The 110,254-nt window shown below is 68.9% G+C and carries 110 protein-coding genes, 2 tRNA genes and 1 pseudogene (1 of these 113 cut by a window edge); 57 read left to right on the top strand and 56 right to left on the bottom strand.

The annotated features are described in order from the left end of the window. On the bottom strand, nucleotides 1–440 hold the 5' portion of the coding sequence (gene map, locus PARJ55_RS0112220; protein WP_028713312.1) for a type I methionyl aminopeptidase. Its footprint begins 364 nt before the window's first position; only the first 440 of its 804 coding nucleotides appear in the window; the start codon lies at nucleotides 438–440; its stop codon lies off the left edge, out of view. A 115-nt stretch (nucleotides 441–555) separates the two neighbouring features. Between map and PARJ55_RS0112215 the strand changes: the two genes are divergently transcribed. Together PARJ55_RS0112215 and PARJ55_RS0112210 are read left to right on the top strand one after the other, a co-directional pair. Beyond that, nucleotides 556–1,296: a molybdopterin-binding protein gene (locus PARJ55_RS0112215; protein ID WP_028713311.1), complete on the top strand. Its 741-nt coding sequence runs from the start codon at nucleotides 556–558 to the stop codon at nucleotides 1,294–1,296. Then, nucleotides 1,293–2,012, top strand: a complete 720-nt coding sequence (locus PARJ55_RS0112210) for a GNAT family N-acetyltransferase (RefSeq protein ID WP_028713310.1) — start codon at nucleotides 1,293–1,295, stop codon at nucleotides 2,010–2,012. The genes PARJ55_RS0112215 and PARJ55_RS0112210 overlap by 4 nt, the downstream gene beginning before the upstream one ends. A gap of 33 nt (nucleotides 2,013–2,045) precedes the next feature. Here PARJ55_RS0112210 and PARJ55_RS0112205 read toward each other — a convergent pair whose 3' ends face one another. The 5 genes from PARJ55_RS0112205 to cls form a co-directional block, all read right to left on the bottom strand. Further along, complete coding sequence (locus PARJ55_RS0112205) at nucleotides 2,046–2,432, bottom strand: hypothetical protein (protein ID WP_028713309.1); 387 nt, start codon at nucleotides 2,430–2,432, stop codon at nucleotides 2,046–2,048. Between the two features lie 14 nt (nucleotides 2,433–2,446). Next, nucleotides 2,447–3,232 (bottom strand): DUF6478 family protein, encoded by a 786-nt coding sequence (locus tag PARJ55_RS0112200; protein ID WP_028713308.1) that lies wholly within the window; start codon nucleotides 3,230–3,232, stop codon nucleotides 2,447–2,449. Nucleotides 3,233–3,243: 11 nt separating this feature from the next. Then, nucleotides 3,244–4,977, bottom strand: coding sequence for a dihydroxy-acid dehydratase (gene ilvD / locus PARJ55_RS0112195; RefSeq protein ID WP_028713307.1), 1,734 nt, complete (start codon nucleotides 4,975–4,977; stop codon nucleotides 3,244–3,246). A gap of 86 nt (nucleotides 4,978–5,063) precedes the next feature. Beyond that, on the bottom strand, nucleotides 5,064–5,387 hold the full coding sequence (locus tag PARJ55_RS0112190) for a 4a-hydroxytetrahydrobiopterin dehydratase (protein ID WP_028713306.1): 324 nt from the start codon (nucleotides 5,385–5,387) through the stop codon (nucleotides 5,064–5,066). Between the two features lie 11 nt (nucleotides 5,388–5,398). Continuing rightward, on the bottom strand, nucleotides 5,399–6,802 hold the full coding sequence (gene cls / locus PARJ55_RS0112185) for a cardiolipin synthase (protein WP_232215698.1): 1,404 nt from the start codon (nucleotides 6,800–6,802) through the stop codon (nucleotides 5,399–5,401). 112 nt (nucleotides 6,803–6,914) lie between these two features. On the opposite strand from cls, the gene accD reads away from it, so the two are divergent. Both accD and PARJ55_RS0112175 read left to right on the top strand, forming a co-directional pair. Next, nucleotides 6,915–7,847, top strand: coding sequence for an acetyl-CoA carboxylase, carboxyltransferase subunit beta (gene accD, locus PARJ55_RS0112180; RefSeq protein WP_028713304.1), 933 nt, complete (start codon nucleotides 6,915–6,917; stop codon nucleotides 7,845–7,847). Between the two features lie 16 nt (nucleotides 7,848–7,863). Continuing rightward, nucleotides 7,864–9,132 carry a folylpolyglutamate synthase/dihydrofolate synthase family protein gene (locus tag PARJ55_RS0112175; RefSeq protein WP_084637840.1) on the top strand — a complete coding sequence of 423 codons (1,269 nt, stop codon included), beginning with the start codon at nucleotides 7,864–7,866 and terminating at the stop codon, nucleotides 9,130–9,132. A gap of 241 nt (nucleotides 9,133–9,373) precedes the next feature. Here PARJ55_RS0112175 and zapE read toward each other — a convergent pair whose 3' ends face one another. The 10 genes from zapE to PARJ55_RS0112125 form a co-directional block, all read right to left on the bottom strand. After that, nucleotides 9,374–10,474, bottom strand: a complete 1,101-nt coding sequence (gene zapE, locus PARJ55_RS0112170) for a cell division protein ZapE (protein ID WP_028713302.1) — start codon at nucleotides 10,472–10,474, stop codon at nucleotides 9,374–9,376. A 71-nt stretch (nucleotides 10,475–10,545) separates the two neighbouring features. Continuing rightward, nucleotides 10,546–11,151 (bottom strand): DUF6778 family protein, encoded by a 606-nt coding sequence (locus PARJ55_RS0112165; RefSeq protein WP_028713301.1) that lies wholly within the window; start codon nucleotides 11,149–11,151, stop codon nucleotides 10,546–10,548. A 283-nt stretch (nucleotides 11,152–11,434) separates the two neighbouring features. Further along, entirely contained in the window at nucleotides 11,435–12,745 is a 1,311-nt protein-coding gene (locus tag PARJ55_RS0112160) for an MFS transporter (protein WP_028713300.1), read from the bottom strand. A gap of 167 nt (nucleotides 12,746–12,912) precedes the next feature. After that, the gene (locus PARJ55_RS0112155) at nucleotides 12,913–14,166 is read right to left on the bottom strand and encodes a hypothetical protein (protein ID WP_028713299.1); all 1,254 of its coding nucleotides are present in this window, start codon (nucleotides 14,164–14,166) and stop codon (nucleotides 12,913–12,915) included. Then, entirely contained in the window at nucleotides 14,163–15,662 is a 1,500-nt protein-coding gene (locus tag PARJ55_RS24570) for a hypothetical protein (RefSeq protein WP_232215697.1), read from the bottom strand. The genes PARJ55_RS0112155 and PARJ55_RS24570 overlap by 4 nt, the downstream gene beginning before the upstream one ends. 82 nt (nucleotides 15,663–15,744) lie before the next feature. Further along, nucleotides 15,745–16,074 (bottom strand): helix-turn-helix domain-containing protein, encoded by a 330-nt coding sequence (locus PARJ55_RS0112145; protein ID WP_028713298.1) that lies wholly within the window; start codon nucleotides 16,072–16,074, stop codon nucleotides 15,745–15,747. Between the two features lie 114 nt (nucleotides 16,075–16,188). Beyond that, a tRNA-Thr gene (locus PARJ55_RS0112140) sits at nucleotides 16,189–16,264 on the bottom strand. A gap of 47 nt (nucleotides 16,265–16,311) precedes the next feature. Further along, nucleotides 16,312–18,084, bottom strand: a complete 1,773-nt coding sequence (locus PARJ55_RS0112135; protein ID WP_036714076.1) for a heme biosynthesis protein HemY — start codon at nucleotides 18,082–18,084, stop codon at nucleotides 16,312–16,314. A 10-nt stretch (nucleotides 18,085–18,094) separates the two neighbouring features. After that, nucleotides 18,095–19,597, bottom strand: a complete 1,503-nt coding sequence (locus tag PARJ55_RS0112130) for a hypothetical protein (protein ID WP_028713296.1) — start codon at nucleotides 19,595–19,597, stop codon at nucleotides 18,095–18,097. A gap of 126 nt (nucleotides 19,598–19,723) precedes the next feature. Beyond that, entirely contained in the window at nucleotides 19,724–20,398 is a 675-nt protein-coding gene (locus tag PARJ55_RS0112125) for a uroporphyrinogen-III synthase (RefSeq protein ID WP_028713295.1), read from the bottom strand. A 64-nt stretch (nucleotides 20,399–20,462) separates the two neighbouring features. Here PARJ55_RS0112125 and tsaD point away from each other — a divergent pair, with 64 nt between their 5' ends. The 5 genes from tsaD (at nucleotide 20,463) to PARJ55_RS0112100 (ending at nucleotide 25,039) form a co-directional block, all read left to right on the top strand. Then, entirely contained in the window at nucleotides 20,463–21,533 is a 1,071-nt protein-coding gene (gene tsaD, locus PARJ55_RS0112120; RefSeq protein WP_028713294.1) for a tRNA (adenosine(37)-N6)-threonylcarbamoyltransferase complex transferase subunit TsaD, read from the top strand. Next, nucleotides 21,530–22,474: an NAD(P)H-dependent glycerol-3-phosphate dehydrogenase gene (locus tag PARJ55_RS0112115; protein ID WP_028713293.1), complete on the top strand. Its 945-nt coding sequence runs from the start codon at nucleotides 21,530–21,532 to the stop codon at nucleotides 22,472–22,474. Before tsaD ends, PARJ55_RS0112115 begins: the two co-directional genes overlap by 4 nt. Then, complete coding sequence (locus PARJ55_RS0112110; protein ID WP_036698393.1) at nucleotides 22,474–22,746, top strand: YciI family protein; 273 nt, start codon at nucleotides 22,474–22,476, stop codon at nucleotides 22,744–22,746. Before PARJ55_RS0112115 ends, PARJ55_RS0112110 begins: the two co-directional genes overlap by 1 nt. Next, entirely contained in the window at nucleotides 22,746–23,171 is a 426-nt protein-coding gene (locus PARJ55_RS0112105) for an EVE domain-containing protein (protein ID WP_028713291.1), read from the top strand. The genes PARJ55_RS0112110 and PARJ55_RS0112105 overlap by 1 nt, the downstream gene beginning before the upstream one ends. A 77-nt stretch (nucleotides 23,172–23,248) precedes the next feature. Then, a complete protein-coding gene (locus PARJ55_RS0112100) occupies nucleotides 23,249–25,039 on the top strand; it encodes an ABC transporter transmembrane domain-containing protein (protein WP_028713290.1) in 1,791 nt (596 codons plus the stop codon). A 613-nt stretch (nucleotides 25,040–25,652) separates the two neighbouring features. Here the strand turns inward: PARJ55_RS0112100 and PARJ55_RS0112095 are convergent. Beyond that, nucleotides 25,653–26,114 (bottom strand): CAP domain-containing protein, encoded by a 462-nt coding sequence (locus PARJ55_RS0112095; RefSeq protein WP_232215696.1) that lies wholly within the window; start codon nucleotides 26,112–26,114, stop codon nucleotides 25,653–25,655. Between the two features lie 209 nt (nucleotides 26,115–26,323). Between PARJ55_RS0112095 and lysM the strand changes: the two genes are divergently transcribed. The 3 genes from lysM (at nucleotide 26,324) to PARJ55_RS0112080 (ending at nucleotide 29,107) form a co-directional block, all read left to right on the top strand. After that, the gene (gene lysM / locus PARJ55_RS0112090; RefSeq protein ID WP_028713288.1) at nucleotides 26,324–26,812 is read left to right on the top strand and encodes a peptidoglycan-binding protein LysM; all 489 of its coding nucleotides are present in this window, start codon (nucleotides 26,324–26,326) and stop codon (nucleotides 26,810–26,812) included. A 131-nt stretch (nucleotides 26,813–26,943) separates the two neighbouring features. Further along, entirely contained in the window at nucleotides 26,944–28,830 is a 1,887-nt protein-coding gene (locus PARJ55_RS0112085) for an acyl-CoA synthetase (protein WP_028713287.1), read from the top strand. 4 nt (nucleotides 28,831–28,834) lie between these two features. Then, nucleotides 28,835–29,107 (top strand): HNH endonuclease, encoded by a 273-nt coding sequence (locus PARJ55_RS0112080; RefSeq protein ID WP_028713286.1) that lies wholly within the window; start codon nucleotides 28,835–28,837, stop codon nucleotides 29,105–29,107. A gap of 25 nt (nucleotides 29,108–29,132) precedes the next feature. Here the strand turns inward: PARJ55_RS0112080 and ettA are convergent, their stop codons facing one another. The 3 genes from ettA to rimO form a co-directional block, all read right to left on the bottom strand. After that, entirely contained in the window at nucleotides 29,133–30,788 is a 1,656-nt protein-coding gene (gene ettA, locus PARJ55_RS0112075; protein WP_028713285.1) for an energy-dependent translational throttle protein EttA, read from the bottom strand. 69 nt (nucleotides 30,789–30,857) lie between these two features. Next, the gene (locus PARJ55_RS0112070) at nucleotides 30,858–31,715 is read right to left on the bottom strand and encodes a sulfotransferase (protein ID WP_028713284.1); all 858 of its coding nucleotides are present in this window, start codon (nucleotides 31,713–31,715) and stop codon (nucleotides 30,858–30,860) included. Between the two features lie 78 nt (nucleotides 31,716–31,793). Next, nucleotides 31,794–33,176, bottom strand: a complete 1,383-nt coding sequence (gene rimO / locus PARJ55_RS0112065) for a 30S ribosomal protein S12 methylthiotransferase RimO (RefSeq protein WP_028713283.1) — start codon at nucleotides 33,174–33,176, stop codon at nucleotides 31,794–31,796. A gap of 127 nt (nucleotides 33,177–33,303) precedes the next feature. On the opposite strand from rimO, the gene PARJ55_RS0112060 reads away from it, so the two are divergent. Then, nucleotides 33,304–33,756, top strand: coding sequence for a hypothetical protein (locus PARJ55_RS0112060; protein ID WP_230377409.1), 453 nt, complete (start codon nucleotides 33,304–33,306; stop codon nucleotides 33,754–33,756). Nucleotides 33,757–33,820: 64 nt separating this feature from the next. Then, the gene (locus tag PARJ55_RS0112055; RefSeq protein ID WP_028713281.1) at nucleotides 33,821–34,177 is read left to right on the top strand and encodes a hypothetical protein; all 357 of its coding nucleotides are present in this window, start codon (nucleotides 33,821–33,823) and stop codon (nucleotides 34,175–34,177) included. Between the two features lie 59 nt (nucleotides 34,178–34,236). Here PARJ55_RS0112055 and PARJ55_RS0112050 read toward each other — a convergent pair whose 3' ends face one another. From PARJ55_RS0112050 to PARJ55_RS0112030, 5 genes are all read right to left on the bottom strand, one after another. Then, nucleotides 34,237–34,998 (bottom strand): ABC transporter permease, encoded by a 762-nt coding sequence (locus PARJ55_RS0112050; RefSeq protein ID WP_028713280.1) that lies wholly within the window; start codon nucleotides 34,996–34,998, stop codon nucleotides 34,237–34,239. Beyond that, nucleotides 34,995–35,924, bottom strand: coding sequence for an ABC transporter ATP-binding protein (locus PARJ55_RS0112045; protein WP_028713279.1), 930 nt, complete (start codon nucleotides 35,922–35,924; stop codon nucleotides 34,995–34,997). The genes PARJ55_RS0112050 and PARJ55_RS0112045 overlap by 4 nt, the downstream gene beginning before the upstream one ends. Nucleotides 35,925–36,030: 106 nt before the next feature. Then, nucleotides 36,031–36,795, bottom strand: a complete 765-nt coding sequence (locus tag PARJ55_RS0112040; RefSeq protein ID WP_028713278.1) for a 1-acyl-sn-glycerol-3-phosphate acyltransferase — start codon at nucleotides 36,793–36,795, stop codon at nucleotides 36,031–36,033. Then, nucleotides 36,795–37,724, bottom strand: a complete 930-nt coding sequence (locus tag PARJ55_RS0112035) for an ABC transporter permease (protein WP_036698369.1) — start codon at nucleotides 37,722–37,724, stop codon at nucleotides 36,795–36,797. The genes PARJ55_RS0112040 and PARJ55_RS0112035 overlap by 1 nt, the downstream gene beginning before the upstream one ends. After that, a complete protein-coding gene (locus PARJ55_RS0112030; RefSeq protein WP_028713276.1) occupies nucleotides 37,721–38,395 on the bottom strand; it encodes a cell division ATP-binding protein FtsE in 675 nt (224 codons plus the stop codon). Before PARJ55_RS0112030 ends, PARJ55_RS0112035 begins: the two co-directional genes overlap by 4 nt. Nucleotides 38,396–38,533: 138 nt before the next feature. Here PARJ55_RS0112030 and PARJ55_RS0112025 point away from each other — a divergent pair, with 138 nt between their 5' ends. Continuing rightward, complete coding sequence (locus PARJ55_RS0112025) at nucleotides 38,534–39,562, top strand: zinc-ribbon domain-containing protein (RefSeq protein ID WP_028713275.1); 1,029 nt, start codon at nucleotides 38,534–38,536, stop codon at nucleotides 39,560–39,562. 99 nt (nucleotides 39,563–39,661) lie between these two features. Here PARJ55_RS0112025 and PARJ55_RS0112020 read toward each other — a convergent pair whose 3' ends face one another. From PARJ55_RS0112020 to argH, 5 genes are all read right to left on the bottom strand, one after another. After that, complete coding sequence (locus PARJ55_RS0112020; RefSeq protein ID WP_084637837.1) at nucleotides 39,662–42,160, bottom strand: DUF4175 domain-containing protein; 2,499 nt, start codon at nucleotides 42,158–42,160, stop codon at nucleotides 39,662–39,664. An 81-nt stretch (nucleotides 42,161–42,241) separates the two neighbouring features. Beyond that, nucleotides 42,242–43,507 (bottom strand): diaminopimelate decarboxylase, encoded by a 1,266-nt coding sequence (gene lysA / locus PARJ55_RS0112015; protein ID WP_028713273.1) that lies wholly within the window; start codon nucleotides 43,505–43,507, stop codon nucleotides 42,242–42,244. Further along, entirely contained in the window at nucleotides 43,507–43,782 is a 276-nt protein-coding gene (locus PARJ55_RS0112010) for a DUF2834 domain-containing protein (RefSeq protein ID WP_028713272.1), read from the bottom strand. The genes lysA and PARJ55_RS0112010 overlap by 1 nt, the downstream gene beginning before the upstream one ends. Continuing rightward, nucleotides 43,763–43,918 carry a hypothetical protein gene (locus PARJ55_RS24310; RefSeq protein WP_028713271.1) on the bottom strand — a complete coding sequence of 52 codons (156 nt, stop codon included), beginning with the start codon at nucleotides 43,916–43,918 and terminating at the stop codon, nucleotides 43,763–43,765. Before PARJ55_RS24310 ends, PARJ55_RS0112010 begins: the two co-directional genes overlap by 20 nt. Beyond that, nucleotides 43,915–45,324: an argininosuccinate lyase gene (gene argH / locus PARJ55_RS0112000; protein WP_028713270.1), complete on the bottom strand. Its 1,410-nt coding sequence runs from the start codon at nucleotides 45,322–45,324 to the stop codon at nucleotides 43,915–43,917. Before argH ends, PARJ55_RS24310 begins: the two co-directional genes overlap by 4 nt. Nucleotides 45,325–45,346: 22 nt before the next feature. Between argH and PARJ55_RS0111995 the strand changes: the two genes are divergently transcribed. After that, on the top strand, nucleotides 45,347–45,889 hold the full coding sequence (locus PARJ55_RS0111995) for a TlpA disulfide reductase family protein (RefSeq protein WP_028713269.1): 543 nt from the start codon (nucleotides 45,347–45,349) through the stop codon (nucleotides 45,887–45,889). On the opposite strand, the gene PARJ55_RS0111990 is transcribed toward PARJ55_RS0111995, so the two are convergent. Next, the gene (locus PARJ55_RS0111990) at nucleotides 45,864–46,442 is read right to left on the bottom strand and encodes a DNA-3-methyladenine glycosylase I (protein ID WP_028713268.1); all 579 of its coding nucleotides are present in this window, start codon (nucleotides 46,440–46,442) and stop codon (nucleotides 45,864–45,866) included. The genes PARJ55_RS0111995 and PARJ55_RS0111990 overlap by 26 nt on opposite strands. Nucleotides 46,443–46,543: 101 nt before the next feature. Here PARJ55_RS0111990 and PARJ55_RS0111985 point away from each other — a divergent pair, with 101 nt between their 5' ends. The 3 genes from PARJ55_RS0111985 to PARJ55_RS0111975 all read left to right on the top strand — a co-directional run bounded on the left by PARJ55_RS0111985 (nucleotide 46,544) and on the right by PARJ55_RS0111975 (nucleotide 49,609). Continuing rightward, the gene (locus PARJ55_RS0111985) at nucleotides 46,544–47,371 is read left to right on the top strand and encodes an EAL domain-containing protein (protein ID WP_028713267.1); all 828 of its coding nucleotides are present in this window, start codon (nucleotides 46,544–46,546) and stop codon (nucleotides 47,369–47,371) included. A 250-nt stretch (nucleotides 47,372–47,621) separates the two neighbouring features. After that, on the top strand, nucleotides 47,622–48,797 hold the full coding sequence (locus PARJ55_RS0111980) for an acetyl-CoA C-acetyltransferase (RefSeq protein ID WP_028713266.1): 1,176 nt from the start codon (nucleotides 47,622–47,624) through the stop codon (nucleotides 48,795–48,797). A gap of 86 nt (nucleotides 48,798–48,883) precedes the next feature. Beyond that, nucleotides 48,884–49,609 (top strand): beta-ketoacyl-ACP reductase, encoded by a 726-nt coding sequence (locus PARJ55_RS0111975; RefSeq protein WP_028713265.1) that lies wholly within the window; start codon nucleotides 48,884–48,886, stop codon nucleotides 49,607–49,609. A 110-nt stretch (nucleotides 49,610–49,719) separates the two neighbouring features. Here the strand turns inward: PARJ55_RS0111975 and PARJ55_RS23335 are convergent, their stop codons facing one another. The 3 genes from PARJ55_RS23335 to PARJ55_RS0111960 are packed head-to-tail and all read right to left on the bottom strand — an operon-like array spanning nucleotide 49,720 to nucleotide 50,906. After that, nucleotides 49,720–49,884, bottom strand: coding sequence for a YdcH family protein (locus PARJ55_RS23335; RefSeq protein WP_084637836.1), 165 nt, complete (start codon nucleotides 49,882–49,884; stop codon nucleotides 49,720–49,722). Between the two features lie 58 nt (nucleotides 49,885–49,942). Beyond that, on the bottom strand, nucleotides 49,943–50,701 hold the full coding sequence (locus PARJ55_RS0111965; RefSeq protein WP_028713264.1) for a tRNA1(Val) (adenine(37)-N6)-methyltransferase: 759 nt from the start codon (nucleotides 50,699–50,701) through the stop codon (nucleotides 49,943–49,945). Further along, on the bottom strand, nucleotides 50,694–50,906 hold the full coding sequence (locus PARJ55_RS0111960; protein ID WP_010398258.1) for a DUF2007 domain-containing protein: 213 nt from the start codon (nucleotides 50,904–50,906) through the stop codon (nucleotides 50,694–50,696). Before PARJ55_RS0111960 ends, PARJ55_RS0111965 begins: the two co-directional genes overlap by 8 nt. Nucleotides 50,907–50,981: 75 nt before the next feature. Here PARJ55_RS0111960 and PARJ55_RS0111955 point away from each other — a divergent pair, with 75 nt between their 5' ends. After that, a complete protein-coding gene (locus tag PARJ55_RS0111955; protein ID WP_028713263.1) occupies nucleotides 50,982–51,983 on the top strand; it encodes a polyprenyl synthetase family protein in 1,002 nt (333 codons plus the stop codon). Nucleotides 51,984–52,050: 67 nt separating this feature from the next. On the opposite strand, the gene PARJ55_RS0111950 is transcribed toward PARJ55_RS0111955, so the two are convergent. Next, nucleotides 52,051–53,496 carry an ammonium transporter gene (locus PARJ55_RS0111950; protein ID WP_198019353.1) on the bottom strand — a complete coding sequence of 482 codons (1,446 nt, stop codon included), beginning with the start codon at nucleotides 53,494–53,496 and terminating at the stop codon, nucleotides 52,051–52,053. Nucleotides 53,497–53,755: 259 nt separating this feature from the next. Here PARJ55_RS0111950 and PARJ55_RS0111945 point away from each other — a divergent pair, with 259 nt between their 5' ends. After that, on the top strand, nucleotides 53,756–56,089 hold the full coding sequence (locus PARJ55_RS0111945; RefSeq protein ID WP_028713261.1) for a transglycosylase domain-containing protein: 2,334 nt from the start codon (nucleotides 53,756–53,758) through the stop codon (nucleotides 56,087–56,089). A gap of 55 nt (nucleotides 56,090–56,144) precedes the next feature. Here the strand turns inward: PARJ55_RS0111945 and PARJ55_RS0111940 are convergent, their stop codons facing one another. Together PARJ55_RS0111940 and PARJ55_RS0111935 are read right to left on the bottom strand one after the other, a co-directional pair. Further along, nucleotides 56,145–56,753: a phospholipid-binding protein MlaC gene (locus tag PARJ55_RS0111940; protein WP_028713260.1), complete on the bottom strand. Its 609-nt coding sequence runs from the start codon at nucleotides 56,751–56,753 to the stop codon at nucleotides 56,145–56,147. Then, nucleotides 56,743–57,453, bottom strand: a complete 711-nt coding sequence (locus tag PARJ55_RS0111935; protein WP_028713259.1) for a VacJ family lipoprotein — start codon at nucleotides 57,451–57,453, stop codon at nucleotides 56,743–56,745. Before PARJ55_RS0111935 ends, PARJ55_RS0111940 begins: the two co-directional genes overlap by 11 nt. 180 nt (nucleotides 57,454–57,633) lie before the next feature. Between PARJ55_RS0111935 and PARJ55_RS0111930 the strand changes: the two genes are divergently transcribed. Beyond that, nucleotides 57,634–59,376 carry a type I secretion system permease/ATPase gene (locus PARJ55_RS0111930; protein WP_028713258.1) on the top strand — a complete coding sequence of 581 codons (1,743 nt, stop codon included), beginning with the start codon at nucleotides 57,634–57,636 and terminating at the stop codon, nucleotides 59,374–59,376. Then, nucleotides 59,373–60,800 carry an HlyD family type I secretion periplasmic adaptor subunit gene (locus PARJ55_RS0111925; protein WP_084637834.1) on the top strand — a complete coding sequence of 476 codons (1,428 nt, stop codon included), beginning with the start codon at nucleotides 59,373–59,375 and terminating at the stop codon, nucleotides 60,798–60,800. Before PARJ55_RS0111930 ends, PARJ55_RS0111925 begins: the two co-directional genes overlap by 4 nt. A gap of 328 nt (nucleotides 60,801–61,128) precedes the next feature. Here PARJ55_RS0111925 and argF read toward each other — a convergent pair whose 3' ends face one another. From argF to PARJ55_RS0111905, 4 genes are all read right to left on the bottom strand, one after another. After that, nucleotides 61,129–62,055, bottom strand: a complete 927-nt coding sequence (argF, locus tag PARJ55_RS0111920) for an ornithine carbamoyltransferase (protein ID WP_028713256.1) — start codon at nucleotides 62,053–62,055, stop codon at nucleotides 61,129–61,131. A 97-nt stretch (nucleotides 62,056–62,152) separates the two neighbouring features. Next, nucleotides 62,153–62,629: a GNAT family N-acetyltransferase gene (locus PARJ55_RS0111915; protein WP_028713255.1), complete on the bottom strand. Its 477-nt coding sequence runs from the start codon at nucleotides 62,627–62,629 to the stop codon at nucleotides 62,153–62,155. Then, entirely contained in the window at nucleotides 62,622–63,794 is a 1,173-nt protein-coding gene (locus tag PARJ55_RS0111910; RefSeq protein ID WP_028713254.1) for an aspartate aminotransferase family protein, read from the bottom strand. Before PARJ55_RS0111910 ends, PARJ55_RS0111915 begins: the two co-directional genes overlap by 8 nt. 172 nt (nucleotides 63,795–63,966) lie before the next feature. After that, nucleotides 63,967–64,788, bottom strand: a complete 822-nt coding sequence (locus tag PARJ55_RS0111905; protein ID WP_028713253.1) for an ABC transporter permease — start codon at nucleotides 64,786–64,788, stop codon at nucleotides 63,967–63,969. Between the two features lie 131 nt (nucleotides 64,789–64,919). Between PARJ55_RS0111905 and PARJ55_RS0111900 the strand changes: the two genes are divergently transcribed. From PARJ55_RS0111900 to lpxK, 8 genes are all read left to right on the top strand, one after another. Then, nucleotides 64,920–65,525 (top strand): GcrA family cell cycle regulator, encoded by a 606-nt coding sequence (locus PARJ55_RS0111900; protein WP_028713252.1) that lies wholly within the window; start codon nucleotides 64,920–64,922, stop codon nucleotides 65,523–65,525. After that, nucleotides 65,526–65,969: an NUDIX hydrolase gene (locus PARJ55_RS23330; RefSeq protein ID WP_028717037.1), complete on the top strand. Its 444-nt coding sequence runs from the start codon at nucleotides 65,526–65,528 to the stop codon at nucleotides 65,967–65,969. Between the two features lie 829 nt (nucleotides 65,970–66,798). Continuing rightward, nucleotides 66,799–68,517, top strand: a complete 1,719-nt coding sequence (gene metG, locus PARJ55_RS0111890; RefSeq protein WP_028713251.1) for a methionine--tRNA ligase — start codon at nucleotides 66,799–66,801, stop codon at nucleotides 68,515–68,517. Nucleotides 68,518–68,611: 94 nt separating this feature from the next. Next, on the top strand, nucleotides 68,612–69,532 hold the full coding sequence (rocF, locus tag PARJ55_RS0111885) for an arginase (RefSeq protein ID WP_028713250.1): 921 nt from the start codon (nucleotides 68,612–68,614) through the stop codon (nucleotides 69,530–69,532). 360 nt (nucleotides 69,533–69,892) lie between these two features. Then, a tRNA-Leu gene (locus PARJ55_RS0111880) sits at nucleotides 69,893–69,978 on the top strand. 381 nt (nucleotides 69,979–70,359) lie between these two features. Then, the gene (locus PARJ55_RS0111875) at nucleotides 70,360–70,605 is read left to right on the top strand and encodes a DUF4170 domain-containing protein (RefSeq protein WP_028713249.1); all 246 of its coding nucleotides are present in this window, start codon (nucleotides 70,360–70,362) and stop codon (nucleotides 70,603–70,605) included. A 17-nt stretch (nucleotides 70,606–70,622) separates the two neighbouring features. Then, entirely contained in the window at nucleotides 70,623–71,855 is a 1,233-nt protein-coding gene (locus PARJ55_RS0111870; RefSeq protein ID WP_028713248.1) for a 3-deoxy-D-manno-octulosonic acid transferase, read from the top strand. Continuing rightward, nucleotides 71,852–72,841 (top strand): tetraacyldisaccharide 4'-kinase, encoded by a 990-nt coding sequence (gene lpxK / locus PARJ55_RS0111865; RefSeq protein ID WP_028713247.1) that lies wholly within the window; start codon nucleotides 71,852–71,854, stop codon nucleotides 72,839–72,841. Before PARJ55_RS0111870 ends, lpxK begins: the two co-directional genes overlap by 4 nt. 78 nt (nucleotides 72,842–72,919) lie before the next feature. Here the strand turns inward: lpxK and PARJ55_RS0111860 are convergent, their stop codons facing one another. Both PARJ55_RS0111860 and PARJ55_RS0111855 read right to left on the bottom strand, forming a co-directional pair. Continuing rightward, nucleotides 72,920–73,594, bottom strand: a complete 675-nt coding sequence (locus PARJ55_RS0111860) for a DsbA family protein (RefSeq protein ID WP_028713246.1) — start codon at nucleotides 73,592–73,594, stop codon at nucleotides 72,920–72,922. Then, nucleotides 73,591–74,151: a DUF721 domain-containing protein gene (locus PARJ55_RS0111855; RefSeq protein ID WP_028713245.1), complete on the bottom strand. Its 561-nt coding sequence runs from the start codon at nucleotides 74,149–74,151 to the stop codon at nucleotides 73,591–73,593. The genes PARJ55_RS0111860 and PARJ55_RS0111855 overlap by 4 nt, the downstream gene beginning before the upstream one ends. Before the next feature lie 86 nt (nucleotides 74,152–74,237). Here PARJ55_RS0111855 and PARJ55_RS0111850 point away from each other — a divergent pair, with 86 nt between their 5' ends. Both PARJ55_RS0111850 and PARJ55_RS0111845 read left to right on the top strand, forming a co-directional pair. Beyond that, nucleotides 74,238–75,299, top strand: a complete 1,062-nt coding sequence (locus tag PARJ55_RS0111850; protein ID WP_028713244.1) for an A/G-specific adenine glycosylase — start codon at nucleotides 74,238–74,240, stop codon at nucleotides 75,297–75,299. A 23-nt stretch (nucleotides 75,300–75,322) separates the two neighbouring features. Then, on the top strand, nucleotides 75,323–76,459 hold the full coding sequence (locus tag PARJ55_RS0111845; RefSeq protein ID WP_028713243.1) for an alkane 1-monooxygenase: 1,137 nt from the start codon (nucleotides 75,323–75,325) through the stop codon (nucleotides 76,457–76,459). A 118-nt stretch (nucleotides 76,460–76,577) separates the two neighbouring features. Here PARJ55_RS0111845 and PARJ55_RS0111840 read toward each other — a convergent pair whose 3' ends face one another. From PARJ55_RS0111840 to PARJ55_RS0111825, 4 genes are all read right to left on the bottom strand, one after another. After that, the gene (locus PARJ55_RS0111840) at nucleotides 76,578–77,708 is read right to left on the bottom strand and encodes a site-specific DNA-methyltransferase (RefSeq protein ID WP_051416248.1); all 1,131 of its coding nucleotides are present in this window, start codon (nucleotides 77,706–77,708) and stop codon (nucleotides 76,578–76,580) included. A gap of 89 nt (nucleotides 77,709–77,797) precedes the next feature. Next, nucleotides 77,798–78,430: a ribonuclease HII gene (locus PARJ55_RS0111835; RefSeq protein ID WP_028713241.1), complete on the bottom strand. Its 633-nt coding sequence runs from the start codon at nucleotides 78,428–78,430 to the stop codon at nucleotides 77,798–77,800. After that, entirely contained in the window at nucleotides 78,427–78,906 is a 480-nt protein-coding gene (locus tag PARJ55_RS0111830; RefSeq protein WP_028713240.1) for an ureidoglycolate lyase, read from the bottom strand. Before PARJ55_RS0111830 ends, PARJ55_RS0111835 begins: the two co-directional genes overlap by 4 nt. Before the next feature lie 57 nt (nucleotides 78,907–78,963). Further along, on the bottom strand, nucleotides 78,964–80,154 hold the full coding sequence (locus tag PARJ55_RS0111825) for an MFS transporter (RefSeq protein WP_028713239.1): 1,191 nt from the start codon (nucleotides 80,152–80,154) through the stop codon (nucleotides 78,964–78,966). A 268-nt stretch (nucleotides 80,155–80,422) separates the two neighbouring features. Between PARJ55_RS0111825 and PARJ55_RS0111820 the strand changes: the two genes are divergently transcribed. The 3 genes from PARJ55_RS0111820 to PARJ55_RS0111810 all read left to right on the top strand — a co-directional run bounded on the left by PARJ55_RS0111820 (nucleotide 80,423) and on the right by PARJ55_RS0111810 (nucleotide 83,584). Then, nucleotides 80,423–81,172, top strand: a complete 750-nt coding sequence (locus PARJ55_RS0111820) for a GntR family transcriptional regulator (RefSeq protein WP_028713238.1) — start codon at nucleotides 80,423–80,425, stop codon at nucleotides 81,170–81,172. A gap of 110 nt (nucleotides 81,173–81,282) precedes the next feature. After that, a complete protein-coding gene (locus tag PARJ55_RS0111815) occupies nucleotides 81,283–82,761 on the top strand; it encodes a L,D-transpeptidase (protein ID WP_028713237.1) in 1,479 nt (492 codons plus the stop codon). Nucleotide 82,762: 1 nt separating this feature from the next. Then, entirely contained in the window at nucleotides 82,763–83,584 is an 822-nt protein-coding gene (locus PARJ55_RS0111810) for an extensin family protein (RefSeq protein ID WP_028713236.1), read from the top strand. Between the two features lie 3 nt (nucleotides 83,585–83,587). Here the strand turns inward: PARJ55_RS0111810 and PARJ55_RS0111805 are convergent, their stop codons facing one another. Together PARJ55_RS0111805 and PARJ55_RS0111800 are read right to left on the bottom strand one after the other, a co-directional pair. Further along, entirely contained in the window at nucleotides 83,588–84,319 is a 732-nt protein-coding gene (locus PARJ55_RS0111805) for a Crp/Fnr family transcriptional regulator (protein WP_051416247.1), read from the bottom strand. A 124-nt stretch (nucleotides 84,320–84,443) separates the two neighbouring features. Further along, entirely contained in the window at nucleotides 84,444–85,757 is a 1,314-nt protein-coding gene (locus PARJ55_RS0111800; protein WP_028713234.1) for a FliI/YscN family ATPase, read from the bottom strand. 108 nt (nucleotides 85,758–85,865) lie between these two features. Between PARJ55_RS0111800 and PARJ55_RS0111795 the strand changes: the two genes are divergently transcribed. From PARJ55_RS0111795 to PARJ55_RS23325, 11 genes and pseudogenes are all read left to right on the top strand, one after another. Further along, nucleotides 85,866–86,255, top strand: coding sequence for a FlgB family protein (locus PARJ55_RS0111795; RefSeq protein ID WP_028713233.1), 390 nt, complete (start codon nucleotides 85,866–85,868; stop codon nucleotides 86,253–86,255). 11 nt (nucleotides 86,256–86,266) lie between these two features. Then, nucleotides 86,267–86,659 (top strand): flagellar basal body rod protein FlgC, encoded by a 393-nt coding sequence (gene flgC, locus PARJ55_RS0111790; RefSeq protein ID WP_028713232.1) that lies wholly within the window; start codon nucleotides 86,267–86,269, stop codon nucleotides 86,657–86,659. Nucleotides 86,660–86,669: 10 nt separating this feature from the next. Next, entirely contained in the window at nucleotides 86,670–86,948 is a 279-nt protein-coding gene (fliE, locus tag PARJ55_RS0111785; RefSeq protein WP_028713231.1) for a flagellar hook-basal body complex protein FliE, read from the top strand. A 9-nt stretch (nucleotides 86,949–86,957) separates the two neighbouring features. After that, on the top strand, nucleotides 86,958–87,224 hold the full coding sequence (locus PARJ55_RS0111780; RefSeq protein ID WP_028713230.1) for a flagellar biosynthetic protein FliQ: 267 nt from the start codon (nucleotides 86,958–86,960) through the stop codon (nucleotides 87,222–87,224). Nucleotides 87,225–87,227: 3 nt separating this feature from the next. Continuing rightward, nucleotides 87,228–87,944 (top strand): flagellar hook-basal body complex protein, encoded by a 717-nt coding sequence (locus PARJ55_RS0111775; protein ID WP_028713229.1) that lies wholly within the window; start codon nucleotides 87,228–87,230, stop codon nucleotides 87,942–87,944. Nucleotides 87,945–87,955: 11 nt separating this feature from the next. After that, on the top strand, nucleotides 87,956–88,741 hold the full coding sequence (flgG, locus tag PARJ55_RS0111770) for a flagellar basal-body rod protein FlgG (RefSeq protein WP_028713228.1): 786 nt from the start codon (nucleotides 87,956–87,958) through the stop codon (nucleotides 88,739–88,741). Then, entirely contained in the window at nucleotides 88,741–89,157 is a 417-nt protein-coding gene (gene flgA, locus PARJ55_RS0111765; RefSeq protein ID WP_028713227.1) for a flagellar basal body P-ring formation chaperone FlgA, read from the top strand. The genes flgG and flgA overlap by 1 nt, the downstream gene beginning before the upstream one ends. A 10-nt stretch (nucleotides 89,158–89,167) precedes the next feature. After that, nucleotides 89,168–89,920, top strand: a complete 753-nt coding sequence (gene flgH, locus PARJ55_RS0111760; protein WP_156929475.1) for a flagellar basal body L-ring protein FlgH — start codon at nucleotides 89,168–89,170, stop codon at nucleotides 89,918–89,920. 11 nt (nucleotides 89,921–89,931) lie between these two features. Further along, nucleotides 89,932–90,468, top strand: a complete 537-nt coding sequence (locus PARJ55_RS0111755; protein ID WP_028713225.1) for a hypothetical protein — start codon at nucleotides 89,932–89,934, stop codon at nucleotides 90,466–90,468. A gap of 72 nt (nucleotides 90,469–90,540) precedes the next feature. Further along, on the top strand, nucleotides 90,541–91,479 hold the full coding sequence (locus PARJ55_RS0111750) for a glycosyltransferase (RefSeq protein ID WP_028713224.1): 939 nt from the start codon (nucleotides 90,541–90,543) through the stop codon (nucleotides 91,477–91,479). Nucleotides 91,480–91,683: 204 nt separating this feature from the next. Further along, nucleotides 91,684–92,387 (top strand): annotated as a pseudogene (locus PARJ55_RS23325) (IS5 family transposase). 950 nt (nucleotides 92,388–93,337) lie between these two features. Here the strand turns inward: PARJ55_RS23325 and rfbA are convergent. From rfbA to rfbC, 4 genes are read right to left on the bottom strand one after another with little or no spacing between them, the layout of a single operon-like run. Beyond that, nucleotides 93,338–94,231, bottom strand: coding sequence for a glucose-1-phosphate thymidylyltransferase RfbA (rfbA, locus tag PARJ55_RS0111740; protein WP_028713223.1), 894 nt, complete (start codon nucleotides 94,229–94,231; stop codon nucleotides 93,338–93,340). Then, complete coding sequence (gene rfbD, locus PARJ55_RS0111735) at nucleotides 94,228–95,079, bottom strand: dTDP-4-dehydrorhamnose reductase (protein ID WP_028713222.1); 852 nt, start codon at nucleotides 95,077–95,079, stop codon at nucleotides 94,228–94,230. Before rfbD ends, rfbA begins: the two co-directional genes overlap by 4 nt. Beyond that, nucleotides 95,076–96,113, bottom strand: a complete 1,038-nt coding sequence (gene rfbB / locus PARJ55_RS0111730) for a dTDP-glucose 4,6-dehydratase (protein ID WP_028713221.1) — start codon at nucleotides 96,111–96,113, stop codon at nucleotides 95,076–95,078. Before rfbB ends, rfbD begins: the two co-directional genes overlap by 4 nt. Beyond that, the gene (rfbC, locus tag PARJ55_RS0111725) at nucleotides 96,110–96,691 is read right to left on the bottom strand and encodes a dTDP-4-dehydrorhamnose 3,5-epimerase (protein ID WP_028713220.1); all 582 of its coding nucleotides are present in this window, start codon (nucleotides 96,689–96,691) and stop codon (nucleotides 96,110–96,112) included. Before rfbC ends, rfbB begins: the two co-directional genes overlap by 4 nt. A gap of 190 nt (nucleotides 96,692–96,881) precedes the next feature. Between rfbC and PARJ55_RS24825 the strand changes: the two genes are divergently transcribed. Further along, nucleotides 96,882–99,971 (top strand): calcium-binding protein, encoded by a 3,090-nt coding sequence (locus PARJ55_RS24825; protein ID WP_028713219.1) that lies wholly within the window; start codon nucleotides 96,882–96,884, stop codon nucleotides 99,969–99,971. On the opposite strand, the gene PARJ55_RS0111715 is transcribed toward PARJ55_RS24825, so the two are convergent. Beyond that, nucleotides 99,968–100,720 carry an ABC transporter permease gene (locus tag PARJ55_RS0111715; protein ID WP_028713218.1) on the bottom strand — a complete coding sequence of 251 codons (753 nt, stop codon included), beginning with the start codon at nucleotides 100,718–100,720 and terminating at the stop codon, nucleotides 99,968–99,970. The genes PARJ55_RS24825 and PARJ55_RS0111715 overlap by 4 nt on opposite strands. A 465-nt stretch (nucleotides 100,721–101,185) precedes the next feature. Here PARJ55_RS0111715 and PARJ55_RS0111710 point away from each other — a divergent pair, with 465 nt between their 5' ends. The 8 genes from PARJ55_RS0111710 to PARJ55_RS0111680 all read left to right on the top strand — a co-directional run bounded on the left by PARJ55_RS0111710 (nucleotide 101,186) and on the right by PARJ55_RS0111680 (nucleotide 106,573). After that, a complete protein-coding gene (locus tag PARJ55_RS0111710) occupies nucleotides 101,186–102,466 on the top strand; it encodes a capsule biosynthesis protein (protein WP_232215695.1) in 1,281 nt (426 codons plus the stop codon). 3 nt (nucleotides 102,467–102,469) lie between these two features. After that, nucleotides 102,470–103,147, top strand: a complete 678-nt coding sequence (locus PARJ55_RS0111705; protein WP_028713216.1) for an ABC transporter ATP-binding protein — start codon at nucleotides 102,470–102,472, stop codon at nucleotides 103,145–103,147. 134 nt (nucleotides 103,148–103,281) lie between these two features. Then, entirely contained in the window at nucleotides 103,282–103,683 is a 402-nt protein-coding gene (locus PARJ55_RS0111700) for a ketosteroid isomerase-related protein (RefSeq protein WP_028713215.1), read from the top strand. Next, nucleotides 103,680–104,261: a hypothetical protein gene (locus PARJ55_RS0111695; protein WP_028713214.1), complete on the top strand. Its 582-nt coding sequence runs from the start codon at nucleotides 103,680–103,682 to the stop codon at nucleotides 104,259–104,261. The genes PARJ55_RS0111700 and PARJ55_RS0111695 overlap by 4 nt, the downstream gene beginning before the upstream one ends. Next, the gene (locus PARJ55_RS0111690) at nucleotides 104,258–105,127 is read left to right on the top strand and encodes a carbon-nitrogen hydrolase family protein (protein ID WP_028713213.1); all 870 of its coding nucleotides are present in this window, start codon (nucleotides 104,258–104,260) and stop codon (nucleotides 105,125–105,127) included. The genes PARJ55_RS0111695 and PARJ55_RS0111690 overlap by 4 nt, the downstream gene beginning before the upstream one ends. 84 nt (nucleotides 105,128–105,211) lie before the next feature. Then, nucleotides 105,212–105,559, top strand: a complete 348-nt coding sequence (locus PARJ55_RS23320) for a minor capsid protein (RefSeq protein WP_084637833.1) — start codon at nucleotides 105,212–105,214, stop codon at nucleotides 105,557–105,559. A 10-nt stretch (nucleotides 105,560–105,569) separates the two neighbouring features. After that, the gene (locus PARJ55_RS23955) at nucleotides 105,570–105,989 is read left to right on the top strand and encodes a hypothetical protein (RefSeq protein WP_156929474.1); all 420 of its coding nucleotides are present in this window, start codon (nucleotides 105,570–105,572) and stop codon (nucleotides 105,987–105,989) included. A 5-nt stretch (nucleotides 105,990–105,994) separates the two neighbouring features. Next, the gene (locus tag PARJ55_RS0111680; protein ID WP_156929473.1) at nucleotides 105,995–106,573 is read left to right on the top strand and encodes a hypothetical protein; all 579 of its coding nucleotides are present in this window, start codon (nucleotides 105,995–105,997) and stop codon (nucleotides 106,571–106,573) included. Here PARJ55_RS0111680 and PARJ55_RS0111675 read toward each other — a convergent pair. After that, entirely contained in the window at nucleotides 106,570–108,024 is a 1,455-nt protein-coding gene (locus PARJ55_RS0111675; protein WP_028717050.1) for a 2-isopropylmalate synthase, read from the bottom strand. The two genes, PARJ55_RS0111680 and PARJ55_RS0111675, sit on opposite strands and share 4 nt — an antisense overlap. Before the next feature lie 131 nt (nucleotides 108,025–108,155). Here PARJ55_RS0111675 and PARJ55_RS0111670 point away from each other — a divergent pair, with 131 nt between their 5' ends. Next, a complete protein-coding gene (locus tag PARJ55_RS0111670) occupies nucleotides 108,156–109,826 on the top strand; it encodes an NAD+ synthase (protein ID WP_028713209.1) in 1,671 nt (556 codons plus the stop codon). 159 nt (nucleotides 109,827–109,985) lie between these two features. Here the strand turns inward: PARJ55_RS0111670 and PARJ55_RS0111665 are convergent. Next, a partial coding sequence (locus tag PARJ55_RS0111665; protein WP_028713208.1) for an IS5/IS1182 family transposase occupies nucleotides 109,986–110,254 on the bottom strand: 269 nt, incomplete at its 5' end.

Genomic DNA, 110,254 nt, shown 5'->3' with positions numbered 1-110,254 from the left:
CGGACGGCCTCGATGCCGCGCATCAGCGCGTCATGGGTGACCTGGATCAGCCGCCGCGCCTTGACGCTGGGCTTGCCCGCCACATACATGCGCGAGCTGTCGCCATACCAGCCGTCCACGATCACCGTCACGTCGATGTTCAGGATGTCGCCCTCGGCCAGGATCTTGTCGCCGGGAATGCCGTGGCAGACGACGTGGTTCACGCTGATGCAGCTGGCATGCTGGTAGCCGCGATAGCCGATCGTGGCGCTGGTGGCGCCCAGTTCCCCGACCCGGTCCCGGATGAAATCGTCAAGCGCGCCGGTGGTGGCGCCGGGCCGCACCAGCGGGCCGACCTCGTCCAGGATCTGCGCCGCGATCAGCCCGGCCGCACGCATGCCCTGGAAGTCCTGCGGTTCGTGGATGCGGATGCCCTCGCGGGTCTGGCGTGCGTCGTTCATGTCGTCCTCGTGATCTCCTGCCTCACAGATAGACCCAAGGCGCCACTTGTTCCAGCCCTGCGCGCCGACCTATACATTTCCCCGAGAGAGCCAGATCGCCAGGAGCAGCGCGCCGATGCAGTCCGACAATCCCACCGCCGCCATTCTTGTCATCGGGGACGAGATCCTGTCCGGCCGCACCCGCGAGGGCAATGCGCATTACCTGTCGCAGGTCCTGAACAGCATCGGCGTCGACCTGCGCGAGATGCGCATCGTCGGCGACGACCACAACCAGATCGTCGCCGCGATCCGGGCGCTGGACGGCTCGCTGGGCGGCGCCTGGGACCTGCTGTTCACCTCGGGCGGCATCGGGCCGACGCATGACGACATCACCGCCGATGCCGTGGCCGCGGCCTTCGGCACCGGCATCGAGATCAACGAGGAGGCCCGGCGCGTCATGGTCGAACGCTGGCAGGCGCGCGGCGTCGAGGTCACCGGCAACCGGCTGCGCATGGCCCGCATCCCGCTGGGGGCGCGGCTGATCCCGAATTCCTATTCCGCCGCGCCGGGTTTCCATATCGGCAACACCTATGTCATGGCCGGCGTGCCCGAGGTGTTCCGCGCCATGGTCGAGGCCGTGGTGCCGGAGCTGCCGACCGGACGGCCCTCGGTCAGCGAGGCGCTGGAGGTGCTGCGCCCGGAATCCGACGTGGCCGACGAGCTGCGGGCGGTGGCCGACGACTTCCCGGACCTGTCGCTGGGCTCCTATCCGTTCCAGCGCGGCCAGCGCTACGGCACCAGCCTGGTGATCCGCGGCCTGGACGGCCAGCGCGTCACCGACGCCATGACCGCCCTGCGCGAAAGGCTTGCGATGTGATTGCCGATCCCGATATCGCCCGCGCCTTCGAGAGCACCTGGCCCGCGGCCGAATATGCCGGGGCGGGCGGCTTTCTGGTCGGACGCGGCCGGGGCGGCGGCGGCCGCGTCAGCTCGGCCCGGGCCGCGCGGCCGGACTGGGACCCGGCCGACATCCCCCGCGCCGAGGCCATCCAGCGCGGCTGGGACGAGCGGCCGATGTTCCGCGTCGCCGACAGCGACGCGGCCCTGGCGCAAGCGCTGGCGGCGCGGGGCTATCGCCACGGCACGCCGACCGCGATCCTGGCCGCCGATTGCGCGGCGCTGACCGCCCGGCCGGTGCCGCCGCTGTCCAGTTTCGAGATCTGGCCGCCGCTCGCCATGCAGCGCGACATCTGGAGCGACGGCAACGTCACCGCCGCCCGGCAGGCGGTGATGGAGCGCGTCGCCCTGCCCAAGACCGCGCTGCTGGGACGGGTGCAGGACCGCGCCGCCGGGGCCGCCTTCGTGGCGCTGGACGGGCCGGTCGCCATGGTCCATGCCATCGAGGTGGTGCCGGCGCTGCGCCGGATGGGCGTGGCGGGCTGGCTGATCCGCATGGCGGCGTCCTGGGCCGAGGCGCAGGGCGCGACCCGCCTGGCGCTGGCGGTCAGCCGCGACAATGCCGGCGCGCTGGCGGTCTATGACCGGCTGGGCTTCGCCGAGCTGGGCGGCTATGGCTATTGGAGCAAGGACTGAGCCGGGCCGCGCGGGGTCTGGCCGCGGCCCCGTTCAGGCCGGTTCCGAGGCCAGCCGGCGCAGCTCTTTCTTGAGCAGTTCCAGCTCGCTGCGCATCAGGCCCAGCTCGGCCAGCAGGTCGGCATCCAGCAGCTCGCCCGCGACCAGCGTCAGGCTGCCCAGATGCAGGGCGCCGGGCTGGGGCGGCTCGCCCTCGCTTCCCTGATCCTCGAGCAGCAGGAAGCTCTGCACCCCGTCCGACAGCCGCTCGGCCGGGATGGCGGCGGCGACGCGCCAGCAGCCTTCGGCCTCGGCGGTGACGCGGGCCTCGGCCACGCGGCTGCCCATATGCACCAGCACCAGCCGGCCCGGCGGGGCGTCGCGATGGATCACGCCCTGCCAGATGCCGCTTTTCAACCCCAGGGATTCAAACTCGTTCATGGGACATTCCTTGGTCAGAACTCGGCCCGCAGATGGCGCGAGAAGAACAGCTCGCGGATCTCGACCGCGTTCATGCGGGGCGATTCGAAGATCAGGTCCAGCCAGATCTTTTCCAGCCGCTTCTCGTTCATCTGGGTATAGGCCAGGTCGAACTCGGCCACCTGCTGGCTGTAATGCCCCGGCTCGAAGCTGTGCAGCTGCAGCGTGACCTCGTCGATATTCGGCCCGTGGCCGATGTTCAGCCGCGCATAGACGTTGATCGCCCGCTCGGCCATGATGCCGGTCTCCAGCCGCAGGATATGGCTGCGGGTCAGGCCCTGCAGCGCGCTGGTCGGCAGATCGATCGACAGCGACAGGAAGCTGCCGGCAAAGCCGAAGACCTCGAGCCTGATGCCGAAGGGCGACAGGTCGGTGGCGCCGGTATTGGCCAGCTGCTCCAGGATCAGCGCGCGTTCGGGACAATCGTGCCAGACCGCCGCGCCGTCGCCCAGCCGGCCGCCATTCTCGGGCCCGGCGACGCCGCGGGGCGAGACCTGGCCGGCCAGGAAGCCCGGCCGCCAGCGCCAGTCGGTGCCGCCCGGCAGGTGCAGCGCGTCCAGCGCCGCGCGCGAGCGCGCCGCGCGGCGGTCGGCCCGGATCAGGAAGCGGTCGAGACTGCCGCGCAGGTCCAGCGCCTCCTCGCGCAGGTGGCGCAGGCGGGCGGGGCCCAGGGTCTCGACCCCCTCGGCCAGTCGGGTCCATTGCCGCAGCGCCCGTTCCCGGGTCTTGCGCTCAAGCCATTTGCGAGGGCGTATTGCCATGCGTCCGCCTGTCACTGATCCATGTAGACATGGGTTTCCGCCGCCGCGCCGGGATGGGTGACGGCGCCGTAGCGGGCCTTGCCGACGAGCTGGGCGTATTTCCACAGCGCGCCCGAAGCATAATCCGTCTTGCGCGGTCCCGGCCATTCCGCGCGGCGCCGCGCCAGTTCCTCGTCGGACAGCGCCACCGAGATCTCGCCCCGGATCGCGTCGATGGTGATGATGTCGCCGTCGCGCAACAGGGCGATGGGGCCGCCATGCGCCGCCTCGGGGCCGACATGGCCGACGCAGAAGCCGCGCGTGGCGCCGGAAAACCGCCCGTCGGTGATCAGCGCCACCTTCTTGCCCATGCCCTGCCCCGACAGCGCCGCCGTGGTCGCCAGCATCTCGCGCATGCCGGGACCGCCGGCCGGGCCCTCGTTGCGGATGACGATCACGCAGCCCTCGGCATAGTCGCGGCGCATCACCGCCTCGAAGGCGTCCTCCTCGCAGTCGAAGACCCGGGCCGGGCCGGTGAAGACCTGGTCCTCGGGCGCCATGCCCGCGACCTTCACGATGGCGCCGTCGGGGGCGAGGTTGCCGCGCAGCCCGACCACGCCGCCGGTGCGGGACAGCGGCGCCGTCACCGGGTGGATGACCTTGCCGTCCGCCTCGCGCGCGATCAGGTCCAGCTCCTCGCCCATGCTGCGGCCCGAGGCGGTCAGGCAATCCTCGTGGATCAGCCCGGCCTTGCGCAGCTCGCGCAGCACCACGGGGACGCCGCCCGCGTCGAACAGGTCCTTGGCGACGTAATCGCCGCCGGGGCGCAGGTTCACGAAATAGGGCGTGTCGCGGAAGATGTCGCAGACGTCGAACAGGTCGAATTCGATCCCGGCCTCATGCGCGATGGCCGGCAGGTGCAGCCCGGCATTGGTCGAGCCGCCGGTGCAGGCCACCACCCGCGCCGCGTTCTCAAGCGCCTTGCGGGTCACCACGTCGCGGGCGCGGATGTTCTTCTCGATCAGCGCCATCACCGCCTCGCCCGAGGCGAGCCCGTACTGGTCGCGCGATTCGTAGGGCGCCGGCGCGCCCGAGCTGTTCAGCAGCGCCAGCCCGATCGCCTCGCTGACGCAGGCCATGGTGTTGGCGGTATACTGCCCGCCGCAGGCCCCGGCCGAGGGGCAGGCGACGCGCTCCAGCAGCTCCAGCTCGGCATCGGGCAGGTTGCCGGCGGCGTGCTGGCCCACCGCCTCGAACACGTCCTGCACCACCACGTCGCGGTCGTGGAAGCGACCGGGCAGGATCGAGCCGCCATAGATGAAGACGCTGGGCACGTTCAGCCGCACCATGGCCATCATCATGCCCGGCAGCGACTTGTCGCAGCCGGCCAGCCCCACCAGCGCGTCATAGCAATGGCCGCGCATGGTCAGCTCGACCGTGTCGGCGATGGCGTCGCGGCTGGCGAGGCTGGCACGCATCCCCTCATGCCCCATGGCGATGCCGTCGGTGACGGTGATGGTGGTGAATTCGCGCGGGCAGCCGCCGCCCTTCTTGACGCCCTGCTTGACCGATTGCGCCTGCCGGTTCAGCGCGATGTTGCAGGGCGCCGCCTCGTTCCAGCAGGTGGCGACGCCGACCCAGGGGGAATGGATCTCCTCCTCGGTGATGCCCATGGCATAGAAGAAGCTGCGCTGCGGCGCGCGGGACGGCCCTTCGGTGACATGGCGGCTCGGCAGAGACGACTTGTCGAAGCGGGTGTTTTTCATGGCGGCATCCTCTGGCTGGATTCTGGATAGGCCCAGCCTGCCGCCGGGGCAAGAGGCTCTGGCCCGCGAGGCCGGCGGCGCGGCCGTCAGCCCGCCGCCGCGTCCAGCCGCGCGGCCATGATCAGGTCGTTCCGCGTCACGCCGCCCGCCGAATGGGTGGAATAGGTGACGCTGGCGAAGCCCCAGCCGAAGGCGATGTCGGGATGGTGATTGGCCGCCTCGGCCTGCCAGGCGGCCAGGTTGGCCAGCTGCGCGGCACGCTTGAAGCTCTTGAAGCGCCATTCGCGGCGGATCGCCTTGCCGTCCTCGGCCAGCCGCCATTCCGGCAGGCCGGCCAAGGCCGCGCGCAACTCGTCCCCGGCCAGCGCCGGCGCACCGTCCACGATCTTTTCCTTGTCCAGTCCGGTCATCGTCTCCTCCGTCACAGGATCGGCGCCGCCAGCGCCAGAAGATTGTTGCGCAGCCGCCGCCAGACCGACCAGCCGCGGATCTCATCCAGCCTCAGCGGGCGGGCGCGCTCGACATAGCTCTGCTGGCGCTCGTCCAGCCGTTCGGTGACGTCGCCGCCCAGGAACAGCATGTTCATCTCGTAATTCAGCTCGAAGCTGCGGCGGTCCATGTTGGCGCTGCCCAGCATCGCCATGCGCCCGTCGACGCTGATGATCTTGGAATGCAGAAGCCCGTCGCGGAACAGCATAAGCTTCACCCCGGCCGAGACCAGCCCGTAATAGAACCCCTCGGAGGTGGCCTGCACCACCAGCGAATCGTTGCGCTCGGGCAGGATCACCGTCACGTCCACGCCGCGCCGCGCCGCCGTGCGGATCGCCGAATCGAGCGAGGCGTCGGGCACGTAATAGGGCGTGGTGATCACCAGCCGCTCGCGCGCCGCATGGATCATCGTCGCCATGCAGTCCGACAGCGAGCCCTGGCGTTCGTCCGGGCCGGTGGCGACGACCTGCGCCACCTCGCCCGGCGCGGTGACCGGGCGGGTCATGCGCAGCATCTCGCCCAGGTCCTCGCCGGTATAGCTCATCCAGTCCTGCAGGAAGACCGCCTGCATCTGCCGCACCACCGGCCCCTCGATGGCCAGGAACACGTCGATCCAGGGCGCGTAGCGCGGCTTGATGGCGAAGGCCCGGTCCGAGCAGTTGCGGCTGCCGGTAAAGCCCAGCACATGGTCGATCACCACGATCTTGCGGTGGTTGCGCAGGTCCATGCGCTGGAAGAGGCCGCCGATCACCGGGATGCTCAGCGGCAGCGCCTCGACGCATTCCACCCCCGCCGCCTTCATCCGCGCCCAGGATTCCGAACGGCCGAAGGCGCGCGAGCCGAAGGCGTCGATGATCGCCCGCACCTTGACGCCGCGCCCGGCAGCGCGGATCGCCGCTTCGGCCACCGCGCGGCCCGAAGGGTCGTCCAGCCAGATATAGAACAGCATGTGCACATGCTCGGTCGCGCCGTCGATGGCCTCGACCAGCGCGGCGATGGCGCTGTCGTCCTCGGGCAGCAGCGCGGCGCGGTTGCCGGCGACGGCGGCAAAGCCGGTCGTGGCGTGATTCGCCTTGATCACGGGGGCGGCGAAATCGGGCAGGACCTTCAGCTCTTCGGGGCTGGGCTGCCACAGGCCCGACAGGTGCGAGCGCACATTGGCCATGGTCTCGACCTCGGCGCTGCGCATGCGGATCTCGCCGAACAGCACATAGGCCAGGATGCCGACCAGCGGCACCAGTTCGATCACCAGGATCCATGACAGCCGGACCGTCGGCTCCAGTCGCGGACGCAGCAGCACGCGCACCGAAACGGCCAGCGCGGCTGCGTAATGCATGAACACAAGGGCTTCGGTCCACATGCCGCCATGAAAGCCCGGACAGCGCGGAATTGCAATTCGGCACCGCTTTGCATATCTGAGCCCCTGAACAGAGCGCAGGGGCCCGCCGATGAACTGGATCACCAATTATGTCCGTCCGCGCATCAATTCGCTGTTCTCGCGCCGCGAGGTGCCCGAGAACCTGTGGACCAAATGCCCGGAATGCGGGACCATGCTGTTCCACCGCGAACTGTCGGACAACCTGAACGTCTGCACGAATTGCGACCATCACCTGGCGATCTCGCCCCGGCTGCGCTTTGCGGCGTTGTTCGACGGCGGCGTCTTCAACGAGGTGAAGGTGCCCGAGCCGGTCGCCGACCCGCTGGGCTTCCGCGACCAGAAGAAATACCCCGACCGCATGAAGGCGGCGCAGAAATCCACCGGCGAGAAAGAGGCGATGCTGGTCGCCGAGGGCGAGATGGGCCGCACCCCCATCGTCGCCGCCGCGCAGGACTTCTCGTTCATGGGCGGCTCGATGGGCATGTATGTCGGCAACGCCATCATCGCCGCGGCCGAGCGCGCGGTGAAGCTGAAGCGGCCGCTGGTGCTGTTCTCGGCCGCCGGCGGCGCGCGCATGCAAGAGGGCATCCTGTCGCTGATGCAGATGCCGCGCACCACCGTCGCCGTCGAGATGCTGAAAGAGGCGCGGCTGCCCTATATCGTCGTGCTGACCCATCCGACGACCGGCGGCGTCACCGCCAGCTACGCCATGCTGGGCGACATCCAGATATCGGAACCGAACGCGCTGATCTGCTTCGCCGGCCCGCGGGTGATCGAGCAGACCATCCGCGAAAAGCTGCCCGAGGGCTTCCAGCGCGCCGAATACCTGCTGGAACACGGCATGCTGGACCGGGTGACGCATCGCAAGAAGCTGCGCGAGGAGCTGATCTCGATCCTGCGCATGCTGGGCGGCTTGCCCGCGCCGGTGGTGGGCGATCTGCCCGCGCCTGGCAACATCGCCCCGCCGCGCGCCGAAGCCGCCGCCGACAGCGCCTCCGCCTGAGCCGGACGACATCGCGATGACCTCCTCCGACGCCATTCTCGCGCGGCTCATGCAGCTGCATCCCAAGGTCATCGACCTGTCGCTGGACCGGATGCACCGCATCCTGGCCGCGCTCGGCCACCCGGAACGCCGCATCCCGCCGGCGATCCACATCGCCGGCACCAATGGCAAGGGCTCGACCCAGGCGATGATCCGCGCCGGGCTGGAATCGGCGGGCCTGCGGGTCCATGCCTATACCTCGCCGCATCTGGCGCAGTTCCACGAACGCATCCGCCTGGCGGGCGAGCTGATCCCCGAGGCGGACCTGGCCGCCGCGCTGGAGGAATGCGAGGCCGCGAATGCCGGCGCGCCGATCACCTTCTTCGAGATCACCACGGCGGCGGCCTTCCTCGCCTTCTCGCGCACGCCCGCCGACTACACGCTGCTGGAGGTCGGCCTCGGCGGCCGGCTGGACGCAACCAATGTGATCGACGACCCGCTGCTGACCGTCATCACCCCGATCAGCATCGACCACACGCAATATCTGGGCGAAACGCTGGCCGAGATCGCCGGCGAAAAGGCCGGCATCCTCAAGCGCCGCGTGCCCTGCATCGTCGGCCCGCAGGAGGCCGTCGCCCGCGAGGCGATCGAGCAGAAGGCCGAGCGGCTCTTCGCGCCGCTGCGCATCGCCCGCCAGGACTGGGACAGCCGGCGCGAGGGCGACGCGCTGATCTATCAGGACGAGCACGGGCTGATGGACCTGCCGCTGCCCGCCCTGCCCGGCCCGCATCAGATCGTGAATGCCGGCACCGCCATCGCCGCGCTGCGCGAACTGGGCTTCGGCCGCATCGAGGCCCGCGCCGCCGTGACCGAGGCGGAATGGCCGGCCCGCATGCAGCGCCTGAGCCGCGGCCCGCTGGTCGAGGCGGCAGAAGGCTGTGAACTCTGGCTCGACGGCGGTCACAACCCGGCGGGCGGCGAGGCGGTGGCGGCGACCCTCGCGGCCATGGCGAAGAAGCCCACGCATCTGGTCTGCGGCATGCTGAACACCAAGGACGTCGCGGGCTACATGCGCCCGCTGGCCGAGGCGGCGCAAAGCCTGACCGCCGTGGCGATCCCGGGCGAGCCGAACACCCTGCCGGCCGAGGACACCGCCGCCGCCGCCGCCTCGGTCGGGCTCGCCGCCACGACCGCGCCCGATGCGCTGGCGGCAGTGCGGCGCCTGGCGGCGGACCAGCCCGGCGCGCGCATCCTGATCTGCGGCTCGCTCTACCTCGCCGGCCAGGTGCTGCGCGAGAACGGCTAGGCCGGCGCCACCTTCGGCGGAGGTCGGGGGCTCTGCCCCCGTCCCTGCGGGACTCCCCCGGGGTATTTGGAAAACGGAGAAAGCCGGGATTTGCCCGGGGCGCCGCCCAAGGCGAACAGGCCCGGTCAAAAACGCCCAGCCCGGAGGCCCGGACAACGGACGGCATCTTCTCTGTTTTCCAAATACCCCGGGGGAGGCCGAAGGCCGGGGGCGGAGCCCCCCTGGACCGCGCATCACGCCGCTAGGCCCGCCCCCAACCGGCATCGCGCATCTCGCGCAGGCGGCTCGCGGTGCGCTCGAACTCGAAGGCGCCCTCGCCCTCGGCGTAAAGCCGCTCGGGCTCGTCCGCGGCGCTGGCGATCAGCCGCACCTTCGCCTCGTAAAGCGCGTCGATCAGCGTCACGAAACGCTTGGCTTCGTTATAGTTCGACTGCGACAGCCGCGGAATCGAGTCGATGAACAGCAGGTCCAGCGCCTCGGCCATGGCCAGGTAATCGGCCGGTCCCAGCGGCTTGCCGCAAAGGTCCCAGAAGCTTGCCCGCCCGATGCGGCCGGCATGCTGCGGGATCTCGACCTCGCGGCCCTTGACCTCCAGCAGCAGCGGCGGGGCCGCCGCGCCGGCGGTTTCCTGCCGCCACAGCGCGTCCATCCGGTCATGCGCCGCGGTGTCGGCGGGGATGAACCAGACCTGCCCGCCCTCGTCGCGGTTCTGGCGGTGATCGGTGGCGCTGGCCAGCTCGACCACCTCCAGCCTCGCGCGGATCAGCGCGATGAAGGGCAGGAACAGCTGGCGGTTGAGGCCGTTCTTGTAAAGATCCTCTGGCACCCGGTTCGAGGTGGTGACGACGGTCACCCCCTCCTCGAACAGCACCTGGAACAGCCGGCCGACGATCATCGCATCGGCGATGTCGGTGATCTGCATCTCGTCGAAGCAGAGCAGCCGCGCCTGCTGCGCCACCGCCAGCGCCACCGGGCGCACGGCGTCCTGCTGGCCGGTCTTGCGCACCCCCTCCAGCGCCGCCTGGATCTCCTGCATGAATTCGTGGAAATGCACCCGACGCTTGGCCGCGACCGGCGCGGCCTCCATCACCAAGTCCATCAGCATGGACTTGCCGCGGCCCACGCCGCCCCAGAGATAGATGCCCCTGACCGCCGGCGCCGGCGGCGGAGCGGCGCCGCGCAGCCGCGACAGCAGGCCCTTTTTCTGCGGCGCCGCGGCGGGCGCGGCCGTCAGGTCCCGCACCAGCCGGTCCAGCACCGGCAGCACGCCGCGCTGCGCCGCATCGGGGGCCAGCCGGCCCGTCGCCACGCGGGCCTCGTAGAGTTCGGATACGCTTGCCATATCCGCCCCCTGCCAAAGAAAGGACCGGCCCGCAAGGGCCGGCCGGAGATTTCCGTCGATTTCGCTAAGGTTCAGCGCCCGCGGCGCTGGAAGCTGCCGCGCGGATCGGGACCGGTGCCCAGCCAGTTCTGCGTCACCAGCGCGATCTGGTTCACGATCTGCACCCGCTGGGTCAGGCCCCGGGCATCCGCCTCGTCCCCGGCGGCGCCGACCAGCGCCGGGAATTCCGCCTTGACCGGCTGCGGCTCGGTCAGTGCGGCGCCGGTGCGGGCATCGAAGACCTGCACGCTGTATTGGATGTTGTGCACGCCGGAATTCTGCAGGTTCTCGCGCACGACGGGGGTGATGGCATGGAACTGGCCCAGCGTGGCCACGATGCGCACGCGGGTCTTGCCGCGCAGGCCGGCGGCGCCCTTCTCGATGCCTTCGCGGAGGATGGCGGCGGCCTGGGCGCGGCGGTCTCCGGCCGGCTCGCCATGCCAGACGATGTCGAAATCGGGGGTGTAGCTGTTTTCCTCGCTGGTGGTCAGGGTCTCGGGCACCGCGACATCGACCGAGGCGACGCGCCAGCTGGCGGTCTGCGCCGGGTCGAGCTGTTCATAGGCGGTTTCCCAGGTGTTCGAGCAGGCGGCAAGGCCAAGCGTCAGGCCAAGCGCCAGAAGGGCGGGTTTCAACATGGAATGGCTCCTCGTTCGGGAAATGAATGACGGGCCGGCCGCGTGGCCGGCGGTTTGGAAATTGCGCCAAGGCCTCTGGCATGATCTTGTTTCTGAAAACGGCTGGATCAGAAAAGCGCCTCCCGCAAGGGACGGGTTGCGCCGCGCCCCGCGACCGGAGGGAATGTCTCCGGTCCGGCGCGAGAGTAATCGTGGATTTCCAATGCGCAAGAGATTCGCTTCGCATGAAGCGGTCTTGGCCGGAAGGGTGTCCGGCCGCATCGCGGGTGACGGCTGCGCGGTTTCAGACGATGGACTGGTTGCGGGTCTCGGCCCGGATGAACAGCGTGCCGATGGCGGCCAGCAGCAGCAGCGCCGCGAAGACGCCGATGGCGACCCCGAAGCCGCGCGCCACCACATAGCCCATGAGCGAGGGCGCCAGCAGCCCGCCCACCCGCGCCACCGCGCTGGCCGTGCCCATGCCGGTGCCGCGCAGGCCGGTCGGGTAAAGCTCGGGCGTATAGGCATAGAGCGCGCCCCAGGTGCCCAGCAGCGCAAAGCTCATCAGCAGCAGCGCGAGGGCGACCAGCCAGGGGCTGACGGCGAGGGTGAAGAGGAAGCAGCCCCCTGCGCTGAGCAGCAGGAAGATCTGCAGGGTGGGCTTCCTGCCCCAGCGTTCCACGCCATGCGCCGCCAGCGCATATCCCGGCAGCTGCGCCAGCGCCATCAGCACCAGGAAGCCATAGCCGCGCACGAAGCCGAAGCCGCCCTTGGCCAGTTCTGCCGGCAGCCAGACGAAGACGCCGTAATAGGACAGCGAGACCAGGAACCAGGCGGCGAAGATGCCCAGGCTGCGGTTGCGCAGCTCGGGGCCGAAAAGCCGCGCCTCGGCGGTGACGGGCGGCGCGGTCAGGCGGGTGCCCGGCGGCAGGGCGCGGGCGCCGTTCGCGGTCAGCACCCGGTCGACGACCGCCCGCGCCCCGGCCTCGTCGCCCTTGCGCAGCAGATACATCGGCGATTCCGGCACCCAGAGCCGCAGCCAGATGCCGATCAGCGCCGGCAGGGCGGCGACGGCGAAGATCCAGCGCCAGGGCTCGGCCGCGCCCGCCAGATGCGCGATCCAGGCGGTCAGGGCGATGGCGATGGTGCCGATGGCCCAGAACCCCTCCAGCCAGACCAGCCAGCGGCCGCGGTTCCGGGGCGGCAGGAATTCGGCCATCATGGCGTAATCCACGGGCAGCGTGCCGCCGACCGCCATGCCGGTCAGGAAGCGCAGCAGCATCAGCGACCAGATGTCCGGCGCGAAGACCGAGGCGAGCCCGAAGACCGCGTCGCAGCCCACCGTCAGGAACAGCACGTTGCGCCGTCCCACCCGGTCGGCGATGCGCCCGAACAGCGTCGCCCCCGCGAACATGCCCAGAAAGAACAGCGTCCCGGTCTGCAGGGCCTGCGGCACGGTCAGCCCGAAGCTCGCCGCGATCGAGGCGGCGGTGAAGCCGATGGCGATGACCTGCATCGCGTCCGCCGCCCAGACCAGGCCAAAGATGCCCAGCAGGCGCTGCTGGAAACGGCCCGCGCCGCCCTGGGTCAGGGCCTCGTCGATGGTCAGGTTCATGGCTTTCTCCGCTGATCGGGCTGCCGCGCAGTGTTGCGACGCTCGCCGCCATGTCCACAGGAAAACGCGCCCGGCCGGGCTGTTTCGCGCAAGGTGATGCAGCGCGGACCGCAGGCCGGAGGAAAAAGGGCCGCCCCGAGGGACGGCCCCTTCGCGCGAAGGCCCCGCTAAAGCGCGACCTCGAAGCTTGGCAGCCAGCGTTCCAGCGCGAATTCCATGCCGCCCCAGGACACGGTCCGGGTCAGCGTGCTGCGGATCAGCCCGCGATGCGCGCCATAGCCGCAGCCCGCGGCATCGGTCAGCCTCCGGTAATCGGTCGGGTCGCGCTGCATGGCATAGCGCACCGCCGTGACCGGGCCCGCGACGTCCAGCAGGATGGTCCCACCCGAGACGCCGGCGGCAATGATGGCGCCGCCGCCCGTGACCTCAAGCCCCAGATGCTCCGGATCGCCGCCGTAATCGGCATAAAACCCGGGCGCGATGGTCAGCGCCTCGTCCTCGCGGACCGAGACGGGGATGGCGATCCGGTCGCCCGTCCGCGTGGCGGGGCCGGGCAGCAGGTTCCAGGCCCGGCCCGCCGCGACCTCGGCTGCCGCCCAGGCCCCGACCTCATAGGCGCGGACATATTCGGACCAGAGCTTGTGGACGCCCTTGTCGTCGCTGTTGTCGATCTTGTAGGGGTAAAGCGGCCCGACCAGCACGCCGCCCTTGGCGCGGACGAAATCCAGCTGGTCCAGCTTGCAATGATGCAGGTTCGTCGCCGCGCCCATCATGTAGCCGCCGGTCTGCTGGACGAAAAGCACCGGCGCCTCGGCCTGGCCGGTCCGGCGCCGGACCTGTTCGACCATCTGCCCGCAGGTGACCTCGGCCGCAGCCGACCACCAGCCGCGCGGACGGGCGACATCGGCCTCGCCCTGGTTCAGGAAGATGCGCGGCACCCGGATCGCCTTGCCCTCGGCGGCAAAGACCCGCACGGCCTCGGCCAGCCACAGCTCGGCATTGGCATGGGGCGTGACCACGCCCTCGGCCCCCGAGCCCGGATCGTCGTCCAGGTTCTGGATCGACTGGCCGCCGGCATCGTGGAACTGGAAGGCGACCGCCCCTGCCAGCCCGTCGCGCAGCATGGCGCAGGCCAGGACCGCGCCTTCGGGAACCGAGCCCTGCACCAGCATCGGCCCATATCCCGCCGCAGGGACGGCGGGGTCATAGCCGGCCAGCAGCGGGTTGGCGACATGCGTCACCGCCACGCCATCCGCGCGGCGCAGCCCGGTCAGCATGAGCGCGCCGGGATTGGCGGCGCCGCCGAACACCTCGCGCCACCGCTGGCCGTTCGGCGCGAGATCGGGCCCGAAATTCGCGCCAAGCGCCAGCGACTGGCCGCGGGCCAGCATCAGATCGACGGTATTCCCCGGCGCCGTCACGCCGAGCGAAAATCCGCGATCACCTCTTCGAAACCGGCGGCAAAGGCGCCGCCGGCCGGCCGGGCGAACAGCGCCGCCCGCATCAGCGTGCCGCGGACATACTGGCCGGTGCGGACGGTGACGTAATTCAGCCCCGGCGTGCCGGCCGGGGTTTCCGAGAGCATCGCGCCCGACGGCGTATAGGCGCGGACGCGCTGCGCGGCATTGTCGATCTCGATCCCGACCACGAATTCCTGGCCATAGGGCACGGGGCCAAGCGCGATGGTGCGCGGCGTCCCGTCATGATAGCGCGCCTGCAGCGTGCCGTTGTTGTTGTGAATCGCGAAGGTGCCGCCGCTGGGATTGGCGGCGAAAAGCTGCGCCACGCCCGAGCCGTAGCTGTCGATCACCATGCGCAGCACGATGAAAGCCGCGTCGATGCCGCCGGTGGTCAGCCCGCCCGCCTGCAGCGACCGCCCGTCCTCGAACCGGATCCCGGCCGGGGTCATGGCGATGGCATTGCCCGAACCCGTCGCCGCCAGGTTCCAGCCGCCATTGCCGCCATTCGTCACCCCGGTCACCGCCGCGGCGGTGCCGGCATAGGCCGCGCCCGGGTGCAGGTAGCCCGCGGCCTGCGAGTAATCGATGCTGGTCGCCTGCGGCGCGGCCACCTGCAGCAGCGCCGTCTCGGCCTCCGCCGTTCCCGCCGCATTGCTCCAGCTGACGGCAAGCGCATATTCGCCCGGTTCGGACAGCACCATGCGCAGATCCGGGTCGAGCCGGTCGCGGACCGAGCTGCCGTTCAGGGTCAGGTCCCAGCTCGCCGCCGCCGGGGGCGTGGCCTCGGCCGCGCCCAGATCCAGTGCGATGCTGTCGCCGATCCCGGCGCCTTCGGGCAGGATCCCCGGCTGGCGGGTGACGGCCGGCGCCACGGCCGGCGGCGCGCCCTCGATCAGGGTCACGCCGCGGGCATCCAGCAGCGCGGCCGGCCGACCCCCATGCCAGATGCGCGTCACCCCGTCGAAAAGCGCGCGCTCCAGCGTGCCCTGGATCGCCGGCGGGGACTCGCGCCTGTCCACCACCACGAGGTCGTTGTGGCGCCTCTGGTTTTCCGGCATGGCCTGATAGCTGTCGTAATCGGCGGCGAGGATCAGCCGGGCGAGGCCGGCCTCGCGCGCCGCCTTCAGGTTCTGGGCGCTGGTCTTTTCCAGGTCGCCCAGGGTGATCTCCAGGCCGGAGGCCAGAAACAGCGCCTTCGCCTCGAAGACCTTGGCCACATACTGGTTGTAGCCCTCGATGGTCCAGCTCGTGCCCGCCGTCTCGCCCTCGCCGTTCACGATCAGCGCCAGCGCCCATTCGCCCCGCGCATTCGTGGTCGCCTCGACCTTCTGCGTCACCACCCGCACCCCGCCGTCGAAAATGTCCGAGCCCTGCAGCGTGGCGACGATCTTGCCCGCGGCGACCGGGGCGAGCGTCGCGTCCACCAGCACCCCCCTGACTGTGGCTTTGTTCGGCATCTGTCCCTCTCCTCATCCGAATGGCCGGGCCATTATCCGGCAGAGGCGCCAGCGTTGCCGCAAAGGGCCGTGCAACGGGCGGCTAGGGCGCCTCCCCGGCCGGCAGGCCGCGGCTCTGGCGCCAGAGGTCGGGCGTGCTGCCCTCGGTCTCGCGGAAGACGCGGATCAGGTGCGAGGCGTCGCAGAAGCCGGTCTCCTCGGCGATGCGGGTCACGGTGCGGTCGGTGCGCGCCAGCAGCATGCGCGCCTGCGCCAGCCGGATGCGGATCGAGGCATCGGCCGGCGGGATGCCCAGGTCGGCGTTGAAATGCCGCTCAAGCTTGCGCCGCCCCACACCGAGGTCGCGGGCAATGCGCGCGATCGGCAGCGGCGCGTGCAGGTTCTGCTGCATCGCCAGAAGCGCCCGCCGCACCAGAGGGTCCCGCGCATGCAGCTCAAGCGGAAGACCAGGCTGAGGACGGTCTCCGGCCCGAAAAGCAGAAACCCCGGACAAGCCAACGCAATACATTGACTTGTCCGGGGTTTCTGGTGCCGGTGAAGGGACTCGAACCCCCGACCCCATCATTACGAATGACGTGCTCTACCAGCTGAGCTACACCGGCATATGCCGCGCCGGATAGCAGGTTACGGCGCGGCCGAAAAGGGGGGATCAGTATTTTTTCCCCGCGATCTTCGCCTCCTCAGGCTCGGGCGGTTCGACATCGGGGCGCACCGGCAGGATGTCGCCCTGCGCGGCGACCAGCGGCTGGCGCTCGGACTCGGGCGGGGCGGCCTCGGCCGGGGCGGCTGCCGGTTCGGGCTCGGGGTCGGTGACGGTCATCGCGGGTTCCGCCCCGGCCGAGACCGGCGAAACCCGGCGATAATCCGATTCGCGCGGCACCATGCCGGGCGAGACATCCGCGATCTCGACCGGGGCCGGGGCGTCTGGGGAAGGCTGCGCCCCGGGCTGCGGACCGACCATGCCGGGCGACGGCGCGCCGGCGGGCTGCGAAGCCGTGGCAAGCGGCGTCGGAACCGGCACCGGCCCCCCCGCCCCATGCCTGTCCCCGACCAGCAGCGGCAGCATCTCGGCCCCGTTCGCGGCCGGCGCGCTCCAGACCGGGCTGTCCGGCTCGCGCCAGGTCAGCGTATCGAAGCCGCCGCAGCTGTCGCAGGTCGGGGACCAGTCCGCCATGACGTTGTGGCACTTGTCGCAGACCCATTGCGGGCCGCGGCTGGCGACCAGCGCACGCGCCAGAATGCCGCGCACCACCGCGTCGTCCGAGCCTTCGCCGCGCTCGACGGCGGCCAGGATCGACAGCGAGCGCACCGTCGGATGCTTCTCGGCCAGATCGCCGAGCGCGCGGCGGGCGCCGGGGAAATCCTCGGCGGCCAGCAGCAGTTCGGCGCGCAGCAGCCGGGTCTCCTCGTGATCCGGGTTCTGCCGCATCAGATCCTCGAAACGGCGCAGCCGCGCGGCCGGCTTCTCGTCCGGCACGATCTCGGCATAGGTCGCGGCGATCGCGGGATGCGGGCGCACGCTCCAGGTCTTTTGCAGCACCCGGCCGGCGTTGCGGGGATCGTTCTGGGCGATGTAGCTGCGCGCGGCCAGCACCGCGGCCGGGATCAGGTCCGGGCTGGCCCGGTTGGCCGAGATCGCGGCCTCGCGCGCGCTGATCGAATTGCCCTCGGCGAGCACCTCGGACGCCTCCTTCAGCGCCAGCACGGCATCGCGGCGGACATGCACGTCCTTGGGCAGCTGGCCCTGCTTGCGCTTGTCCTTGAGCACCGCGCGCGCGCCCTTCCAGTCGCCTTCGCGGGTCTGCAGCTCCAGCAGCATGTCCTGGACCTCGCCGTGCTTGGGCTTCAGCGCATAGGCCTTTTCCGCCAGCTTCAGCGCGGTGGCGGTGTCGCCCTCGGCCAGCTTGTGGTGCATCAGCCCGCGCACGCCGACGAAGCGGGTGCGCGGATCCGAAAGCAGCCGGCGATAGATCTCGGCCGCCTTGGCGCGGTCGCCGGCCACCTCGGCGGCCTGCGCCGCCAGAAGATCGGTGACATGCGGCTTGTCGAGGAATTTCGCCGCCTTCGCCGCCTTGTCCTGCGCCAGCCGGCCCTCGCCCGAGGCGACGGCCAGCATGCCCTCGGACAGGGCGTCGTAGCCCTTGCGCTCGCGCGAGCGGGCGAAATAGCGGTTGATCGCCGTCTCGTCGCCCAGCAGGAAGCGCAGGAAGGCCAGAAGCAGGGCCAGCAGCCGCACCACGGCCCAGCCCAGCACCACCACCACCAGCGCCGCGATCACCAGCTGCACCGGCCCCAGCGTGTATTCGGTGCCGCCATAGACCATGCTCAGGCCCTGGCCGGTTTCCGAAAGCTGCATGGCGCCCAGCGTCAGAACCAGCACGATGGCGAAGAAGATCAGGATTTTCAGTGCCGAAAGCAGCATGGCGCGCCCCTTACATGCTGCCCGCGGCCAGAGCGGCCAGCGCGGCATTGGCTTCGATCCAGGTCCGGGCGCGGGAGGTCCAGCCGGCCATCGCCGCCTGAACGGATTGCGGCAGGGTGGCGATCTCGTCCAGCGCGCCCTTGATGTCGCCGGCATTCACCGCCGCATCGGCGCGCGACAGGATGGCGTCGGGATCGCCGCCCTCGCGCGGCTCGACCGAGCGGGCGCCGGTCTGCACCCGCAGGAAATTCCCGATGACGCCCAGCGCGCCCTCGGCCTCGGGCGCGTCGCGCAGCGCGGCGGCCAGGCCCTCGCGCGCGGCGGCGGGAAAGCCCGCGCGCAGCTGGCCCAGCGTCGGGACGTCGCCGGCCAGCACGGCGGGCGGCTCGACCCCGGCGGCGCGCAGGTCGGCCAGCGCCTGATCGCGCGGGCCGCCGGTCTCGAGCGCGGCCTGCAGCGCCGCGGCGGCGGTGGCGGCCTGGGCGCGGCGATTGGCCGCCTCGGCGCTTTCCTGCAGGGTCGAGGCCTGCGCCTCGGCGGCGGCGATGCGCTTCTCGGCCTCCTCGGCCGCGGCGGCGATCTGCGCCTGCAGCGCCTCGGCCTGGGCGGCAAAGCCCTGGATCTGCTCGGCGGTGGCCGTATCGGTCGCCGGACGCGCCGCAAGCTCGTCGATGCGGCCCTGCTGCGCCGCCAGCCGCGCGGTCAGCTCGTTCAGCACTTGCTGCAACCCGTCGCTGTCCTCGCCCGAGACCACCGGCGCCACGACGGGACGCGCAGCCAGTTCGGCGACGGCCTTTTCCAGCGCGGCCAGCTTTTCCCCCTGCGCCTGCAGCGCCTCGGCCTGGCCGGCCTGGGACTGCCCCTCGGCATCGGCCAGCGCCTGGCGCGCCGCATCCGCCCCGGCCTCGGAGGCGCGGTTGGCAAAGGCGTCGGCCTGGGTCTGGATCTCTTCGCGCGCCGCCTCGATGGCGGCCTCGCGGGCGGCGGCGATCTGGGCCTCGGTCGGGGCGGGATCGGTCCCGACCGGCTGCCAGGCGGGCGGCAGATGCGGAATCGCCCACCAGGCCGCCGCGGCGCCCAGGCCGGCGGCGACGACGCCGCCCAGGAAGGTCGGCGCGAAACCGGCCTTGCGCACCTCGACCACGCGGGTTTCGACCTTGGCGGGCTGCGGCTGCGAAACGGCCGGCTTGGGCGCCTCGGCCGGCCCGGCATCCGACTTGCCGACCGGCGGCACGGTGCCCGGCTTCGCCTCGGCGGCGGACGGCGGCACGGCGGTTTTCGATTCGGCGGAGGGCTTGCCGGTCGCCGGCTTGGGCGCGGCGGCATCCGGGCCGGTGCCGCTGCCGACCAGCCTCGATTCGATCTGCGGCTTCGGCTCGGGCTTCAGGGCGGCGGCGCCCTCGCCGGCGCTGACCGGGCGGCTGTCGATCGCCGCGCCCGAAACCGCTTTTTTCTTTCCGTCTTTTCCGGGGCTTGCCTTGTTCTCGCTGGAATTGGTTTCTGGCTTCTTCACAATTCTTCCCCGTTCCCTTTCGTGTCGCAGCCCGGCTGCCGGGGCAGGCCCTGCCCCCTCCGCCCGCGATCATGCCTGGCTCCCGCCGGCAGTCTAGTCGCGGGGGCGTGGCGCCTCAACCCGCCCTCATGCGGATTGTTCCGTTGCCAGCAGGCGCCGGATCGCGCAAAGCATCCCCTCCGCGTCGGGCGTGGGCGCCAGCGCGACCTGCGCCGCCGGCCCCGTCCAGGCTTCGCGCGCCGCGGCGCTGATCGGCGCCAGCCACAGCGGCGCCCGCGCCCCCGCCGCCTGATCCGCCAGTATCCGCGCCGAGCGGGGCGAGAACAGCGGCAGGATCACCGGCGCCGCGCCCGCCAGCACCGTCCGCGCCGGCCCGTCCAGCGGCTGGGGCAGCTGGTCATAGACCACCATGCCCGGCACCGGCAGCACCTTGGCGACATGGGCGCCGTGCGGATGCAGCCAGCCCTCGCCCAGCCCCTCCAGCAGCGGCAGCATCCGCGCCGCGTCGCCCGGCCCCTCGGCGACGTCGAAACCCGCGGCCCGCGCCGCCTCGGCCGTGGCCGGGCCGACGCAGATCGCCGGCCGCCCGCGCCCCTGCCCCGCCGCCGGCACGGCATTGACCGAGGTGAAGACCAGCCCCCGCGCCGCCGCCAGCCGCGCGGCGTCATGCGCGACCGGCCGGATGCGCAGCACGGGCGAGATCAGCACCTTCAGCCCCGGCTGTCCCAGCCCTGCGGCAAATCGCCGCGAGGCCGGTTCGGGCCGGGTCAGCAGTACGATGGGCGCGGGGTTGGGCGGCATGGCAATCGGCCTGACAAGGTGTTACTTCCCCCTTGCCTAGGCCCTTGGCGGCGCGGGAACAAGGATGAGCATGGGACTGACCTTTCTGGGCATAGAAAGCAGCTGCGACGACACCGCCGCGGCGGTGGTGCGCGACGACCGCAGTATCCTTGCCTCGGTGGTGGCGGGCCAGACGGCGCTGCATGCCGATTTCGGCGGCGTGGTGCCCGAGATCGCCGCCCGCGCCCATGCCGAGAAGCTGGACCTCTGCGTCGAGGAGGCGCTGGCCCAGGCGCGGCTGCGCCTGTCGGATCTGGACGGCATCGCCGTCACCGCCGGGCCGGGGCTGATCGGCGGCGTGCTGTCGGGGGTCATGCTGGCCAAGGGGCTGGCGGCGGGCAGCGGCCTGCCGCTAATCGGCGTGAACCACCTTGCCGGCCATGCGCTGACGCCGCGGCTGACCGACGGTGTCGCCTATCCCTATCTGCTGCTGCTGGTTTCGGGCGGGCATTGCCAGTTCCTGCGCGTGGACGGCCCCGAGGATTTCGCCCGGCTCGGCGGCACCATCGACGATGCCCCGGGCGAGGCTTTCGACAAGGTGGCGAAACTTCTGGGCCTGCCGCAGCCGGGCGGCCCCTCGGTCGAGGACGCCGCGCGCGCCGGCGATGCCCGGCGCTTCGCCCTGCCCCGGCCGCTGCTGGACCGGCCGGGCTGCGACCTGAGCTTTTCCGGCCTCAAGACCGCCGTCCTGCGCCAGCGCGACGAGCTGGTCGCGGCACAGGGCGGCCTGCACCAGCAGGACCGCGCCGATCTTTGCGCCGGCTTTCAGGCGGCGGTGGCCGAGGTGCTGGCGGAAAAGACCCGCCGCGCGCTGGCGCTGGCGCCCGCTCCGGCGCTGGCCGTGGCCGGCGGCGTCGCGGCCAACGAAACGCTGCGCACGGCCTTGCAGGCGGTCGCGGCCGAGGCGGGCGCGTCCTTCCTCGCCCCGCCGCTGCGGCTTTGCACCGACAATGCCGCGATGATTGCCTGGGCCGGGATCGAGGCTTACCAGGCCGGCCGGCGCGACGGCATGGATCTGGCCGCGCGCCCGCGCTGGCCGCTGGACCGGACGGCCGCGCCGATGCTGGGCGCCGGCAAGCGGGGGGCCAAGGCATGAGCGTCGCGGTGATCGGGGCCGGCGCCTTCGGCACGGCGCTGGCAGTTTCGCTGGCAGGCAAGGGGCCGGTCACGCTCTGGGGTCGCGACACCGGCTGGACCGCGACGCGCGAGAACCCGCGCCTGCCCGGCGTCTCGCTGCCGCCCGCGCTGCGCGTCACCGACCGGCTGGAGCAGATCGCGGCCGAAACCGTGCTGCTCGCGCTGCCCGCGCAGGTGCTGGGCGGCTTTCTGGCCGAGCACGGCGGGCGCTTCGACCGCCGCAATCTGGTCAGCTGCGCCAAGGGCATCGACCTCGCCACGCTGACCGGGCCCTCGGCGCTGATCGCCGCCGCCTGCCCGCATGCCACGGTGGCGGTGCTGACCGGCCCCAGCTTCGCCGCCGACATCGCCCGCGGCCTGCCCACGGCGCTGACGCTGGCCTGCGCCGACGCCGGCGCGGCCGAGGCGCTGCAACGCCAGCTGTCCACCGCCACGCTGCGGCTTTACCGCACCACCGACGTCGCCGGGGCCGAGCTGGGCGGCGCGCTGAAGAACATCATCGCCATCGCCGCCGGCGCCGCCATCGGCGCGGGCTATGGCGACAGCGCGCGGGCCAGCATCGTCACCCGCGGCTTTGCCGAGATGCTGCGGCTGGCCACCGCGCTCGGCGCCCGGCCCGAGACGCTGACCGGCCTGTCGGGTCTGGGCGATCTGGTGCTGACCTGCACCTCGGAACAGTCGCGCAATTTCCGCTATGGCCTGGCGCTGGGATCGCGCCGCCCCTTCGCCGCCGGCACCACGGTCGAGGGCGCCGCCACCGCCCGCGCCGTCACCCAGCTGGCCGAAAGGCTGGGGATCGAGATGCCGATCTCGAATCTGGTCGCGGGCCTTGCCGAGGGCCGCATCGCCATGGAACATGCGCTGGATTTTCTGCTGAACCGCCCGCTCAAGGAGGAATGATGCCCCTTTTCGCCGTGATCTGCCGCGACCATCCTGGCAAGCTGCAAACCCGTCTCGACACCCGTGAAAAGCACCTGGCCTTTCTCAGGGCGCAGCCCGGCCTGCAGATGGCCGGTCCGCTGATCGAAGAGGGCGAGATGCGCGGCTCGCTGCTGGTGGTCGAGGCCGAGGGGTTGACCCAGGTCAAGGAATGGGCGGCGCAGGACCCCTACAAGGCGGCGGACCTGTTCGCCTCGGTCGAGGTGATCGAATGGAAGAAGGTGATCGGCTGATGGCGTATTGGCTGTTCAAATCCGAGCCTGACGTCTTCAGCTTCGACGACCTGATCGCCCGCGGCGACAAGGGCGAGCAATGGGACGGGGTGCGCAACTATCAGGCCCGCAACAACATGCGCGCCATGAAGAAGGGCGAGCGCGGCTTCTTCTACCACTCGAACATCGGCAAGGAGATCGTCGGCATCTGCGAGGTCGTGGCCGAGGCGCATCCCGACTCGACCGCCGCGGACCCGAAATGGGAATGCGTCGATGTCCGGGCCGTCGCCCGCGTCAACCGCCCCGTCTCGCTGGACGAGGCCAAGGCCGAGCCGCGGCTGGCCGAGATGGTGCTGGTCAACAATTCGCGCCTGTCCGTGCAGCCGGTCTCGGAGGCGGAATGGGATGTGATCCTGGAGCTCGCGGGCGGCACGCGGGATATCTGAAGCACCGGCATGCCGGAACCGGCCGGGCGCCGCGCGCACCCCCGGCCCGGCCGCCCGAACGGCAAAGGAAGACAAGCATGGCCCGCGGCACCCCGATCATCGCCGACCGCCCCACCACGCGCCGCATCGGCGCGCTCCGCGCGCTCTGGCCCTTCATCCGCCCCTATCGCGGGCTGCTGGCGGCGGCGCTGGTCGCGCTGGCGGTGACGGCGGCGATCAGCCTGGTCCTGCCGCTGGCCGTGCGGCGGGTGGTCGACGGTTTCGACGCCGGGGCGCATCTGTTGGACCAGTATTTCGGCGCGGCGCTGGCCATCGTCGGGTTGCTCGCCCTGGGGACGGGGATGCGCTACTATCTCGTCACCCGGCTGGGCGAGCGGGTGGTCGCCGATATCCGCAAGGCGGTCTTCGACCGGGTCATCGCCATGAGCCCGGCCTTCTACGAGCGGGTGCTGACCGGCGAGATCATCAGCCGCATCACCACCGACACCACGCTGATCCAGTCGGTGATCGGTTCCTCGGTCTCGATCGCGCTGCGCAATTTCCTGATCCTGGCCGGCGGCATGGTGATGCTGGTCTGGACCTCGGCCAAGCTGTCCGGCCTGGTGCTGCTGCTGGTGCCGCTGATCGTGGTGCCCATCGTCGTGCTGGGCCGGCGGCTGCGCAAGCTCTCGCGCGAGAACCAGGACTGGATCGCGCTGTCCTCGGGCGCGGCCTCGGAAAGCCTGCTCTCGGCGCAGACCGTGCAGGCCTTCACCCATGAGGGACCGACCCGCGCGCGTTTCGCCGAGGTCACCGACCGCTCCTTCGACGCGGCGCTCAGCCGGGTCAGGACGCGCACGGTGATGACGGTGATCGTGATCTTCCTGATCTTCTCGGGCGTACTGGGCGTGCTCTGGGTCGGGGCGCGCGACGTGCGCATGGAGGCGATAACGGTGGGCGAACTGGTGCAGTTCGTCATCTATGCGGTGCTGGTCGCCGGCGCCGTCGGCGCGCTGTCGGAAATCTGGGGCGAGCTGCAGCGCGCCGCCGGCGCCACCGAACGGCTGACCGAGCTGCTGACCACGCAGGACACGCTGACCGACCCGGCCGATCCCGTCACCCTGCCCCGCCCGGTCAAGGGCGCCATCGGCTTCGAGGAGGTGACCTTCCACTATCCCTCGCGCCCCGACCGTTCGGCGCTGGAGGGCGTGACGCTGGACATCCGCCCCGGCGAGACGGTGGCGCTGGTCGGTCCCTCGGGCGCCGGCAAGACCACGGTGATCCAGCTGCTGCTGCGCTTCTGGGACCCGGATGCCGGCACGGTGCGCATCGACGGCATCGACCTGCGCGCCATGGCGCGGGCCGATTTCCGCCAGGCCATCGCGCTGGTGCCGCAGGATCCGGTGATCTTTGCCGCCACCGCGCGCGAGAATATCCGCTTCGGCCGCCCCGGCGCCTCGGATGCCGAGGTCGAGGCCGCCGCCCGCGCCGCCCATGCCGACGAGTTCCTGTGCCTGCTGCCCCAGGGCTATGACAGTTTCGTCGGCGAGCGCGGCGTGATGCTGTCCGGCGGGCAGAAGCAGCGCATCGCCATCGCCCGCGCCATCCTGCGCGACGCGCCGATCCTGCTCCTGGACGAGGCGACCTCGGCGCTGGATGCCGAATCCGAGCGGCTGGTGCAGCATGCCGTGGACGAACTGGCCCGCTCGCGCACCACGATCATCATCGCGCACCGGCTGGCAACGGTGAAGAAGGCTGACCGCATCGTGGTCTTCGACCACGGCAGGATCGTGGCGCAGGGCCGGCACGAGGAACTGGTGGCGCAGGGCGGGCTTTATGCCCGGCTGGCGCGGCTGCAATTCACCGAAGGCGCGGCGGAAACCGCGTAAGCGGCGGCCAGGCGACAGGCGCGATGCGGGGAGGCGACGGCCGCCCCGAGATTCCCGCCGCCCGGCCATGGTGAAGGCAGGCCCGTTTCATGGTCGGGCCATGATCCCCCCGCATATCCCCGGCGTCGTGGCGAGGAGCCGGCCCGGCGATCCACGCTCCGGCAATTCCACAACGGCGCAGCAGCCGTGAAGACCCTCTCCAGCCTGCGGTCCATGTCGTTCGGCGCACCCCGGGGGGCGTCGTGAGGGCCGCGGCAAGCCCGCACCCGCAGCAAGGGAAACGGCGGCGAAACGGCCTCGCGTAAATAGACCGGGCTGCGGGGTTTCCGGGCTCCCGTCAGGCGACCGGGCTTCCGGGCGCTGCTGGACCGACTCCGCCCTTCCATGGCAACGGCAACGGGAGATCGCCCCTGCCGCCCGGGCCTGCAACCGCAAGCGCCGTGATGATGGCCGCGCGAGGGCCTCGGTCAAGCGGCCGGTCTCGCGGCGCGGTGGGGCGGATCCACCCCTCTCCGCCCACCTTGGCCTTCTCGGCACGGCAGCGGGGAACCGGCAATACCGGGCAGGGTCGCATCCGGAAAGCGCCGCGGCTGGGAGGCCGGGGCGGGTCCGTTCAGCGCGGGGCGCTGTAGACCGCCGCCCAAAACACGGTCTTGCCATCCGCCCCGACCGCCTTGCCGATGCCGTAATGCCGGGCCTGCGGGATCAGGATATTGGCAAGATGGCCCCTGGAACGCGCCCATTCCTGCAGCACGCGCTCTTGCCCCCAGGGACCGGCGGCGATGTTTTCGGCCGCGACGCGGGGCTTGTAGCCCTGACTCTTCAGCCGCTGCATCGGCCCCGAGGACTTGCTGCCGCGATGCGACATCACCCCCCGCTTGGCTATGTCGCAGGCATGGCGCGCCGCCGCCGCGGCAAGATCCCGGTTGGACCGCAGGGGCGGCAGCCCCCGCGCCTGGCGGGTGGCGTTGGTGGCGCGCACCGCTGCCTCGTTTTCAGGCATCGAGGTCTGGTAGCAGGTGACCGTCCCCGGGCCCGCCCCGCCGGGCCCGACCGATTTCGTCGAGATTCGCACCCCTTCCGCCCAGGCGGCAGGCACCCCCAAGCCAAGAAATGCGAAAAAAAGCAGGAATTTAGCAGATGTGTTCAACATTCGATTTCCTCTAGACGGGCAGAAGCTAGGAGCGACGGTCCATTTTCTCAACTTCTGATTGCTTAAATTTGTCTGGAACCGGCGGATCGGCGGAGCGTTGCCGCCCGAGACGCAGCCTGAAAGGAGAGGTCATGGCTATCTGGGATTTCGTGAAGGACGCCGGCAAATCGCTTTTCGGTTCGGAAGCCGAGGCGCAGGAGGCGCCCGCCCAGCCCGCGCAAAGCGACACCGACCGCAAGGTGGCGGCGCTCAAGGCCGAACTGTCCGCCCTGGGCCTGACCGGCAAGGACGTGCACCTGAAACTGCGCGGCGACACGGTGGTGATCTCGGGCAAGGCGCGCGATCAGGAGACGCTGGAAAAGCTGATCCTGGCGGTGGGCAACATCAAGGGCATCGCCCGGGTCGAGCTGGCCGAGGGCGCCGGCACGGAAGCCCCCGCCCCGACCGCAGCGGCCCCGGTGTTCCATACCGTGCAGAAGGGCGAGACGCTTTCGGCCATCGCGCAGAAATACCTGGGCAAGGCCAGCCGCTATCCCGAGATCTTCGAGGCCAACAAGCCCATGCTCAGCCATCCCGACAAGATCTATCCCGGCCAGACCCTGCGCATTCCCCAGACCTGACACCTGCCGGCCGCGACGCTGCGTTCGCCGCCCGGCTGGCGTGGCGGAACGCTTGCCAGCACGCTGATAGTTGGACCATTCTGCCTCTCGGCGGGGCGCGACCCCGGGAGGAAGAACTGGGAGGTAGGATAATGGTCAGGTTCGCGAACGTCGCAGACCGCGATGCGGTCGAGACGGAGATGCCCTATGCGCAACGCCAGGTGCCGCAGACGGTCTATCAGGCCCTGACCGAGACCCGCGACCGCCATCCCCAGCGCCCGGCGATCAGCTTCCAGCTGTTCTCGGACCCGAAGGCTCCGGCCCGCACGCTGACCTGGACCGAGTTGCATGAGCGGGTGACCGAGACGGCGAACCTGTTCCGCAGCCTGGGCGTCGGGCCGGGGGATGTGGTGGCCTATCTGCTGCCCAATTGCATCAAGGCGCCGATCGTGCTGCTGGCCGGGGCGACGGCAGGGATCGTCAACCCGATCAACCCGCTGCTGGAACCCGACCACATCGCCGCCATCCTGCGCGAGAGCGGCGCCAGGGTGCTGGTGACGCTGAAGAGCTTCCCGAAATCCGAAGTCGCCCAGAAGGCGGCCGAGGCGGTGGCGCAGGCCCCGAACGTGCAGACCGTGCTCGAGGTGGACCTGCGCGGCTATCTGACCGGCGTCAAGCGCCTGCTGGTGCCGCTGATGCGGCCCAAGGTCCCGACCCGGCACCATGCCAAGGTGATGGATTTCGAGGCCGCCGCCAGCGCCCAGAAGCACAACCGCCTGACCTTCGACGAACCGGCCGAGGACCGCGTCGCCGCCTTCTTCCACACCGGCGGCACCACCGGCATGCCCAAGGTCGCCCAGCACAAGCAATCGGGCATGGTCTACAACGGCTGGCTGGGCGGCACGCTGCTGTTCAGTGAAACCGACGTGCTGATGTGCCCCTTGCCGATGTTCCACGTCTTCGCGGCCTATCCGGTTCTGATGTCCTGCCTGATGTCGGGCGCGCAGCTGGTCATGCCGACGCCGGCCGGCTATCGCGGCGAGGGAGTATTCGACAACTTCTGGAAGCTGATCGAACGCTGGCAGGCGACCTTCCTGATCACCGTGCCCACGGCCATCGCCGCGCTGATGCAGCGCCCGGTCGATGCCGATGTCTCGTCGCTGAAGACCGCGATCTCGGGCTCGGCGCCCTTGCCGATCGAGCTTTACAACCGCTTCAAGGCCGCGACCGGGGTCGAGATCGCCGAGGGCTACGGGCTGACCGAGGCGACCTGCCTCGTGTCCTGCAACCCCATCGACGGGCTGAAGAAGGTCGGCTCCGTCGGCTTGCCCCTGCCCTATACCCATGTCCGGATCCTGCAGCGCCAGAACGGCGGCTTCCGCGAATGCGCCACCGATGAGATCGGCGAGATCTGCATCGCCAATCCCGGCGTCTTCGAAGGCTCGACCTATACCGAGGCCGACAAGAACAAGGACCTCTTTGCCGAGGGGCGCTTCCTGCGCACCGGGGATCTGGGCCGGATGGATGCCGACGGCTATCTGTGGATTACCGGCCGGGCCAAGGACCTGATCATCCGCGGCGGCCACAACATCGACCCCGCCGAGATCGAGGACGCGCTGCTGTCGCATCCCAAGGTCGCCTCGGTCGGCGCCATCGGCCAGCCCGACAGCTTCGCGGGCGAGCTGCCCTGCGCCTATGTCGAACTGGTCGCCGGGGCCGAGGTCGGCCTGGACGAGCTGATGGAGCATGCCCGCGCCCATATCCACGAACGCGCCGCCGTTCCGAAGCATATCGAGATCCTGCCGGAACTGCCCAAGACCGCGGTGGGCAAGATCTTCAAGCCGGACCTGCGCAAGCTGGCGATCAAGCGCGTCTACGACGAGGCGCTGGCCGGGGCCGGGCTGGCGGTCGAGGTGGCCGAGGTGGTGGACGACCGCAAGCGCGGGCTGGTCGCCCGGCTGGCGCGGCGGGGCACGGTGGATGACAAGGCGGTGGCCGATTGCCTGGGCCAGTTTACCCTGCCTTGGGAATGGGCCTGAAGCCATGAACCCGGTCTGCCCGCTTTGCGGGCGACCGATCCCGCCGGGCGTGCCGCAAAGCCGGCACCATCTGGTCCCCAAGCTGCGCGGCGGCAAGGGCGGCGAGATGGTGCTGCTGCATCAGGTCTGCCACTCGACCATCCATCGCAAGCTGAGCGAGACCGAGCTCGCACGGCAATACAACACGGTCGAGGCGCTGCGCGGCCATTCCGAACTGGCGCGCTTCTTCGCCTGGGTGGCGAAGCGGCCGCCGGGCTGGAAGGGCAAGGTGCGCTAGGGCGCACCCTGCACAGGGCGCCGGCCTAGCGCGTGAACTTCTTGTATTTCACCCGCTTCGGTTCGATGGAATCCGGGCCGAGGCGGCGGACCTTGTCGGCCTCGTAATCCTCGAAATTGCCCTCGAACCATTCGACATGGGCGTCGCCCTCGAAGGCCAGGATGTGCGTGCAGAGCCGGTCGAGGAAGAAGCGGTCGTGCGAGATGATGACCGCGCAGCCGGCGAAATCCTCCAGCGCCGCCTCCAGCGCCTGCAGCGTCTCGACGTCCAGGTCGTTGGTCGGTTCGTCCAGCAGCAGCACGTTGCCGCCGGATTTCAGCAGCTTCGCCATGTGGACGCGGTTGCGTTCGCCGCCCGAAAGCAGGCCGACCTTCTTCTGCTGGTCGCCGCCCTTGAAGTTGAAGGCCGAGCAATAGGCGCGGCTGTTCATCGTCGCGTCGCCCAGCTCGATCTGCTCGGCCCCGCCCGAGATTTCCTCCCACACCGTCTTGTTGGGGTCCAGCGCGTCGCGCGACTGGTCCACATAGGAAAGCTTCACCGTGTCGCCGTAGCTGATCTCGCCGGCATCGGGCTTTTCCTGCCCGGTCAGCATCTTGAACAGCGTCGACTTGCCGGCGCCGTTCGGGCCGATCACGCCGACGATGCCGCCCGGCGGCAGGCTGAAGGTCAGGTCCTCGATCAGCAGCTTGTCCCCCATGGCCTTTTTCAGGCCGTTGACCTCGATCACCTTGTTGCCCAGCCGCTCGCCATTGGGGATGATGATCTGGGCGCGGGTCAGCTTCTCGCGTTCGGACTGGCTGGCCAGCTCGTTATAGGCGTTGATCCGGGCCTTCTGCTTGGCCTGACGCGCCTTGGCGCCGGCGCGGATCCATTCCAGTTCCCGCTCCAGCGTCTTCTGCTTGGCCTTGTCCTCGCGGGCTTCCTGTTCCAGCCGCTTGGCCTTCTGCTCCAGCCAGGCCGAGTAATTGCCCTCGTAGGGGATGCCGCGGCCGCGGTCGAGTTCCAGGATCCAGCCGGTGATGTCGTCGAGGAAATAGCGGTCGTGGGTGACGATCAGGATGGTGCCGGGATATTCGATCAGGTGCTTTTGCAGCCAGGCGATGGTCTCGGCGTCCAGGTGGTTGGTCGGTTCGTCCAGAAGCAGCATGTCGGGCTGTTCCAGCAGCAGCTTGCACAGCGCCACCCGGCGGCGTTCGCCGCCCGACAGGCTTTCCACGTCGGCGTCGTCCGGCGGGCAGCGCAGCGCCTCCATGGCGACGTCGATCTGGCTGTCGAGATCCCAGAGGTTCTCGGCGTCGATCTCGTCCTGCAGCTTCGCCATCTCGTCGGCGGTCTCGTCCGAGTAGTTCATGGCCAGCTCGTTGTAGCGGTCGAGCTTGGCCTGCTTGGCCTTGACGCCCTCCATGACGTTGCCGCGCACATTCAGCGCCGGATCAAGCTGCGGTTCCTGCGGCAGATAGCCGACGGTCGCGCCCTTGGCGGCCCAGGCCTCGCCGGTGAAGTCCTTGTCAATGCCGGCCATGATGCGCAGCAGCGTCGACTTGCCGGCGCCGTTCACGCCGACGACGCCGATCTTGACGCCGGGCAGGAAGTTCAGGCGGATGTTCTCGAAGGTCTTCTTCCCGCCCGGATAGGTCTTGGACACCCCGTCCATGTGGTAAACGAACTGGTAGGAGGCCATGATCTTTCCTCGTTGCTGAACCCGTGAAGTTGCGCGCTATGTAGTCGAGCAGGGGCGAAAGGGGAAGGCTCAGCGGAACTGCCGGGTGAATTCCGGCCCGAAGGTCCGGTCGAGAAACTCGAACTGCGGTTCCAGCTTCTCGCGCAGCCGGGCGCGGGCCTTGTCGGGCACCACCAGCGCGTTGTCCGAGGCGAAGACCTTCTTGCCGACATCGCGATAATCATGCGGGGCCAGGCCCAGGAAATCCTCGACCCGGCGCAGGAAGCCCAGGGGATCGCGGGCAATCATGCCGAAGGGCATGTAAAGCAGCCGGTCGGGGCCGAAATGCGCGTTCCAGCGCGGCACATAGCGCATGTAGTCGCCGCGATCCATCAGCACCGGATCCTCGACCTCGCGCAGCCAGTCCTCGACGCCCTTCGGGCGGCGGCGCGCGCGGGTCAGGTTCATCTTGAGCTGCGAGATGGCGCGATCCACCGGATGGCGGATGATATAGACGAACTTCGCCTGCGGCAGGAATTTCGCCACGAAATCCACGCCTTCCGGCGGAAGGGTCGAATATTCGGGGGTGACGTCGATCGCCTTTGCCCCCTCGGGCGCCGGGGCGAAGACCAGCTTGTACCAATGGTTGGTGAACATCGGCTCGCGGGTGATGCGGTCAAGATAGCGCACCATGTGGCGCGGCATCTCCTCGCCGCGGGCGGCCCAGCGTTTCTCGATGTTCTGGCGGCCGCGGCGGAAATGCCAGGGCAACCATTTGCGATGCTCCTCGATGAAGCGATGGTTGAAGAACTGCACCTCCTTGAACGGAGGCGTCCAGACCTCGGGATGCTGGCCCAGCATCTGCGACAGCCAGGTGGTGCCGGCCTTCTGGGCGCCGATGCCCAGGAAATCGGGTTTGCGGGGCTTGCCTTCAGGGTCCCAGTTCATCCGTGCCGCCTTGTTGCGTCGCTGCCGCCCCTGATAAGCCAGCCGGGCCCGCGCCACAACCGGGGCGGTCATCGCCGGTCAGAGCCGGCCCCAGAGGTCGTATTCGCCGGCCTCGTCCACCGTCACCGTCACGATGTCGCCGGGGGTCAGATCCTCGAAGCCCTGGTCGATGAACAGGTTGCCGTCGATTTCCGGCGCATCGGCCTTGGTCCGGCAGGTGGCGCCTTCGGCATCGACGCTGTCCACGATCACCTCGATGCGGCTGCCGAGCTTCGCGGCCAGCTTCGCCTCGGAGATCGCCTGCGCCTTCTGCATGAAGCGGTCCCAGCGGTCCTGCTTGACCTCTTCGGGCACGTGGTCGGGCAAGTCGTTCGCCCGCGCGCCCTTGACGTTCTCGTATTGGAAGCAGCCGACGCGGTCCAGCTGCGCCTCGTCCAGCCAGTCCAGCAGGGTCTGGAACTCGGCCTCGGTCTCGCCCGGATAGCCGACGATGAAGGTCGAGCGCAGGGTGATCTCGGGGCAGACGGCGCGCCAGGCGGCGATCTCGTCCAGCGTCTTGGCCGCCGCCGCGGGCCGGGCCATGCGGCGCAGCGTGTCCGGATGGGCGTGCTGGAAGGGGATGTCCAGATAGGGCAGCACCAGCCCCTCGGCCATCAAGGGGATCAGGTCGCGCACATGCGGATAGGGATAGACGTAATGCAGCCGCACCCAGGCCCCGAGTTGGCCAAGGTCGCGGGCCAGGTCGGTGATATGCGCGCGATGCCCGCGCTCTTCGGCGAACTTGCGGTCGAGCCCGTAGGCCGAGGTGTCCTGCGAGATCACCAGCAGCTCGCGCACGCCGGCCTCGACCAGCTTCTCGGCCTCGCGGATCACCGCATGCGCCGGGCGCGACACCAGCTTGCCGCGCATGTCGGGGATGATGCAGAACTTGCAGGCGTGGTTGCAGCCCTCGGAGATCTTCAGATAGCTGTAATGCCGCGGCGTCAGCTTGACGCCCGAGGCCGGCAGCAGGTCCACGAACGGATCGGGCGAGGGCGGCACGGCGGAATGCACCGCGTCCAGCACCTGCTCGTATTGCTGTGGGCCAGTCACCGCCAGCACGGAAGGGTGCGCGCCGGTGATGTATTCCGGCTCGGCCCCCAGGCAGCCGGTGACGATCACCTTGCCGTTTTCCGACAGCGCCTCGCCGATGGCCTGCAGGGACTCGGCCTTGGCCGAATCGAGGAAGCCGCAGGTATTCACGATCACCGCGCCGGCGCCCTTGTAGTCGGGGCTGATGGCGTAACCCTCGGCGCGCAGGCGGGTCAGGATGCGCTCGCTGTCCACCAGCGCCTTGGGACAGCCGAGGCTGACCATGCCGATGGTCGGTTGCCCGTCCCTTCGCCCCCCCTCCCCTTGTGCAGAGTCGAAGATCGGGCTGGGGGCTAGATCGGGGCGCAACAGGGGCGGGTTCTGGCTCATGATGCGCGGCATATAGTGGCAAGCGGGCCGCTTGTTAAGCAGGAAGCGCGGCTCGCCGGAACGTCATTTGGCCTTGCGCGCCGGAACGGGCATATCGGCGGGGATGACGAATAGGATGCGCGCCCTCATGCCCCGGATTTCCGCCTGCCTTGCCCTGCTGCTGACCCTGGTCCTGCTGGCCGCGCCCGAGGCGCAGGCCCAGCAGCGCGGCCGGGGCGAGCCCATCGTGATCATGAACAACCGCGGCGGCAACGTGGTCGAGGCGATCCGGTATCGCAACCGGCTGGCGGCCAGCGGCCGCCCGGTCGAGGTGCGGGGCTATTGCCGCTCGGCCTGCACCATCTACATCACCCTGCCGAACGCCTGCCTGGGACCGAATGCGACGGTGGGATTCCATGCCCCGCGGCTGCCGGGCACCCGGATCATCCCGCCGATCGTGGACGAGCTGATGGCGCAATATTACCGCAACGGCATCCTGCAGATGTGGAATGCGCGCTGGAAGCACTCGCTGCAGATGCAGAAGATCTCGGCGCGGGAATATGTCCGGCTGGACCCGCAGACCCGGCTGTGCCGGCGCTGAGGCGCACCCAGCGGGGTGACCGGGGCGCGGTTTCATGGCAGGCTGGACCCGAAGGAGGACAGCCATGTCGGGACAAGGATGGGCCGCGGTCGCCGCGGCCATGATCTGGGCTGGCGCAGCGGCCGCGCAGACGCCGTGGTTCGACGCCGGCAACCAGGCGATGATCATGCATCAGGGCGACCTGCTGGAACAGCAGACCGCGCCGAACGGCGGCGCGCCAGCCGGCAAGGCGGGCAAGAAGCCGGTGCGGACGGCCGACTGCTCGATCTCGGCCAGCCGCGAGCGGCTGCGGCCGGAATACCACCGGCGGCTGCAGGCGCAGGGACGCCAGGCGGCGGATGCCTGGCTGCAGCAGCAGGCGGCGGCGCTTGGCCGGCACGCAGCACAGATGGCCAAGGCCGGAACGCCCTGCCGGCCGTAGAGGGGCGGCGCATCGGCCGCAGGCGCGCGCTCAGGCGCGGCCCGGCGGCGCGACGGGAATCACTCCCGCAGCCGCCAGCCGGTCAGGAAGATCCAGCGGATCGCACCCATGCAGACCAGGATCATCAGCGCCACCGCGGCCAGCGACAGGCCCACCGGCACGTCGGCAAAGCCGAAGAAGCTCCAGCGGAAGCCCGAGATCAGGTAGAGTACCGGGTTGAGCTTGGCGACCCCCTCCCAGAAGGGCGGCAGCATCGAGGCCGAGTAGAAGGCGCCGCCCAGGAACACCAGCGGCGTGATGACCATCATCGGCACGATCTGCAACTGCTCGAAATTCTTGGCCCAAAGGCCGATGATGAAGCCCAAGAGCGAGAAGGCGACGGCGGTCAGGACCAGGAAGGCCAGCATCCAGAACGGATGCGCGATATGCACGCCGGTGAACCAGAAGCTGGTCAGAAGGATCACCAGCGCGATCATCACGGCCTTGGTGGCGGCGGCGCCGACAAAGCCCAGCGTGACCTCGATCCAGCCGGTGGGCGCGACGAGGATCTCGTAGATCGTGCCGGCGAATTTCGGGAAATAGATGCCGAAACTGGCGTTGGCCACCGATTGCTGCAGCACCGTCAGCATCATCAGCCCCGGCACGATGAAGGCGCCATAGGCCACGCCCTCGACCGCCTGGATGCGCCCGCCGATGGCGGCGCCGAAGACGACGAAATACAGCACCGTCGACAGCACCGGCGACGCCAGCGACTGCCAGATCGTGCGGAAGAACCGCGCCATCTCGTGGTTGAAGACGGCACGGGCGGAACGCCAGTTCATGCGGTTTCCTCCTCGACCAGCGACATGAAGATCTCTTCGAGGCTGCTCTGCTTGGTCGAGACGTCGCGCACGGCGATGCCGCGCTCGGCCAGTTCGGCCAGCAGATGCGCGATGCCGGTGCGCTCGGCCCTCGTGTCGTAGTCATAGCCCAACTCGCGCCCGTTGGCCGAAAGCACCAGCCCGCGCCCCGCCAGTTCGGCGGGCAGAGTCGCCAGCGGTTCGTAAAGCGAGACGGTCAGGTGCTTCTTGCCGAATTCGCCCATCAGCTCGTCCTTGGACTTGACCAGCAAGAGCTCGCCCCGGTTGATGACGCCGATGCGGTCGGCCATGTCCTCGGCCTCTTCCAGGTAATGCGTGGTCAGGATGATGGTCACGCCCTCGGCGCGCAATTCGCGCACCACCTGCCACATCTCGCGGCGCAGCGTCACGTCCACGCCCGCCGTCGGCTCGTCCAGGAACAGCACCTTGGGCCGGTGCGACAGCGCCTTGGCGATCAGCACCCGGCGCTTCATGCCGCCCGACAGCTCGCGCGTCTTGGCCTCGCGCTTGTCCCACAGCGCCAGGCTGCGCAGCAATTGCTCGATATAGACCTCGTCCGGCGGCTCGCCGTAAAGCCCGCGGGTGAAGCGCACGCAGTCGAGGACGCTTTCGAAGGGCTCCAGCGCGATCTCCTGCGGGACCAGGCCGATCAGCTTGCGCGCCGCGCGCCAGTCCGTGCGGATGTCGTGGCCGCCGACGCGCACCGTGCCGCCGGTCGGCACCACCAGGCCGCAGATGATCGAGATCAGCGTGGTCTTGCCGGCGCCGTTCGGGCCGAGCAGCGCCAGGATCTCGCCTTCCTCGATCTGCAGCGAGACGTCGTTCAGCGCCACCGTGCCGCTGCCGTAGCGCTTGGAAACATGGTCGATGTCGATGATCGGACGCATCCCGTCCCCCTGTTCTGGCCCGAAGGCCCGCGAATCCGCCGGGCAGGTTGGACCGCAACCGGCCGCGGGTGCAATGGCGAAAACGCCCCTGACCTTGCGTCAGCCGTCAGGCCGGCGGCAGGCCGCCCGCTTCGGCCAGCAGCCGGTCGCTGGCGGTCTCGATCCGTGCCTCCAGAAGCTCCATCACCGCGGTCGAACGCGGGCCGGCCGGGATCGGCGGCAGGAACTCGATCACCGCGGTGCCGCCGCGGATCGGGATGCCGCGCTTGGGCCAGAACAGGCCGCAATTCACCGCGACGGGATGGATGGAGAGGCCGGTCGCGCGCTGGATCGTGCCGGCGCCGTGCTTGTAGGGCAGTTTCTGCCCCGGCCGGGTGCGGGTGCCCTCGGGATAGATGATGAGCTGGCCCAGACCCTCGGGGCGGGCGCGGGCGGCCTCGATGCCGGCGATGATCTGCTTCATCGCTTCCTTGCCGCGCGCGCGGTCGATGGGGATGCAGCCGACCTTGCGGGCGAACCAGCCCATGATCGGCACGCGCAGCACCTCGCGCTTCATCACGAAGGCGCGGCGCGGACAGGCGCGGGCCAGCGCGAGGATGTCGAGAAAGCTCTGATGCTTCGAGGCGACGATGCATTCTCCCGCGGGCGGCGTGCCGCGATATTCGATGCGCACCCCCAGGATGACCCGCGCCGCGCCCAGCATCTGGTCCAGCCACAGGCGGGCGACGCGATGCGCGCGCTCGGGATGGACCAGCACCTGCGGCAGGCCCCACAGCCCCAGCGCAAAGGTCACCAGCGCCGCGTAAAGGTAATAGACCACCGCGCGCAGCCAGTCCAAGGGCGAAGGCGGGCGCGGATGGTAGGGATTCATCAGCGCACCTCGCGCAGCATCTTCAGCGCCGCCCAGCGGGTGGCGGCAAAGCCGATCGCGGCGGCGACGGGCGGCACCAGCAGCGGCCAGAGCCAGCCCCAGCCCTGAAAGCCCAGCCCGGTCAGGAAGCTTCCCGCCTGATCCATCGAAGGCAGCGCCCAGATGGCCGCCATCCCCAGCGCCGTGCCCCCGGCCGCGCCCATGGCGGCGCGGCGGGTAAAGCGGCGCACGAAGGCGGTGGCGATGGTGATGTCGCGCGCACCGATCAGCCGCAGCACCCGGATCACCTGCCCGTTCGCGGCCAGCGCCGCCTTCGCGGCCAGCGTGATCATCGCCCCCGAGGCGGCAGCGATCAGCAGCAGCGAGACGAGCCCCAGCACCCGCAGCCGGTTCGCCGCCGAGACCAGCGGCTGGCGCCAGCGGGTATGGTCGTCCAGCACCGCGCCCGGCGCCTCGCCCTGCAGCCGCAGGCGCAGCGCGGCGGCATCGAAACCCTCGGCGGCCTCGGTGATCTCGATCAGCCGCGGCACCGGCAGGGCCTCGACCGGGACATCGGGGCCGAACCAGGGTTCCAGCAGCTTTTCCACCTCCTCATCGGGCAGCAGCTTGGCCTCGGCGATGCCCGGGGTGGTCTTCAGCGCCTCCATCACCGTCACGGTCTGCTCGTCGATCTGGTCCTCGGGGGCCGAGATGCGCACGGTGACGGTCTGCGCCAGCTCGGTCGACCAGCGTTCGGCCAGCCGGCCGGTGGCCAGCGCCAGCGCCAGCGCAAAGACCGCCAGAAAGGCCATGGCGCCGGCCGAGAACACCGTCAGCTGCGCGGTGAAGCCGGTCGGCGGCACCACGCGGTCCGTTCCCGCCGGGTCCGGCCGGGTCAGCCCCCGCCACAACGTCGCCAGGTCGAGCGATTTCAGTTCGGCTTTCTTCACAGGTCCGCCCCCGCCAGTTGCAGCCTCTTGCCCGCGATGCGCAGCACCCGCGCCTGCACCTGCTGCTTGGCGGCGCGGATCAGGTTCAGGTCATGCGTCGCGATCAGCACCGCCTTGCCCGAGCGGTTCAGCTCGATCAGCAGCTGCAGCAGCCGCATCGACATGTCCCAGTCCAGGTTGCCGGTCGGCTCGTCCGCCAGGATCAGGTCGGGCGACATGATGACGGCGCGGGCCAGCGCGGCGCGCTGCCGCTCTCCCCCCGACAGTTCCGGCGGCATGGCGCGGGCATGGCCGGACAGCTGCACCCAGGCCAGCAGGTCGCCCAGGGCCGGCATGTCCACCTGCTCGCCCGAGACCAGCAGCGGCAGGGCGATGTTCTCGGCCACCGGCAGGTGGTCGAGAAATTGCGTGTCCTGATGCACCACCCCCACCCGGCGGCGCAGCGCGGCGATGCCGTCGCGCGACAGCCCGCGCACGTCCTGGCCGAATGCCGTCATGCGCCCGGCGCTCGGCAGCAGCTCGGCATAGCAGAGCCGCAGGAAGGTGGTCTTGCCCGCACCCGAAGGGCCGGTCAGGAAATGGAAGGAACCCGGCTGTAGCGTCAGCGACATATCGGCAAGCAACGGATCGTTGCCGCTGTAGCCGAAGGACAGGTTCTGCATCTCGATCACTGGTCGTCCCTTTCTGAGCGGGCCTTTCCGAGCGGGCTGCTTGGCGCGCGGTTCGTGGCTTGATAGAACAGTCGCGCGGCGAATGCGAGACGCCCGCATGACCGAAACCGCCCCTGTCCGGAGACGAAAGACCCGCCCATGCGCCTGACCTGCCCCCGCTGCGCGGCCCAGTACGAGATCGCGGAATCCGCCATTCCCGCCTCGGGGCGCGAGGTCGAATGCTCGGCCTGCAGCCATGTCTGGCGCCAGCCGGGGCCGGGAAAATCCGCGCCGTCGCCGGCTGCTCCGGAACGCGGCCCCTACGACCCCGAGGCGCGCCCGGCGCTGAACCGGCCGCTGGACGAATCGGTGCTGGCCATCCTGCGCGAGGAAGCCGCGCGCGAACTGGGCGCCCGCCGCTCCGAGGCGCAGCCCGCCGAACCCGATCACATTCCCGCGACGCAGGCGGCCGAGGCCCCGCCCGAAGTCCCGCCTGATGTCCCGGCCGATGCAGCGCAGCCCGCCGAACCCGCGCTTTCCGGCGACGGAGAGCCGGCCGCCGGCCCGGCGATCGACTGGCCCGCCACCACCGTGACCGAAGCCCCGCTGGCCGAGCCCGCCCCCGCCCACCCGGAGGCGGAACCGCCCACCGAGACCGGTGCCGCCTCGCAGCCGGCCGCGGATCCGGTCCCGCAGCCCGAGGCCGGAGATCCGCAAGCTCTGCACCCGTCCCCTCGGCCCGAGCCGGTGTCCGCCCCGGTCGAGGACTCGTCGGCCTTTGACCAGCCCGAGCCGATCATTCCCATCCTGCCCGATGCCCAGGAACTGGCCGCGACCCTGACTCGCTCGGCGCCGTCCCTGCCCGGCGGCGCGGCCGGGGCGGCCGCCGAGGAACCGCCCGTCCTGCCGCTGCTGCGCCCCGCCGCTGCCGAAGAGACGGCACCGGCCGACACGGCCGCCGAGCCCGCCCCGCGCGAGGCGCCGGTGCCTGTGATCGTGCCGAGGCCGCGCCGCACGGGCTATGCCTCGGGCTTCGGCCTTGCCGCGATGCTGGCGCTGGGGCTGGTGGCCAGCTATGCGCTGGCCCCGCAGATCCCGGCCGACGAGGGCGGCGGGCCGCTGGCGGAATGGCGCCAACAGATCGACCGCGGCCGGCTGTGGCTGCATGACCGCATCCGGGGGGAATAGGCTGCCGAGGCCCTGCGCCCCTGACCGGGACCGGCAGGCAGGCCGCGTCGGGAAGTCCCCGCCGCGCCGGCGCGGCGCCGGCCACCCGCCGCCGCAGGCTCAGAAACTCTCCAGCAACCGGCCCAGATAGTCGCGTTCGTCGCGGGGCCGCTCGCGCTCGCCGCTGCGGCGGCGGATCTCGTCCTGCAGCTCGCGGGCCTTGCGCGAGGGATCGCCGCCCTCGGCCAGCGGGTCGCCCGAGGTGATCGAGCCGCCATCGCCCGACAGCGCCCGGCCCAGCGGATCGGTCTGCTGCCGGCGGTCATAGGGCTGCGCCAGCCCGCGCTGGCCGCGCGGATCGCCCGAGGGCCCTTCGGGACCGTTCTCCTGCCCGCCCTGCTGCGGCTCGCCATCCTGGCCCTGCTGCTGGTCCTGCGCCATCATGTCGCCAAGCGCCCGCATCCCCTCGCGCATGGACTGGATGGCCTGGGCCTGCCGCTCCATCGCCCCGCCGGCATCCCCCTCGCGCAGCGCCTGCTCGGCCTCCTCCATGGCGCGGCCGGCCTCGTCCAGCTGGCGCCGCGCCTCCTCGCCCTGCGGCGTGCCGCGGCCGGGCAGCAAGCCGCGCTGGCGGCCCAAGTCCTCGCGCAGCTCGCGCTGGCGGTCGGCAAGCTGCTGGTTGTCCTGGCTGCCCTGGCCTTCCTCGCCCTGCTGCCACTGGCCGTATTGGTCCTGCATCTGGCGCATCGCCTCGTCGGCCAGCTTCTGCTGGTCGCGCAGCGTCTCGGCCAGCCGGTCCGAGGGGCGCTGGCGCCCGCCCTCGCCGCCCTCGGATTGCGTCACCCGCAGGTTCTGCATCATGCGGTTGAACTGCTCCAGCAATTCCTGCGCCTCGGCCATGCGGCCCTCGTTCATCAGGCGCTGGATCTCGTCCATCATCTGCTGGATCTGGTCACCGGTGATCTGCTGGCGGTTCTGGGGCGAGCGGTCGAAACGCTCGGAAGGGTCCTGCCCCTGCTGCTGCGCCAACATGTCCAGATAATCGTCGGTGGCCTGCTTCAGCTCGTCCATCAGGCGCTGGATCTCGTCGGGGCTGGCACCGTTGCGGATCGCCTCGGAAAGCCGCTCCTGCGCCTGGCTCATCCGCTCCAGCGCATCGGCCAGTCCGCCATCCTCCAGCGCCACGGCCGCGTCCCAGAGCAGCTGCGCCAGCTTGTTGCGCGCCTCTTCGGTCAGATTGCCGGATTCCAGCGCGCCGACGGCGCCCTGCAATCCCTGGTAAAGCTCGGCATCCATGAAGCCCTCGGGCTGCCAGCTGGCGGCGCGCAGCACCTGGGCGCTGCGGCCGGCATTGCCGCGCGACCAAAGCAGGTCGCGCCGCACCTCGATCAGCGCCGCCGCCAAGGGGTCGAAGAAGCGCCGCCCCGGCAGCACCATGCGCATCGGGGCCGAGGCGCCCTGCTGCCCGATGCCGTCCTCCACCTTCAGCGAGACGGTCACCGGCAGGTTGGCCCAGGGGTGGCGCGACAGATCGCCCACCAGCCGGCCGCGGATCTCCTTGCGGCTGCCGGTCGCGGGCAGCGGCAGATCCAGCGCCACAGCCTCGCGCGGCTCGGGGTCGGGGGCAAGGCCGAAGCGCCGGTCGACCGCATCCAGGTCCAGCGCGATCACCGCCTGCCCGGCCGCGATGCCGTTGTCGTCGCTGGCGGTGAATTCCTGCACCAGCCGGCCGTCGGCGCGCCGCTCGGGCGCCTTGCCGGGCGCGACGGCCGGCGCCGCATCGGGCAGCACGGTCACGTCGAATCGCCGCCCCGCGACCTCGATCACTCCGTCGCGCTCGGCCATGAATTCCGGCGCCGAGGGCTCGCCGCCCGGCAGCGCGGCGCCGATATCCTGCGCGATTTCGGCGCCCTCGCCGTAAAGCCGGAAGCTCAGCTTCGAGCCCTTGGGCAATTCCAGCCGCTGCCCCTCGGGCAAGGCGTTGAGGTAAAGCGTCGGGCGGCGGGTATAGGCGGGGGGCTCGGCCCAGCCCTCCCAGGACGGACCGGCCTCGGCCCCCGGACGCGCCTCGGGGGCGGGGCGGAAGGTCGCACCCAGCGCGGCGATACCCTGCCCCAGCTGCCCGGGCGGCGCGAAGATCAGCGCCATGACCAGCGCCACCAGGCCGACCAGCCGCAGCGCGACCGGATCGCGCCAGCGCAGCCGCGCATCCGGCGCAACCGGGCGCGCGGCCAAGGCGGCGGCCTGCATCCGCGCCAGATGCGCGCGCCACAGCGCGTCCGCACCCTCGTCCCCGGCCCCCACCGCGACCCGGTCGCGCAGCGCCGAAAGCGGCCGCCCCGGCAGGGCCAGGTCCACCCGTTCCCGCGCCGCCTCGGCCGAAGGCCGGCGGAAGCGCCGCAGCCCCCAGCCCGCAGCCAGCAGGGCCGCCAGCGCCGCCAGACCCATCAGCCAGATCAGCGCCCGCGAGGAGAAAAGATCGGTCGCGCCGAAGGCCAGCGCCGCCAGCACCAGCGCCAGCAACACGCCCAAAGGCCAGAAGGCCGCGGCCAGCGCCTCCCACCACATGCCGGCGCGGGTCAGCCCGACCGCCCAGCCGATACGGCGCGGTTCAGCCATGGCCGCTTCTTTCTTGGACAAATATCCCACGGGGGCCCGGGGGTGTGAAACCCCCGGCCGCAGCGGCGCGGGAATGAGCGATCAGAGCCATTCCGGGATGGTATCGCGTCCCAGCATTTCCTCAAGCGTCGGCCGCGCCCGAATGACGGCGAATTGATCGCCGCTGACCAGAACCTCGGGCACCAGCGGCCGGGAATTGTATTCCGAGGCCATCACCGCCCCATAGGCCCCGGCCGAGCGCAGCGCCACCAGGTCGCCCGGACCCAGCGCCGGCAGCTCGACCGCCTTCTGGAAGGTGTCGCCGGTCTCGCAGACCGGGCCGACCACGTCATGCGGCGCGACCGCGGCCCCCGGCGCCGCCTCGCGCACCGGGACGATGTCGTGATGCGCCGAATACATCGCCGGCCGGATCAGGTCGTTCATGGCCGCGTCGAGGATCAGGAAATCCCGCCCCTCGCCCTGTTTCAGATAGATCACCGAGGACAGCAGGATGCCCGCATTGCCGGCGATGTTGCGGCCGGGCTCGATCTCGATCTCGCAGCCCAGATCGCCCACGGCATCGCGGATCACCTGGCCGTATTCGATCGGCAGGGGCGGCGCGTTGTTGTCGCGCCGGTATGGGATGCCCAGGCCGCCGCCCATGTCGAGCCGGGTGATCGCATGCCCGTCGGCGCGCAGCGCGCGGGTCAGCTCGGCCATCTTGGCATAGGCCTGGCGATAGGGCTCCAGGTCGGTCAGCTGGCTGCCGATATGCATGTCGATGCCGACAACCTTGATCCCGGGCAGGCGCGCGGCATGCGCATAGACCTCGCGCGCGCGGGCGATGGGAATGCCGAACTTGTTCTCGGACTTGCCGGTGGCGATCTTCTCATGCGTCCTGGCATCGACATCCGGGTTCACCCGCACGGCGACCGGCGCCTCGACCCCCATCGAGGCCGCGACGCGCGACAAAAGCTCCAGTTCCGGCTCGGATTCGACGTTGAACTGGCGGATGCCGCCCGCCAGCGCCATGCGCATCTCGGATTCAAGCTTGCCGACGCCGGAAAACACGATCCGCTCGCCCGGCACGCCCGCCGCCCTGGCGCGCGCATATTCCCCGGCCGAGACGATATCCATGCCCGCGCCCAGATCGCCCAGAAGCTTCAGCACGGCGATGTTCGAATTCGCCTTGACCGCGAAGCAGACCAGATGGTCGCACCACGCCAGCGCCTGCTGGAACAGCCTGAAATGCCGGGTCAGCGTGGCGGCGGAATAGACATAGACCGGCGTGCCGACCTCGGCCGCGATGCGGGTCAGGGGCACGTCCTCGGCATGCAGCCAGCCGTCGACATAGTTGAAATGGTCCATCAGGTGATCCTGCGAGAGCGGATGAACAGATAAAGCGGCAGCGCAAAGCCGATCCCCAGCGCCAGCCCCGGAAGCGTCAGAAGCGCCGCCCAGTTGCGGCGCAGCATGGTCTCGATCAGGCACCACAGCGCCAGCGCCGCCTGCGCCACCAGTTCGGTCGCCCGGGCGCCTTGCCAGAGCGCCTCGCCCCGCCACAGCGCCACGGCGGCGCCAAGCAGCGCCAGCCCCGCCCAGACCAGCCGCAGCGGCGTCAGCTCAGAGCTTCGAGACGACACCGATCTGCGCCTCTCCGCTGATCTGCAAGCCGGATTCGGCGACAGGGCCGGGCCGGGTCGGCGGGCCATCGACGCCGCAGGCGGCCAGCGTCGCCAGCATCAGCGCGAACAGCGCCAGAAGCAGGTGCTGCGTCATGCGGTTTCCCCCAGCTTCTCTTTCCAGCGCGCGATCTGGGCGCGGACCTGCGCCGGCGCGGTGCCGCCGTAGCTGGTGCGCGAGGCGACAGAATTATGCACGCCCAGCACGTTGTAGACGTCTTCGGTGATCGCCGGGTTGACCGATTGCATCTGCTCCAGCGTCAGCTCGGGCAGGTCCACGCCCTGCTTCTCGGCCATGGCGACCAGCGCGCCGGTGACGTGATGGGCGTCGCGGAACGGCAGCCCGGCCTCGCGCACCAGCCAGTCGGCCAGGTCCGTCGCGGTGGAAAAGCCCGAGCCCGCCGCCGCCTCCAGCCGCTCGCGGTTCGCCGTCAGGTCCGACAGCATCCCGGTCATCGCGGCCAGCGCCAGCATCAGGTTGTCGCTCGCGTCGAAGACCTGCTCCTTGTCCTCCTGCATGTCCTTGGAATAGGCGAGCGGCAGCCCCTTCATCACCACGAAGAGCGCCACGGCAGCGCCAAGGATGCGGCCGATCTTGGCCCGGATCAGCTCGGCCGCGTCGGGGTTCTTCTTCTGCGGCATGATCGACGAGCCGGTCGAGAAGCGGTCCGACATGGTGACGAAGCGGAACTGGGCCGAGGACCAGATCACCAGCTCCTCGGCCAGCCGCGACAGGTGGACGGCGCAGATCGCCGCCGAGGACAGGTATTCCAGCGCGAAATCCCGGTCGCTGACCGCATCGAGGCTGTTCGCCATCGGCCGGTCGAAGCCCAGCGCCTGCGCGGTCGCCTCGCGGTCGATGGGAAAGCCCGTCCCGGCCAGTGCGGCGGCGCCCAGCGGCGATTCGTTCATCCGCCGGCGCGCGTCCTGAAAGCGCGACAGGTCGCGGCCGAACATCTCGACATAGGCCATCATGTGATGGCCCCAGGTCACCGGCTGCGCGGTCTGCAGATGGGTGAAGCCCGGCATGACCCAATCCGCGCCCTTTTCCGCCTGCGACAAAGTGGCGCGGATCAGCGCGTCCAGCCCCTGGATCGCCGCGTCGCATTGGTCGCGCACCCACAGCCGGAAATCGGTCGCCACCTGATCGTTCCTCGACCGCGCCGTGTGCAGCCGCCCCGCCGGCTCGCCGATCAGCTCCTTCAGCCGCGATTCCACGTTCATGTGGATGTCTTCCAGCGCGGTCGAGAACGGGAAGCCGCCCGCCTCGATCTCTGACAAGACCGTGAGCAGCCCTTCCCCGATCGCCTCGGCATCGCTAGTGCTGATGATGCCCTGCGCGGCCAGCATCGCCGCATGGGCGCGGCTGCCCCGGATGTCCTGGGCATAGAGCCGCTGGTCGAAGCCGATCGAGGCGTTGATCGCCTCCATGATCGCGTCCGGGCCTGCGGCGAAACGTCCGCCCCACATCTGGTTGGCGGTGCTGGCGGGCTGCTCGGTCATGACTTGTCCTTCGGGGGGTGGAATGCGTTGGCTGGTTCTTTATACGGCGATGATCCTTGGTGCAAATGCCGGTTACGCGGGGGAAATCGACTGGCAGGCCGCGCATGACGGCGGGCTGGCGAAGCTGCAGCAGACCGACCCGACCCCGGTGCCGGCAACCGAATTCACCGATCCCGAGGGCGGCACGCACAGCCTGACCGACTGGAGGGGCAAGGTGGTGCTGTTGAACTTCTGGGCGACCTGGTGCGCGCCCTGCCGCGAGGAGATGCCCTCGCTGGACGCCTTGCAGGCCGAGATGGGCGGCGAGGATTTCGAGGTGGTCGCCATCGCCGCCGGCCACAACCCGCCCCCGGCGGTGAGGAAGTTCCTGGACGAGGAGAACATCGCCAACCTGCCCGTGCGGCTGGACCCGCGCCAGCAACTCGCGCGCGAGATGGGCGTGATGGGCATGCCGGTGACGGTGCTGATCGACCGCGACGGCAACGAGATCGCCCGGCTGATCGGCGGCGCCGACTGGTCCTCGGACACGGCCAAGGCGCTTATCCGGCAGGCGACAGCGCCCTGACGCGGTCATGGGCGGGACAGTGGACCATATGGTCGTTGACCAGCCCGCAGGCCTGCATGAAAGCATAGGTGATCACCGGCCCGCAGAAGGTGAAACCGCGCTTTTTCAGGGCCTTGGCCATGGCTTCCGATTCCGGGGTCTTGGCCGGGACCTCGGCCATGCTGGCGAAACGGTTCTGCACCGGACGCCCGCCCACGAAGGACCAGATGAAGGGCGAGAACCCCTCGGAACTCTCGATGTCCAGAAAAAGCCGGGCGCCCTTGACGGTGGCCTCGATCTTGCCGCGATGGCGGATGATGCCGGGGTTCTTCAGCGCCGATTCGACCTCGGCCTCGCCCCAGCGGGCGACGCGCTCGGGATCGAAGCCCTCGAAGGTCTCGCGGAAGGCGTCGCGCTTGCGCAGGATGGTGATCCAGCTCAGCCCCGCCTGGAAGCCGTCCAGCACCAGCTTTTCCCAAAGCGCGCGCGCATCGTATTCCGGCACCCCCCATTCATGGTCATGATAGGCGACGTAAAGCGGGTCGGAGCCGCACCAGGCACAGCGTTCGGTCATGTCGGGCAAGGATCCGTTAACCTTGAGTCGAGAAATCGGGACCAGTTTACGCGATCTTAGGAGATGATCGCCAGACTTCCGTCGATGACAGGAGTCTTGGCATGACCGACAATATTGATTCGCAAAAGGAAATGGGTTCTCCGCTGGATTTCGCCGTCGATCAGCAGTCGCGGGTGACGATGGCGACGGTGCGGCGGGCGGTCTCGCGCGGCGATGCCGTCCTGGCCTATCAGCCGGTGGTGCAAGCGGAACGCCCCGACCATGCGACCTTCCACGAGGGGCTGATCCGAATCATCGATGAAACCGGGCGAATCGTGCCGCTGCGGGACTTCCTGCCGCTGGCCGAAACCACCGAGCTGGGCCGCCAGATCGACTGCCTGTCGCTGTCCCTGGGCCTGAAATCGCTGGCCGAGGAACCCTCGCTGCGGCTGTCGATCAACATGTCGGCGCGCTCGATCGGCTATCCGGCCTGGCTGCGCACGCTGCGCGAGGGCATCGCCGGCGACGACAGCATCGGCGAGCGGCTGATCCTGGAAATCACCGAAAGCTCGGCCATGGGCATGCCGGAGCTGGTCGGGCGATTCATGCATGAGTTGCAGGCCCAGGGCGTCAGTTTCGCCCTGGACGATTTCGGCGCCGGCTACACCTCGTTCCGCTATCTGCGCGATTTCTGCTTCGACATGATCAAGATCGACGGCCAGTTCATCCGCGACATCGCCGAGCAGCGCGACAACCAGGTCCTGGCCCGGGCGCTGCAATCCATCGCGCACCATTTCGACATGTTCACCGTCGCGGAATCGGTCGAGACGGCGGATGACGCCGCCTTCCTGATCGACATGGGCATCGACTGCCTGCAAGGCTATTACTTCGGCGCGCCGACCATCGTGCCGCCGTGGAGGTCCCCCAGCTCTGCCGCCCAGCGCAGCTGAGCGCGATTCGCCTTATGGTAGAAATGCTCCGGCCATATCCGCGGCCGCCCGACCCGCTTTCATCGTCGCATCCATGCCGCCGGGACCGGGGGAAGGCCCTGCCCCGGCCAGCCTGCGCAGGGCGGCCGCGCAAGCCGGCCGGATGCGGCGTTTCCGCGCCGGACCTGCCGCCAAGTCCGCTTGACCTCGGGTAACGAAACGGCAAACGTCGGCATGCACCGATCGTCTCGGCATCAGGAGGGAACCTGTCATGACCAAAGCCGTAATCGTTTCTGCCGCGCGCACCCCCGTCGGCAGTTTTCTGGGATCCTATGCGAACCTGCCCGCGCATGACCTTGGCGCCATCGTCCTGAAGGCCATCGTCGAGCGCGCCGGCATCGATCCTTCCGAAGTGTCCGAAACCATCCTCGGCCAGGTCCTGACCGCCGGCCAGGGCCAGAACCCGGGCCGTCAGGCCCATATCAAGGCCGGCTATCCGCAGGGTTCCGCCGCCTGGGTGCTGAACCAGGTCTGCGGCTCGGGCCTGCGCTCGGTCGCGCTGGCGGCGCAGCAGGTGCTCTTGGGCGACGCCACCGTGGTCGCGGCGGGCGGCCAGGAATCGATGTCGCTGGCGCCCCATGCCGCCTATATCCGCTCGGGGCAGAAGATGGGCGACATGAAGATGCTCGACACCATGATCAAGGACGGGCTCTGGGACGCCTTCCACGACTACCACATGGGCACCACGGCCGAGAACGTCGCCTCGAAATGGGGCATCACCCGCGCCGAGCAGGACGAGTTTGCCGTCGCCTCGCAGAACAAGGCCGAAGCGGCGCAGAAGGCCGGGAAGTTCGCCGATGAGATCGTGCCGGTGACGATCAAGACCCGCAAGGGCGAGACGGTGGTCGATGCCGACGAATACATCCGCCACGGTGCCACGCTGGAGGCGATGGAGAAGCTGCGCCCCGCCTTCAGCAAGGAGGGCACGGTGACCGCCGGCAACGCCTCGGGCCTGAATGACGGCGCCGCCGCCGTGCTGGTGATGACCGAGGACGAGGCCGCCCGCCGCGGCCTGACGCCGCTGGCGCGCATCGCCTCCTATGCGACGGCCGGCGTCGATCCGCAGATCATGGGCACCGGCCCGATCCCGGCCAGCCGCAGGGCGCTGGAGCGGGCCGGCTGGTCGGTCGGCGACCTGGACCTGGTCGAGGCGAACGAGGCCTTTGCCGCCCAGGCCATCGCCGTCAACCGCGACATGGGCTGGGATCCGGCCATCGTCAACGTCAACGGCGGCGCCATCGCCATCGGCCACCCGATCGGCGCCTCGGGCGCGCGCATCCTGAACACGCTGCTGTTCGAGATGCAGCGCCGCGACGCCAAGAAGGGTCTGGCGACGCTGTGCATCGGCGGCGGCATGGGCGTCGCCCTTTGCCTGGAACGTCCCTGATCGAAAAAGGCGCGCGCAACTATCTTGCGCGCGCCGGCCGGGTTCGGTAACACAATTTCAAGACCATTTTCAAAGGGGGACGAGAAATGGCAAAAGTGGCCCTTGTGACCGGCGGGTCGCGCGGCATCGGCGCGGCGATCTCGAAGGCGCTGAAGGAGGCGGGCTATACGGTCGCCGCGAATTACGCCGGCAATGACGATGCCGCCCGCGCCTTTACCGAGGAGACCGGCATCAAGACTTATAAATGGTCGGTGGCGGATTATGACGCCTGTGCGGCGGGCATCAAGCAGGTCGAGGAGGAGCTGGGCCCCATCGCCGTGCTGGTCAACAATGCCGGCATCACCCGCGACGCGATGTTCCACAAGATGACCCCCCAGCAGTGGAAGGAGGTCATCGACACCAACCTGACCGGTCTCTTCAACATGACCCATCCGGTCTGGTCGGGCATGCGCGACCGCAAGTTCGGCCGCATCATCAACATCAGCTCGATCAACGGCCAGAAGGGGCAGGCCGGCCAGGCGAATTATTCGGCGGCCAAGGCGGGCGACCTGGGCTTCACCAAGGCCCTGGCCCAGGAGGGCGCGCGCGCCGGCATCACCGTGAACGCGATCTGCCCGGGCTATATCGGCACCGAGATGGTCCGCGCCATCGACGAGAAGGTGCTGAACGAGCGCATCATCCCCCAGATCCCGGTCGGACGCTTGGGCGAACCCGAAGAGATCGCGCGCTGCGTCACCTTCCTGGCCTCGGACGAGGCCGGCTTCATCACCGGCTCGACCATCAGCGCGAACGGCGGCCAGTTCTTCGTCTGACCCCTTGGCCGGACAGGCTGCGAAATGGCAACGGCCCGCGAGATCTCGCGGGCCGTTTCTCATTCCATGGTCAGGGCCGCGGGCGGGACCGGGCCCGCCCGTGTCACAGGTCAATGCGACAGGCGTGTGATCTCTTCCTTGAGGCGAAGTTTTTCCTTCTTCATCTGGGCGATGGTGAGGTCATCCATGCCGGGGCTGCGATGCGCGGCCTCGATGGCGTTCGAAAGTGACTGATGTTTGCGGCGAAGCTCCTGAACATGGGATTCAACCGACATGTCGTCCTCCTCTTGGATTGATCGAACCAAGGGATTGCAGCACAGAATCGTCACATTGTCACCGAAAATTCGGCCCCTCGAGCGAAAGTGCCGCACCCCCGCGCAAAACCGCCTGCGCGGCCTCGGTCAGGTCCTCCTGATCGCCCGCATGTGACGGTTTCGCATGCATGACGAAGGGCGTGAGCAGGCGCAGCGGCGCCCGCGCGCCCTTGCGGGCAGAGACGATGATCCGCCCCGCCTCGCGCCCCGCGCGCGCCGCCACCGGCAGGATCGCGATCGCCCCGGCCGGGCCGGAAAGCGCCGCCAGAATCGCCGCCAGCCGATCGGCGCGCTGGATCAGCGTCAGCCGGCCGCCCGGCCGCAGCCGGCGCAGCCCGGCCTCGACCCATTGCGGCAGCGGAGTCGCCTCGTGCCGGGCGCGGCCGCGACCGGCATCCGGCGCCGGCGGGCCGCCGGTGAAATAGGGCGGATTGGCGATGACATGGTCGAAGCTCCGGCCGCGCAGCTCGGCGGGCATCCGGGCCAGGTCGCCCTGATACAGTTCCGCCGGGATGGCATTGGCCGCGGCATTGCGTCGCGCCAGTTCGGCATAGGCGGGCTGCAGCTCCAGCCCCGCCAGGTGCAGTCCCGGCACCCGCGCGCCAAGGCAAAGCAGCGCCACCCCGGCCCCGCAGCCCAGTTCCAGCACGCTGTCGCCGGCCCGCGCCGGGCAGGCGGCGGCCAGCATCACCGCATCGGCCCCGGCGCGATAGCCGCGCGCGGGCTGAAGGATGCGCAGCCGGCCGCCGAGGAAGCCGTCCTCGCGCAGCTCAGTCATGGTGGATGCGATTGTCCCGCAGGATGGCGCGCGCCATGAACAGGTCGCGATCCGCGACCATCAGCCGCCGCGGCAGGATGCCCAGCGAACCCTCGAGCACGCTCATGTGCTGGTCCAGCGGAAAGGACTGGATGCCCTCGGCCGCCAGCAGGTCGGCGGCGCGGGTGATGAGAAGCGGGTCGGTGGTGCGCAGAAGCTCTTTCATGACACGGGAAAGTTACGCGGCTGTTGCGCATGTGTCCATGGCATGGCAATGGCTTGCGGCGAAAGGGGATCGCTGATGGGCATGAACGAAAACGTCTCCAAGCCGCTCGACCGGCTTTCGGCCGAACTTGCCGGGGATATGGACCGGGTCAACGCACTGATCCGCGAACGCATGGCCAGCCGCCACGCCCCCCGCATTCCCGAGGTCACCGCGCATCTGGTCGAGGCCGGCGGCAAGCGGCTGCGGCCGATGCTGGTGCTGGCCGCCGCGCGGCTTTGCGGCTATGCGGGCGAAAGCCATGTCCTGCTGGCCGCCGCGGTCGAGTTCATCCATACCGCGACGCTCTTGCATGACGACGTGGTCGACGAAAGCCAGCAGCGCCGCGGCCGGCCGACGGCGAACCTGCTGTGGGACAACAAGTCCAGCGTGCTGGTCGGCGATTATCTGTTCGCGCGCAGCTTCCAGCTGATGGCGGACACGGAAAGCATGCAGGTCATGCGCATCCTGGCCAATGCCAGCGCCACCATCGCCGAGGGCGAGGTTCTGCAGCTGACCGCCGCGCAGGACATCGCCACGACCGAGGATACCTATATCCAGATCGTGCGCGGCAAGACGGCGGCGCTGTTCTCGGCCGCGACCGAGGCGGGCGCGGTGGTCGCCGGCGCCGAGCCGGCGGTGCAGCGGGCGCTGTTCGATTACGGCGACGCGCTGGGAATCGCCTTCCAGATCGTGGACGACCTTCTGGATTACGGCGGCTCGACCACCGTGATCGGCAAGAATGTCGGCGACGATTTCCGCGAGCGCAAGCTGACCCTGCCGGTGATCAAGGCCATTGCCCGCGCCGATGCCGAGGAACGCGCCTTCTGGGAGCGCACCATCGGCCAGGGCCGGCAGGAGGAATCCGACCTGGCTGCCGCCCTGGAGATCCTGCGCCGCCGCGAGGCGCTGGAGGCCGCACGCGCCGACGCCATCGCCTGGGCGGGCCGCGCCAAGGCGGCCCTGCAGACCGCCCCCGACCAGCCCCTGCGCAGGATCCTGGCGGATCTGGCGGATTTCGTGGTCTCGCGCCTGGCCTGACCGCCGGACGCCGCGCAACGAAAAAGCCCGGCTCGCGCCGGGCTTTTCCTTGGCCTGAAGCCCTGCCTCAGCTGTTATAGGCGCTTTCGCCATGGGTGGTGACGTCGAGGCCCTGCCGCTCGTCATTGTCCGAGACGCGCAGGCCGACCACCGCCTTGACGATCATCAGCGCGATGAACGAGACCACCGCCGACCAGACCACCGCCACGATCACGCCCAGCGTCTGCGTCATCAGCTGGCCGGCGATGTCGTAGCCGGCCACGACCGATTCGGTGGCATAGTCGTAGATGCCCGAGCCGCCCAGCGACGGCGCCGCGAAGACCCCGGTCAGGATGGCGCCGACGATGCCGCCGATGCCGTGGATGCCGAACACGTCCAGGCTTTCGTCCACGCCCAGCTTCGCCTTCAGGCTGACCACGAACCACATGCACAGGAAGCCGGCGGCCAGGCCGATGACGATGGCACCCATCGGGCCCACGAAACCGGCGGCGGGAGTGATGCCGACAAGCCCGGCAATGGCGCCCGAGATGCCGCCCAGAAGCGAGGGATGGCCGCGGAACAGCCATTCGCCGAAGGCCCAGGCCAGCGCCGCGGCCGAGGTGGCGACGGTGGTGTTCAGGATCGCCATGGCGGCGGTGCCGGTGGCCTCCATGTTCGAGCCGGCGTTGAAGCCGAACCAGCCGATCCACAGCAGGCAGCCGCCGAGGAAGGTGAAGGGCAGGTTGTGCGGCGCCATCAGCTCCTTGCCGTAGCCGAGGCGCGGGCCGACGACCAGCGCGGCGACCAGGCCGGCGACGCCGGCGTTGATATGGATGACCGTGCCGCCGGCAAAGTCCAGATCGCCATGGCCGAACAGGAAGCCCCCGGGCGCGTCAAAGGCCGAGGGCCCGCCCCACCACCAGACCATATGCGCCATCGGCAGGTAGGAGAAGAAGAACCAGATCACAACGAAGGCCAGCATGGCCTGGAACTTCATCCGCTCGACCGTGGCGCCGACGATCAGCGCCGGCGCGATGCAGGCGAAGGCCATCTGGAAGATGATGAAGACATATTCCGGCACATAGACATTGGTGGTGAAGGTCTCGGCCAGCGACGAGCTGTCCACCCCCGCCAGGAACGCCTTGGAGAAGCCGCCGATGAAGGGCGTGAGCCAGTTCGCCTCCTCGGCCGAGCCGGCGCCGGTGAAGGCCAGCGAATAGCCGAAGCAGACCCAGAGGATCGACATGATGCAGAAGACGGTGAAGACCTGCATCAGCACGGACAGCATGTTCCTGGCGCGCACCAGCCCGCCATAGAACAGCGCCAGCCCCGGGATGGACATGGCCATGACCAGGATGGCCGAAATCATCATCCAGGTCGTGTCGCCCTTGTCCACGATGGGCGCGACCGCCTCGACGACGGCTTCGACGGCGGCGGCGGGGCTTTCGGCATCCTGCGCCAGGGCCGGCACCGCCAGCCCGATCAGCGGGAGGGCGAGCGCCGGGATCATGGGTTTGATCGCGGTAGGTCTCATCATGTTTCCTGCACCTTCTTTCTGCGTTGCAGCAGTTCCATGTCCCGGCCAGAAAACCCGTCGCCCGCGGCCGGGCACAAGGTTTGTGCAGCTTTCGGCCGAGCCCGCGCCTCGTCTGCCCGGAAAAAGGGCAGCCTTGCCGGGCTTTGCGCCATGACGGGGCAGTTCACTGATAGGTCAACTCGGTTCTCAAGCCCCGGGCTTTGCTGTATGTTGCGCGCCAACGGGCCGGAGCACTCGGCCGGGCAGGAAAGCAGGCATGAAGAAACCGACCGGCACAGGCCGCATTGTCGCGGACAAGCGCAATTTCGACCAAGCCCCTCAGAAAAGGCAGAAACAATCCGGCGGATCCTCGGGCAAGCCGCCGCGGAAGCCGCGGCGCGGCAATGTCGTCACGCGGGGAATCGCCGGAATCGTCTTGCTGGTCTGGCGGGTGATCTGGGGCTCGGTCTGGCGGCTGGGGCTGACCGTGGCGCTGATTCTCTTTGCCGCCAGCTTCTATTACTACACGACGCTGCCCGAACCTTCGGCGCTTTTCGACGGCCGTGCCCGCGGTTCGGTCACCATGCTGGACACCGAGGGGCGGGTCTTCGCCTGGCGTGGCGAAACTTTCGGCATGGTCAGCGCCGACAAGATCGCCCCGGTGCTGAAGAATGCGGTGGTCGCGACCGAGGACAAGCGATTCTATCGCCACCTCGGCGTGGATCCGCAGGGCATCGCCAGCGCCATCCGGATCAACCTGTCCCAGGGCCGCGGCCCGCTGGAGGGCAATGGCGGCTCGACCATCACCCAGCAGGTCGCGAAACTGCTGTGCCTGGGCGAAAGCTTCGACCCGATCCGCTGGAAATCCGAGGCCGAGTTCGAGGCGGAATGCCGCAAGTCCTCGATCTGGCGCAAGGTCAAGGAAGTGCCCTATGCGCTGGCGATGGAGTTCAAATACTCCAAGCAGGACATCCTCAACATCTACATGAACCGCTCCTATCTGGGCGCGGGGGCGCGCGGCTTCGAGGCGGCGGCGCAACGCTATTTCGACAAGTCGGCCGCCGAGGTGAACGCCGCCGAGGCGGCGATGCTGGCCGGGCTGCTCAAGGCGCCCAGCTATTTCGCGCCGACCTCGAACCTGCAGCGGGCGCAGGACCGGGCCTCGGTCATCCTGGGGCTGATGCACGACCAGGGCTATCTGGACGACAAGCAGTTCGCCGAGGCCAAGGCGCAGCCGGCGGCGCTGTCCAAGGCGGCGGCGGCGCGGGCCGGCGGCTATTTCGCCGATTGGGTGATGGAATCCGGCCCCGGCTTCCTGACCAGCGAGACGACCGAGGACGTCACCATCACCACCACCTTCGACCAGCGGGTGCAGCGGGCCGCCGAACGCGCGCTGAAGCGTATCTTCGACGAGAAGGTCGCGCCCGGCTCCAAGGCGCAGGCGGCCGTGGTGGTGATGTCGCCCGACGGCGCGGTCCGGGCGATGATCGGCGGGCGCGACAATACCGCGACCGGCACTTTCAACCGGGCGACGCAGGCCAAGCGGCAGACCGGCTCGAGCTTCAAGCCCTTCGTCTATGCCGCGGCGCTGGACCAGGGCTACAGCCCCAACGACACGGTTCTGGACGCGCCGCTGACCATCAACGTGCGCGGCTCGGGTCCCTGGTCGCCGCAGAACTATACCCGCCGCTATCTGGGCGAGGTGACGCTGACCCGGGCGCTGTCGCAATCGCTGAACACCGCCACGATCCGCCTGCAAGAGATCGCCGGCCGCGACGCCGTGCGCCGGGTCGCGCAGGATTTCGGCTTTGCCAACGACCTGGCCAGCGGCCCCTCGCTGGGGCTGGGCGTGTCGGAATCGACGCTGCTGGCGATGACCGGCGCCTATGCCGGCATCCGCAACGGCGGCACCGCGGTCAGCCCCTATGGCCTGGTCGAGCTGCGCATCAAGGGCGACGACCAGGCGCTGATCGGCCAGGCCGGCGGCATGGGCCAGCGGGTGATCTCGCAAAAGGCGGCCGGAGAGCTGATCGGCATGATGCAGCAGGTGATCGAGCGCGGCACCGGCACCCGCGCCAAGCTGCCGGGCCGTCCGGCGGCGGGCAAGACCGGCACCACCTCCAGCTATCGCGATGCCTGGTTCATCGGCTTCACCGGGCAATATGTCACCGGTGTCTGGATGGGCTATGACGACAACACGCCGCTCAAGGGCGTGACCGGCGGCGGGCTGCCGGCCGAGATCTGGCAGGCGGTGATGGCCGAGATCCATGACGGCCTGCCGGTCGAGCCGCTGGGCAATTTCGCCTTCGATCCCGACAGCGCCGTGCCGCAGGTGGTCAGCACCGGCGGCGACGGCGCGGCGGATCCGCTGGCCGCGGCGCTGTCCGAGGCGCTCGGCCAGCCCTCGCCTCAGGGACAGGCGCAGGCGCCCGCCGAGGGGCAAGCGCTGCCCGATCCCGGCGTGCAGACCCCCGGCGGCCCGCCGACCTTCCCGGCCGAGACCGTGACCAGCGGCCCCGAGGCCGAGATGCCGGTGCCCGGCGCCGATGGCGGCACCGAGGACGCGCTGACCCAGGCGTTGCGCGGCATCGAAGGGGTCTATCAGCAGTAATGGCAAAAGGCCGGTCCCGCGGGGCCGGCCTTCCCTTTTCCGCAGGACGGATGTTTCAGCCCGCCTGCCGCAGATCCGCCGCCAGCGCCGCCAGATCGCCCTTGCGCCGCGCCAGCATCGCCCCGATCTCGGCCCGTTCCGAGGCGAGCATGTTCACCCCCTCGATGATGATGTTGAAATAGCGGCTTTTCCCGGACTTGTCCGAGACATGCCACTCGACTTCCATCGGGCTGCGGCCCTTGAGATAGGCGACCGAGGTCACGGCATAGAAGGATTTCACCGGCCGGGCGCCCGTCACCTCGATCTTGGAGCCGATGAACTCGCGGAAGCGCTTGCCGTATTTGCGGCCGATATAACCTTGGAAAGCCTGCCTGTAATCGGCGAATTCGGCGGCGCCGGCCTGCCGTGCCGCCGGACCCAGCGCCGAGCGGGCGATGATCTCGACATCCGCATAGCGCGCGAAGATCGCTTCGAAGGCGCGATACATCTGTGCCGGCGGCTGGCCGGAATTGATCACGGCATAGACCTCGTCCAGCGAGGTCTGGATCAGCGCCCGGGCCTCGTTCGTGTCCAGCGCCCAGGCCGGAGTGGCCGCCAGCGCCAGCCCGGCGCCGACCAGGCCCAGGAAGCCCCGGCGATCCGGCTGGCGGATCTCATTCGGCATAAGGGTCAATGTGCTCTCCTTCCTCGCCAAGCTCGTGGCGGCGATGCTGCAACCAGATCAGCCGCGTCTGGGCATAACTATCGGCGCTTTCGTGCAGGATGGAATCGACGGAATCGCCAAAACGGCCCCGTTCACCGGCTTTTGAGGCGACCCGTGCCCCCATGCCGATCAGATACTGGTCGCGGTTCAGCCAGCCGCGCATCGGGTCAAGCACCAGATCGACCACCCGCCCGGCCGCGTCGCGCGTCGTCGAGGGCCCGATCAGCGGCAGCTCCAGATAGGCCCCCTCGCCCAACCCCCAGACGGCCAGCGTCTCGCCGAAATCCGTGTCTTCCTCGGGCAAGGCGAAATCCTTGCCCGCCGGGTCCAGGAAGCCGGCCAGCCCCAGCGTCGAATTCACCAGAAAGCGAAAGCTCGTCCGCACCGCCGGCGCCGGCCTGCCTTGCAGAAGGTGGTTCGCCGCCTTGCCGGGCAGCGCGAGGTTCGACCCGAAATTCCCAACGGCCTCAAGGGCATGGCTGCCCAATCCGTCGTCGCCTTCGCCCGCCATGCCCGCGCCCAGCGGCTTGACCACCCGCGCATCGAGCCCGCGGTTGAAGGCATGGATCTTGCGGTTCATCGGCTCATAGGGATCGTTGATGCCCTCGGCACCGCGATCCGCAGAACAGGCCGCCAGAATCGCGGTGACGAAAAGAAGCATTGAAAAATTCCGCGCGGGCAAGCTTTTGGTAACCTTCCGTGGCTATGACCTGTCAAGGCGGCGACGATTCGCCTCGGCGGGACCGGGGGTGGCGAGCGGACTGTTTCACGGCCGCGCTTTGGGATATGCGCTGGAACGATTCCGGGCAAGCCCGGACAGGTTGACGAGGAAGGAACCGGCATGGCATTGCCGCCGACGCGACATGACGGCCAGAAAGAGCTGAAATCCGCCCGGGGCAGGGCCTGGCAGCTTTACGTCTTTGTCGGCCTGTTCTCGTTCGCGGTGAACATGCTGATGCTGACCGGGCCGCTTTTCATGATGCAGGTCTATGACCGGGTCCTGGCCAGCCGCTCGGTCGAGACGCTGACGGCGCTGTTCCTGCTGGTGGTCTTCCTGTTCACCCTGATGGGGGTGATCGACCTGGCGCGCAACCGCGTCATGTCCCGCATCGCCGCCCGTTTCCAGGAACGGATGGAGGGCCGCGTCTTCACCGCCGCGCTTCAGGACGGCCAGGCCGTCGGCTCGGACCTGGTGGTGCGCGGCGGGATGCGCGATCTCGAGGCGGTGCAGCGGCTGATCGCCTCGCCGGTGCTGATGGCGCTGTTCGACCTGCCCTGGGCGCCGTTCTTCCTGGCGGCGGTCTTCCTTTTCCACCCCCTGCTGGGCGCGGTGGCGACGGCGGGCCTGGCGGTGCTGGTCGGCGCGACGCTGCTGAACCAATGGCTCGGCCGCGACGCGCTGCAGCAGGCGGCCATCGCCAGCCAGTCGGCCGAGCGCATGTCGGACCTCTATCGCGACGAGGGCGAGCTGATCGGCTCGCTCGGCATGCGGTCGGCGGCCTTCGAACGCTGGCAGGCCGCACGGGACGCCGCGACCGAAGCGGTGATGCGCGGCAACGATCGCGCCACCGGCTTCACCGTATTTTCCCGCACCTTCCGGCTGTTCCTGCAAAGCGCGATCCTGGCCGCCGGCGCCTGGCTGGTGCTGCAGCAGGAGGTGACGCCGGGCGCGATGATCGCCTCTTCCATCCTGATGGGCCGGGCGCTCGCGCCGGTCGAGCAGGTGGTGGGCGGCTGGTCCATCGTGCAGCGCGCCCAGGACGGCTGGAGGCGGCTGGGCGAGCTGCTGTCGCGCCGGCCGCCGGTGCCGCAGCGGACCCCCCTGCCCCGCCCCGAGGCGCTGCTCGAGGTGCGCAACCTGACCGTCGCCCCTCCCGGCCAGGCCGTGGCCACGCTGCGCGGGGTCAGCTTCGACCTGGGTCCCGGCCAGGCGCTCGGCGTGATCGGCCCCTCGGGCGCCGGCAAGACGACGCTGGCCCGCGCGCTGATCGCCGCCTGGCCGGTGGCCTCCGGCTCGATCCGCCTGGGGGGCGCGACACTCGACCAATACGACCCGGACGTGCTGGGCGGGCTGATCGGCTACCTGCCGCAGCAGGTCACGCTGTTCGACGGCACCATTGCCGAGAACATCGCCCGGCTTTCCCCCGAACCCGATCCGCAGCGCGTCGTCGCTGCAGCCATGGCGGCGGCCGCGCATCGGATGATCCTGGACCTGCCGCAGGGCTATGACACCAGGGTCAGCCAGACCGGCGGCCGGCTGTCGGGCGGCCAGATCCAGCGCATCGGCCTGGCCCGGGCGCTCTATGCCGATCCGGTGATCTTCGTGCTGGACGAGCCGAACTCGAATCTCGACAACGAGGGCTCCACGGCGCTGAATCTGGCGATCCGCAACATCAAGGCGCGCGGCGGCGCCGTCATCATCATGGCGCATCGCCCCGCCGCGATCAGCGAATGCGAAATGCTGCTGGTGATGGATCAGGGCCTGCGCCGCGCCTTCGGCCCGCGCGACGAGGTGCTGAAATCTCTGGTCCGGAACGCCGACCAGATCGTCCGCGCCCAGGGCCAAGGCGGAGGCGTGACATGACCGATCCCAGCGAGCTTGGCCGCGCCCCGGTCGAAAAGCTGTCCCCCCCGACGGCCGACCGCGAGGCCGCGCCGCGCTTCCGCGCCCGCCGTGCAGAAAGCCCGGCCCCGCCGCCAGGGCCGGTCCGCAAACGTCCGGAGTGGTCGGCGCGCGGACCGGTGCTGCTGGGGCTGCTGGCCCTGCTGGTGCTGATCGGCGGCTTCGGGCTCTGGGCCTGGACGGCGCGGATCGCCGGCGCCGTGGTCGCCCCCGGTCAGGTCGAGGTCGAACAGCGCCGCCAGATCGTCCAGCATCCGGATGGCGGGGTGGTCGCCGAAATCCTGATCCAGGACGGCGAAAGCGTGAGCGCCGGACAGCCGCTGATCCGGCTGGACGGCGCGCTGCTGAATACCGAACTGGCCATCGTCGAAGGGCAGTATTTCGAGATCCTCGCCCGCCGCGGCCGGCTCGAGGCCGAGCGCGCCGACCGCAAGCAGATCGCCTTTCCGCCCGACCTGATCGAGGCCGCCGCGAAGCGCCCCGAGCTGAAGGCGCTGATGGACGGGCAGTCAAGCCTGTTCCTGGCCCGGCTCGATACGCTCGAGCAGTCGCTCGGCCAGCTGGCGAAACAGGCCGAGCAGATCCAGTCGCAGATCGGCGGGGTGGATGCCCAGAGCCAGGCGCTGCAGCAGCAGAGGGGCTTCATCGCGCAAGAACTGCGCGACCAGCGCTCGCTGCTGGAAAAGGGCCTGGCGCAGGCGCCGCGCGTGCTGGCGCTCGAACGCGAGGCGGCGCGGCTCGACGGGCTGCTGGGCGAGGCGACCGCCACGCGCGCCCGCGCCGTGACCCAGCTGGCCGAGATCGACCTGTCGCGTCTGGAAAAGACCGCAACCCGCCGCGAGGCGGCCGAGACCGAACTGCGCGAGCTCGGCTATCGCGAACTGGAACTGGCCGAACGGCGCCGCTCGCTGCTCGAGCAGATCACCCGGCTGGAAATCCGCGCCCCGGTCTCGGGCGTGGTGCAGGAACTGCAGATCACCACGCCGCGCTCGGTGATCCGGCCGGCGGACCCGATCATGTTCCTGATCCCCCAGGACCGCCCGCTGGTGGTGGGGGCCCGCATCGCCCCGATCAATATCGACGAGGTCCATCCCGGACAGCAGGTGGTGCTGCGCTTCTCGTCCTTCTCGTCGCGCACCACGCCCGAGATCGACGGCACGCTCAGCCGGGTTTCCGCCGACACGCTGATCGACCAGGCCACCCATGTGCCCTATTATCGGGCCGAGGTGACGATCCCCGCCGCCGAGGCCGAAAAGCTCCAGGGGCTGGAACTGGTGCCCGGCATGCCGGTCGAGGTCTATATCCAGACCGGCGACCGCAGTCCGATGGCCTATCTGGTGAAGCCGCTGTCGGATTATTTCACCCGCGCCTTCCGCGAGAACTGACAGGATCGCCCGCGGCAGCCTCCGCGCTTCTTTCTTGTCCAAATATCCCGGGGGAGTCGCGCCGCGGCGCGACGGGGGCAGAGCCCCCTTTGCCACGCCTCCGGCACAGGGGCCACTGCCGCAAATGCGCCGATCCGGCCTGCGCGAGACCCGGGGCAGGTCCACCCCCCGCCGCGGCGAATGGCGGGCATGGGACGATGCCTGGACCCGGTCAGGCGGGGCCTTGACCCCGCAACGCCTCCCGGGGCCGGTCGGTCGCAGGCCCGGGGCCAGCAATCCGGGCCAGGACGATCCCGGCCGAAAGCGGATGCGTGCCGGCCGCGATGCTCTACAGGCCCAGGCACCAGCGCATGATGGCCTTTTGCGCATGCAGCCGGTTCTCGGCCTCGTCGAAGATGACCGAGTTCGGCCCGTCCATCACCGCGCTGGTCGCCTCGTCGTCGCGATGCGCCGGCAGGCAATGCATGAACAGCGCATCCGGCTTGGCCCGCGCCATCAGCGCCTCGTTCACCTGATAGGGGCGCAGCTGGTTGTGCCGCCGTTCGCGCGCCGATTGCGGATCATGCATCGACACCCAGGTATCGGTCACCACCAGATCGGCGCCCTCGACCGCCCGCATCGGATCGCGCTCGATCTGCACCTGCACCCCCTGGGCGCGGGCGAATTCCACCGCCTCGCGCTCTGGGTCCAGCGTGGGCGGGCCGGTGAAGGTGAAGTCATAGCCGAACTGGCCGGCGGCATGGATCATCGAGCAGCAGACATTGTTGCCGTCGCCCGACCAGACCACCTTGCGCCCGGCGATGGGCCCGCGATGCTCCTCGAAAGTCATCACATCGGCCATGATCTGACAGGGATGGGTGCGGTTGGTCAGGCCGTTGATCACCGGAACGCTGGCATGCTCGGCCATTTCCAGCAGCGTCGCCTCTTCGAAGGTGCGGATCATGATCAGGTCGACATAGCGCGACAGCACCCGGGCAGTGTCGGCGATGGTCTCGCCATGGCCCAGCTGCATCTCCTTGCCCGACAGCACCATGGTCTGGCCGCCCATCTGCCGCACGCCCAGGTCGAAGCTGACGCGGGTCCGGGTCGAGGGCTTTTCGAAGATCAGCGCCACCATGCGGTTCCTGAGCGGCAGATCGGCATCGGGCGTTCCCTTGGGCTGGCCGTTGCGCGCGTCCTTCATCCGGCGCGCGGTGTCGATCATGCCGCGCAGATCTGCCTTGTCGGTGGTATGGATGTCGAGGAAACTGTTCATCTTTGACTGTCTTTCGCATTGATCCGGCAAGCAAGCCGCTTTGCCGAACGGAGGTCAAGGCCCAAGGCCCGGTGTCGCGGCGGAATTCGACGCAACCTCATCGGTGCCGGGTCATGACGCGGGCCAGGGTTCCGTCCTCGGCGGGACGCAGCTCTTCGCCGCGAAAGCCTGCCTTCCCATAGGCCCGGATCGCACGTAGGTTGTCGGGCTCGGGGTCGATGACCAGCACCGGCGCCTCGGCCAGCAGCCGGTCGCCCAGGGCGCGCAGCCAGGCGCCGCCATGGCCGAAACCCGCGGGACCAGAAAAGCAGTCGATCGCCAGCGCATCGGCCGGCAGGCCGGCGAAATGCGGCGCGCCCCAGTGATGCGCCGGGTAGAATTGCGCATAGGCGATGGGCGCGCCGTCCAGCAGGGCCAGCCATTGCCGCATGGCCGGCTCCTCCAGATCCTCCTCGATCCCGGCCAGCTGCTCCTCGGCGCCGCGCCACCAGCGCGCCACCTCGGGCAGGCGCAGCCAATCCGCCAGCATGGGCAGATCGGCGCGCGTCACCGGCCGGAAGCCGAACCTATCCATCGATCCTGCTGGCCGCCCGGTCGAGCCGGGCGACCGCCTCGGCGATTTCCTCGTCCGAGATGGTCAGCGGCGGCAGCAGCCGCAGCGTGTCGTCAGCCGCGGCCACGGTCAGGATATGCTCGGCATAGCCGGCCTTGACCACCTCGCCCGGCGCGACCTTGCATTTCAGCCCCAGCATCAGCCCCTGGCCGCGCACGAAGTCGAAGACATCGGGATGCGCCGCCACCAGCCCCTCGAGCTTCTGGCGAAACAGCGCGGCCTTGCGGTTCACCTCGGCCAGAAATTCGGGCGCGGCGACGATCTGCATCACCTTGGCGCCCACCGCGCAGGCCAGGGGATTGCCGCCATAGGTCGAGCCATGCGTGCCCACCGCCATGCCGGCGGCGGCCTTTTCCGTGGCCAGCACCGCGCCCAGCGGGAAGCCGCCGCCGATGCCCTTGGCGACCATCATGATGTCGGGGGCGATGCCGGCATATTCATGCGCGAACAGCTTGCCGGTGCGGCCCATGCCCGCCTGCACCTCGTCCAGCACCAGCAGCGCGCCGGTCCGGTCGCACAGCGCGCGGATCGCCGCCAGGTCGGCATCGGGCAGCGGGCGGATGCCGCCCTCGCCCTGCACCGGCTCCAGCATGACGGCAGCGGTGCGGTCCGAGATCGCCGCCTTCAGCGCCTCCATGTCGCCCCAGGGCAATTGCCGGAAGCCGGGCATCAGCGGGCCGAAGCCCTTGACCATCTTTTCCGAACCCGCCGCCGCGATGGCGCCGGTCGAGCGGCCGTGAAAGGCACCCTCGAAGGTCAGGATCTCGTAGCGGTCGGGATCGCCCTGCTCGCTCCAATACTTGCGCACCATCTTGATCGCCAGCTCCGCGGCCTCGGTGCCGGAATTGGTGATGAAGGCGGTGTCGGCAAAGGTATGCTCGACCAGCAGGTCCGCCAGCTTCTCCTGCTCGGGGATCTGGTAGAGGTTCGAGACATGCCAGATGCGGTTCGCCTGCTCGGTCAGCGCGGCGACCAGGTCGGGATTGGCGTGACCCAGCGCGTTCACGGCGATGCCGGCGCCCAGGTCCAGATATCGCGTCCCGTCCGTCGCGATGGCCCAGGAGCCCTCGCCCCGCTCGAAGGCGATGGGGGCGCGGTTATAGGTCGGCAGGACGTGCGAAATCATGGAGTTACCCTCTCTGGGAACGGCCGCGCGGCGGCACCATGGCTGACGGAAAGACGGAAAGGCAGGCGGGATCGGACGTTGAAGGCGTCAACGTCGGGGACGGGCGATATGGGCGGTCCGGGCGATCATGCCCGTCGCATAGCGCGGATGCGCGCCCCGTGCAACGGAGATTTCAGGGCTTCATGCGGTAGCCGGTGGCCAGCCAGCGCCAGGCGGTGAACAGCACCAGCGCCACGGTCAGCGCGCAGACCGCCAGCCCGCGCAGCACCGGCGCGTCGGAAACCCCGGCGATGCCGTAGCGCGCGCCGTCGATCAGGTAGAAGATCGGGTTCCAATGCGCCAGCGCCCGGAACGGCTCGGGCAGCGCCTCGACGGAATAGAAGGTGCCCGACAGGAAGGACAGCGGCGTCACGATGAAATTGGTGATCACCGCCATCTGGTCGAATTTCTGCGCCACGATCCCGGCCAGAAGCCCCAGCCCGCCCATCAGCAGCGCGCCCAAGACCACGAAACCCAGCGCCCAGACCGGATGCGCCACCCCCTGCCCGATCACCAGCGCCATGCCGGCGGCGATGGCGGCGGCGACGATCAGCGCCCGCGTCACCGCGCCGATCAGATAGCCGGCCAGGATCTCGCCCGCCGAGAGCGGCGGCATCAGCGTGTCGACGATATTGCCCTGCATCTTGGCCGAGATGATCGACGAGGAAGTATTGGCGAAGGCGTTCTGGATCACCGTCATCATCAGGATGCCGGGTCCCAGGAAGGCCAGATAGGGCAGGCCCATCACCTCGCCGCGGTTGCGCCCCAGCGCCAGGGCAAAGACGATCACGAACAGCGCCGAGGTCATCAGCGGCGCGAAGATGGTCTGCTGCCAGACCGACATGAAGCGCATGATCTCGCGGCGGCTGAGCGTATAGAGGCCCAGCCAGTTCATCCGGCCGAAGCGGCGTACGCCCATCTGGCGGAATCCGGGGCTGGTCGGGTCGGGCTGCATCGGGGCTCCTTGAATTTGCGGGCTCGGATGGGTAAATCTGGCTATCCCCGGATTTAAGGCCGGGTCTTGCGGAATTGAAGCCACTAGCACGAAGAGCGCCGGGACGCATCCCGGTGCATGAAAGGCAAGCCATGTCCTGGACCGACGAGCGCGTCGAGACGTTGAAACGCATGTGGGCCGAGGGCCAGTCGGCCAGCCAGATCGCCAAGGAGCTGGGCGGCGTGACCCGGAACGCGGTGATCGGCAAGGTCCACCGCCTGGGCCTGTCGAATCGCACCGAGGACGGCGCGGATCCGGCGCCCGACCCCGTCGCCAAACCCGCACCCGCCGCAGCGGCGCCCGAGCCGAAGCCCGCGGCGGCGGCCCAGCCGGCGCCCGCACCCGAACCGAAGCCCGCGGCAGCCGCCGCACCCGAGCCGGTGCCCGAACCCGCGCCGCAGCCCGCCAGCTTCAACCGCCGGCCCATCGTGCCGGCCGGCCAGCCGCTGCCGCCGCAGCCCTCGGCCAACGAGATCAGCCCCGAGGCGCTGGCCTCGGTCCGCGAGGTCGAGAAGCGCGCGCGCAAGCTGACGCTGATGGAACTGACCGAGCGCACCTGCAAATGGCCGATCGGCGACCCGGCGACCGACAAGTTCTGGTTCTGCGGCCTGCCCTCGATGCCCGGCAAGCCCTATTGCGAGGCGCATGTCGGCGTGGCCTTCCAGCCGATGAGCGCCCGTCGCGACCGCAGGCGGTAGGTGGCCGGCTTTCCCCGGCTGGCCGCGCTGGCGGTGACGCTGGACGGCCGGGGCGATGCGGCCCGCGTCCTGCTGGTGCAGCGCCGAAACCCGCCCGATGCCGGGCTCTGGGGTTTTCCCGGCGGCCATGTCGAGCCCGGGGAAACCGCGCTGCAGGCCGCCGCCCGCGAGCTGGCCGAGGAAACCGGCGTCATCGCCCGGCCAAGGGCCTATATCGACAATATCGACGTGATCGAACACGGGGCCGATGGCGCCCTGCGCTTTCATTTCCTGCTGGCCGCGGTGCGCTGCGACTATGTCTCGGGCGTGCCGGTGGCGGCGGATGACGCGCTGGATGCGCGCTGGGTCTCGGTCGAGGAGATCCGCAGCGCCGCCCTGCCGCTCAGCGCGCGGGTGGCCGATACGGTGGCCAAGGCGCTGCGGCTGGAGCGGCTGGGCGGCTGACCGGCCCCCTGCCGGTCCGGCCGCGCGAAACAGGCCACCGCCTGCACCAGCAGGACCGCCAGGCCCAGTTCCAGCAATTCCTCGAACCGGTCGGCCAGCGCCCCCTGCCCGGGCTGCAGCATGATGCCGAAACCCGCCAGCTTGCGGTCCAGCCCGTCCAGCGATTTCGAGACCACCAGCAGCAGCGCCGCGCCGCCGACCAGCCAGCATGTCGTGTCGCCCGCGCGCAGGCCGCGCCACCAGCGCGGCAGGTTCAGGACCAGCAGCCGCCACCCGCAAAGCAGGATCAGAGCCACCGCCGCCGCACCGACGGCCTTTTCCCAGACCGGCGCCCCGCCGCTGTAAAGCCGCAGCTGCAGCAGCCCCTCGGTCGTGAATTGCTTGTCGAAATCCAGCTCGCGCATCGCCATCAGCAGCAGGATCGCCGGGATGTGCCAATGCCGGCGCCGCTCTCGCCCCCAGGCCAGCCAGAGCAGCGCCGGCACCACCAGCAGCAGCGCGGACAGGATCTCGATGCTGTGGTCTTCCTTGAAAATCGAGGCGACCTGCGCCTGGGTTATCAGGTCCAGGCTCAATGCCAGCAGGATCAGGCCCAGCTGGCAAGAAAGCAGGGTGGCGGGTTTCAAGGTCATCTGGCTCCTAACGCGGCTGGATGCTTGGCTGGGAAACCCGGCACGACGGCCGGCACGCGGGACGCGACCATCATGAAATCGTCACCACAACGACATAATCCGCCCGGCCCGGATGCACAACCGCGCCGGCCTTTGGGCGCTGGCCTTCACCCGATCCGGGGGCTAAACACGGGCGACGAACCTTACAGGATCCGCATATGGCCCGGCACCTCATCACCTCGGCGATCCCTTACATCAACGGGATCAAGCACCTCGGCAATCTCGTCGGCTCGCAGCTTCCGGCGGATCTCTATGCCCGCTACCTGCGGGGCCGCGAGCACGAGGTGATGTTCATCTGCGCCACGGACGAGCACGGCACCCCCGCCGAGCTTGCCGCCGCCAAGGCCGGCAAGCCGATAGCCGTCTATTGCGCCGAGATGCACGAGATCCAGGCGGAAATCGCCCGCAATTTCGGCCTGTCCTTCGACCATTTCGGCCGGTCGTCCAGCGAACGCAACCACGTGCTGACCCAGCATTTCGCCGGCAAGCTGGACGAGAACGGCTATATCGCCGAGGTCGAGGAGCGGCAGGTCTATTCCATCGACGACGGCCGGTTCCTGCCCGACCGCTATATCGAGGGCACCTGCCCCAACTGCGGCTATGACAAGGCGCGCGGCGACCAGTGCGAGAACTGCACCAAGCAGCTCGACCCGACCGACCTGATCGAGCCGCGCTCGGCCATTTCCGGCTCGACCAATCTGGAAGTGCGGGCGACCAAGCACCTCTACCTGCGCCAGCGGGCGCTGAAGGACCAGATCGCCGCCTGGATCGACAGCAAGACCGACTGGCCGATCCTGACCACCTCGATCGCCAAGAAATGGCTGAACGACGGCGACGGGCTGCAGGATCGCGGCATCACCCGCGACCTCGACTGGGGCATCCCGGTGAAAAAGGGCGACAAGCCCTGGCCGGGGATGGAGGGCAAGGTCTTCTACGTCTGGTTCGACGCGCCCATCGAATATATCGCCGCCACCGCCGAGGGCGCCGACAAGCGCGGCGAACCCGACAGCGCCTGGCGCCGCTGGTGGCGCCTGGACGAGGGCGCCGAGGACGTGACCTATACCCAGTTCATGGGCAAGGACAACGTGCCCTTCCACACGCTTTCCTTCCCGGCCACGATCATCGGCTCGGGCGAGCCCTGGAAACTGGTCGATTACATCAAGAGCTTCAACTACCTGACCTATGACGGCGGGCAGTTCTCGACCAGCCAGGGGCGTGGCGTGTTCATGGATCAGGCGCTGTCGATCCTGCCCGCCGATTACTGGCGCTGGTGGCTGTTGTCGCACGCTCCCGAATCCGGCGACAGCGAGTTCACCTGGGACAATTTCCAGCAATCGGTGAACAAGGACCTGGCCGACGTGCTGGGCAATTTCGTCAGCCGGATCACCAAGTTCTGCCGCAGCAAGTTCGGCGAGGCCATCCCCGAGGGCGGCAGCTACGGCCCCGAGGAAGAGGCGCTGGTCGAGGCGCTGACCACCCGCATCCGCGCCTATGAGGGCTTCATGGACCATGTCGAGGTCCGCAAGGCGGCGGCGGAACTGCGGGCGATCTGGGTTCTGGGCAACGAATACCTGCAATCGGCCGCGCCCTGGTCCACCTTCAAGACCGACCCGGACAAGGCGGCGATGCAGGTCCGGCTGGGGCTGAACCTGATCCGGCTTTATGCCGTTCTGTCCTCGCCCTTCATCCCCTTCGCGGCGGATGCGATGCTGGCGGCGATGCAAAGCCAGGACCGGGCCTGGCCCGACGATGTCCGCACCGCCCTGCAGGCGCTGCCCGCCGGCCACGCCTTCACCGTGCCGGAGGTGCTGTTCGCCAAGATCAGCGACGAGCAACGCGACGAATGGCAGGACCGCTTCAAGGGCATCCGCGGCTGATGCGGGGCTTGCGCCGCTGACGCGGGCGGTGGACTTCCGCCGCCGGGCAAGGGCATGATCGCGAACATCCCGACCGACAAGCGCAGAGGCCAACATGACCCATTGCATCCTGATCGGCGCCCCGGTGGACGAGGGCCAGCGGCGGCCCGGCTGCCTGATGGGCCCCGCCGCCTATCGCGTGGCCGGGCTGGCCTCGACCCTGACCGCGCTGGGGCACACGGTCGAGGATCGCGGCGATCTGTGCCCCGCCCCCGGCCGCGGCCAGAGCTGCCCCAACGCCGCCGTGCATCACCTGCCCGAGATCATCGCCTGGACCGAGGCCCTGCGCGCCGCCGGCTGTGCGGCGATGGAGGAAGGCCTGCCGATCTTTCTGGGCGGCGACCATGCGCTGGCGCTTGGCACGCTGGCCGGGGTGGCCGCACATGCCCATGCGGCGGGCCGGCCGCAATTCGTGCTGTGGCTGGACGCGCATAGCGATTTCCACACCGTCGAGACCACCCAATCGGGCAACCTGCACGGCACGCCCCTGGCCTATGCCTCGGGCCGGGCGGGCTTCGACGCCTTCCCCGCCTTTCCGGCGCCGATTCCGGGCCGGAACATCTGCATGTTCGGCATCCGCAGCGTGGACGCCGCCGAATCCGCCGCGCTGCGCGAGACCGAGATCGTCGTGAACGACATGCGCGTGCTGGACGAGCGCGGCATCGTCGCGCCGCTGCGCGAATTCCTCGACCGGGTGCGGGAGGAGAAAGGGCTGCTGCATGTGTCGCTGGACGTCGATTTCCTCGACCCTTCGATCGCGCCGGCCGTCGGCACCACCGTCCCCGGCGGCACCACCTTCCGCGAGGCGCATCTGGTCTGCGAACTGCTGCACGAAAGCGGGCTGATGACCTCGCTGGACCTGGTCGAGCTGAACCCGTTCCTGGACGAGCGCGGCCGCACCGCCAAGCTGATGGTCGATCTGGTCGGCTCGCTGATGGGACGCAAGGTCTTCGACCGGCCGACGCGCAGTTACTGAAAGAGCCGTCACCCGAACCCCGGCGCGCAAGGGACATCCGGCCGGCGGTCCGAGGATTTTCCGGAACGCGTCAGGCCGCCCTGCCGGCAGCCGGCGGCCCGTCATGGGCAGGACGCGGCAGCCGGCCAGCCGCCCTGCCGCACGCTTCGCGGCGCCCTCGCCGCGGTATGCGCCACCAACTTGCCCAGCGGCAAAGCGTCGCTGCGAATATCCCGAGCCGCAATCTCGCGCATTCCGCATCACCCGCAGCCGATTGAAAAGCCCATCCCACACGATCCCGTCGGCTGCAGCTTTGCCCCATCCGGAACCCTTCAGCCGAGGCTTGCCAATCCCCGCCGCGCCCGCTAGCCAATCCCCGGCGCGGGCGTGGCGGAATGGTAGACGCATGGGACTTAAACTCCCTGGGGCGCAAGCCTGTGCGGGTTCGAGTCCCGCCGCCCGCACCAGATCCATGCGCCCCCGGCAGCGATATAAGCACGACATGCATGCCACCCCTTCCGGCCAGGATCCCGGCTGCGGCACCGGCCTTCAGCCACGAAGCACCCGGCGCGGCATGCCGTGACCGCAGGCGGCCACCTTTCGATGCCCGCCCGCGATCCCAGAAAGAGGGCAAGAGAAGGCGCACCGGTTCACCTGCCCTCGCCGCCCGAAGAACCCTTACCACCACGCTTGGATCGTCCGGGGGCCTTCCCTCTATCGGCATCTTTCCTTACTTCGCCGGCCGATTCGCCGCAAATGTCAACCAGGACCGATTTTAAACAAATCACCTTGGTTCCCCTGCCCGGCTCGGCTAGGTTCGCGCCGGAATCCGAACCCAGGAGAACACGATGGCACAGCGCCTTCACCTCGTTTTCGGCGGCGAGCTTGTCGACCCCACCCGCACCGAATTCCGCGATACCAAGGACATCCATATCGTCGGAATCTTCCCGAACTACGCCGAGGCTCATGCCGCCTGGAAATCCGAAGCGCAGCGCACCGTCGACAGCGCCCATACCCGCTATTTCATCGCCCATCTGCACCGGCTGCGCGACGAAGAGCAGGAGGTGAGCGCGACCGAGGAACTGGGCGGCTAGATCCCCCGCGAATCGCGATGCTTCCCTCGCAGGCGACCGCATCCCTGGCGCTCTGGCTGCATCTGCGCCGCCGCGCCGCGCTGGCCGAAGGGCGGGGCGAGCCCATCGCCGTCCCGGCGGGCGAAGGCCCGCTGCTGATGGTGCATCTGTCCGAGAATGCCGAGGATCCGCCGCAGCTTGGCCCGTTGATCGGGGCGCTGCTGGCGCGGCGGCCGGGGCTGCGCTGCGCCTTTACCGGCGCGCCGCCGCCTCCCGGTTCGCTGCCCGCCGGCCTGCGGGCGGCCGCCCTGCCCCGGCCGCGCGATCCCGCCGCCGTGCGCGAGGTGATCGGGGCGCTGCAGCCGCGCGCGCTGCTGATCCTCGGCGACCAGCTTCCGGCCTCGCTCATCTCGGGCATGGCCGATGCGGGGCTGCCGGTGATCCTGTGCGAGGCGCGGCTGGTCGCCTATACCCGGCGCGGCTCGTGGCGCGGGGCGATCAATCGCGGGCTGATGCGCAGGATCACCCGCATCCTCGCCCCCGACCTGACCGCCGGCGCCGCCGCCCGCCAGCTTGGCGCCCCCCCGGACCGGATCGAGCTGACCGGCCCGATCACCGAGACCCGGCCGCCGCTTTGCGCCAACGAGGCCGAGCGGCGCGCCCTGGCGCAGATCCTCGCGGGCCGTCACGTCTGGCTCGCGGCCTGCCCCACCCTGCCCGAGGCCAAGGCCGCCCTGGCCGCGCATCAGGCGGCGCTGCATCACAACCACCGCGCGCTGCTGATCCTGGCCGGGCTGCCGGCCGACACCCTCGCCGCGGTCCTGACCGAGGTCGAGGAACTCGGCCTGGCCGCGGTGCTGCGTTCCGAGGACAGCGACCCTTCCTCCGACGATCACGTCCTGATCGCCGAGGACACGCATGAGATGGGGCTTTGGTATCGGCTGGCGCCGGTCTGCTTCATGGGCGGCACGCTGCTGCCCGGTCCGGGCCTCGCGCCGCGCCATCCGTTCGAACCGGCGGCGCTTGGCTCGGCAGTCATCCACGGCCCGGTGATCGAGGCGCATGGCCCGGAATGGGTGCAGCTGGACGGCGCCTCGGCGGCACGGCTGGTCACCGACGCCGCGGGGCTGACGCGGGCGGTGGCCGATCTGTCGGCGCCCGATCAGGCGGCGATGCTGGCCGGCAACGCCTGGTCGGTCAGCACCGGCGGCGCCGCGGTGCTGCGCCGCATCGCCGATACCGTCATCGAGGCGATGGAGAACCCGCAATGAGCCGCCGCGCCCCCGATTTCTGGTTCCGCCCGCCCGGGCTGCCCGCCCGCCTGCTGGCGCCGCTGGGCGGGCTCTACGCCGCCGCCACCGCCCGGCGCCTGGCGCGCGGCCCGCGGCTGCGGCCGGGCGTGCCGGTGATCTGCGTCGGCAACCTGAACGCCGGCGGCACCGGCAAGACCCCGACCGCGATCATGCTGGCCCAGCTGCTGCAGGCGCGCGGCGTGGCGGTGCATATCGTCTCGCGCGGCTATGGCGGCCGCGAGAAAGGCCCGCTGCGGGTCGAGGAATCGCGCCACAAGGCTGCCGAGGTCGGGGACGAACCGCTGCTGATGGCGGCCTTCGCCCCGGTCTGGGTCGCGGATGACCGCCAGGCGGGGGCACGGACGGCGGTCAAGGCCGGGGCGCAGGCGATCCTGCTCGACGACGGCTTCCAGGACCCGGCGCTGGCGCATGACCTGTCGCTGGTCGTGGTCGATGCGGCCAGGGGTTTCGGCAACGGCTTCTGCCTGCCCGCCGGGCCGCTGCGCGAGCCGGTGGATCGCGGCCTTGCCCGCGCCGACCTGCTGCTTTCGATCGGCGACGGCGCGGCCCAGGCGCGTTTCGCCGCCGCCTGGGGACCGCGGCTGAGGCTGCCGCACCTGACCGGCCATCTCGCACCGCTGCAGACCGGCATGGACTGGCAGGGCCTGCGCGTGCTGGCCTTTGCCGGCATCGGCCATCCCGAGAAATTCTTCGCCACCCTGCGCGGCCTCGGCGCCGAGGTGGTCCGCGCCGAGGCGCTGGAGGATCACCAGCCCTTCACCCCGCAACTGCTGACCCGCCTCCAGACCGAATCGCGGCTGCTGGGCGCGCAGATGGTGACGACGGAAAAGGATGCCGCGCGGCTGCCGCGCCGCTTCCGGCCCGGGGTGCTGACCCTGCCGGTGCGGCTGCAGCTGGACGACCCGGCGCCGCTGACCCGGCGGCTGGAGGCGCTGGGATTGTGAAAGGCCCCGGCAAGATCCGGGGCCTTCCGCTTTCACCGTTTCCCAAATACTCCGGCAGCCGCGCCGCCGGACCGGCGTTCAGCCTTCCTCGGCCAGCTTGGCGTCGATGATCTTCTTCAGATCGTCCCAGGGCTGGTTCTGGACCTTCTCGCCGGCGATGATGAAGGTCGGCGTGCCCTCGATCTGGTCGGCGGTGGCATGGGTCTGGAAGGTGGTGACCAGATCCGCGACCTTCTGCGTATCGTTCCAGCAGGCATCCATCTGCTCGCCGGTCATGCCGGCCTTGGCGCCGATCTTGCGCAGGTTGGCGGCGATCTCGTCGCCGGATTTGGCGTTCAGCCAGTTCTTCTGGTCGTCGAAGATCAGGTCGGACACGGCGTAGTATTTCTCGTCCCCGCCACAGCGCGCCAGGATGCCGGCCCACAGGCCGACGGCGTCGAAATAGACGTCGCGCTGGATGAACTTCACCTTGCCGGTATCGATATATTCGGCCTTCAGCTTGGGCAGGTTCTGGTCGTGGAAGGCCGCGCAATGGCTGCAGGTGAAGCTGGCATATTCGATGATGGTGACCGGAGCATCGGCCGCGCCCAGGGCGATGTCGGGCAGGACCTTGCCCTCGGGCATCTGCTCGGCGGCCTGGGCGTTTCCGGCGGCGTTGTCGGCGGGTTTCGCCTCTTGCGCCAGCGCCGGCAGCGCAGAGACGGTCAGCGCGGCCGTGGCGGCGGCGATCAGAGAGCGGCGAAGCAGCATCATGGATTGGCCTTTCGGTCGTTGGCGTCCCGGCGGGACAGGATGTTCAGCGCCAGCCGCCGCATGGCGTCGGAAAGCGCGGGATTGTCGAAGCCCGAGGCGATGTCCTCGGCCTGGGCGATCTTCTGCGGATCGGGCGCGGCGGCGCGGCGCGGCGCGGCGGCGAACTCGGCCTGGCCTTCCGCAAAGCCTCCCTCACCTTCCGCGAAACCCACGGGCGCGGTCTGGGTCAGCACGATGCGCGAGACGGCGTTGAAGCCGTAGCAGGCATTCACCCGCGCGCGGATCTGGTCCAGCTGCATGGCGACCAGCGGCGCATGCGCGCCCGGCACCAGCAGCGTCAGCGTGGCGCCGAACCCCTTGCCGTGGCTGATCCGGACCGGGCGGGTATGGGCGGCAAGCTCGGGGCCGACCACCTCCTGCCAATGCGTCAGCAGCCGGGCCACGGCGAAGCCCCGCCCCTCGCCCACGGCCTTCACCCGCTGCGCAACCAGCTGCGCCGCGGCCTCGAAGCCGCGCATGCGGCGGCGGGGCTGGGTCTCGGGTTTCTTCTGGGCCATCGGGCGACCATATGGTTTATCTGCGCCGCAGTCTGGACCGCGGCGCGCCCGGATGCCAGAGAGACGCGGCTGAATGAGGCTGAAAATTGCGTGACCCGAAGGTGATCCCCACCGAGCTGCTGGCCTGGTACGACCGCCATGCCCGCGCCCTGCCCTGGCGCGTGCCGCCCGGGCAGGGCCGCGCCGATCCCTATCGCGTCTGGCTGTCCGAGGTCATGCTGCAACAGACCACCGTCGCGGCGGTGAAGGCCTATTTCGAACGCTTCACCAGCCTCTGGCCCACGGTCCACGACCTCGCCGCGGCCGAGGACGCGCAGGTGATGGCCGAATGGGCGGGGCTGGGCTATTACGCCCGCGCCCGCAACCTGGTGGCCTGTGCCCGCGAGGTCGCCGCCATGGGCGCATTCCCCGACACGCGCGAGGGGTTGGCGGCGCTGCCCGGCATCGGCGCCTATACCTCGGCCGCCATCGCCGCCATCGCCTTCGACCGGCCCGAGACGGTGGTGGACGGCAATGTCGAGCGCGTCGTGGCCCGGCTTTTCGCAATCGGAACGCCGCTGCCCGCCGCCAAGCCGGAACTGGTGGCGCTGGCCACCCGGCTGACGCCCGCCGAGCGGCCGGGCGATTTCGCCCAGGCGATGATGGACCTGGGTGCGACGATCTGCACGCCGCGCAGCCCGGCCTGCGGCATCTGCCCGATCATCGACCATTGCGCTGCCCGCGCCCAGGGCATCGCCGCCGAACTGCCGCGCAAGACGCCGAAGAAACCCAAGCCGCTGCGCCGGGGCACGGTCTGGATCGGCTTTGCCGAGGGCGCGGTGCTGGTCGAGACCCGGCCGGACAAGGGCCTGCTGGGCGGCACGCTGGCCTTTCCCTCGACCGGCTGGGACGGCTCGCACCACCCGCCGCCCGCCCCCGCCGACTGGCAGGAGATCGGCCTCGTCCGCCATGTCTTCACCCATTTCGCGCTGGACCTGACGGTGATGAGCGCCCGCTTGACCGCGGCGCCGGAACGCGGCAGCCTGACCCCGCTTGGCGCCTTCCGCCCCAGCGCCCTGCCGGGGCTGATGCGCAAGGCCTGGTCCCTCGCCAAGGACCATCCCGAAACAGCCCGCCCCGCGACATCGCGTCGCCATGGCAAGCCATAGCAAAACCCGTCATAGTTGCGCCCATGCAAACCGCGTTCCGCGCCCGCCTGATCGACGCCCTGCCCTTCTGGCTTTCCCTGGGCATGGTGCCGCTGGCCCTGCTTGCCGCGACGCTGGGCGGCTGGTGGTTCGCGCTGATGCCGCTTTATGCCTGGTATCTGATGACCATGCTGGATGCGGTGCTGGGCCTGAACGAGGAAAACCCCGACACCGAGACGCCGGAATCGCAGCTGATCTGGTATCGCGCCATCACCGTGATCTGGTTCCCGATCCAAGCGGCGATGATCTTCGGCGGCATCTGGTTCGCCACGCGCAGCGGGCTTTCCGGCTGGGAAAAGCTCGGCCTGTTCTTCGGCATCGGCGTCGCCTCGGGCACCATCGGCATCGTCTATGCGCACGAATTGCTGCACCAGAAGAACAAGCTGGAACGCTGGCTGGGCGACCTGCTGCTGGCCTCGACGCTCTATTCGCATTTCCGCACCGAGCACCTGCTGGTGCATCATTCATGGGTGGCGACGCCGCGCGACGCGGTCTCGGCCCGCTACAACGAGGGCTTCTTCCGCTTCTTCCTGCGCGTGCTGATCGAATGCCCGAAAAGCGCCTGGGCGGCCGAGACGCGGCGGCTGGAGCGGGCGGGCCGCTCGAAATTCGACCGCCGCAACCCGTTCTGGCGCTACGCCGCGCTGCAGCTGGCCATGCTGGCCCTGGCGCTCATCCTCGGCGGCTGGCAGGGGCTGCTGCTCTTCCTCTGGCAGGCCTTCGTCGCCGTCTGGCAGCTCGAACTGACCAATTACGTCGAGCATTACGGCCTGACCCGCAAGCATCTGGGCGAGGGGCGCTATGAACATGTCCTGCCGCGGCACAGCTGGAATTCCTCGCATACCGCGACCAACTGGCTGCTGATCAACCTGCAGCGCCATTCCGACCATCACTACAAGCCCGACCGGCGCTTTCCGCTGCTGCAGACCTATTCCGACGAAGAGGCGCCGCAGCTGCCGATGGGCTATCCGGCGATGACCTTCCTCGCCATGGTGCCGCCCCTGTGGCGGCGGCGGATGAACCCGCGCGTCCGCGCCTGGCGGCGGCAGTTCTATCCCGAGATCACCGATTGGCAGCCCTATAACCGCGGCACGCTGCCGATGCCGCGCGGGGCGCTGTAATTTCCGCAACCCGACCGAAAAAGCCAAAAGGCCCCGCCCGGCGCAGGGCCGAACGGGGCAAGGCGGTCCCGGCCGCGCCAGAGCTCGCGGAGCTTCGGGACTTGGCGAAACCGGGAAATCAGTGGGCGCGGCCCTCTTCGGCCTCCATCTCGGCGCGGATCTGCTGGCGCAGGATGTCGATGGGCACCATCCGCCCCTCGCGCCGGAAATGCCAATAGGTCCAGCCGTTGCAGCTGGGCGCCCCCTCCAGCGCCGCGCCGACCTGGTGGATCGAGCCCTTCACGTCATTGCCGATCAGGCTGCCATCGGCGCGCACCTTGGCCTTGTGGCGGTTGTTCATCGAATAAAGCTCCTCGCCCGGGCGCAGCATGCCGCGCTCGACCACCTGGCCGAAGGGCACGCGCGGCTCGGCGCGCTTGGGCTTGATGGTGGCAATGGCCTCGCTGTCGAACTTGCGGATGCGGGCCAGCCGCTTCTCGGCCACCTCGCGATAGGCGGCTTCGCGCTCGATGCCGATGAAATCGCGGCCCAGCATCTTGGCCACGGCGCCGGTGGTGCCGGTGCCGAAGAACGGGTCCAGCACCACGTCGCCGGGATTCGTGGACCCGACCAGGATGCGATGCAGCAGCGCCTCGGGTTTCTGAGTCGGATGCGCCTTGGCGCCGCCGGCATCCTTCAGCCGCTCGCCTCCGGTGCAGATCGGCAGCACCCAGTCGCTGCGCATCTGCACGCCCTCGTTCAGCGATTTCAGCGCCTCGTAGTTGAAGGTGTATTTCGCGCCCTCGGACTTGCTGGCCCAGATCATCGTCTCATGCGCGTTGGTCAGCCGCTTGCCGCGGAAATTCGGCATCGGATTGGCCTTGCGCCAGACCACGTCGTTCAGGATCCAGAAACCCTGGTTCTGCAGCTCCGCGCCGACGCGGAAAATGTTGTGATAGGACCCGATCACCCAGATCGCCCCATCGGGCTTGAGGATGCGGCGCGCGGCGGCCAGCCAGTCGCGGGTAAAGCGGTCATAGGCGGCAAAGCCGGAAAACTGGTCCCAATGGTCGTCCACCGCATCGACGCGGCTGTTGTCGGGCCGGTGCAGCTCGCCCTTGAGTTGCAGGTTATAGGGCGGGTCGGCAAAGATCAGATCGACGCTGGCCTCGGGCAGCGCGTTCATGACCTCGATGCAGTCACCGGCCAGAATCTGGTTAAGCGGAAGGGTTCGCGCCACGGCGCGGGATTTGGTGTCAGGTTTCGTCATCACTGCCTCGGGGGTTCGGCTATTGGGTTGCCGATTTGCTGGGGCCGATAATGAGTCAGAGCCGATTCGCCGTCAAATTCTTTTTCGAATCAAAAGCTTGTGGTTTCTTCTTTACACAAGATATTGTGGACGGGCGCGAAGCTGCGCCTATGATATGGGGTTACGCCCAGATCTAGCAGCGCCTGGCGATGCGCCGCGGTCGCATAACCGGCATTCGCCTCCCAGCCATATCCGGGGTGCTGTTGCGCCAAATCCACCATGATGCGATCGCGCAACAGTTTCGCCACGATCGAGGCCGCGGCGATGGACAGGCAGCGCCCGTCGCCGCCCACCACCGCCTGCCCCGGCAGGTCCAGATCGCGCGGCAGCATGTTGCCGTCGATCAACACCAGGCAGGGCCGCCGGCGCAGCCCGGCAATGGCCCGGCACATCGCCAGATGCGAGGCGCGCAGGATGTTCAGCCGGTCGATCTCCTCGACGCTGGCATGGCCGACGGCCCAGTCGCAGCGCGCCATGATCAGTTCGGCCAGCGCCTCGCGGCGCCTGGCGGTCAGCTTCTTCGAATCGTTCAGCCCCTCGGGAATGCAGGCGACATCCAGAATCACCGCCGCCGCCGTCACCGGCCCGGCCAGCGGCCCGCGCCCGACCTCGTCCACGCCGGCGACGAAGCGCGCGCCGCCGCGCAGCGCCGCCTCCTCGAAGGAATAGTCGGGCAGGCTCATGCCTCGACGGTGACGGGGGCGATCTCGACCTCTTCCAGGTTCACGCCCTCGCCCTCGCGGTCCACGACCAGGAAATCGGCCGGCCGGTCCAGCGGCGTCAGCACGCCATGCCAGACCCCGGCGCGCAGGTTCACCCCCATGCCGGCCGGCACCAGGAAGGCGACCGGCGCGCCCGGCCGCCCGCCCTCGTCCGGGGCCACGATCGACAGCCAGGGATCGGGTCCCAGCGGCACGAAGGCCTGCGAGCCCAGGGGATGGCGCTCCAGCAGCGTGCAGTCATAGGGCAGGCTGACCGGCTCGGAACGGAAGATCGAGATGATCGCCTCGCCGCCGCCGCGCTCGACCGTGGCCAGCGCGTGATGCCGCTCGCACCGCCCGGCATTGATCATCTTCGAGGGCCGCTCGCGCGGGGTCAGCAGTTCTCCGAAAGGGGCGAATGCCTCGGCGGTGATCGGCCTTGCCTTGATCGTCGTCATGTTTCTTTCTTGTCCAAATATCCCGGGGGTCCGGGGGCAGCGCCCCCGGTCCGGCAGCTACAACCGCTCCATCCGCGGCAGGAAGATGGTCAACAGCCCCATCAGCGGCAGATAAGAACAGATCCGGTAGACGAATTCGATCCCCTTCGCATCCGCCACCACGCCCAGAACCGCGGCGGCGATGCCACCCATGCCGAAGGCGAAGCCGAAGAAGATGCCGGCGATCATGCCGGTCCGTCCCGGCACCAGCTCCTGCGCAAAGACCACGATGGCCGGAAAGGCCGAGGCGAGAATCAGCCCGATCACCACGGTCAGCCCCCCGGTCGCGACCAGTCCCACATGCGGCAGCGCCAGCGTAAAGGGCAGGATGCCCAGGATCGAGAACCAGATCACCTTCAGCGGCCCGACGCGGTCGCCGATCAGCCCGCCCAGCATGACCCCCGCCGCCATGCCGCCCAGGAACAGGAACAGCATCACCTGCGCGTGCTGGGTGCTCAGCCCGAACTTCTCGATCAGGAAGAAGGTGTAATAGCTTGAAATGCTGGCGGTATAGATGTTCTTGGTGAAGGTCAGCAAAGCCAGCACGACGATGGCCACCGCCACCCGGCGGCGCGAAAAGGCCGAAGGCCCCGCGACGCGGGTCCCGGCGGCCTTGCGCCGCCCCTCGGCCCAGCTGCCGACGCGCCACAGCACCGCCGAGCCCAGCATGGCCGCGATCGAGAAGATCGCCACCGAAGGCCGCCCCAGCGGCACCACGATGAAGGCCGCCAGCAGCGGCCCCAGCGCCTGGCCGAAATTGCCGCCCAGCTGGAACAGCGATTGCGCGGTGCCGAATTTCCCGCCCGAGGCGATGCGCGCCACCCGCGAGCTTTCGGGATGGAACACCGCCGAGCCGATGCCGATCAGCATCGCCCCCGACAGCAGCACCCAGTATTCATGCGCCAGCGCCAGCAGCAGCACGCCGATGACGGTCGCGCCCATGCCCACGGCCAGCGAGCGCGGCATCGGGTTGCGGTCGGTCACCATGCCGACCACCGGCTGCAGCAGCGAGGCGGTGACCTGGAAGGCAAAGGTCATCATGCCGATCTGCCAATAGGACAGCCTGAATTCCTCGCGCAGCAGCGGATAGATCGCCGCCAGCATGGATTGCATGATGTCGTTGATCATGTGGCACAGGCTGATCGCGACCAGCACCGTCCAGGCGGTGGCGAAGACGCCTTGGCCGCGGAATGTCGTGGCTTCCGACACGGGGCTCACCTCTCGAGAATCGCCCGTTTTTCACGTCCGGCCGCCGGAATGTCAACCTGTGCAGGCGGATCCTGGCCTGCGACAGGAATAGCCCTTGACCCTCGCGGGAATTTGCAATCAAAAACTAAACTGAAGAGTTTACCTAAGTTCCACGATCGGGCAGACCTGCCGCCCGGGTTCACCGCCCCTGTTCTCGGCGATGCCGGTTTCGATCGACGATAGCGAGTTTTTCTGCCGCAACCTCGACGCAAAGACATAAATTTTAGACATGATTGAGCTTCCCAGCCATGTGGCGCAGGCCCTCTCGGCAGAGCTGCAAGAGCGCAAGCGGCGGAACATGACCTGGCAAGCCGTCCAGGAAGAGGTGCTGACGCGCATCCATAACGGCAACTGGCCGGAGGGAGAGCTGATCCCCACCGAGGCCGAGCTGGCGACCGAATTCGGCTGCGCCCGTGCGACGGTGAACCGGGCGCTGCAGACCCTTGCCCAAAGTGGGGTCCTGGAACGCCGGCGCAAGGTCGGCACCCGCGTCGCGCAGCATCCGCGCGTCCAGATGGTGCGGTTCCTGCTGCGGCGCGAGATCGAGGCCTCGGGCAAGATCTACGGCTACCGGCTGCTGGACTGGCAGGAATGCGCCCCCCCGGCGGATGTGGCGCAATCCATGCTGCTGCGCACCGATGACAGCCTGATGCGGGTCCAGGCCCGGTTCACCGCCGACGCGGCGCCCTATTGCTGCGAAGAACGCTGGATCAACTATTACGCCACGCCCGGCCTGACGCGCGAGGCTCTGACGCAGATGAGCCCCTGCGAATGGCTGCTTGGCCATGTGCCGATCAACCGCGGCAGCATGGCGATCGGCGCCACCCAGGCCAGCCCGGGCTTCACCGCCGAGGCGCTGGACGTGACGGCGGGCGATCCGGTGCTGCTGGTCGAGCGGATCGACTGGCTGAACAACATGCCGGTCTCGCTGACGCGGCGGTATTTCCCCCAGCATCACCGCTTCGCCGCCACGATCTGAAGGGCGCGTTCAACCCGAGTTGACCAGCCCCTGCTTGCCATGGCCGGCACATTTGGCCAAATGTGCGGGACAAAACCAAAACACGACAGGCAAACAGACCGGATCCGAGCATGCCCCCGACCCGACCCCGCACGGGCGTCCTTGCGCGCCTTTCGCTGGCCGCCGCCCTTCTGCTGCCGCTTTCGCCCGGCTGGGCGCAGGCGGTGCCCTCGACCGCCCCGGCCACAGCGCCCGCATCGGGCACCGCGGCGCAGGTGGCGGCGCCGAAACCCCGGGCGCTGACCACGATCACGCCTGCCGAGATCGAGCTGGCCGGCTATGACGGCGGCGACCTGCCCGCCGGCCAGTCGGCGCTGACCGCCAAGGTGCAGATCCTGCTGGACCGGGCCGGCATCTCGCCCGGCGTGGTGGACGGCTGGCGCGGCGGCATGAGCGAAAGCGCCATCATGGCCTTCCAGCGCCGCTCGGGCCTGCCGATGACCGGGCGCATGGATCACGCGGTCTGGGACCTGCTGCAGGGCTATGCGGCCGCGCCGCTGACGGCGGACTATACCATCACCGAGGAGGACGCGACCGGGCTGGTGGACCGCATCCCCTCGGATTACGCGGAAAAGGCCGCGATGACCTCGCAGGGCTATACCAGCGTGCTGGAGAAGCTGGCCGAGCGATTCCACATGGACGAGAAGTTTCTGGCCAAGCTGAACCCCGGCGCCGCCTTCCGGCCCGGCGAGACGATCCACGTCACCGTGCCGGCCAAGCCGATCCGGGCCACCGTCACCCGCATCATCGTGGACAAGGAAACCCGCCGCGTGGCCGCCTATGACGCCAAGGGCAACATGGTCGCGGATTACCCGGCCACCGTCGGATCGGCCGACACGCCCTCGCCGCACGGCAATCACGTCGTCGACGCGGTGGCGCTGAACCCGACCTATACCTACAATCCGCATCGCAACTTCAGGCAGGGCCAGAACGACCGGGTGCTGATCGTCCCGCCGGGGCCGAACGGGCCGGTGGGCAATGTCTGGATCGACCTGTCCGAGCCGACCTATGGCATCCACGGCACCGCCACCCCCTCGCAGCTGTTCCTGAACCAGTCGCATGGCTGCGTGCGGCTGACGAACTGGGACGCCTGGGAGCTGGCGCATATGGTCAAGCCCAAGGTCACGACGGTGGAGTTCCTGCCGCCGGGGGTGCGGATCGCCGATGTGACCGGCGCCTCGCCCATGGTGGCGGCCACCCAGGCGGCGGTCACCACGACCATCGCCGGCACCCGTCCCCCGGCGCGCGGCGACCGGATGCCGCCGCAGGTGATCGCGGCCGAGCTTCCCGCCGCACCGGCGGCGGCAGCGGTTGTTCCCGCCCCGACCGAGACCGCGGCGACCGCCGCCGCCGCGACGGTGGTGACGCCCGAGCCCCTGGTCATCACCCCGCCGGTGCCGGTCTCGGAAGAACCGCTGGTGCCCGACACGCCGCATCCCGCCACGGTCGAGGAAGAGCCGGAATACCCTTCCGACGCCGTGCTGCCTGACAGCCTGCCGGGAGAGGCGCCGGGCAGCGTGACGCTTTATCCCCAGCCCGGGCAGCCCTGAGATGCGCGGGCTGCTGGCGGGGCTGACGGTGCTGCTGACCGCGCTGCCGGGCCAGGCCCCGGCCGAGGAGGCGCCGGTTCCGCGTCCCGGCCGCCCGGCCGAGGACCGCCCCGCCCCGCGCCCCGACCATGAAGCCGCCCCGGCAGAGCCCGCAACCACCGCCGAACCCGCGCCCCGGCCCCAGGAACCGCCCGCCGAGGACGAGCAATCCGAGAGGGCCGGCCCTCCGGCCCCGCCGATCCGCGCCACACTGCGGGAAAGCGATTTCGCCTATTCCGCCTGCCTGCTGGAGCTGACCCTGCTGGGCGCCGATTTCAGCGAAGCGCCGCCTATCCTCGACCCCGAACAGCGCGATTGCGGCATCGACCGGCCGATCCTGCTGCGCCAGCCGCTGCCCGGCATCGAGATCCCGGGCGGTGCCCCCATGCGCTGCGATACGGCGCGGCATCTGGCGCATTGGCTGCGCGATTTCGTGCGGCCAGCCGCGGCCATGCTGCCGGGCCAGCCGCGGCTGGTCGCGCTGGAGCCGGGCTCGACCTATCAATGCCGGCCCACGGTCGGGAATGCGGGCGAGACCCTGTCCGAACACGCCTTCGGCAATGCCTTCGACATTGCCGCCTTCCGCTTCGAGGACGGCACGCGTCTCGCCGTCGAGCCGCGCCAGGACAGCGGCGACCTGCAGGAAGCCTTCCAGCGCGCGGTACGCGGCACGGCCTGCCTGCATTTCACCACCGTCCTCGGACCCGGCGCCAATGCGGCGCATGACAACCACCTGCACCTGGACATCAAGGCCCGGCGCGGCGGCTTTCGGCTGTGCCAATAGGCGCTAGCGCCGGACCCGGTCCAGCTCCAGATATTCCGGATCGAACCGCGCCAGCCGCGCCAGACCCGCCCAGTCGAGGATCTCGACCTCGCCGCCGTTCCAGCGGATCAGCCCGCCGGCGCGCAGGTCGCGCACCGCACGGTTCACATGGATCGGCGTATAGCCCAGGATGTCGGCCAGCTCTTTCTGCAGCAGCGGCAGGGTGAAGCGGTGGTTCTGCGCCGCGCCGACACTGGCGAGCCGGGTGTAGAGTTCGCACAGCAGATGCGCCAGATGCGCGCTGGAGCGCAGCGAGGCCGCCGCGACCAGCCATTGCCGATGGATCGCCGCATCGATCACCGTGGACATCCACAAGAGCCGCGTCAGATGCGGGAAATGCTGCGTGACCTCCCGCAGGGAGGCATGATCGACGAATTCGACCTCGGATTCGCCGACCGAGATCACGTCATGCTCCAGCCCGGCCAGCACGAAGCCGTGCAGATCGACGAAATCGCCCGGCACATGCAGGGCGGTGATCACCCGCTCGCCCGGCCGGCCGGTCAGTTCGTGCTGGCGCGCCGCCATGCCGCGCAGCATCATGCAGCTGCGCGTCGCCAGCCGCCCCCGGGGCACGATCACCTCGCCCGGGCGAAAACAGGCATGCGTGGTCGGAATCGCCCGAAGACAGGCGATGTCGGATTCGGAAAGCAGGTCCCTTCGCTGCAGGTAGCGGACGAAATATTCGGTGATGGCCATGACGCTCCTCGGCTCGACCGCGGGAGAGTGTCAACTCGACGGCGGCGGTGCAATGACCTCGGGTCACAGGTTAACATTCATCAATCATGCCATAACCTTGCCGGATTCATAGACTTCTTTCGGCTCAGGCCGCCCTTGCCGGCGCGCCCACCGCCTCGGCCAGAAGCGCGAAGCTGTGCTTCGCATCGCGGCTTGACCGGGTGAAGAACTGGTCCAGCGCCGGATAGAGCCGCACCGCCTCGTCCAGCCGGGCGTCGGTGCCCGGGGAATAAAGCCCGGCGCGGATCATCAGTTCGGATTCGGCATAGGTGCCCAGCATCGCCCGCGCCCGCGCGATCAGCGCGTTCTCGGCCGGCGTCGCCGCCTGCGGCAGGGAGCGCGAGACCGAGCGCAGCACGTCCACCGCCGGAAACCGGCCGCGCTCGGCGATGGCGCGGTCCAGCACGACATGGCCGTCCAGCACGCCGCGCAGGATGTCGGCCACCGGCTCCTCCATGTCCGAGCCCGCGACAAGCACGCTGAAGATCGCGGTGATGTCGCCCGCACCCTCGGGCCCCGGCCCCGAGCGTTCGGCCAGCGACATGATCAGATGCGAGGTCGAGGGGGGAAAGCCGCGATAGCTAGGGCTTTCCCCCGCCGCCAGCGCGATCTCGCGATGCGCCTCGGCGAAGCGGGTGATCGAATCGGCCAGGAACAGCACGTGCCGGCCCTGATCGCGGAAATGCTCGGCCACCGTCATCGCCGCCCAGGCGCAGCGCCGTCGCATCAGCGGCGACTGGTCCGAAGTCGCCGCCACCACCACCGAGCGCGCCATGCCCTCCTCGCCCAGCGTCTCCTCGACGAATTCGCGCAGCTCGCGCCCGCGCTCGCCCACCAGCGCGATCACCACCACATCGGCCGAGACCCCCTTGGCCAGCGCGGAAAGCAGCGTGGACTTGCCGACGCCCGAACCCGCAAACAGCCCCATCCGCTGGCCGCGCACCAAAGGCAGGATGGTGTCGAAGACCGCAAGCCCGGTATCGAGCCGCCCGCCCAGCCGGTTGCGCAGGGCGGCCGGCGGCGGGGCAGGACGAAAGCCGCGCTCTTCCCCGCCCGCGACCAGGGGGCGCCCGTCCAGCGGCCTGCCGAAGGGGTCGATGATTCGCCCCACCCAGGCATTCGCCGGCGCCAGCGAGGGCGCAAAGACCAGCTCGACCCTTGTGCCGATCGACAGCCCGTCCATCGGCCCCTCGGGCAGGATCGCCGCCCGATCCTCATGCAGGGCGACAATTTCTCCGCCGAGGACTTCCCCGGAACGCATTGAAAATACGACTCGATCTCCAAGGGACGCATGGCTGTTCAGCCCGCCCGCCAGGATCAGACCGGCCTGGATGGCGCCGACCTGCCCGAAATGCCGGGTCATGCGGACCCGCCGCATCCGCGACGCGATAGATTGCATTTTATCCATTCCGACCTCGTTTTTTCCCGCCGGCGCCACCGCCTCGAAAGGGTTTCTAAACCTGTTGAGGTTAAGACCGGGTTTATCGGAACCTGAGGAGACGCCTCGATGTTTGACCGGATCGATACCTTGCGGATGGCCAGTTCCCTGACGGCCCACGCGGCCGAACGGCAAAAGCTGATCGCCCGGAACGTCGCCAATGCCGACACGCCCGGCTTTCGCTCGCGCGATCTTGCGGGCTTCGCCGAGACCTATCGCACGCATGTCACCGAGGGCATGCGCGCCTCGCGGCCGGGGCACCTCACCGGCGTCGGCTGGGGCAATGACAAGGGCCGCGTCCTGGACGACGGCGGCGAGCCGTCGCCCAACGGCAACACCGTTTCGCTGGAAGAGGAGATCTTTCGCAGCGCGGCGGCAAAGCGCGAATTCGATCTCTCTCTGGCGGTGACGAAATCCTCGCTCGGGCTGATTCGCACCAGCCTCGGCCGCCGCGGCTAGGGGATGCGCAGATGACCGATTCGCTTTCCGCAGTCGAACTCGCCGCCTCGGGGATGCGGTCGCAGGCGGTGCGCCTGCGCCATATCTCGGAAAACATCGCCAATGCCGACACGCCCGGCTATCGCCGCAAGGTCGTCGCCTTCCAGGAGCAGGTCGATTTCGGCCGGCGGACCGGCGCCGTCGCGGCCGGCCCGACGCGTTTCGACCGGCGCGAACTGCCGCGCATCTACGACCCGGCCCATCCGATGGCCGATGACGAAGGCTATTATTCGGGCTCCAACGTGGACCTGATCATCGAGATCGCCGACGCGAAAGAGGCTGGCCGCAGCTACGAGGCCAATCTGCGCGTCTTTGAACAGTCCCGCCAGATGGGCAGCGCCCTGCTGGATCTGATCCGCCGCTAGGGGAACCGCCATGATTTCATCGACATTCGCCGCAACCGCCTACGACCATGCCCGCCATGCCGTCGCGCCGGCCGATGGCCTGCCCCAGGGCGTGACCGCCGCCGCCTCGGACTTCGCCCGGGTGATGGAGCAGGTCGATATCGCCGCCACCGGCGCCATGACGGGCAAGGCCGACACGCATGAGCTGGTCCAGAGCATCGCCCAGGCCGAGATCGCGCTCGAGACCGTGGTCGCCATCCGCGACAAGGTGGTCGAGGCCTATCAGGAAATCCTGCGCATGCCGGTCTGAGGGGGAACCATGGACGAGAACCTGATCTTCGACCTGACCCGGCAGGCGCTGTGGATCGCCGTGCGCATGGCCGCGCCGCTGCTGATCGTGGCGCTGGTCACCGGCGTGGTCATCGGCCTGTTCCAGGCCCTGACCTCGGTGCAGGAGATGACGCTGACCTTCGTGCCCAAGATCGGCCTGATGCTGATGGTGTTCTGGGTCAGCATGAGCTTCATGACCGCGACGCTCACCAGCTTCTTCACCGACCAGATCCTGCCGCAGATCGCGGGGTCCTAGGCCATGGACAACGCGATCTATGCCGCCCTGACCCGGCAATCCGGCCTGATGCGCGAGATGCGCACCGTCGCCAACAACATCGCCAATGCCGACACCGCGGGCTTCCGCCGCGAGGGGGTGGTGTTTTCGGAATACATGGTGCCGCTTGATCGCCGCGGGGAAACGCTGGCCATGGCCAACGGCCGTGGTCGCATGGTCGATCTCAGTCCCGGCGGCATGACCCAGACCAACGGCCAGTTCGACATGGCCATCGACGGCGAGGGCTTCCTGATGGTGCAGACGCCGCAGGGCAACCGCCTGACCCGCGCCGGCGCCTTCATGACCAATGCCGAGGGCGAGCTGGTCAATCCCGACGGCTACCAGCTGCTCGATGACGGCCAGGCCCCGATCGTGATCCCGGCGGGGGTCCGCGGCATCGGCATCGGCACGGATGGCACCGTCTCGGCCGACGGCAATCCGATCGGGCGCATCGGCGTCTTTGCCGGTCCCGAGCCGTCGAAGCTGCGGCACGAGGCCGGCACGCTCTTCGATCCGGGCGGCGCGGTCGAGCCGCTTGACGACGCGGTGCTGCGCCAGGGTTTCCTCGAGGATTCCAACGTCGATCCGGTGCTGGAGATCGCGCGCATGATCGAGGTCCAGCGCGCCTATCAACTGGGCCAGAGCTTCCTTGACCAGGAAGACCAGCGCATCCGCCAGGCCATCACCTCCCTGACCCGGTGAAAGGACAGAACATGAGAGCTCTTCAGATCGCGGCGACCGGCATGAGCGCGCAGCAGATGCGCGTCGAGGTCATCTCGAACAACCTCGCCAACATGTCCACCACGGGCTACAACGCCCGGCGCGCGGAATTCGCCGATATGCAATATCAGCAGGCCACCCGGCCGGGCACCCTGACCGCGACCACCGGGGCCATGGTGCCGGCGGGCATCCAGCTTGGCCTGGGCGTGCGCCCGGCCAGCGTCACGGTCATGCTGGCGCAGGGTTCGCTGACCCAGACCAACGGCGATCTGGACATCGCCATCGACGGCAGCGGCTATCTCGAGGTCACGATGCCTTCGGGCATCTCGGCCTATACCCGGGACGGCAGCCTCAAACGCTCGGCCGAGGGGCAGGTCGTCACTTCGGAGGGCTATCCGCTAGTCCCCGACATCACCATCCCCGAGGACGCCCGCAGCATCTCGATCAATGCCGATGGCGAGGTCTTCGCCTATTTCAACGACCGCGTCGAACCCGAAAACCTCGGCCAGATCACGCTGGCCAGCTTCATCAACGAAAAGGGGCTCGAGGCGATCGGCTCGAACCTGTTCCTGGAAACCGTCGCTTCGGGCGCCCCGCAGGTCGCCACGCCGGGCCAGGAGGGGCTGGGCACGATCCGCGCCGGCTACCTCGAGGAAAGCTCGGTCGATCCCGTGCGCGAGATCGCCGAACTGATCAAGGCGCAGCGCGGCTATGAGCTGAACTCCAAGGTGATCACCGCGGCGGACCAGATGCTCGGCACCACGGTGCAGGTGCGGTGATGCGGCTGCTTGTCCTCGCGCTCGCCTTTCTGCCGCATTGGGCGCTTGCCGGGCCGGTGGTGGCCACGCGAACCCTGCCGGCCGGCACCGTGATCTCGGCCGCGGATGTGACCATCGCCGAGGGACAGGCGGGCGGGCCCCAGGACATCGCGCAGGTGCTGGGCCAGCAGCTGCGCGTCATGGTTTATCAGGGACGGCGCATCGACCCCTCGGCCCTGACCGCGCCGACCCTTGTCGGCCGCAATCAGATCGTCACCATCGCCTACGAGAGCTCCTCCCTGCGCATCGAGGCCGAGGGCCGCGCGCTTTCGGCCGGCAGCGTCGGGCAGATCATCCGCGTGATGAACAACGCGTCGCGCGTGACCGTCTCGGGGCGCGTCGCCCCGGACGGGACGGTCATCGTCCAGCAAAACTGAAAGTCATTCCATGCCCCAGAACATGCATCCCCGCCCCGTCCTCCTGCTTGGCGCCCTGTCGCTGGCCCTGTCGCTTTCGGCCTGCGGCCGGGTCTCGCAGGTCGGCCGGGTTCCCGCCATGACCGAACCCGAAAGCAGCGTCGAGTTCCAGGCCATGACTTCCTCGGGCTACGGCATCGGCACGCTTCCCGACCGGCCGGACAGCACGGCCTCGCTTTGGTCCGGCGCGCAGAATTCGCTGGTCGCGGACCGGCGCGCCACCAGCCGCGGCGACATCCTGACCGTGGTCATCGAGATCGACGACCGGGCCGAGATCCAGAACAGCTCGGGGCGCAGCCGCAGCTCGGCCGACAAGGTCAGCATCCCCTCGCTGATGGGCCTGCCGCAGCGCATCGACGAGATCCTGCCCGACGGCGCCAGCATGGACGAACTGGCCGAGGCCAAGGCCTCCTCCAGCTTCAAGGGCAGCGGCAATATCTCGCGGCGGGACAAGCTGACCCTGCGCGTCGCCGCCACGGTCGTCGATCGCCTGCCCAATGGCGTCCTGAAAATCCAGGGCACCCAGGAGGTCCGGGTGAACTATGAGGTCCGCGAGCTGACCGTCAGCGGCTTCGTGCGCCCCTCGGATATCGGGCGGCGCAACGAGATCGCCTATGACCGCATCGCCGGGGCGCGCATTTCCTATGGCGGACGCGGGCAGATCAGCGATGTTCAGCAGCCGCGCTATGGCCAGCAGATCGCCGATATCCTCCTGCCGTATTGAGGGGGAAGGCCGTGAAGAAGATCCTGCTTATCCTGATCCCCCTGCTGGCCTTCGTCGGCGGCTCGGTGGGGGGCGACATGCTCGGCGGCGGAAAGGCCGCCGGGAAAGCCGAGGCGAAGCCGGGCGCCGATACCGAAACCGTGGCGGAAGCCGGCGGAGCGCATGCCCCCAACGCCTCGGCGGCGGCCGAGGGCGGCCATGGCGGCGGCGCGGAAAGCGGTGCGAGCCTGGATTGGTTCAAGTTTCCGAACCAGTTCTTCGTGCCGATCCTGCGCAACGGCACCCCCACGGCGGTGATGATCCTGTCGCTGAGCATCGAGATGCCCGCCACGGCCCGCTCCGATATCGAGGCCCAAGAACACCGGTTGCGCGACGCGTTGCTGAATGCGCTGATGATCGAAGCCAATACCGGCGGTTTCGATGGCAATTTCACCGCCGAACCGGCGCTGCAGCGGCTGCGCGCGGCCCTGCTGGCCGCCGGACAGAAGGCCGCGGGTCCGAATGTGAAGCGCATCCTGATCGAGGATATCGGCCGGCAGGCGCAATGACCCTCGCATCTGCCCCTCTGGTCCGCGGCCCGGGGTCGCTATAGGTAAGGCGCACCGAGACCGGAGACCGAGTTGCACCCGCCGATCACCATCGTCATGGCCAGCTATAACGGAGGGCGCTTCATCCGTCCCCAGCTGGACAGCCTGGTCGCGCAAAGCGTCGCGAACTGGCGGCTGATCGTCTCGGACGACGGCTCGACGGACGGCACGCGGCAGATGGTGTCGGATTTCGCCCGAACCCGCCCGGCGGGCCAAGTCGAGCTGATCGACGGGCCCGGGCTGGGCTCGACGCGGAACTTCCTGCAGCTGACGCGCCGCGTCGAGCGCGGCGGCTGGCTGGCCTATGCCGACCAGGACGATGTCTGGCTGCCCGACCGGCTGGCGCGGGGCGTGTCCTTCCTGACCGGCCGGCAAGGCCCGGCGATCTACGCGGCCCGGACCACGATCTGCGACGAGGCGCTCAACCCCGTCGCAGCGGCGCCGCATTTTCCCGGGCCTTTCGGGTTTCGCAATGCGCTGATCCAGGCCTGCCTGCCGGGGAACACCATCCTTGCCAATGGCGCGGCGGTGCGGCTTTTGCAATCCGCCGCGCCCGCCGCCGAAAGCGCCGACATCGTCTCGCATGACTGGTGGGCCTATCAACTGCTGTCGGGCGCCGGCGCCGAAATCATGCGGGACCGGGCCCAGGTGCTGCTCTACCGCCAGCACCCGGGCAATCTGATGGGGCGCAACGATACCGCGCGGGCCCGCGCCGCGCGGGTCTCGATGCTGATGGACGGCCGCTTCGCCGACTGGCTCTTTCGCAACCAGCAGGCCCTGGAACCGGTCGCTCATCTGCTTCTGCCCTCGAACCGGCGCCTGCTGCACCGCTTTGGCGACATGCTATGCTCCAGCGGTCCGCGGGCCTTCGCCGAAATCTTGCGCATGCGGCTTTACCGACAGACGCGGGCGGGCACGCTGGCCGTTCTCGCCGCCGCCTTGGCTGGACGCTTGCGCCGGCCGAATCGCTAGGGCCTGCGGGTTCAGCGCAAAGGCCGGACGTCTTTCCCCTCCCTCGCGCCGAAACTCTTCGGGCACAGGCAGGGGCCGTGCCCTAGGACGGATCGACATTCAGGATTCCGTTTTGGCTTGATGTCTGATTCATAGGGCTCCGTGATTTGTCACGGCGCTTGAGATGGACACCAAACGCTATGAGTCGAGGCGTAGTGGGGGCGAATAGCGCCCCTGCTGGCGGGGACGGCTGGTGATCCCGGCCGCACTGGAACGGATAATCGTTTGTGTGTGAACGGTGTTTTCCGGGTTCTACGATCAGGCGCGCATTGGCGCGATCTACCCCAACGCTACGGCAAGTGCAGGAGCGTCCACAAGCGCTTTTCCCGCTGGGCCGAGGGGGCGGGGAGAAGGTCTTCGCCTCGTTGATCAAGGATCGCAACAACAAGTCCCTGATGCTGGACACCGCTCCGGTCCGCGCCCACCAGCAGGCGGCGACCGAAAAAAGGGGGATCGGAACCAGGCTCTGGGGCGCTCCCGGGGAGGATTGACCACTAAGGTCCATATGCTCGCCGACAGGCTCAGCAGACCGTTGCGCTTCATTCTCACGCCCGGTCAGGCAGGCGCATCACAACGGCGGCCGCTTTGCTCGAAGGCTTCAATGCCAAGGCTGTTCTGGCCGGTAAAGCCTATGACGCCAATTGGTTAAGGGCAATCATCAGCCAGATGGGAGCCGAAGCGGTCATCCCTTGCAACCCTACCCGCAGCTGTCCCCCCGCGACCTTGCCGCGTACAGACTACGCAACCGCATTGAGCGCTGCTTCAACAAGCTCAAGCACTTCTGGCGCTTCGCAACCAGATACGACCGCCTCGCAAGACACTTCCTCGCATTCATCCATCTCGCCGTTGCTATGATCTGGATGCGATGAATGTCGATTAAGACTAGGGGCAGCCCGGCCAGCAAGGCGGTTCGTCACGCTGCACGGGCGAATGCCCCGAAGACGGCCAGGAACAACCCGACCCGACCAGCCGGGCAGGCAATCGTGGCGGATAGCTGCGGCGGACTTGCATGATCGAATCGGCACGGAAGGCCCGACCTTGCCGGACTACTGCGGTATTGATTCTCGACCTGATCGGCTTCGGGGCGGCAGTCCGCGATAGCCAAATGCGGCAGAGGCCGTCAGAGGAAAGCTACGATCCTGGAAGCAAGAGTTCCACGGGGCTAAGCCTCGCGGGCGCCTCACTGCTCCTGCAACGGAGCGGGAGAGCCATGCTGACAATGCAGGCCGGCCGCCTGCAGCGGGCACCGGTCGCGTCACCATGACCATGCCTGGCTCGGCCACGGGCGCGGCATGCCGAGTGCCGCAGCCCGATGCATCGTCGTGATTTCCTACAAGCTTTCGGCATACAAGGACCAGCGAACGTGGGGTTCCAGAGGCGGGCGCTTCGCTGGCGCAGCAAGCCATTCGCTAGGTTGAATCATCCAAGGCCTTCGAAGCCGCGACGCGCAGGCTGTGCTTTCATTCTAGACCTATTTTCATGATGTGCAGATATCTGGCGCGGAGAAGGCGGCAGGCGAGAAGCCCCCAACGTGGCATAGCACGCCGGGTCCTTGCGGCGCGATATCCGGGCTGCCCAGGTCGGGGGCACAGAAAGCCGGCCGACCAGGCAAAGGTGGCGGTGAAGCGGGCACCGGGCGCATCGCCAGCCATGCTCCGTCCCGCGCCACGCCCGCGCCACGCCAAGACCGCACCCCGCCTGAGCGCGCCCGCGCGAAACCGGGGCCGGCCGCGCGCCCGGAACATAGCCGTCAGGATACGCCTGCCGGAAGCAGAGCGGGCAAGGAACGGGGCGGGGTCCTGCGTCGCGGGCCTGCGCTTCAGCTCAGCAGCCGCGCAAGATAGTTGCCGTACTGGTTCTTGGAGAACTTGCGCGCCTGATCGCGCAGCCGCTCGGCATCAATCCAGCCCTGGCTATAGGCGATCTCTTCCGGGCAGCCGGTCTGCAGCCCCTGGCGCTGCTCCAGCGTGCGCACGAAATTGCCGGCATCCAGCAGGCTGGCATGGGTGCCGGTGTCAAGCCAGGCGAAGCCGCGCCCCATGCGCTCGACCGTCAGGCTGCCCTCGTGCAGATAGGTTTCCAACAGCGTCGTGATCTCCAGCTCGCCCCGGGCCGAGGGCCGCACCTCGCGCGCGCGGGCGGGTGCGCTGCCGTCCAGGAAATAAAGCCCGGTCACCGCGTAATCCGAGGGCGGAACCTCGGGCTTTTCGATGATCGCGCTGGCCCTGCCCTGCTCGTCAAAGGCCACCACCCCATAGCGTTCGGGGTCGGCGACGCGATAGCCGAACACCGTGCCGCCCTGGATCCGGCGGTCCGCGGCCTCCAGCAGCAGCGGCAGGCCATGGCCGAAGAAGATGTTATCGCCCAGCACCATGGCCGAGGGGCTGCCGGCCAGGAAATCCTCGGCCAGCAGATAGGCCTGGGCCAGCCCGTCGGGCGAGGGCTGCACCAGATAATGGAAGCTGAGCCCCCATTGGCTGCCGTCGCCCAGCAACCGGCGGAACTGGTCCTGATCCTCGGGCGTGGTGATGATGGCGATCTTGCGGATGCCGGACAGCATCAGCACGGTGATCGGGTAATAGACCATCGGCTTGTCATAGATCGGCAGCAGCTGTTTCGACACGCCCATGGTGATCGGATAAAGCCGCGTGCCCGACCCGCCGGCCAGAATGATGCCCTTGCGGCGGCTGGCGGGAGTTTCGGATTGGGTCATGGTTTCAGCTCCTGCAAGACCTTGGCGAGACCGGCGCGCCAGTCGGGGCGACTGATGCCGAAATCCCGCAGAATGGCGGCGCAATCCAGGCGCGAATTGGCCGGGCGTCGGGCGGGGGTGGGATAGTCCGCCGTGGAAATCCCGGTGACGCGGCAGGAGAGGCCCGCCTGCGCCATGATCTCGCGCGCGAAGCCGGCCCAGCTGGTGTCGGGCGCCCCGGCGAAGTGATAGAGGCCGCCGCGCGCCGCATCGGCCCGCATGGCGTCCAGCATGGTCAGGCCGGCGGCAGCGATGTCGGCCGCCGGGGTCGGTCCGCCCTGCTGGTCGGCGACGACGCGCAGCTCGTCGCGCTCGGCGCCCAGCCGCAGCATGGTCCTGACGAAATTCGCGCCATGGGCCGAGAACACCCAGGAGGTGCGCAGCACCGCCCATTGCCCGCCGGCGGCGGCGATGCCGCGCTCTCCGGCCAGCTTGGTCGCGCCATAGACGCCCAGCGGGCCGGTGGGATCGGTCTCGGACCAGGGCCGCTCGCCCGAGCCGTCGAAGACGTAGTCGGTCGAGAGATGCAGGAAGGGCACGCCCCGTTCCACTGCCGCCCGGGCCATGGCGGCGGGCGCCTCGGCATTGACGGCGCGGGCCAGGTCGGGCTCGGATTCGGCGCGGTCCACGGCGGTATAGGCCGCGGCGTTCAGCACCGCCGCACAGTCTGATGCCCGGATCGCCGCGGCGCAGGCGGCGGGATCGGTCAGATCGGCCTGGTCGCGGCCGAGGAATCGCGCCCCGGGCGCCAGCCGCGCCAGCTCGGTCGCGACCTGTCCGGTGCGGCCGAAGACCAGAAGGTCCTTCATGCCGTGCCGAGCCTTTCCCCGACCCCCTGCCGGGTCAGCAGCGGCCGCCACCACTCCTCGTTTTGCAGATACCATTCGACGGTGCGGGCCAGCCCCTCCTCGACCGTGACCGAGGGACGCCAGCCCAGCTCGGTGCGGATGCGGGTCGGGTCGATGGCATAGCGCCGGTCGTGGCCCGGACGGTCGGCGACGAAGCGGATCAGCCGGTCATGCGGCGCGGCATCCGGGCGCAGCCGGTCCATATGTCCGCAGATGGTTCGCACGAGGTCGATGTTCCTGGCCTCGTTCTCGCCGCCGATATTGTAGCTGCGGCCGATGCGGCCCTTTTCCAGCACCAGCAGCAGCGCGTCGGCGTGATCCTCGACATAAAGCCAGTCGCGGATATTGCCGCCGTCGCCATAGACCGGGATCGGCCGGCCGTGCAGCGCGTTCAGGATCACCACCGGCACCAGCTTTTCCGGGAAGTGGAAGGGCCCGTAATTGTTGGAGCAATTGGTCAGCACCACCGGCAGGCCATAGGTCTCGTGCCAGGCGCGGACCAGATGGTCCGAGGCGGCTTTCGAGGCCGAATAGGGGCTGCGCGGGTCGTAGGGCGTGTCTTCGGTGAACTGGCCGGTCTCGCCCAGCGAGCCGAAAACCTCGTCGGTCGAGATGTGGTGAAAGCGGAACCCCTCGGGCCGGCCCTGCGCGGTCCACCAGGCCCGCGCCGCCTCAAGCAGGTTGTAGGTGCCGGTCACGTTCGTCTCGATGAAGGCGCCCGGCCCGTCGATCGAGCGGTCCACATGGCTTTCCGCGGCCAGATGCATGATCGCGTCGGGCCGGTGCGCGGCCAGGATGCGGTCCAGCGCCGCGCGGTCGCGGATGTCGGCCCGTTCGAAGGCATAGAGCGGGCTGCCGGCGACCGGGGCGACGTTCTCGAGATTGGCGGCATAGGTCAGCGAATCGAGGTTCACCACCCGGTGCCCCCGCGCCACCGCCAGCCGCACCACCGCCGAACCGATGAATCCCGCGCCGCCGGTCACCAGAATCTTCATAATCTCGCCTCGTAATCAAAAGGCCCTTCATAGGTGAAAGGGCTGTCGAACTCGTCCAATGCCGGGGCGTCCGCGTCCTTGGCCGACAGGATCGGCCGGGCGCCGACGCCCCAGTCGATGCCGATACTGTCCCAAGCCACCGCCCCATCGCAATCCGGCGCGTAATGATCTGTACATTTGTAGAGGATTTCCGTGTCCGGCTCGCGCGTCACGAAACCATGCAGGAACCCAGGCGGAATCCACAGCTGGCGGCCGTTCTCGAAGGACAGCTCGCAGCCGGTCCATCGCCCATAGGTCGGGCTGCCCCTGCGGATATCGACCGCGACGTCGAACAGCCGCCCGCGTCCGCAGCGCACCAGCTTGCCCTGCGCATGCGGCGGGGCCTGGAAATGCAGCCCCCGCAGCGTGCCGGGCGCAGCGGATAAGGAATGATTATCCTGAACGAATTCCGGCAGATCGAGCCCCGCCTCGTGCAGGGTCCGCCGGTTCCAGCTTTCGCAGAAGAAGCCGCGCTCGTCGCCGAACCGCCGCGGAACGAGGACCAGCACGCCCGGAAGCGAGGTCTTTTGAATCTGCATCTGTCCCTACCAGATTTTGCTTCTCGCAAGGGTGCGTATGGAGGAACTCCCGAACGCGCACAAGCCGCGCCCCCGGCGCCAACCTATGCCTGCGGACGTTAAAATGCACGGGGAATAATGCGTGACTTGGCGGGGCCGGCCGGCGCTTTCTTGGGGCACCACCATCGAGCTGCCACAAGCGAAACCCGCAATGCGTTACCGTCACGTCGCAACCTATATCGGCCCGCAATCGCCCTTCGTGACCAATATCACGGACCTGAAGACCTTTGCCGGGCCGAATGGCCATGCCCTTTACAGCGTGACCCATGTCGGGGGCGGGATCGCCGCCTACCGCATCACCTCGGCCGACCAGCCGATCGAGATGATGGGCGCCCAGCCCCATGCCGCCGCGCTGCGCTATGCCGGCACCCCCGGCGCCAGCATCGTCACGCTGAACGGCGGCCCGGTGCTGTTCGGCACCGGGCTGCGCGAGGCGCTCGGCCACGGCATCCGGCTGGGGGCCGAGGGCGATTTTCGCGACGGCGCGCAATTGCTGGGGCCGGGGGCGCTGCCGGGCGACGTGATCCGGCTGGGGCAGTTCCAGACGCCGCAAGGCAGCTTCCTCTATTCGGCGCGCGACGGGCAGACCGCCTTCGACATCTGGCGCTTGGCCGGAGACGGCTCGATCAGCCATGTCACCCGCGCGGCGCTGCCGCTGGGCTCGGGCGTCCAGGGCACCGAGATCGACGACATGCTGGTCGCCAGGCTGGGCGACCGCAGCTTCATCGTCTCGGCCTCGGCCACCGGCAATTACGTCGCGGTGCAGATGGTCCATGCCGACGGCACGGTCGGCACGGCGCAGATGATCTGGTCCTATCGCGGGCTGGGCATGGACCAGCCCAGCCACCTGGGCACGGTCACGGTCAACGGCGTGACCTGGCTGGTGGTGGCCTCGGCGCAAAGCTCGTCGCTGACGACGATGCGGCTGACCTATGGCGGCGAGCTGCTGCCGGTCGATCACGTCATCGACGAGTTGACCACCCGCTTCGCCGGCGCCACCGCGCTTGAGACCCTGACCCTGGACGGCCGCGGCTATGTCTTCGTCGGGGGCGGCGACGACGGCATCAGCGTCTTCACCCTGCTGCCCGACGGCCGGCTGATGCACCTGACGACGCTGGTCGATACCGACGACCGGGCGCTGGCCGACGTCTCGGCCATCTCGGCGGTGGCGATCGACGGCAGGATCGCGCTTTTCGTCTCCTCCCGCACCGAAAGCGGCATCACGCAATTCGTCTTCGAGCCGGGCGGGACCGGCCTTACCCGGGTGGTGGGCGCGGGCCGGCAATCCGGGACCGAGGGCGGCGACATGATGCAGGCCGGCGCCGAGACGACCAGCATGGACGGCGGCGCCGGGGACGACATCCTGATCGCCGGCAGCAATCCGGTGCAGATGACGGGCGGCGCCGGCGCCGACGTCTTCGTGCCGATGGAGGTCAACGGCAGGATCACCATCACCGATTTCGAGCCGGGCGTGGACCGGCTGGACCTGTCCTTCCTGGGCATGGTCCGCAGCACGGCGCAGCTGGTCTTCAGCCCGCAAAGCTATGGAATCAAGATCTTTTACGGAAATTCGGTAATCTGGATCATGACACGCGACAACACGATGCTCCAGGCGAGCGCCTTCGACAATTCGCTTTTCCCGGTCGCGCATTACGCGCCGCCCGACATGCGCACCGTGGTGGTCGGCACCGCGCGCAACGACACGCTGAGCGCCGGGCGCAACGGCTCGACCGTGCACGGCCATGCCGGCGACGACCTGCTGCTGGGCGGGCCGGGCAATGACATTCTGCACGGCGCGCTTGGCAGTGACACGCTGCAGGGGGGTGCGGGCAACGACACGCTCTATGGCGGGCAGGGCAACGACCGGCTGATGGGCGGGCCGGGGGACGACCGGCTGTTCGGAGGGCTCGGCAACGATACGCTGTTCGGCGGGCTTGGCAACGACACCCTGCGCGGCGAGGCGGGCCATGACGTGCTGCGCGGCGAAGGCGGCAACGACACCCTGATCGACCTGCTGGGCCAGAACACGCTCTGGGGCGGCGACGGCAATGATTTCCTGCAGACCGGCCCCGGCAACGACCAGCTTTACGGCGAGGCGGGCAACGACACCCTGATCGGCGGCGCCGGCTTCGACTATCTGTTCGGCGGCCCGGGCAATGACAGCCTGCTGGGCGGACCCGGCAACGACACGCTGATCGGCGGCATCGGCAACGACTATCTGTTCGGCGGCATCGGCAATGACAGCCTGGACGGCGGCGCCGGCGACGACACGCTGTTCGGCGCCGAAGGCCACGACCTGCTGCTGGGCCGCGAGGGCAACGACGCGCTGCATGGCGGCCAGGGTCACGATACGCTTCACGGCCATCAGGGCAACGACCTGCTGCATGGCAATGAAGGCCATGACCTGCTGTTCGGCGGCATCGGCAACGACACGCTTTACGGCGGCCCGGGCAATGACACGCTGCATGGCGAGCCGGGCGATGACATGCTGGTGGGCGGTCCCGGCCACGACAACCTCTTCGGCGGCGCGGGCAACGACACGCTTTACGGTGGCGACGGCCACGACCTGCTGGAGGGCGGCGAAGGCGACGATGTGCTTTACGGCGAGGCCGGCAACAACACCCTGCGCGGCGGCGCCGGCAACGATTCGCTGCTGGGCCAGGCCGGAAGCGACTGGCTGCAGGGCGACGAGGGCAATGACACGCTCTACGGTTTCCGGGGCAGCGACACGCTGGAGGGCGGGCTGGGCGACGACCTGCTCAATGGCGGCGAGGGCGACGACCTGCTTTACGGCGGCCCGGGCCACGACACGCTGATCGGCGAGCGGGGCAATGACAGCCTGTTCGGCGAGGCCGGCGATGACCGGCTCGGCGGCGGCGACGGCCACGACCGGCTCGACGGCGGCGAGGGCGATGACACGCTGGAGGGCGGGCGCGGCGCGGATACGCTGATCGGCGGGGCCGGCGCCGATGTCTTCGTCTTTTCCGGCTTGGACAATCTGGACGGCAGCACCGACGTCATTCTGGACTTCACCCCGGGCGAGGACCGCATCGATCTTTCCGGGCTGAACCTGACCTTCATCGGCAGCGACGCGTTCTCGGGCGCCGGCCAGGTCCGCGCCGACTGGTCGACGCCCGATGCGCATCGGCTGCTGGTCGATCTGGACGGCGACGGCCGCGCCGAGCTGACCATCGAGCTGGGCGCGTTGGCGCAACTGGACGCCTCGGACCTGTTGCTCTAGCGTTCGAGCAGGTCGCGGTGGCTGCGCTCCAGCAGCATCAGGCCCAGCAGCAGCAGCCCGACCGAGACGCCGATCACCAGCTCGTGGCTGAGATAACGCGCCTCATATGTCGGATAGATGCCTTCGCGCATCAGGCCGACGCAATGGATCAGCGGGTTGAACCACAGGAAATCCTGCGCCTGGCTGGGCATGAGGTCATAAAGAAAGAAGATGCCGGACATCAGGAACAGCGGCCGGGTCAGGATCTGCCAGACGCGTTCCCAGATCGGGAAGGCAGTCATCAGATAGCAGTTCAGCGTTCCGACCCCGACGCCCAGCAGCGTCACCAGCAGCAGCGCCTCGAAGACCGAGGCCAGGTTCACCACAACCGGCAGGCGGTAGATCACGAAGATCCCCGAGATCACCAGCGCGATCACCGCGATATGGGTCAGCGCGTTCAGCAGCACCCGCGCGATCAGCGCATCGATGAAGGTCACGCTGGGATAGGCCAGGAACGGCCGCGAAAAGCGGATCGACGAGGCGGTCTTGTTGGCCAGGTCGTTGAACATGGCGAAGGGCAGGAAGCCGGTGGCGTAGAACAGCGGGAAATTCGAGCCCAGCCCGGGGCTGGTCAGCGCCAGGCTGAAGATCACCGACAGCAGCGCCACCCCCAGCACCGGCTCAAGCACCGCCCAGACATAACCCCCGGCCGAGCGGCCGTAGGTGGTGGCCATCTCGCGCAGCATCAGCGCCGCGACGATCCGCGCCATGCGAAAGCGCGGCCCGTTGCGGGCGGGGCGCCGGCGACGGCGAATTTTGCGGGATTTGTCGAACATGTGAACGCAAATACTGGTCTTGGCAGCCGGCAATATGTAACAAATGCACGCAAAAGGTAAACCAGCGAAAGCGCCATTGCCGTGACCATCCCCTCTGACCCGGCCGGCGGCAAGCCCGGCCAGCCGGCCCGGCCGGCCGGCGATCAGCAATCCTCGGCGCGTCCCGGCCCGCATCCCGGCCAGGGGGGAATGGCCGGACAGGCGGCCCCGCAAGCCGCGCCGCCGCAACGGCCGTTTCAGGCCGTGCAGGCAGCCGGCCCCGATCCGCAGCGCCCGCCGGGCCAGCGGCCGCCCGGCCCTCCGCCCCGGAACCACCCGGCGCAAGGCCAGCCCGGTCCGGGCCAACCCCCGCAGGGCCAGCCCGCGCGACCCGCGGGCGCGCCGGGACAGCAGCGCCCGATGGCGCAGGGCAATCACCCCCCGCCCGCCCTGCGTCCGCAAGGACCGGGACAGGGCCAGCCGATCCCGGTGCGGCCCATGCAGCAGGCCGTGGCGCAGCCCGGCCACCGGACGATGCCCGGCGCGCCCGCGATCCCGGTCCAGCCGGTGCGCCCGCCCGTCGGCCTGGCCCGGCCGCGCCGCCGCCACTGGCTGATGCTGGCCTCGTTCCTGGCGCTGGTGGTGCTGCCGACCGCGGTCTGGGCCTGGTATCTCTGGGTCCGCGCCAGCGACCAATATGTCTCGACCGTCGGCTTCTCGGTCCGCAAGGAACAGGCGACGCCCTCGATCGACCTGCTGGGGGGCCTGGCCCCCTTCGCGGGCGGCACCGGCGCGTCGGACACGGACATCCTTTACGAATACATCCGCAGCCAGGACATGGTCGAAAAGATCGACGCCCGGCTGGACCTGCGCGCGCGCTTCTCGCGCGACTGGCCGCATGACTTCGTCTTCGCCTTCGACCCCGAGGACCATATCGAGGATCTGACCGACTACTGGCAGCGCCAGGTCAAGGTCCTTTACGACAACACCACCGAGCTGATCACCCTGCAGGTCAGCGCCTTCTCTGCGCAGGACGCCCAGGCCATCGCCGCGGCGGTGTTCCAGGAAAGCTCGGACAAGATCAACCAGCTTTCGACCATCGCCCGCGACGACGCCACCCGGCTGGCCAAGGCCGAGCTGGAAAAGGCCCGCGCCGAACTGACCGAGACGCGGCAGGCGATGACCGCCTTCCGCATGCGCTCGCAGATCGTCGATCCCGAGGCGGACCTGGCCGGGCAGATGGGCGTGCTGAGCGGGCTGCAGGCGCAACTGGCCGAGGCGCTGGTCGCCCATGACATGCTGCTGGACAATGCCCAGCCCACCGACCACCGCGTCACCCAGTCGCAGCAGAAGATCGACGCCCTGCGCCGGCTGATCGACGCCGAGCGCGGCAAGTTCGGCGCCGAGGGTCAGGGGCCGTCGGGCGAAAGCTATGCCCAGCTGATGGCCGAATACGAAAAGCTCGCCGTGGACCGCGAATTCGCCGAGGGCGCCTATCGCTCGGCCCGCATCGCCTATGAGACGGCGCTGGCCGAGGCGCAGCGTCAGGCCCGCTACCTGGCCGCCCATATCGAGCCCAAGGTGGCGCAAAGCTCGACCGAGCCGAACCGGCCCTGGCTGCTGGCCATGGTCGCGGGCATGCTGCTGGCCGGCTGGTCGATCCTGGTCCTGATCTATTACAGCATCCGCGACCGCGGCTGAGCCATGATCTGGCTGGAGAACCTGACCAAGGTCTATCGGCTCAAGGGGCGCCGGACCCTGGTCGCGGACAACATCAACGCGGTGTTCCCGACCGGGGCCTCGGTGGCGCTCTTGGGCCGCAACGGCGCCGGCAAGTCGACGCTGCTGCGGATGATCGCGGGCACCGTCTCGCCCACCTCGGGACGGGTGCTGTCGGACGGCACCATCTCGTGGCCGGTGGGTTTCATGGGCAGTTTCCACGGCGAGCTGACCGGGGCCCAGAATGTGCATTTCGTCGCCCGGATCTATGGCGTGGACAGCGACGAACTGGTCGATTACGTCGAGGATTTCGCCGAGCTGGGCCAGCATTACCACCAGCCCTTCGGGAGCTATTCCTCGGGGATGCGCTCGCGGCTGGCGATGGGCACCAGCATGGGCATCCATTTCGACACCTATCTGGTGGACGAGGTCACCAGCGTCGGCGATGCCGATTTCCGCGCCAAGTCGCAGCGCGTCTTCAACCAGCGCATGGCCAGTTCGGGCGCCATCGTGGTCAGCCACTCCATGCCGATGATCCGCAACATGTGCACCATGGGCGCGGTGCTGGATCGCGGACGCCTGACCGTCTTCGACCGGCTCGAAGAGGCGATCGCCCATCACGAGGCCATCCTGCGCGTCCCGCCCGCCCTGGTCGGGGACTAGGCGGGACGGGGCGACGGTCCTGCGCGGATGGTAACGATGCGTCAGAACGGAAGAAGGGTTGAGCCCTCCGCCAAAGGGCGGAGGTGACGCGGCGCCCGCCGCGCGCTAGACGGGTCGAAACAAGGAGGTTTTCCATGGATACCAAGGCCCTGATCGCCGCCTATTACGACGCCTTCAACGCCGGCCGCACCGACGAGATGCTGGGCTATCTGCATGACGAGATCGAACATCACGTCAACGAGGGCGGCATCCGCCGCGGCAAGGACAAGTTCGCCGAATTCAACGCCCATATGACCCGCAGCTACCGCGAAGAGCTGACCGACATGGTGATCTTCGCCAACGAGACGGGCGACCGGGCCGCGGCGGAATTCGTGGTCAACGGCACCTACCTCGCCACCGACGAAGGCCTGCCCGAGGCGAAGGGCCAGAAATACGTCCTGCCGGCCGGCGCCTTCTTCACCATCCGGGACGGCAAGATCGCGCGGGTGACGACCTATTACAACCTCGCCGACTGGACGCGGCAGGTCTCGGCGTGATCCGCACCGAAAGCCTGACCGGGGATGCCGTGGCCTCCGTGCTGGACGATCTGGCGCGGCTGCGCATCGCAGTGTTCCGCGACTGGCCCTATCTCTATGACGGCGACCTGGAATACGAGCGCGACTATCTGCGCGCCTATCAGTCGCCCGGCGCCGTGGTGGTGGCGGCCTGGGACGGCGAGCGCATGATCGGCGCCTCGACCGGCGCGCCGATGGAGGATCACGCCGACGATTTCGCCGCCGCCTTCGCCGGCCGGCCCGAGCGGCTGGACGAGATCTTCTATTGCGCGGAATCGGTGCTTTTGCCGGACTATCGCGGCCATGGCCTGGGCCACGCCTTCTTCGACGGGCGCGAGGCGCAGGGCCGCGCGCTCGGCCGCCGCTACAGCGTCTTTTGCAGCGTGATCCGCCCGGCCGACCATCCGCTGCGTCCTGCGGACTATCGCCCGCTGGACGGGTTCTGGCGCAAGCGCGGCTATGCTCCGCTGCCCGGCGTCGTGGCCGGGTTCGAATGGAAGGACATCGGCGCGGACGCGCCGACCCGCAAACCGCTGCAATTCTGGATGAAAGAACTGTGACCCGGACCGTCAAGATCGCCGCCGCGGCCTATCCCTTCGACTGGATGGAGGATTTCGACGCCTATCGCGCCAAGATCGCCGCCTGGGTCGAGGACGCAGCCGATTGCGACCTGCTGGTCTTTCCCGAATACGGCGCGATGGAGCTGGCCTCGCTGGGCGGGCGCGAAGTGGCCGGCAATCTCGAAGCCTCGCTGCACGAGGTCGCCCGGCACGAGACCGCGCGCGACGCGCTGCATGCCGAGCTGGCGGCGCGGCACGGGCTGCATATCCTGGCCGCATCGGGGCCCTGCTTCGAGGGGCCGCGCCCGGTCAACCGCGCGGTGCTGTTCGGTCCCGGGGGCCGGATCGGCCATCAGGACAAGCAGGTGATGACCCGCTTCGAGCGCGAGGACTGGGACGTGGTCGGCGCACCGGGCCTGCGGGTCTTCGACACGCCCGTGGGGCGGCTGGGCGTGCTGATCTGCTATGACAGCGAATTTCCCTTGCTGGGCCGGGTTCTGGCCGAGGCCGGGGCCGAGATCATCCTGACCCCCTCCTGCACCGACACGGTGGCGGGCTTCAACCGGGTGAAGATCGGCGCCATGGCCCGGGCGCTGGAAAGCCAGTGCGTCGTGGTGCAGGCCCCGACGGTGGGCGATGTGGACTGGAACCCGGCCATCGACGAAAACCGCGGCGCGGCGGCGATCTATGCGCCGCCGGACGGGCTGTGGCCGGAAAGCGGCGTGCTGGCCGAGGGATTGATGGACGTGCCCGGCTGGGTCAAGGCGCCGGTCGATCTGGATCTGGTGGCGGAAAGCCGGCGGAACGGGCGGGTGCTGCCCTTTGCGCATTGGGGCGAGACGGCGGGAGTGCGGGTGGTGGAATGAGGGAAGGCGCGCAACACGCGCATCATTAACCGAATCTTGTGATCTGCTGTTGGAGGATGCCGCGCGGCATATGAGGTTCCCGGCATGAACATGATCCACACGGAAGCCTATCGAACTGCCTTCAGCGCCTATCTGCGCAAGGGCACGCCGATCCCCTTGTCCCTGAAGCAGGCAGGGACCACGGCACGGTATGTCTGGCGCTGCCAAGGCGACAATTTTGTGCGACCGGCACATCGTGCCAACGATGGCCGCGTGTTTGCATGGGACGATCCCCCTGATACCGCCCATCCGGGCGAGGATTACAACTGCCGCTGCGCGGCCGATCCCTATCCTTGGCGAGACCGAGTTCGCGCTTCACGAATTCACCTCGGATTTCCCGTCCGGCCCCGTCCGGTGTGGGAACCGGGAATTCGTGTCGCACTACTTTGCTGACGGGCGCGCCGTGACCCTGGAAGAGATCGGGCATTTGCGTGAGATCGCCGAGCAATATGCTTATGCTGATGGCGCACAAGGTTCGTTTCGCAGGCTGTCGGGCCAAATTTCCGACGCGGCTCGAGAAAATGGAGCCGGAGAGCTTTACGTGCCTTTCAATAACACCTATCAATTCGGCGACGTAGCCTTTTCGCATGGCAGGGGAACGGTCTCAGGCTCCTTCCTGGGAACGGTCGAATATCACGACGATATGCTGCGGATCACCGGTGAAAGCAACTTTGAGTTCGCCGATGAATTTGCCGATCCTCTGGATATGAATTTCGAACCCGGCGGCATACCCTATCACATCAGCGGAACATGGCGCGCAAGCTTTTCGGCAGAGGTGCTAAGAGACCGCAGAAATAGCATTTACTTTAACCCAAGGAAATGATGGCGATGGAGCGCACGTTCGCCCGTCATCTGCTTCTGCTTCCGGTCTTTCTTTTCCTGTTCTGGGCGGCGGTCGCGGGGGTGCAATGGGTCAGGCACGCGCTCAAAAGCGTCACCCTACCAAATGGCATGATGCTCAAGCTGCAATATTATTTTCCCCGCGCTCCGGTCGCGCTTTTTGCCACGGATGGCAGAACGATCCTTGCCCGCAGGCTTGAATTCCTTTGCTTCAACGATCGCTATGTCAGGGTCACGTCCTACAAATTCGGTGATTCCGGCATTTACGACGCCCAGACCGACGCCAAGGTCCGGGAAGAGCAGTATGACACTGTTGCGCGTGAGCTACGCTCGGGGAGAGGAGGATGCAACGGCTATTACACCGGCCTCCTCGGAGCTGTTCTTCTGCTCGATGGCCAAAAATTCCCGTTCCTGCCGCCTTGCGAATGGCGAAACCTCGACAATCCGGCGTTGAAAACGCCGCGCTTGGTTCGCCCGGCCCTGCAAGGACGGATCAGGGCGGAAACCGCCCGCCGCATCCGACACGAACAAGGCGGAGGCGGACGGCCGCCCCGGACCCTAGCCTAGTCGCCCTCGCTCGGCTCGGCCGGCACCGCCCCTTCGGGCGTCTCGGCGCCCTCGGGTACAGCGCCCTCGGTCGGAACGGCCAGCCGGTTGTCCTCCCACTCGCCCGAGGCGACCTGGCCGGTGGCATAGCGCATCACCCCGGCGCCCTGGCGCTTGCCCATCACGAAATGGCCGGTATAGACATCGCCGTTGGCATAGGTCGCGACGCCCTCGCCGTCGATCTCGCCTTCCTTCCAGCTGCCCTCGTAGCGGAAGCCGTCCGGCGCGATGAGCCGGCCCTTGCCGTGCCGCAGCCCGTCCACGAAGGAACCGTCATAGGTGGTACCGTCGGGATAGGTCGCCTGTCCCTGCCCGTGCCGCTGCCCGTCGCGCCAGGCGCCGTTATAGACATAGCCGTCGGGATAGGTCATGCGGCCCTGCCCCTCGTTGCGGCCGCGCTTGAAGCCGCCCTCGTAGACCAGGCCGTTGGCGTATTTGGCCACGCCCTGCCCCTCGATCACGCCCTCGACCCATTCGCCGTCATAGCTGGCGCCATCCGGATAGGTGATCAGCCCACGCCCATGCGGTAGGTCGTTTTGCAGCGCCCCCTCGTAGATCGAGCCGTCGGGATAGGTGATGCGGCCCAGACCCTCCATCCGGCCCTCGACCCAGTCGCCGGTATAGACATAGCCGTCGGTGCCGGTGAAGGTGCCGACGCCCCAACGCTTGTCGGCGCGGAAATCGCCCTCGTAGCGGTCGCCATTGGCATAGGTCGCCACGCCCTTGCCCTCGCGCTTGCCATTGGCGAAGCGGCCCTCGTAGCTGTCGCCCGAAGGCTGGGTCAGCTTGCCCTGCCCGGCCATCTGACCCGCCGACCAGCCGCCCTCGTAATTCAGCCCGTCCGCCATGGTCAGCTTGCCCTGGCCGGACCGCTGGTTCGCCTTCATCTCGCCTTCATAGGTGGCGCCGTCGGGATAGGTGATCTTGCCGAAGCCTTCCTTGACGCCGGCCTTCCAGTCGCCCTCGTAGCGATAGCCGTTCGGCTGGGTCAGCACCCCCTTGCCGTCGTGCAGCGCGTTCAGGAAGCCGCCCTCATAGGCCGAGCCGTTGGCGTAATGCGCCACGCCCTGCCCGGTGATCTGGCCGTCCAGCCAGTCGCCCTCGTAGCTGCCGCCATCGGCATAGGTGATCTTGCCCTTGCCATGCGGCTTGCCGCGGGCAAAGGCGCCCTCGTAGACCGAGCCGTTGGGGAATTTCGCCACGCCCTGACCCAGGATCTCGCCCTCAACCCAGTCGCCGGTATATTCGTAGCCCGAGGGCAGCGTATAGGTGCCGCGCCCGTGCTGCTTGCCGTTGCGGAAGGTGCCCTCGTAGACGCCGCCGTCGTCATATTGCTTGGTGATGACCGCCTGGGCACCGGCCATGCCCGCGCCGGCAAGGATCACCGCGCAGGCGACAAGGGCTGCCTTCATGGGTGCTGCACTCCGCCTCGTTGCTGCTTTTGGCATCGGTTTATCGCAAGGGGCGCGCCGGCGCAAAGCCCGACTTTTCCTTTGCCGCGCGCTGACCTATCAACGGGGGCAAGATCCGGTAAGGAAGCGCCATGACCCACACGTTCCGCATCACCCTTGGACAGCTGAACCCGACCGTGGGCGACCTGCCCGGCAACGCCGCCAAGGCGCGCGAGGCCTGGGCCGCGGCGCGCGAGGCCGGCGCCGACCTTCTGGCCCTGCCCGAGATGTTCATCACCGGCTACCAGACGCAGGACCTGGTGCTGAAGCCCGGCTTCACGCAGGAGGCCATGGCCCATATCGTCGATCTGGCGCGGGACTGCGTGGACGGCCCCGCCATCGGCATCGGCGGCCCCTATGCCGAGGAGGACCGGCTTTACAACGCCTATTGGATCCTCAAGGGCGGCAAGGTCGTGGCGCGGGTGCTCAAGCACGAATTGCCGCACAAGCAGCTGTTCGACGAATGGCGGCTGTTCAATGTCGGGCCGATCTCGGGGCCCTACAGCCTGGACGGGCTGCGCATCGGCAGCCCGATCTGCGAGGACGCCTGGTGGCCCGAGGTCTGCGAAACGCTGGCCGAAACCGGGGCCGAAATCCTGCTGGTCCCGAACGGCAGCCCCTATCACCGCAACAAGCTGGACCTGCGCATGGGCCATATGGTCGCCCGCGTGGTCGAGACCGGGCTGCCGCTGATCTACCTGAACTCGGTCGGCGGGCAGGACGACCAGGTCTATGACGGCGGCAGCTTCGTGCTGAACCCGGGCGAGGATGGCGGCGCGGTCAAGGTCATGCAGCTGGCGCCCTTCGACGAGATGCTGGCGCATGTCGATTTCACCCGCACCCCGCAAGGCTGGCGGGCTGTGCCGGGCCGGATGGACCACATGCCCGACGAGTGGGAGCAGGACTACCGCGCCATGATGGAAGGATTGCGCGACTACATGCGCAAGTCCGGGTTCCGCAAGGCGGTGCTGGGCCTGTCGGGCGGCATCGACTCGGCGCTGGTCGCCACCATCGCCAGCGACGCCATCGGGCCCGAGAACGTGCGCTGCGTCATGCTGCCCAGCGAATACACCTCGCAAGCCAGCCTCGATGATGCCGCCGATTGCGCCGGGCGGCTGGGCACGCGGCTGGACACCGTGCATATCGAAGGCGCCCGCGACGCGGTGGGCGAGGCGCTGGCCCATCTGATGGAAGGCACCCAGCCCGACGCGACCGAGGAAAACATCCAGTCCCGGCTGCGCGGCGTGATGCTGATGGCGCTGTCGAACAAGTTCGGCGAGCTGCTCTTGACCACCGGCAACAAGTCCGAGGTCGCGGTCGGCTATGCCACGATCTATGGCGACATGGCCGGCGGCTACAACCCGATCAAGGATCTCTACAAGACCCGCGTCTTCCAGACCTGCCGCTGGCGCAATGAAAATCATCGCGACTGGATGCTGGGCCGCGCGGGCGAGGTGATCCCGCCGCAGATCATCTCGAAGCCGCCTTCGGCCGAGCTGCGCCCCAACCAGAAGGACCAGGACAGCCTGCCGCCCTATGAGGTGCTGGACGCGATCCTGGAAGGGCTGGTCGAGAAGGACCTGGCGCTGAAGGACCTGGTCGCGCAAGGCTTCGAGCCCGAGACGGTCAAGAAGGTCGAGACCCTGCTTTATGGCAGTGAATGGAAGCGATACCAGGCGGCGCCGGGGCCGCGCATCTCGACCAAGGCCTTCTGGCTGGACCGGCGCTATCCGCTGGTCAACCGCTGGCGCGACCGGCTCTGACCGGCAGCGCGCGTGACCTTGCGTCACGATCGCCGGGAAGCCCGGGCACCCGTATCCGGCGATCATGCGCAAGATATTGAAATAAAAAGATCTATATCTGATATTGGTCGATAACCTGGCCATTTCGACAGGTTAATAAAGTTTTATTCATCTTCTAGGTCATGTTGACAAATGGCGGAGCCAGAGCCTGATGCAGGCGACGTCGACGAAGCCAAGGAAGCTTTCGGCGGTTTTGTCGTAGCGGGTTGCAAGGCGGCGGCTATTTTTCAGCTTGTTGAAGCAGCGCTCGACCATGTTGCGCAGGGTGTAGATGGTCATGTCGACAGCCTTGCGCACCCTTCGGTTCCTTCGCATCGGTATCATGGGCAGGGCGTTGCGGCTCTCGATGTCTTCCCGAATTTTATCAGAGTCATAGCCCCTGTCGGCGA

Origin of the sequence: Paracoccus sp. J55 (genome assembly GCF_000513975.1) — a bacterium.
GTDB lineage: Bacteria > Pseudomonadota > Alphaproteobacteria > Rhodobacterales > Rhodobacteraceae > Paracoccus.
Note: the sequence above shows the minus strand (reverse complement) of the source record. Positions and strands in the feature narration are given on the sequence as shown.

Coding starts and splice junctions, on each gene's coding strand:
- PARJ55_RS0112215 (WP_028713311.1), top strand. CDS start 556: ATGCAGTCCGACAATCCCACCGCCGCCATTCTTGTCATCGGGGACGAG.
- PARJ55_RS0112205 (WP_028713309.1), bottom strand. CDS start 2,432: ATGAACGAGTTTGAATCCCTGGGGTTGAAAAGCGGCATCTGGCAGGGC.
- PARJ55_RS0112200 (WP_028713308.1), bottom strand. CDS start 3,232: ATGGCAATACGCCCTCGCAAATGGCTTGAGCGCAAGACCCGGGAACGG.
- ilvD (WP_028713307.1), bottom strand. CDS start 4,977: ATGAAAAACACCCGCTTCGACAAGTCGTCTCTGCCGAGCCGCCATGTC.
- PARJ55_RS0112190 (WP_028713306.1), bottom strand. CDS start 5,387: ATGACCGGACTGGACAAGGAAAAGATCGTGGACGGTGCGCCGGCGCTG.
- cls (WP_232215698.1), bottom strand. CDS start 6,802: ATGCATTACGCAGCCGCGCTGGCCGTTTCGGTGCGCGTGCTGCTGCGT.
- accD (WP_028713304.1), top strand. CDS start 6,915: ATGAACTGGATCACCAATTATGTCCGTCCGCGCATCAATTCGCTGTTC.
- PARJ55_RS0112175 (WP_084637840.1), top strand. CDS start 7,864: ATGACCTCCTCCGACGCCATTCTCGCGCGGCTCATGCAGCTGCATCCC.
- zapE (WP_028713302.1), bottom strand. CDS start 10,474: ATGGCAAGCGTATCCGAACTCTACGAGGCCCGCGTGGCGACGGGCCGG.
- PARJ55_RS0112165 (WP_028713301.1), bottom strand. CDS start 11,151: ATGTTGAAACCCGCCCTTCTGGCGCTTGGCCTGACGCTTGGCCTTGCC.
- PARJ55_RS0112160 (WP_028713300.1), bottom strand. CDS start 12,745: ATGAACCTGACCATCGACGAGGCCCTGACCCAGGGCGGCGCGGGCCGT.
- PARJ55_RS24570 (WP_232215697.1), bottom strand. CDS start 15,662: ATGCCGAACAAAGCCACAGTCAGGGGGGTGCTGGTGGACGCGACGCTC.
- PARJ55_RS0112135 (WP_036714076.1), bottom strand. CDS start 18,084: ATGCTGCTTTCGGCACTGAAAATCCTGATCTTCTTCGCCATCGTGCTG.
- PARJ55_RS0112125 (WP_028713295.1), bottom strand. CDS start 20,398: ATGCCGCCCAACCCCGCGCCCATCGTACTGCTGACCCGGCCCGAACCG.
- tsaD (WP_028713294.1), top strand. CDS start 20,463: ATGAGCATGGGACTGACCTTTCTGGGCATAGAAAGCAGCTGCGACGAC.
- PARJ55_RS0112115 (WP_028713293.1), top strand. CDS start 21,530: ATGAGCGTCGCGGTGATCGGGGCCGGCGCCTTCGGCACGGCGCTGGCA.
- PARJ55_RS0112110 (WP_036698393.1), top strand. CDS start 22,474: ATGCCCCTTTTCGCCGTGATCTGCCGCGACCATCCTGGCAAGCTGCAA.
- PARJ55_RS0112105 (WP_028713291.1), top strand. CDS start 22,746: ATGGCGTATTGGCTGTTCAAATCCGAGCCTGACGTCTTCAGCTTCGAC.
- PARJ55_RS0112100 (WP_028713290.1), top strand. CDS start 23,249: ATGGCCCGCGGCACCCCGATCATCGCCGACCGCCCCACCACGCGCCGC.
- lysM (WP_028713288.1), top strand. CDS start 26,324: ATGGCTATCTGGGATTTCGTGAAGGACGCCGGCAAATCGCTTTTCGGT.
- PARJ55_RS0112085 (WP_028713287.1), top strand. CDS start 26,944: ATGGTCAGGTTCGCGAACGTCGCAGACCGCGATGCGGTCGAGACGGAG.
- PARJ55_RS0112080 (WP_028713286.1), top strand. CDS start 28,835: ATGAACCCGGTCTGCCCGCTTTGCGGGCGACCGATCCCGCCGGGCGTG.
- ettA (WP_028713285.1), bottom strand. CDS start 30,788: ATGGCCTCCTACCAGTTCGTTTACCACATGGACGGGGTGTCCAAGACC.
- PARJ55_RS0112070 (WP_028713284.1), bottom strand. CDS start 31,715: ATGAACTGGGACCCTGAAGGCAAGCCCCGCAAACCCGATTTCCTGGGC.
- rimO (WP_028713283.1), bottom strand. CDS start 33,176: ATGAGCCAGAACCCGCCCCTGTTGCGCCCCGATCTAGCCCCCAGCCCG.
- PARJ55_RS0112060 (WP_230377409.1), top strand. CDS start 33,304: ATGCCCCGGATTTCCGCCTGCCTTGCCCTGCTGCTGACCCTGGTCCTG.
- PARJ55_RS0112055 (WP_028713281.1), top strand. CDS start 33,821: ATGTCGGGACAAGGATGGGCCGCGGTCGCCGCGGCCATGATCTGGGCT.
- PARJ55_RS0112050 (WP_028713280.1), bottom strand. CDS start 34,998: ATGAACTGGCGTTCCGCCCGTGCCGTCTTCAACCACGAGATGGCGCGG.
- PARJ55_RS0112045 (WP_028713279.1), bottom strand. CDS start 35,924: ATGCGTCCGATCATCGACATCGACCATGTTTCCAAGCGCTACGGCAGC.
- PARJ55_RS0112040 (WP_028713278.1), bottom strand. CDS start 36,795: ATGAATCCCTACCATCCGCGCCCGCCTTCGCCCTTGGACTGGCTGCGC.
- PARJ55_RS0112025 (WP_028713275.1), top strand. CDS start 38,534: ATGCGCCTGACCTGCCCCCGCTGCGCGGCCCAGTACGAGATCGCGGAA.
- PARJ55_RS0112020 (WP_084637837.1), bottom strand. CDS start 42,160: ATGGCTGAACCGCGCCGTATCGGCTGGGCGGTCGGGCTGACCCGCGCC.
- lysA (WP_028713273.1), bottom strand. CDS start 43,507: ATGGACCATTTCAACTATGTCGACGGCTGGCTGCATGCCGAGGACGTG.
- PARJ55_RS24310 (WP_028713271.1), bottom strand. CDS start 43,918: ATGACGCAGCACCTGCTTCTGGCGCTGTTCGCGCTGATGCTGGCGACG.
- argH (WP_028713270.1), bottom strand. CDS start 45,324: ATGACCGAGCAGCCCGCCAGCACCGCCAACCAGATGTGGGGCGGACGT.
- PARJ55_RS0111995 (WP_028713269.1), top strand. CDS start 45,347: ATGCGTTGGCTGGTTCTTTATACGGCGATGATCCTTGGTGCAAATGCC.
- PARJ55_RS0111990 (WP_028713268.1), bottom strand. CDS start 46,442: ATGACCGAACGCTGTGCCTGGTGCGGCTCCGACCCGCTTTACGTCGCC.
- PARJ55_RS0111985 (WP_028713267.1), top strand. CDS start 46,544: ATGACCGACAATATTGATTCGCAAAAGGAAATGGGTTCTCCGCTGGAT.
- PARJ55_RS0111980 (WP_028713266.1), top strand. CDS start 47,622: ATGACCAAAGCCGTAATCGTTTCTGCCGCGCGCACCCCCGTCGGCAGT.
- PARJ55_RS0111975 (WP_028713265.1), top strand. CDS start 48,884: ATGGCAAAAGTGGCCCTTGTGACCGGCGGGTCGCGCGGCATCGGCGCG.
- PARJ55_RS23335 (WP_084637836.1), bottom strand. CDS start 49,884: ATGTCGGTTGAATCCCATGTTCAGGAGCTTCGCCGCAAACATCAGTCA.
- PARJ55_RS0111965 (WP_028713264.1), bottom strand. CDS start 50,701: ATGACTGAGCTGCGCGAGGACGGCTTCCTCGGCGGCCGGCTGCGCATC.
- PARJ55_RS0111960 (WP_010398258.1), bottom strand. CDS start 50,906: ATGAAAGAGCTTCTGCGCACCACCGACCCGCTTCTCATCACCCGCGCC.
- PARJ55_RS0111955 (WP_028713263.1), top strand. CDS start 50,982: ATGGGCATGAACGAAAACGTCTCCAAGCCGCTCGACCGGCTTTCGGCC.
- PARJ55_RS0111950 (WP_198019353.1), bottom strand. CDS start 53,496: ATGAGACCTACCGCGATCAAACCCATGATCCCGGCGCTCGCCCTCCCG.
- PARJ55_RS0111945 (WP_028713261.1), top strand. CDS start 53,756: ATGAAGAAACCGACCGGCACAGGCCGCATTGTCGCGGACAAGCGCAAT.
- PARJ55_RS0111940 (WP_028713260.1), bottom strand. CDS start 56,753: ATGCCGAATGAGATCCGCCAGCCGGATCGCCGGGGCTTCCTGGGCCTG.
- PARJ55_RS0111935 (WP_028713259.1), bottom strand. CDS start 57,453: ATGCTTCTTTTCGTCACCGCGATTCTGGCGGCCTGTTCTGCGGATCGC.
- PARJ55_RS0111930 (WP_028713258.1), top strand. CDS start 57,634: ATGGCATTGCCGCCGACGCGACATGACGGCCAGAAAGAGCTGAAATCC.
- PARJ55_RS0111925 (WP_084637834.1), top strand. CDS start 59,373: ATGACCGATCCCAGCGAGCTTGGCCGCGCCCCGGTCGAAAAGCTGTCC.
- argF (WP_028713256.1), bottom strand. CDS start 62,055: ATGAACAGTTTCCTCGACATCCATACCACCGACAAGGCAGATCTGCGC.
- PARJ55_RS0111915 (WP_028713255.1), bottom strand. CDS start 62,629: ATGGATAGGTTCGGCTTCCGGCCGGTGACGCGCGCCGATCTGCCCATG.
- PARJ55_RS0111910 (WP_028713254.1), bottom strand. CDS start 63,794: ATGATTTCGCACGTCCTGCCGACCTATAACCGCGCCCCCATCGCCTTC.
- PARJ55_RS0111905 (WP_028713253.1), bottom strand. CDS start 64,788: ATGCAGCCCGACCCGACCAGCCCCGGATTCCGCCAGATGGGCGTACGC.
- PARJ55_RS0111900 (WP_028713252.1), top strand. CDS start 64,920: ATGTCCTGGACCGACGAGCGCGTCGAGACGTTGAAACGCATGTGGGCC.
- metG (WP_028713251.1), top strand. CDS start 66,799: ATGGCCCGGCACCTCATCACCTCGGCGATCCCTTACATCAACGGGATC.
- rocF (WP_028713250.1), top strand. CDS start 68,612: ATGACCCATTGCATCCTGATCGGCGCCCCGGTGGACGAGGGCCAGCGG.
- PARJ55_RS0111875 (WP_028713249.1), top strand. CDS start 70,360: ATGGCACAGCGCCTTCACCTCGTTTTCGGCGGCGAGCTTGTCGACCCC.
- PARJ55_RS0111870 (WP_028713248.1), top strand. CDS start 70,623: ATGCTTCCCTCGCAGGCGACCGCATCCCTGGCGCTCTGGCTGCATCTG.
- lpxK (WP_028713247.1), top strand. CDS start 71,852: ATGAGCCGCCGCGCCCCCGATTTCTGGTTCCGCCCGCCCGGGCTGCCC.
- PARJ55_RS0111860 (WP_028713246.1), bottom strand. CDS start 73,594: ATGATGCTGCTTCGCCGCTCTCTGATCGCCGCCGCCACGGCCGCGCTG.
- PARJ55_RS0111855 (WP_028713245.1), bottom strand. CDS start 74,151: ATGGCCCAGAAGAAACCCGAGACCCAGCCCCGCCGCCGCATGCGCGGC.
- PARJ55_RS0111845 (WP_028713243.1), top strand. CDS start 75,323: ATGCAAACCGCGTTCCGCGCCCGCCTGATCGACGCCCTGCCCTTCTGG.
- PARJ55_RS0111840 (WP_051416248.1), bottom strand. CDS start 77,708: ATGACGAAACCTGACACCAAATCCCGCGCCGTGGCGCGAACCCTTCCG.
- PARJ55_RS0111835 (WP_028713241.1), bottom strand. CDS start 78,430: ATGAGCCTGCCCGACTATTCCTTCGAGGAGGCGGCGCTGCGCGGCGGC.
- PARJ55_RS0111830 (WP_028713240.1), bottom strand. CDS start 78,906: ATGACGACGATCAAGGCAAGGCCGATCACCGCCGAGGCATTCGCCCCT.
- PARJ55_RS0111820 (WP_028713238.1), top strand. CDS start 80,423: ATGATTGAGCTTCCCAGCCATGTGGCGCAGGCCCTCTCGGCAGAGCTG.
- PARJ55_RS0111815 (WP_028713237.1), top strand. CDS start 81,283: ATGCCCCCGACCCGACCCCGCACGGGCGTCCTTGCGCGCCTTTCGCTG.
- PARJ55_RS0111810 (WP_028713236.1), top strand. CDS start 82,763: ATGCGCGGGCTGCTGGCGGGGCTGACGGTGCTGCTGACCGCGCTGCCG.
- PARJ55_RS0111805 (WP_051416247.1), bottom strand. CDS start 84,319: ATGGCCATCACCGAATATTTCGTCCGCTACCTGCAGCGAAGGGACCTG.
- PARJ55_RS0111800 (WP_028713234.1), bottom strand. CDS start 85,757: ATGCAATCTATCGCGTCGCGGATGCGGCGGGTCCGCATGACCCGGCAT.
- PARJ55_RS0111795 (WP_028713233.1), top strand. CDS start 85,866: ATGTTTGACCGGATCGATACCTTGCGGATGGCCAGTTCCCTGACGGCC.
- flgC (WP_028713232.1), top strand. CDS start 86,267: ATGACCGATTCGCTTTCCGCAGTCGAACTCGCCGCCTCGGGGATGCGG.
- fliE (WP_028713231.1), top strand. CDS start 86,670: ATGATTTCATCGACATTCGCCGCAACCGCCTACGACCATGCCCGCCAT.
- PARJ55_RS0111780 (WP_028713230.1), top strand. CDS start 86,958: ATGGACGAGAACCTGATCTTCGACCTGACCCGGCAGGCGCTGTGGATC.
- PARJ55_RS0111775 (WP_028713229.1), top strand. CDS start 87,228: ATGGACAACGCGATCTATGCCGCCCTGACCCGGCAATCCGGCCTGATG.
- flgG (WP_028713228.1), top strand. CDS start 87,956: ATGAGAGCTCTTCAGATCGCGGCGACCGGCATGAGCGCGCAGCAGATG.
- flgA (WP_028713227.1), top strand. CDS start 88,741: ATGCGGCTGCTTGTCCTCGCGCTCGCCTTTCTGCCGCATTGGGCGCTT.
- flgH (WP_156929475.1), top strand. CDS start 89,168: ATGCCCCAGAACATGCATCCCCGCCCCGTCCTCCTGCTTGGCGCCCTG.
- rfbA (WP_028713223.1), bottom strand. CDS start 94,231: ATGACCCAATCCGAAACTCCCGCCAGCCGCCGCAAGGGCATCATTCTG.
- rfbD (WP_028713222.1), bottom strand. CDS start 95,079: ATGAAGGACCTTCTGGTCTTCGGCCGCACCGGACAGGTCGCGACCGAG.
- rfbB (WP_028713221.1), bottom strand. CDS start 96,113: ATGAAGATTCTGGTGACCGGCGGCGCGGGATTCATCGGTTCGGCGGTG.
- rfbC (WP_028713220.1), bottom strand. CDS start 96,691: ATGCAGATTCAAAAGACCTCGCTTCCGGGCGTGCTGGTCCTCGTTCCG.
- PARJ55_RS24825 (WP_028713219.1), top strand. CDS start 96,882: ATGCGTTACCGTCACGTCGCAACCTATATCGGCCCGCAATCGCCCTTC.
- PARJ55_RS0111715 (WP_028713218.1), bottom strand. CDS start 100,720: ATGGCGCGGATCGTCGCGGCGCTGATGCTGCGCGAGATGGCCACCACC.
- PARJ55_RS0111710 (WP_232215695.1), top strand. CDS start 101,186: ATGGCGCAGGGCAATCACCCCCCGCCCGCCCTGCGTCCGCAAGGACCG.
- PARJ55_RS0111705 (WP_028713216.1), top strand. CDS start 102,470: ATGATCTGGCTGGAGAACCTGACCAAGGTCTATCGGCTCAAGGGGCGC.
- PARJ55_RS0111700 (WP_028713215.1), top strand. CDS start 103,282: ATGGATACCAAGGCCCTGATCGCCGCCTATTACGACGCCTTCAACGCC.
- PARJ55_RS23320 (WP_084637833.1), top strand. CDS start 105,212: ATGAACATGATCCACACGGAAGCCTATCGAACTGCCTTCAGCGCCTAT.
- PARJ55_RS0111680 (WP_156929473.1), top strand. CDS start 105,995: ATGGAGCGCACGTTCGCCCGTCATCTGCTTCTGCTTCCGGTCTTTCTT.
- PARJ55_RS0111675 (WP_028717050.1), bottom strand. CDS start 108,024: ATGAAGGCAGCCCTTGTCGCCTGCGCGGTGATCCTTGCCGGCGCGGGC.
- PARJ55_RS0111670 (WP_028713209.1), top strand. CDS start 108,156: ATGACCCACACGTTCCGCATCACCCTTGGACAGCTGAACCCGACCGTG.